The sequence below is a fragment of the Dechloromonas denitrificans genome, assembly GCF_020510665.1.
Lineage (GTDB): Bacteria > Pseudomonadota > Gammaproteobacteria > Burkholderiales > Rhodocyclaceae > Azonexus > Azonexus denitrificans_B.
Genome location: NZ_CP075187.1, coordinates 2,790,662 through 2,904,961, shown reverse-complemented (window position 1 = coordinate 2,904,961; position 114,300 = coordinate 2,790,662). Strand labels below are relative to the sequence as shown.

Here is a 114,300-nt window from a genome sequence, read left to right as displayed (position 1 = left end):
CGCTTGCCGCTGCCGGTCAAGGGAGAGAGCAATTCGCTGCCTGCGGCTGCGTCGACCGCAGTCATCGAGCTGGCGGCGAATGACACTCCGGTCCGCTTGCGGGTCGAGCGCAAGTTCAACGTGCTGGGCAAGAAAAAGGCGCCGCTGCTGCCCGGTATCGGGGTCGACCATCCGGTTGAGTTGAAAAAAGGCGATGCTTATCCGCTCTTTATCGTGGCCGACAACATTGAAGGCCAGGTCGATGACGTGACCGATGCCAGTGGCGAGGTGGTGCTGCGCAAGGCGGGAACGGAAGTATTTGCCGACAAGGTGATTTACTGGCCGCTTGAGGATGAGGTGGATGCCACCGGGCAGGTTCGCCTGCTGCAGGAAGGGATGGAAGTCGATACGCCGCATCTGCGGATGAAGCTTTCCGAACAGATCGGTTTTGCCGAAAAGGCCGATTACCACATCGTCAAGGAAGTGACGAGCCGCTTCTACCGGACGCAGCAAACGATCGTCACCGTGGCTTCGGCCAATTCAACGGTGGTGACCGGTGCGCCGATGATGCTCAATGTGCCGAACAGCTATGGTTTGCCGACGACTGCGCCGACCCGCCGTCCTTCGGAGGCGAGCGGGCGTGCCGAACGGGCCGATTTCGAAGGCGAGAATCATATTCGCCTGACGAACACGACGTATTCGACCTGCAAGCCGGGTGATCAGGACTGGTACCTGCGCGCCTCGGAAATGTTCCTCGATTACGACCGGGATGTCGGCGATGCCACCCACGCCTCCGTCTGGTTCAAGGATGTGCCGATTTTCTATGCTCCGCTGGCCTCTTTTTCGTTGAATCATGGTCGTCATTCGGGGTTCCTGCATCCCTTCTTCTCGACGTCGACCAAAAACGGCCTCGATGTCACGGCGCCGTATTACTGGAGCATCGCTCCCAATTACGATGCCACGCTGAATCCGCGCTACATGACCAAGCGCGGTTTCCAACTGGGGGCCGAAGCGCGTTATCTCGACTACAACTACAACGGGATGACCCGTCTGGAGTATGTGCCGCACGACGAGATTGAAAAACGCGAACGCTACGCTTACAACATCCAGCATCAACACAATCTGGGGCGCGGCTTCACATCGACGATCAACTGGAATGGCGTCTCGGACGACCATTACTGGGAAGACATGTCTTCCCGTCTGCTGCAGACTTCTCAGACACAACTGGCCAAACAGGTTGCCATCGGTTATTCGCCCGCACCTTGGTTGAGTACCAGCATGCAGGTCTTGCGTTACCAGACCTTGCAGACGGATCCGACCAACATCATCGCGCGTCCCTACTTTCTTGAGCCGCAGCTGAATCTCGTCGGTTACAAGGCCAATGTGCTGAAAACCGACCTCAGCGTGATCGGCCAGTATTCACACTTCATCCACCCGGAAAAGGTCAACGGACAGCGCATGGTGCTCTATCCGCAGGTTTCCCTGCCGATTGTCCATCCCGCCTTCCAGATCACCCCGAAAATAGGCGTGCATGCGACCCAGTATTCGCTGGGTAATCAGGTCAATGGCGAGCCGACCAGCATGAGCCGTACACTGCCGATTGTGTCGCTCGATTCGTCGGTCATTTTCGAACGTGAAAGCAACTGGCTCGACCGCGATTACATCCAGACGCTGGAACCGCGCCTTTACTATCTGAACATTCCGTACAAGGACCAGAGCAAGATTCCGGTTTTTGACTCCGGCCTGACCGACTTCAATTTTGCCCAGATGTTTGCTGAAAACCGTTACAGCGGTTTTGACCGGATCAATGACGCAAACCAGCTGACGGCCGCATTGACGACGCGCCTGCTCGATGCCAATACCGGTGTCGAACGTTTCAAGGCGATGCTGGGCCAGCGTTACTACTTCAAGCAGCAGCGCGTGACTCTGCCGACCGAGTCGGTCCGGACGGCTGATTTCTCCAATCTGGTTGCTGCGGTCAACGGTCTGGTCTTGCCCAAAACCTATGCCGATGCTGCCTGGGAATACAACTACAACAAGGGAACCAACGAACGGGTCTCCCTGGGGATGCGTTTCCAGCCCGAACTGGGCAAGGTGCTCAGCGCCAGCTACCGTTATACCCGCGACCCACTGACCGCCATTTCACAGGTCGACCAGATCGACCTAGCTGGCCAGTGGCCGCTCAGCGCCAACTGGTACGCTGTCGGGCGCTACAACTACTCGCTGCGTGACAAGCAGTTGCTTGAGGCCATTGGCGGCCTGGAATACAACGCCGGCTGCTGGGCGACGCGTGCCGTCGTGCAGCGCCTCGAAGCCATCTCCGGCACGCCCAATACCACCTTCTTCCTGCAACTTGAACTCAACGACTTCGGCAGTGTCGGTTCGAATCCGATCCAGCTGCTGCGGCGTAGTATTCCCGGCTACGGGAAAACCAACGAACTGCCCAACAGCGGCAGTCTGCTTACCTCTCAATGACCATCATGCACAATTCAATTCGTCATCTGCTTCTCCTGATCACTTGCCTGGGCAGCTTGCTGGCCTTGCCGCTCTCGGCGGCCGAAGAGCCCAAGGAAGCTGATCACATCGTGGCGGTCGTCGGTGATGAAGTCGTCACTTACTTTGACCTGCGCACGCGTCTTGATTCCGCCCTCAAGCAGCTCAAGAAGCAGGGCACGCCCTTGCCGCCGCAGGAGGAGCTTGAACGCCAGATGCTCGAGCGCCTGATCATGGATCGTGTCCAGCTCCAGTTCGCCAAGGAATCGGGCATGCGGGTCGATGATGCCCAGCTCGACCAGGCGATTGGCCGGATTGCCGCCAATAACAAGATGACGCCGCAGCAGTTCCGTCAGGCGCTGGAAAAGGATGGCATCCAGTACGCCAAGTTCCGCGAGGAAATTCGCAGCGAAATGACCATGGTCCGGCTGCGTGAACGTGAAGTCGAGAGCAAGCTGGTCATTTCCGATGGCGAGATCGATAACTACCTGGCCAACCAGGCAGCGTCGGGCGGCAGCGAGGAATATCAGCTGGCGCACATTCTGCTGCGGGCGCCCGAGTCGGCCAGTCCGGAACAGTTGCAAAAGCTGCGTTTGCGCGGCGAACAGGCTTTGAAGCGGGCGCGTGCCGGCGAGAATTTTGCCGAGCTGACCGCCGCTTTTTCCGATGCCCAGGATGCCCTGCAAGGTGGCGACCTTGGCTGGCGCTTGCTCGACCGCATGCCGGCGCTGTATGCCGAAACTGCCAGCAAGCTGAAACCCGGTGAAGTCAGCGAATTGCTGCGCTCCTCGGCCGGCTTTCATATCGTCAAGCTGCTCAACAAGCGTGGCGGCAGCGCCCCGGCTTCGGTGCAGCAGACCCGGGCGCGTCACATCCTGATCCGGATCAACGAGATTGTTTCCGAGTCGGAGGCCCGTCGCAAGCTGGAAACGGTGCGCGAGCGCATTGTGAACGGCGTTGATTTTGCCGAACAGGCACGCTTGTATTCGCAGGATGGCTCGGCGGCCAAGGGCGGTGAGCTTGGCTGGCTGAATCCAGGCGACACCGTGCCGGATTTCGAGCGCGCGATGGATGCGCTGAAAATCAATGAAATCAGCCCGGTCATCAAGTCGCCTTTCGGCATGCACCTGATTCAGCCCCTGGAACGGCGCGAGCGCGACGTTTCGGCCGAGCGTCAGCGTGGTGCGGCCCGTCAAGCCCTGCGCGAGCGCAAGCTGGACGAAGCTTTCCAGGATTGGCTGCGCCAGCTGCGTGACCGCGCCTACGTTGAAAACCGGCTCGAAGAGAAGTAATGCGTCCGCTGATTGCGGTGACCAGCGGCGAACCGGCGGGCATCGGGCCTGAACTGTGTTTGCGGCTGGCCGCTTATGCCGGTGAGGCACATCCGGTGGTGCTCGGCGACCGCAGTTTGCTTGAAGCGCGCGCCCAGGCGCTTGGTCTGGAGATCGAATTGCGTGATTTTCAGCCCGGTGTCGCGGTCGACCGCAGCAAAACCTCCATTGTCAACGGCCGGCCGACGCTGGATGTCCTGCACCTGCCGCTGGCCCGTCCATCGGTTGCCGGTCAGCTCGATGCGGCCAATGGCGCTTACGTGCTGGCCCTGCTCGACCGGGCGCTGGCCGGTTGCCAGTCGGGCGAGTTCGCCGCGATGGCGACGGCGCCGGTGCACAAGGGCGTGATCAACGAGGCCGGCGTGCATTTCACCGGTCACACCGAATATCTCGCCGAAAAGACGGCGACGCCGCTGGTCGTCATGATGCTGGCCGGCAATACCGAGCGGGGGCCCCTGCGCGTTGCGCTGGTCACGACGCACTTGCCGCTCAAGGATGTTTCGGCGGCGATCACGCCGGACATTCTGGAAAAAACGCTGCGCATCCTTGATGCCGACCTGCGCCGCAAATACGCTCTGGCCCGGCCGCGCATCCTCGTCGCCGGCCTGAATCCGCATGCTGGTGAAGGCGGCTATCTCGGTCGCGAGGAAATCGATGTGATCAGCCCGGTGCTTGAGCGCCTGAAGGCTGAAGGCATGGCGCTGAGCGGCCCCTATCCGGCCGATACGATGTTCACCCCGCCCATCCTGGCGCAGGGCGATGCCGTGCTGGCGATGTATCACGACCAGGGCCTGACGGCGCTTAAATACGCGACCTTCGGCCAGGGCATCAATGTCACGCTGGGTTTGCCGATTATCCGTACCTCGGTCGACCACGGCACAGCCCTTGAATTGGCCGGCAGCGGCCGGGCCGATCCCGGTAGTCTGTTTGAAGCGGTCGCCGAAGCGGCCAGAATGGCGGTAAAACAATGAAAGAACACGTCGCGCGCAAGCGTTTTGGGCAAAATTTCCTGGTCGACCAGGGGATTATTGGCGCCATTGTCTCGGCGGTGAATCCGCAACGCGGCGATACGCTGGTCGAAATCGGTCCCGGCCTGGGGGCGATTACCCGGCCGCTGCTCGACCGGATCGACCATCTGCATGTTGTCGAAATCGACCGCGACCTGATCGCGCGCCTGAAAAAACAGTATCCGCCGGCGCGCATGACGATCCATGCCGGCGATGCGCTGGCCTTCGATTTCGCCAGCATCGGCACCAAGTTGCATCTGGTCGGCAACCTGCCGTACAACATCTCGACGCCGCTGCTTTTCCATCTGGCCGAGTATGCCGAGATCGTCTACGACATGCATTTCATGCTCCAGAAGGAAGTCGTCGAGCGCATGGTGGCTGTGCCGGGTGAGTCCGATTTCGGCCGGATGTCGGTCATGCTGCAATATCGCTTCCATCTCGAATGGCTGATCGATGTGCCGCCGGAAAGCTTCGATCCGCCGCCCAAGGTGCAATCCGCCGTCGTTCGGCTGATTCCGAAGGATGTGGCCGAATTGCATGCCAAGAGCCACACCAAGCTTTCGCATGTTGTGCTTGCCGCCTTCTCGCAGCGCCGCAAGATGCTGCGCAATACGCTCAAGGGAACGCTCGATGATGCCGGCTTTGCCGCGCTGGAGATCGATCCGACCCGGCGTCCGGAAGACCTCTCGGTCGATGACTACGTGCGCATCGCCAATTACCTGACGTAAAAAAACCCGCCTCTGGCGGGTTTTTCAGACTGCTGACAAAGCCTCCAAGCGATTGGGGGCTTTATTTTTTATAATGACCCGTCCTGAATGAAGTTGACACCTTTTCTAGAACGAAAGGGGCAGTCAGATGGAGTCAGGGGTTAAGAGGACACAGCGAGACTACACGCTGGCTTTTAAACGGGCCGTTGTTGAGCAGGTAGAAAAAGGCGAACTGAGCTACAAGCAAGCCCAGCAGCGTTACGGTATCCAGGGCAGATCGACGGTCTTGGTTTGGTTACGCAAGCATGGTCGCCAGAACTGGGGGCCGATGGCATCATACGGCCGCATGAGTGAGCCAACCCGAACATCAGCGAGCAGCCAGGGCCAGACGCCGGAACAGCGGATCAAGGAGCTGGAAGTCCAACTCAAGGAAGCCCGAGAGAAATCCCAATTCTTCGAAGCGGTCATTGACGTTTTGAAGAAGGACTATGGAGTTCGCGTGGTAAAAAAGCCTGTGGGCAAGTCCTCGCGCAAAAGTCCGTCGAAGGACTGAGTGTATCGAGGGCTTGCCGCTATATGGGCATCAGCCGGCAGGCACATTACCAGTGGCAGCAGCGTCGAGTGCACGATGAGGTCAAGTACGAACGGGTTCTTGAGTTGGTAAAGGCCAAGCGCTTGCATCAGCCCAGACTGGGGACGCGCAAGCTACATCACCTGCTTGGCCCGACGCTAGCGGCCGAAGGGCGATGCCTTGTTCGATCTGTTGCGTTGGAATCGCCTGTTGGTGCCAACCAAGCGGGCGTATCACAAGACGACCGACAGCCACCACCATTTCCGGCGCCATCCCAATTTGCTGAAAGCGGGACCGGATCAGGTTAGCGCCGAGGCGAGCGAGCAGGTTTGGGTTGCCGATATCACCTATTTGCCTACCCGTGAGCGCTGTGCCTATCTGAGCCTGATTACCGATGCCTATTCACGCAAGATTGTGGGTTACCACGTCCATGACCGCCTGCACACGACTGAGGTAAGCCAGGCTTTGAAGATGGCGTTAAAGGGGCGTCAGGGAAATGGGCTGCTGATCCATCATTCAGACCGTGGAGTCCAATACTGCGCTAATGAGTACCAAGCTATTCATCAGAAACACGGGGTGATCTGCTCAATGACGGACGGCTATGATTGCTATCAGAACGCCTTGGCAGAGCGGGTTAATGGCATTCTCAAGCAGGAGTTTCTACTCCAGCAGCCCGACGATCTCGATCAGGCACGCCGCATGGTCAGTCAATCCATCGCCATCTACAACCAGGAGAGACCGCATTTCTCGCTACAATTGAAGACGCCCGATGAGGTTCATCGGGCGTCTTTGAAGGCCAGCAATTAAGCTGGCCAATCCGTCGCAACAGGTGTCAACCTAGATTAGGACGGGTCATAATGCAGGCATGCTCAAGCCTGTCTACCCCGCCCAAACGGAACTGGAGATGGTGACGTTGGAGCAATTGGTCCCGAAAGACCACTTGCTCCGGCTGCTCGACCAGCACATCCGGTTTGATTTCATTCGTGAAGCGACCCAGCACCTGTATTGCGAGAACAATGGCCGACCAGCGATTGATCCGGTGGTGTTGTTCAAGATGTTGTTCATTGGCTACTTGTTCGGGATTCGCTCCGAGCGACGGCTGGTGAAGGAAATAGAGGTCAATGTGGCTTACCGCTGGTTTCTCGGCTTTCGACTGACGGACAAAGTGCCGGATGCCTCGACGCTGTCGCAGAATCGGCGTCGCCGCTTTGTCGGGACGGACATTGAGCAACGCATCTTCGACGGGATTGTCGAGCAAGCCATTGAGCATAAGCTGATTGGCGGGCGGGTGCTTTACACGGACAGCACGCATCTGAAGGCGAATGCCAACAAACGGCATTTTGAGGTGCATCAGGTCGAGCAAACCCCTGCGGCCTACCTGGCCGAACTGGATGCAGCCATCGAAACGGACCGAGCCGCCGCGGGCAAGAAGCCGCTCAAGCGTGATGACGATGATTCGACACCGCCGATGAAGGAGGTCAAGGTCAGCACGGTCGATCCCGACGCAGGTTTCATGGCCCGCGACAACAAGCCGACCGGCTTCTTTTATCTGGATCACCGGACTGTCGATGGCGTGCATGCTTTGATCGTCGATACCCATGTCACGCCGGGCAATGTCCATGACAGCCAGCCCTACCTTGCCCGCCTGGATCGGGTCATGGAGCGCTTTGATCTGGCCGTGGGCGCCGTCGGGCTGGATGCCGGGTATTTCACCCCGCAAGTCTGCAAGGGCATTCTCGAGCGGGCACTGTTCGGGGTGATGGGCTACAAGCGACCCACACACCGCGATGGCTATTTCTACAAACGGGACTATCTCTACGATGCGGTCCAGGACTGCTACCGCTGCCCGGCCGGGGAGGTTCTACCGTACCGGACGACCAACCGGCTGGGTTATCGCGAATACGCCTCGAACCCGGCGCGGTGTGCCGATTGCGGCGTGCGCGGGCAATGCACGCAGAGCCGGAACCATCAGAAGCTCGTGACCCGGCATCTCTGGGAAGGTTTCAAGGAAGCGATCAACGCCAATCGCCTGAGCGACCTGGGCAAACGGCTGTACGCCCGGCGCAAGGAAACGGTGGAGCGCAGTTTTGCCGATGCCAAGGAGTTGCACGGCCACCGTTACGCCCGTTTCCGTGGCTTGGCCAAGGTGCAAGCGCAGTGCCTGCTCTCGGCGGCCTGTCAGAACATGAAGAAGATGGCCCTGTTGCTGGCCCGCAAGGCGGCAGCCTTATTGGCCAAAATCCTCGCACGAACCCGTTTTGCCGCCCCATTCGCCCGCCATCTTTGGCAGATCGGGGTTCCTAACCTGAATTTCAGAATCCGCCTCGCTTCGGCTTGAAGCCAGGAGTCTCCCTGATTTCCAACCAGAAAAACAAAACCCCCGAAAAATCGGGGGTTCGTCAGCAGTCTGAAAAACCCGCCTCTGGCGGGTTTTTCTTGATCGCTGCGTAGCTCAGTCTTTTTTCATCGGGCAGGAATTCATGCCGAGCAGCGGGTAGGCCGGGCACCAGCCGATCAGGCCGGTGGCGAGCGGGACGATGCCGATGTAGCCCCAGGCCGGCAGCAGGCCGGCAACGGTAGCGCCGATCAGGCCGGCACCGGCTGCGATACGAAGGATTTTGTCGAGGCCGCCAACATTCGGTTTCATGATGTTCTCCAGTAGGTTTGTGTGTGTACGCTGCCTACTTTAGCGATGCATCCCGGTGCAGTATGTAACCTGGGTCACGGAGTCGCCAGTTTTTGCAGGCCGGCCCGGTCGGTGACGGTCAACTGCTCGCGGGCCAGAGAAACCAGTCCTTGTGCGGCAAAGCCCTTGAGCAGGCGGCTGACGATTTCGCGAACGCTGCCCAGCTCGTCGGCCAGTTGCTGGTGGGTGACGCTCAGCGAATCGGCATTGCGCGCCAGGATCAGCTTGGCCAGGCGCTGGTCGAGCCGCGAGAAGGCGACTTCTTCGACCAGTTGCATCAGTTCACCAATGCGGTCGGCAAAAAGGTGGAAAACAAAATCTCGGAACGGCGCGTGTTCGACCATCAAGGCGGCAAAGCTGGCCACCGGCAAGGCGAGCAAGGTGAGCGGTGTTTCGGCAATGCCGCGCGCGTTGTAGTCGCTGTGACCGAGCAGGCAGCTTGAACTGATGATGCAGGAGCCGCCCGGCACGACGCGATAGAGCATCAGTTCGCGCCCGCTGGCGGCCAGCTTGACGACCTTGATGCTGCCATCGATCAGCAGCGGGAAGCCCTGGCAGGGCTGATGTTCGGCAAAGACCTGGGTGCCGGCTGGCAACTGCATGACGGCTTCGGGACGGATCAGTTCGTCGAGCCGGGCGGCGGGCAGCCCGGCCAGTGCCGGGTAGAGTTTCAGCACATTGCTGCGGTCGACCGTGGCATTCATCGCAAAATCATCCGAGCGTCGCCCAGACCGGCGCGTGGTCGGACGGGCGTTCGAGTTTGCGTGGGGCGCGGTCGACACCGGCTGCCGTGCAGCGCTTGGCGAGAGGCTTCGAGAGCAGGATGTGGTCGATGCGCAGCCCGAGGTTTTTCTGGAAACCGAGCATGCGGTAATCCCACCATGAGAAGGTTTTCTCCGGTTGTTCGAAGAGGCGGAAGCTGTCGCTCAGGCCGAGATCGAGCAGGCGCTGGAAGGCGGCGCGTTCGGGCGGCGAAACGAGGATGCCGTCGGCCCAGCGTGCCGGGTCGTGCACATCGCGGTCGTCCGGGGCAATGTTGTAATCGCCGCACAGGGCCAGTTGCGGATGCGCCGCCAGTTCTTCGGCTAGCCAGACCGCCAGCGCATCGAGCCAGCGCAGTTTGTAGTCGTACTTGTCGCTGCCGACCGCCTGGCCATTCGGCATGTAGGCGCAGACGATGCGTGCGCCGCCGACCGTGCCGGTGATCAGGCGTTTCTGTTCGTCCGGGAAGTGTGGATTGCCGATCAGTACGTCTTCAATCGGCTGGCGGGCGAGCAGGGCGACACCGTTGTAGGTCTTCTGCCCGGAAAAGGCGACGTGATAACCGGCCGCCTCGATCTCGGCGCGCGGGAAATTGTGGTCTTCAAGCTTGAGTTCCTGCAGGCACAGCGCGTCCGGCTGGGCCGAGGCGAGCCAGTCGAGCAGATGGGGCAGGCGAACCTTGAGTGAATTGACGTTCCAGGCAGCGATTTTCATTGGCCGGGTACCGCCGCAGGTTTGGCGCCGTAGGGCGCGGTTTTCGGGTAGCCGGCCAGGTCGAGCAGGTTGTTGTAGGCGTTAGCCTCGAAACCGCGAACCGGTTGTTTGCCGACGCGCAACGAAGGCACGAAGGCATCGCCGACCAACTGTTTCAGTTCGGCGTGATCTTCCTGTTTGACCACCATGCGCTCGGTGAACGGTACGCCACGCTTGTTGAGCAGGTCGCGTGCCTGCTTGCATTCGTCGACACACTCCGGGGTGGTGAACAGCGTGACCGGGAAAGCTTCGGCTGCTTTTTTGACGGCAAATGGCAGGCCGTCGTCAGCCGTGGCCTTCTCCGTCTTGGCGACCGGCGCGCCGGTACGTGGCGGCGGCGTGTCGCTGAAAACCGTACGGCCGTTGGCATCGATCCAGCGGTAAGTCTGGGCGCTGGCACCGGCTGCGCCGAGGATGAGGCAGAGGATCAACAGTTTGCGCATGAATCTGGTCTCCATACTCAGGCGGCAACCATGCCGCTGTGACGCAGCAAGGCATCGACACTGGGTTCACGGCCGCGGAATGCCTTGAAGGATTCGATCGCCGGACGCGAACCGCCCGCCGAGAGGATTTCGTCGAGAAAGCGCTTGCCGGTGGTGGCATCGAATGGATCGCCCGCTTCTTCGAAGGCCGCGTAGGCATCGGCCGAGAGGACTTCCGCCCACTTGTAGCTGAAATAGCCGGCTCCGTAGCCGCCGCCAAAAATGTGCGAGAAAGCATTCGGGAAACGATGCCAGGCCGGCGGCACAAGCACGGCGACTTCGTCGCGTACGGCGTGCAGCAGGTCCATCACGGTCGACGTGCCCTGCGGGTCGAATTCCGAATGCAGTTGCATGTCGAACAAGGAGAACTCGATCTGGCGCACGGCCATCATGCCGCTCTGGAAATTCTTGGCGGCCAGCATCTTGTCGAACAGCGCGCGCGGCAGCGTCGCACCGGTATCGACGTGGGCGGTCATGCCTTCGACGACCTGCCATTCCCAGCAATAGTTTTCCATGAACTGCGAAGGCAGCTCGACGGCATCCCATTCGACGCCGTGGATACCGGAAACACCGAGTTCTTCGCCGCGCGTCAGCAGGTGGTGCAGGCCGTGGCCGGTTTCGTGGAACAGCGTGATCACGTCGTCGTGCGTGAAGGTGGCCGGCTTGTCGCCGACCGGGCGCGGGAAGTTGCAGTTGAGATAGGCAATCGGCTTCTGGATGCCGGTCGTCGTCCGGCGACGCGAACGGGCTTCGTCCATCCAGGCGCCGCCGCGCTTGGTTTCGCGGGCGTAGAGGTCGAGGTAGAACTGGCCGACGAGTTCCCCGGTCGACGTCTCCAGACGGAAGAATTTGACGTCCTCATGCCAGACTGGTGCCGTATCCGGCTTGACCTTGACGTTGAACAGGCTTTCGATGACGTTGAACAGGCCGCCGAGCACCTTGGGCTCGGTGAAGTACTGCTTCACTTCGTGTTCGGAGAAGGCATAACGCGCCTGCAGCAACTTCTCTGAAACGTAGGCCGCATCCCACGGCTGGAAGTCGTCCAGACCCAGCTCGTCCTTGGCAAAGGCCTTCAATTCGGCAATGTCCTTCTCGGCAAACGGCTTGGCCTTGGCTGCCAGCTCGCGCAGGAAGGCGAGCACCTGGGCCGGCGTGTCGGCCATTTTCGGGGCCAGCGAGACTTCGGCGAAATTATTGAAGCCAAGCATCTTCGCGTCTTCGAGGCGCAGGGCCAGCATGCGGTTGATGACCGGCGTGTTGTCCCATTCCGGCTTACTGCTGCCATCGTGGAATTCGGCGGCGCGGGTGGCCGAGGCGCGATACAGCCGGGCGCGCAGCTCGCGGTTGTCGGCGTATTGCATGACCGGGCCGTAGGACGGCGCCTGCAGACTGAAACGCCAGCCTTCGACGCCGGCCTTTTCAGCCGCAGCCTTGGCCGCCTCGATCGCATCGTCCGGCAGGCCGGCGAGCAGGGCTGGGTCGGTGATCACTTCGGCAAAGGCATTGGTCGCGTCGAGGACGTTCTCGGAAAACTTGGCGGAAAGCTGTGAAAGCTCTTCCATGATCGCCTGGAAGCGTGGTTTCTGGTCTTCCGGCAGTTCGGCGCCGCTGAGGCGGAAATCGCGCACTTCGTTATCGACCACTTTCTTTTGCTCGATGCTCAGCGTGGCGTATTCCGGGCTGCTGCGCAGCGCCTTGTACTTGTCGAACAGCTTGAGGTTCTGGCCGAGTTCGGCGTAGAAACGCGACACTTCCGGCAGCATCTCGTTGTAAGCCTCGCGCCAGGCCGGCACGTCATTGACCGAATGCAGATGACCGACAACGCCCCAGGCACGGCCAAATGGCTCCAGCCCGTCGGACAATGCACCGGCGAAGTCGCGCCAGGTCGCCGGCGTTGCGTCGCTGGTCAGGCGTTCAATCAACTCGCGTCCCGCGGTCAACAGCGATTCGATGGCCGGTTTGACATGTTCGGGCTGCACCAGATCGAAACGGGGCAGGTCGGAGAAATCGAGCAGGGGATTGGTCGTAGTCATTTTTGTCGGGGCAATGAAAAAGGGCGGTCATAGCCGCCCGATGTGTTTTTAGAGAGTTTTTCCGGTCAGGCGTTCGTACGCCTCGATGTATTTTGCGCTGGTTCGCGCAATGACATCGGCCGGCAGTTTCGGGCCGGGGGCAACCTTGCCCCAGTCGAGCGTTTCCAGGTAGTCGCGGACGTACTGCTTGTCGTAGGACGGCGGGTTCTTGCCTTCTTCGTACTGGTCGGCCGGCCAGAAGCGCGAGGAGTCCGGGGTCAGGGCTTCGTCGATCAGGTGCAGGGTGCCGGCCGCGTCGATGCCGAATTCGAACTTGGTGTCGGCGATGATGATGCCGCGGCCCTTGGCGTAGGCGCAGGCTTCTTCGTAGAGGCGGATAGCGGCGAGGCGGGCTTCGTCGGCCAGTTGTGCGCCGTTCTTGCCGGTGCCGGCCAGTGCTTCGGCCAGGTCAGCACCGCAATGGGCCTGGGCGGTGGCGAAGGAGACGTTTTCGTCATGATCGCCAACGGCAGCCTTGGTGGCCGGCGTGAAGATCGGGGAGGGCAGCTTCTGGGCCATTTTCAGGCCGGCCGGCAGCGCGATGCCGCAGATCGCGCCGGTTTCCTGGTAATCCTTCCAGCCGGAACCGATGACGTAGCCGCGCACGACGGCTTCGATCGGCAGCGGCTTGAGGCGCTTGACGACGACGGCACGGCCGCGCACCTGGTCGCGTTCGTTCTCGGCGACGACGGATTCGGGATCGATGCCGGTCAGCTGGTTCGGTACGATGTGGCCGAGTTTCTCGAACCAGAAGTTGGCCACGGCTTGCAGCACTTCGCCCTTGCGCGGAATCGGGTCCGGCAGGATGACGTCGAAGGCCGACAGGCGGTCGGTGGTGATAATCAGCAGCTTGTCGGCGTCGACCGCGTAAATGTCGCGGACCTTGCCTTTATTGATCAGCGGCAGGCTGGTGATGGTGGATTCGAAAAGGGGTGCGGTCACGGTCATGTTCCCGAAAGCAAAAACAGAATTATAAATTAATGCGCGCCTTCGCCTTCTTCGGCGGCGAGCTTCTTGCGCATTTGACGAGTTCCCCAGGCAACGACGCCGGCGATGACCGGGATCGAAATCGCGGTAATCACATCGCTGTTGAGGTGATGTAGTTCCTTGGTGCCCTTGGCGAGATACTGGACCAGTTGCGAGCCATAGTAGGTCAGCACGACGACCGACAGGCCTTCGACGGTTTCCTGCAGGCGCAGTTGCAGCTTGGCGCGGCGGTTCATCTGGGCGAGAACCTCCTGGTTCTGGCGCTCTAGTTCGATATCGACGCGCGTGCGCAACAACTGGCTGGTCCGGGCGATGCGCGCCGACAGATCTTCCTGGCGGGTCGAAATCGCGCCGCAGGTATTCAGCGCCGGGGCCAGCCGCCGCTCCATGAAGCCCTTGATCGTTGGGTAGCCTGAAACGCGGGTTTCCTTGAGTTCGACAATGCGTTGCTGGACCAGTCGGTAATAAGCCGCCGAGGCGCCGAAACGGAAGTTGGTACTGGCGACCGAGTGTTCGACTTCGGCTGCCAGACGGGTCAGGTCGGCCAGCACGGTCCGTTCGTCGTGCGGCGACGCGGCGGTGACCATGCGGTCGATCAGGGCGGCCAGCTCGGCTTCTGCTCGGTTGAGCAAGCGGCTGACCGATTTGGCCACCGGGAAGGCGAGCAGCGCCATGACGCGATAGGTCTCGATTTCGAGCAGACGCTGGATGATCCGGCCGGTCCGCAGCTTGCCCATGCTTTCATCGATCAGCGTGAAGCGTGAAAAGCCTTGCTGGATACGGAAGTCGGTAAATACCCAGGCAGCCTGGCCGGCAATCAGCGAGACGATGTTGGTGTCGCTTTTGGCCGGCAGCGAGGCGAGCATTTCCTCCGGATCGACCGAGCCGGCAGCCAGCAGTTCGATGTGGGTCGCTGCAATCACCTGGCCGGGAATGCCCTGAACCCAGTCGACCGGGACAGCACCCAGTGCTGTTTCACCTGACAAGGGGGGCTGTTTCGGTTGGATGAAAAAGGTGTAGGTCGAGAATTCGCCGTGCTGTTCCCATTTCAGCTTGAAATTGCCGCCGTCGATGATCAGGTGCGCGGCTTCGGCGCTGGGCTCGATCGGCAGACCCATGCGTTCGTAGAGCGTGCCGATATGGGCGCGCTCGCCGGCCGGGCCATTTTCGTCATGGACGAAAGCCAGGTAGCTGATCAGTGCCGGCGCTTCGAGCGGAATCGGCGGGCGGGTGTGAACCTCGTCATTGAGGCGCTGGCGGAGCGGATGGGTGCGTAATTCCACGGGTCTGACTCAAAAAATTAAGGGCCGCATCAGGCGGCCCTCGAATTTACCGCAAAACGGTGATTATTTGACGATCTGGTTCAGTTCGCCCTTGGCGTAACGCTCGGCCATCTTTTCCAGCGACATCGGCTTGATCTTGCTCGCCTGACCGGCACAACCGAAGGCTTCGTAGCGGGCCAGACAGATCTTCTTGGCGGCTTCGCGGGCCGGCTTGAGGAAGTCGCGCGGGTCGAACTTGGACGGGTTTTCGGCCATGTAGCGACGAACGGCACCGGTCATCGCAAGACGGATGTCGGTATCGATATTGACCTTGCGCACGCCGTGCTTGATGCCCTTGACGATCTCTTCGACCGGCACGCCGTAGGTTTCCTTCATGTCGCCGCCGAATTCGCGGATTTCGGCGAGCAGTTCCTGCGGTACGGAAGACGAACCGTGCATCACCAGGTGGGTATTCGGGATTCGGGCGTGGATTTCAGCGATGCGGTCGATCGCGAGGATGTCGCCGGTCGGGCGCTTGGTGAACTTGTAGGCGCCGTGGCTGGTGCCGATGGCGATGGCCAGTGCGTCGCAGTTGGTTTGCTTGACGAAGTCGGCCGCCTGCTCGACATCGGTCAGCAGCTGTTCGCGGGTCATCAGGCCTTCGGCGCCGTGGCCGTCTTCCTTGTCGCCCTGCATCGTTTCGAGCGAGCCGAGCACGCCGAGTTCGGCTTCAACCGAAACGCCGATCGAATGCGAGAACTTGACGACTTCTTTGGAGACGGCGACGTTGTATTCGTAGGAGGCGGTGGTCTTGCCGTCGGCTTCGAGCGAGCCGTCCATCATCACCGAGGTGAAGCCGGACTTGATCGCAGCCATGCAGACGGCCGGGCTCTGGCCGTGGTCCTGGTGCATGACGATGGGCAGGTGCGGGTAGGCTTCGAGCGCGGCCAGGATCTGGTGGCGCAGGAAGGCTTCGCCGGCGTATTTGCGGGCGCCGGCCGAGGCTTGCATGATGACCGGGGCGTCGATCTGGCTGGCGGCTTCGCAGATCGCCCAGACCTGTTCCATGTTGTTGACGTTGAAGGCGGGCAGACCGTAGCCGTTTTCGGCAGCGTGGTCGAGCAGTTGGCGCATGGAAACGAGCGGCATGGGGACTCCTCTGTATAACTGAATTAATTAATCTGACTATTTTACAGGGCTAGGCGATTTGGTGCTCGCCGACCCGGACGATCTTCAGGGTGTTGGTGCCGCCGGTGGTGCCGATCGGCTCGCCGATGGTCAGTACGATGAGATCGCCCTTTTCGACCACGCCGCGGTCGATCAGCAGTTGCTCGGCCTCGGCCAGCAGCAGGTCGCGGTCGCTGTGCTGCTGGGTCATCAGCAGCGGGTAAACTTCGCGGTAAAGCACCATCCGGGCAACCGATTCGGCATCTGGCGTCAGCGCGTAGATCGGCACGCCGCAGTTCAGGCGGCTCATCCACAGTGCGGTCGAACCGGACTGGGTGAGTGCGGCGATGGCCTTGACCTTGAGGTGATGCGCCGTCCAGATCGCCGCCATGGCGATCGACTGGTCGATGCGCGTGAACACGCGGTCGAGGAATTCTCGGTCGAGCGTGACTTCGGCCGAACGCTCGGCTTCGACACAGATACGGGCCATCGATTCGACGGTTTCGACCGGGTACTTGCCGCTCGCTGTTTCGGCCGAAAGCATCACGGCGTCGGTGCCGTCGAGCACGGCATTGGCCACGTCGGAGACTTCGGCGCGGGTCGGTACTGGCGAGGAAATCATCGATTCCATCATCTGCGTTGCAGTGATGGTCAGTTTGTTCATATCGCGCGCCATGCGGATCATTTTTTTCTGCAGCGCCGGCACGGCGGCGTCGCCAACTTCGACGGCCAGATCGCCACGGGCGACCATGACGCCATCCGAAGCATCAAGAATTTCGGCTAGATTGGCGACGGCTTCAACCCGTTCGATCTTGGCGATCAGCACGGCCTGGCTGCCGGCGGCGCGCAGCAACTGGCGCGCCATGTACATGTCGGCGGCGCTTTTCGGGAAGGAGACGGCGACGAAATCGACACCGATCTGGGCGGCCGTCTTGATGTCGTCCATGTCCTTGGCGGTCAGCGCCGGCGCAGTCAGTCCGCCGCCCTGGCGATTGATCCCCTTGTTGTTGGAGAGCTCGCCGCCGACGATGACGCGGGTGTGGATTTCATGGCCGCGCACGCCGGTCACTTCGAGCTTGAGGCGACCATCGTCGAGCAGCAGGATGTCGCCGAAGACGACGTCTTTCGGCAGATCCTTGTAATCGAGGCCGACGCGTTCCTGGTTGCCGAGCGTGCATTGCGCATCGAGGATGAAGTTTTCACCGATCACCAGCGTGATCTTGCCCGATTCGAATTTGCCGACCCGGATTTTCGGACCCTGCAGATCGCCAAGAATGCCGACGGTGCGGCCATATTTGGCGGCAGCAGCGCGAATGCCGATGGCGCGGGCCTTGTGGTCATCGGCTGTGCCGTGCGAGAAGTTCATGCGCACCACGTCGATGCCGGCTTGCACCATGCGTTCGAGAACTTCCGGGGTGGATGAGGCGGGGCCCAGCGTGGCGACTATCTTGGTGTGGCGTGACATGTCTTCTCTCTCCCTGCGATTGTTTTGATTTTGGCCGTTTCCGGCCGGTCGACCGCGCGCAGCGCTTGCTTGGGGCTTTGCTGCGGTCAACCGTGGTTCAACGCTTATTTTGCCGCACGTTCTTCGAGCACGGCGATGGCCGGCAAGGTCTTGCCTTCGAGGAATTCCAGGAAGGCGCCGCCGCCGGTCGAGATGTAGCCGACGTCGTCGTGGATGTGGAACTTGGCGATGGCGGCCAGCGTGTCGCCGCCGCCGGCGATCGAGAAGGCTTCGGAGTGGGCGATGGCCGAGGACAACATCTTGGTGCCGCCGGCAAACTGCGGCAGTTCGAAGACGCCAACCGGGCCGTTCCAGACGATGGTGCCGGCATTGGCGATGATCTGCGACAGCATGGCGGCGGTCTTCGGGCCGACGTCGAGAATGCGGTCGTGGACATGCACGTCATCAACCGAAATCTTGTTGGCGCGGGCCAGCGCGGAGACTTCGTCGGCGACGACGACATCGACCGGCAGCGGCACTTCGGCGCCGCGTTCTTTCATGATGTCCATGATGGCGTGGGCTTCCTTGACCAGGTCGGCTTCGGCCAGCGAGTCGCCGATGCGCTTGCCGGAGGCGAGCAGGAAGGTGTTGGCGATGCCGCCGCCGACGATCAACTGGTCGACCTTGCTGGCCAGCGACTTGAGAATGGTCAGCTTGGAAGATACCTTCGAGCCGCCAACGATGGCGACCAGCGGACGCTTCGGCTCATGCAGGGCCTTGCCCAGTGCGTCAATTTCGGCGCCCATCAGGATGCCGGCGCAAGCGACCGGGGCGTACTTGGCAATGCCGTGCGTGGTTGCTTCGGCGCGGTGCGCGGTGCCGAAGGCGTCATTGACGTAGACGTCGCACAGCTTGGCCATCTTCTGGGCCAGTTCGTCGTTGTTCTTCTTCTCGCCCTTGTTGACGCGGCAGTTTTCGAGCAGTACGACTTCGCCCGGCTTGACCGTGAAATCGCCATCGACCCAGTTCTGGATCAGGCGCACCGAGGTGTGCAGCATCTGGCCGAGACGCACGGCAACCGGCATCAGGCTGTCTTCGTGGTTCAGTTCGCCTTCGGTCGGCCGGCCGAGGTGCGAGGTGACCATCACGGCGGCGCCTTTTTCCAGGCAGTACTTGATCGACGGCAGCGAGGCGCGGATGCGGGTGTCTTCGGTGATGTTGCCGGCTTCGTCCTGCGGCACGTTCAAGTCGGCGCGGATGAAGACGCGCTTGCCGGAAACGTCGAGGTCGGTGAGTTTCGTAACGTTCATGCTGCTCTCCTGGAGAAGGTTAGTCGTGTGCGGTGGGCCAGAGGCGCGACCAGTGATCGGCCACCTCCAGCATGCGGTTGGCAAAGCCCCATTCGTTGTCGAACCAGACGAACAGATTGACCAGGTGCTTCCCGGCGGTGCGGGTCTGGCTGCCGTCGACGATGGCCGAATGCGGGTCGTGATTGAAGTCGATTGAAGCGTGCGCTGCCTCGGAATAAGCCAGCAGGCCAGCGAGCGGCCCCTTGGCGGCGGCTGCCAGCAGGGTATTGATCTCGCCGGCGGAAACGGGACGCTGCGTGTGTAGCGTTAGGTCGATGGCCGAAACATTCAGCGTCGGGACGCGGATGGCCTTGGCGCTGACCTTGCTGGTCAGTCCCGGCAGCAGGCGCTCGACGCCGCGCGCCAGTCCGGTTGACACCGGAATGATCGATTGCATCGCCGAGCGTGTGCGGCGCAGGTCTTCGTGGTGGTAGCCGTCGATCAGCGGCTGATCGTTCATCACCGAATGCAGCGTCGTCAGCATCACCTGTTCGATGCCGATTTCACGGTCGAGCAGCGCCAGAATCGGGACGATGGCGTTGGTCGTGCAGGAGGCGGCCGAGACCAGCCGTTCGCTGCCGTTCAGCGACTCGGTATTGATGCCGGGAACGATGGTCGCATCGACATCGTCGGCACTCTGGCCGGGGTGCGAGAGCAGCAGGCGCGGGCAGCCGGCATCGAGAAAACGGCTCAGTTCGGCCCGTTGACCGTAGCAACCGGAGGCTTCGACGAGCAGGTCGATATCCAGTGACGACCAATCCACGGCATCCGGTTGGCGGACATGGCTGACGCTGATTTTCTGTCCATCGACCAGCAGGCTGTTGTCCGCCAGTTCGACCTCGCCGGGAAAGCGGCCGTGCGTCGAATCGTAGCGCGTCAGGTAGGCCATGCTGTCGAGATTGGCTGGTTCGTTGATGGCGACGACCTGCATGCGCTTTGCTGCGGTCGACGCCAGCAGGGCACGCAAAAAGCAACGTCCGATACGGCCGTAACCGTTGATGGCGAGACGAAGGGGGCGAGGGGTGCCGGGCACGCGGGCCAATCCGAAGTGATCGAAGCCTGTGATTTTACAAGGTTGTGGTCATAAAACCGAGTGCTCTTGCGACGAAACGGCCGTGTCGACCGGCAACTTCTGCCGTCGCGGAAAGGCGATGTGCGGCGCAGAGGCAATTTTGTGCCGCAAAAGCCCCGATTTATGCTGGTGCATTATTTGCTTGGTGTCGTTGTATCTTTTGAGGATGGAATCATGCAAATTACCAGCGACCTGTCTGCCGGCAGTCTGTCGGCAAGCTCCGTTCGTACGGCCGAGCGATCAAGCGCCGAAACCTTTGCCGATGTATTCAAGAAAGTGGTGAGCACTACGGACAAGGCGAAAGCCGCCAAGGTTGAAAAGTCGGCGAGCCAGATTCAGCGCGAAAAGGAAGAAGCGATTCAGGCGGCCTACAAGGCCGTCGTGGCCGAACTGAACGACTACATGAAAAAAACCCCGGCGGAGCACATACGCGATGCCGTGTTGAAGGAGCTTGGGCTGACCGAAGCCGATCTTGATGCCATGCCGCCGGATAAGCGGATGGCGATGGAGGCAACGATCAATGAGCGCGTTCGCGAAAAACTGCTGGGACGCAAGGCGGAGCCTGATGATGAATCGGCCTCGGCCCGATTGATCAAACCTGAGGCCGGCGACCAGGCTGGTGCGCTGTCGGGCGCCAACATGGCAAACGGAATTCTCAGTATCTTGTCGCCTTCGGGCTTGCCGCTGGATATGGCCAAGGCCGCCTGATTCCGGTTCGGCTGTTTGCCGGAGCGACATAAAAAAACCGCCGGGGAAACCGGCGGTTTTTGTTTGGGCTGGCGCCTCGTCTTACTTGGCGGCCATCCAGGCGCGAGCGGCGTCGAGCATGCGGCAGGAGTAACCCCACTCGTTGTCGTACCAGGCCAGCACTTTGACCAGCACGGAACCGTCTTCACCCTTGATGACACGCGTTTGCGTCGCATCGAAGGTGGAGGAAACGGTGGTGTGGTTGAAGTCGGAGGAGACCAGCGGCTCGTTGTTCACATCCATGATGCCCTTGAGCGGACCATTCGCGGCGGCGGTCATCAAGGCGTTGATTTCTTCCTTGGTGGTGGCGCGGTCGGCGGTGAAGGTCAGGTCGACCAGCGAAACGTTGATGGTCGGGACGCGCAGGGCGAAACCGTCAACCTTGCCGACCAGTTGCGGCAGCACCAGGCCGACAGCCTTGGCGGCGCCGGTCTTGGTCGGGATGATGTTGGCTGCGGCGGCACGGGCGCGACGCAGGTCCTTGTGGCGGACGTCGACGGTGACCTGGTCGTTGGTGTAGGCGTGGATGGTGGTCATCAGGCCCTGCTTGATGCCGATGGCGTCAGACAGGATCTTGGCGACCGGGGCCAGGCAGTTGGTCGTGCAGGAAGCGTTGGAGACGACGGTCATGTCGGCCTTCAGCGCGCCTTCGTTAACGCCGACGACGATGGTGGTGTCGACGTCGTCACCGCCCGGAGCGGAGATCAGCACGCGCTTGGCGCCTTGCTCGAGCAGGGCCTGGGCCTTGGCCTTGGTGGTGTAGGCACCGGTACATTCGAGCAGAAGATCAACGCCGTGGTCGGCCCAGTTGATGTCCTTCGGGTTCTTGGTGTTGTAGAAAGCGATGCGCTTGCCGTCGATGATGATGCAGTTTTCACCATCGGTTTCGACGGAGGTGCGGAAACGGCCGTGGGTGGTGTCGTACTTCAGCAGGTGCGAGTTGGTCGCCAGGTCGCCGGAGGCGTTGATGGCGACGACGTCGAATTCGTTCTGCAGACCCTGCTCATAGATCGCGCGCAGTGTGCAGCGACCGATACGACCAAAACCGTTGATTGCAACCTTGATAGCCATTGAAGCTTCTCCTCTGTAATTAATCAGTAATCAGGACAGCAGCGCTTTGGTCGTGCTGACGACGTTGGCGACGGTGAATCCGAACATTTCGAACAGCTGGCCAGCCGGGGCGGATTCGCCGAAACGGTTGATGCCGATCACGGCGCCATGCAGGCCGACATATTTGTGCCAGAAGTCCGGGTGGGCCGCTTCGATGGCGACGCGCGGTACGTGAGCGCCGAGGACGGACATGCGGTAAGCCTTGTCCTGGCGGTCGAAGACATTGGTGCAAGGCATCGAGACGACGCGGGTGGCAATACCTTCGGCGGCCAGTGCGGCCTGGGCATCGAGCGCCAGCTTGACTTCGGAGCCGGTGGCGATCAGCACGGCCTTGACGTCGGCCATGTCGGACAGCACGTAGCCGCCCTTGCGGATGTCGGCGTCGGCAATCTTCTGCGTCACGGTCGGCAGGTTCTGGCGTGACAGGGCGAGCAAACTCGGGCCGTCGGCACGGTCGACCGCAGCAGTCCAGGCGATGGCCGTTTCGGTCGCGTCGGCCGGGCGCCAGACGTCGAGGTTCGGAATGATGCGCATCGACGGGATGTGCTCGACCGGCTGGTGAGTCGGACCGTCTTCGCCGAGGCCGATGGAGTCATGGGTATAAACCATGATCTGGCGCTGCTTCATCAACGCGGCCATGCGGATGGCGTTGCGAGCGTAGTCCGAGAAGACCAGGAAGGTCGCGGTGTAGGGCACCAGACCGCCGTGCAGCGCGATGCCGTTGGCGATGGCGGTCATGGCGAATTCGCGCACGCCGTAGTAGCAGTAATTGCCGCCTTCGGTCCGGGTGACGCCCTTGCTGCCCTTGACGAAGGTCAGGTTGGAACCGGCCAGGTCGGCTGAGCCGCCGAAAATTTCCGGTACGGCCGGGACCAGCGCGGCGATGGCGTTCTGCGAGGCCTTGCGGGTGGCGATGTTCTCGGCCTTGTCGCGGCAGGTCGCAATGTAGGCGGCTTTGGTGGCTTCCCAGGAGGCTGGCAGTTCGCGCTTCATGACGCGACGTTCGAATTCGGCGGCTTCGGCCGGGAAGGCGGCCTGGTAAGCCTTGAAACGGTTGCCCCAGTTTTCTTCGAAAGCAGCGCCAGCCGGCTTGCGGTTCCAGGCGGCATAGACGTCAGCCGGGATTTCGAACGGCGCATGGTTCCAGCCGATGTATTCGCGGGCAGCGGCGATTTCGTCCTTGCCGAGCGGTGCACCGTGGCAATCGTGCGAACCTTGCTTGTTCGGCGAGCCCATGCCGATGGTCGTCTTGCAGCAGATCAGGCTGGGCTTGTCGGTGACGGCCTTGGCAGCGAGCAGGGCTTTTTCGATTTCATCGGCATTGTGGCCGTCGACCGCAGGAATCACGTGCCAGCCGTAGGACTCGAAACGTGCCGGGGTGTTGTCGGTGAACCAGCCTTCGACGTGGCCGTCGATCGAAATGCCGTTATCGTCCCAGAAGGCGATCAGCTTGCCGAGACCCAGCGTGCCGGCCAGGGAGCAGGCTTCGTGCGAAACGCCTTCCATCAGGCAGCCGTCGCCGAGGAAGGCGTAGGTGTGGTGATTGACGATTTCGTGACCGGGTTTGTTGAACTCGGCAGCCAGCACCTTTTCGGCCAGCGCGAAGCCGACGGCGTTGGTGATGCCCTGGCCGAGCGGGCCGGTGGTGGTTTCAACGCCAGCGGTGTAACCGTATTCCGGGTGGCCCGGGGTGCGGGCGTGCAACTGGCGGAAGTTCTTGAGGTCGTCGACCGACAGGTCGTAGCCGGTCAGGTGAAGCAATGCGTAGATCAGCATCGAACCGTGGCCGTTGGAAAGAACAAAGCGGTCGCGGTCAGGCCACTGCGGATTGGCCGGATTGTGGCGCATGTGACGACGCCACAGCACTTCGGCGATTTCTGCCATACCCATCGGGGCACCGGGGTGCCCGGAGTTGGCCTGTTGGACGGCATCCATGGCCAAGGCGCGGATTGCGCCGGTCAGGGGAGAAAACTTTGGGGCGTTAACGACGCTCATGATCCGGAAATCCAGCCTGCTGAAAAGGCTAAATTATCGGGGAAAACCCTTTTTTTGGGTAGGCGTTTTGTTCTCGGCAAGCCACGCAGGGTGTCCTGATGCCGTCGGCTCCTTATCCCGATATACTGCGTGCTCCGCGGGCTGATTTGCCCGAACATTGCATTTCAGAGAGTCTGCCCATGAAAAACTCATCCGGAAAATCCCCGTCCGTATCTTCGCTGCTGCTCGCGTCGCTGCTGGTCGCCGCGCTTTCGGCCTGCGGTTCGAATCAGAGCAAGCCGGAGTCCGATGCAGCTTCTGCAAAAGCAGCCGAGAAAGCCCCGGAACTGGCCGCCAAGCCGGTTGAAAGCAAGCCGGTCTGCAAGGCCGACAGCACCAAGAGCAAGGCCAAGAGCAAAACCAGCAAGACCAAGGCGAAGGTGGCTGATGCGCCGGCCGATTGCTTTCCGGCCGGGAGTGTCGCAGCGCCGGCGGCGGCGCCTGTCGAAGCGGCTCCGCCGCAATCGGCATCGGGTAATTACGATTTGTCCAAGAACAAGCCGGTGACCGACTCGACCAAGGCCGAAGCCGGTCAGGGCACGATGGTTAAAGGCTTGAACGACTGGCAGGGTGAAATCAGCGGCGTGCCGGCGGCCAACAGCCGTTTCACCAAACTGAAAATCGGCATGTCGCAGCAGCAGGCGACCGATATTGTCGGGCAGCCGACCGATCAGGGGGCCTATGTCACCGGCAAGGCGTTCATTCCGTTTTATTTCGGTAGCGATAAGACGCGCTGGGAAATGGTTTTCAAAGGCCAAGGCCGTTTGATTTTTTCAAATCAGGCGGGTTTCGGCAGCGGTCATTACCTGACCTGGATCATTCATAACGCCAATGAAGGCGGCTATCGCTAAGCACGGCGTTTTCCAGAAAGTAAAAAAGGGGGCCGGTTGGCCCTAATGCAGTTCAGTTAAGGCTCTTTTAGGTGACGAACGGCGTAACGAGCCGGTCTGGCTTTGACGACACGGGGGCATTTTCGCCCCCGTCGTTTTTCCACGATAGCCATCTGCAACTGCAAACGCAGGCGCGCCAGATGGGACGGCAGTTTCCCCGGACTCATTCCCGCCGCCCAGATCAGTTCGTGCTGGATGATGTGCAGTGCGCGCAGGAAGCTCAGATCGGTCGGAGCGACGCGCGCTTCAGTGGCCGCCTTGGCGATTTCAAGTCTGATCAGGTTGTAGGCAATTAAGGCCCCCCAGATTTCCTGATTGACCCCTTCGGGCAAACGCGAGCGCAAGGTCAGCGCTTCGCCCAGCATCGATTGCTTGAGCTCGCGGTAGCTGGTTTCAATTTCCCAGCGCCGGCGATAGCAGTCCGCCAGATCCTGCGCTTTGAAGCGGCGGCGATCGAACAATGAGGTCAGCAGTACCCGGCTTTGACCATTGGCCGACTCGACTCGAATGGCACGGGCCTCCCAGGCCTCGGGCAGATCAGGGGCCTTGACGCGCGCTTGAGGAGATATACGCAAACGAACCCGACAATCCTCGGGCGTTCCCGACAGGACTTCGTATTGCGTGTTGGACTTGGCGGGGATCAGGTAATGCCGCTCGGTGCCCGCAGCACTCAAGCCCAACAATATTTCCGCAGAAACAAAGCCCTTGTCGAAGACGGTCAGGGAATGGTCCTCGATCCGACCGATCAGCGCCTTGGCGTAAAGCATTTCGTTCTGGCCGTATTGGCCAAACTCGATGGCCGAGACCAGATGGGTGGGCAGTGCCGTCAGGCTGACGGCACGCACCTGAGGATAGGAGGCCACTTTGCCGCTGGCGTAGCGTTGGGCACCAAAGAATTCGCGGTTCTCGGGGCTGTCCGGCACCCGAAAGGTGGTGCCATCGACCGCCCATAGCGAAAGTCCCTTCCACTGATTCGCGACCTTCTCCTGTGCGCACCAGGCTTGGGCCGTTTGCTCGAACAACCATTGCAGCGGGGCTTGGCCAAGGCGAGCCCGCGCCTGCGTGATCGCACTCTTGCAGACCGCCTCGATTCGGGTGTCGGGCAAGGCCAGATCCAGGGTGCTGAGTACTTCTTCCATCGACTGGCGACGAAACAACGCCAGGGCGATCACCAGCCAGACCACTTGCTCCGCCGGCAAACGACGGCGGCGAACACTCGCCACCCCATGCGCGCTGAGCGCCTGCTCAATCCACTCATACGGCAAATGAGCCGCCAGACGATCGAATCCGATCGTCGGCATGACATCTGTCGTAATGGAGAGCTGGCTGGACAACATCGTTCGCCACGTTAACCATTCGGCGAACTGTCCACAAGCCCCAAAATGAAAAATGCCGCTCACCTAAGTGAACGGCATTAGGCCGGTTGGCCCCTTTTTTTATTGCCGGACGAAGTTAGTTGGCGTGATAGCCGGTGACGCGGTCGACCTCGTTTTTCGAGCCCAAAATGACCGGCACGCGCTGGTGCAACTGATTCGGCACGATGTCGAGAATACGCTGGCGACCGGTCGTGGCGGCGCCGCCGGCCTGCTCGACCAGCATGGCCATTGGATTGGCTTCGTACATCAGGCGCAGTTTGCCGCCCTTGTCCTGCATCTTGCTGTCCATCGGGTACATGAAGATGCCGCCGCGCGTCATGATGCGATGCACGTCGGCCACCATCGAAGCAACCCAACGCATGTTGTAGTCCTTGCCGAGCGGACCGGTCTTGCCGGCCTGCATTTCGGCGACATAACGCTGGACCGGTGCTTCCCAGAAACGCTGGTTCGACATGTTGATGGCGAATTCCTTGGTGTCGGCCGGAATCTGCACATTTTCCTGGGTCAGGATGAAACTGCCTTGTTCGCGGTCAAGCGTGAACACGGCCACGCCATCGCCCACGGTCAAGACGAGCAAAGTGGTCGGGCCATAGACGGCATAACCGGCGGCAACCTGCTCCGTACCGGCCTGCAGGAAGGCTTTTTCGGCCGCTTCGGGGGTGCTGAGGTCGGCGCCTTCCGGGCATTTCAGGACCGAGAAGATGGTGCCGATCGAAACATTGACGTCGATGTTTGATGAGCCGTCGAGCGGATCGAACATCAACAGGTATTCGCCCTGCGGATAACGGTTCGGCACCAAGTGCGGCAGATCCATTTCTTCGGAAGCCATGGCGGCAAGGTGGCCGCCCCATTCGTTGGCGTCGAGCAGGATATCGTTGGACAGGACATCAAGTTTTTTCTGGGCCTCGCCCTGAACGTTGTCGCTGCCGGCTTCGCCGAGTACGCCGCCGAGGCCGCCTTTGCCGATGGCAATCGAAATGGCCTGGCAGGCACGCGAAACGATTTCGATCAGGAATTTCAGATCGCCGGTGATGATGCCTTTGTTGCGTTGTTCCTCGGTGAGGTAGCGTGCCAGCGTGCGCTGTCCCATGTTGACTCCCTGCGTCAATGACGAAAGGCGGGATTTTACTCTTTGCCGGCCCGGGCGTGCAGAAAGGCGAAGGCTGCAGCGCTGTTGAGCGGCTTGCTGAAGAAGTAGCCCTGTACTTCGTCGCAGCCGTTGGCGCGCAGCAATTCGAGCTGGTCTTCGGTTTCGACGCCTTCGGCGATGACGTTCAGGCCGAGCGAGTGGGCCAGTGCGATGGTGCCGAAAGCAATGGCCCGGTCGTTCAGGTCGTGCTCGATGTCGCGCACGAAGGAACGGTCGATTTTCAGGTGGTCGATCGGGAACAGCTTGAGGTAAGCCAGTGACGAATAGCCGGTTCCGAAGTCGTCGATTGCCAGCGTGACGCCCATGCGCCCGAGGCGTTCGAGAATCTGGATGGCCTCTTCCGGGTTTTCCATCACCGAGCTTTCGGTGATTTCCAGTTCGAGCAGTTCGGCCGGGAGACCCGAGTCGACCAGTGCGCCGGCGACGGTTTCGCAGAAATCACGCCGGCGAAGTTGCCGGGCCGAGACGTTGACCGCGATACGCAGCGGTTTCAGGCCGGCGTCGATCCAGTGCTTCAAGGTACGGCAGGCGTTGATCAGCACCCATTCGCCGATCTCGACAATGATGCCGGTTTCTTCGGCGACCGGAATGAAGCGTATTGGCGAGATCATGCCATCGGTCGGGTGATGCCAGCGGACCAGCGCCTCGACGCCGGTCGGGTATGAGCCATCGGCTTTCATCTGCGGCTGGAAGCACAGGGAAAGCTCGTTGCGACTGATGGCGTGGCGCAGTTTGCGCTCGATGTCGAGGCGCTCGGCGCTCGCCTTGTTCATTTCGGCAGCGTAGAACTGGTAATTGTTTCTTCCGCTGGCTTTGGCGTGATACATCGCCGTGTCGGCATGTTTCAGGATGGTATCGCCATCCGGGCCGTCGTCCGGGAAGATGCTGATGCCAATTGACGGGCTGGTGTGCAGTTCATGGCCTTCTGCCTCGATCGAGGTCGAGAGGGCGCCAATGATCTTGGTCGAGACCAGGGCCGCATCGGCCGGTGAATTGATACCCGGCAGAATGACGACAAACTCGTCGCCACCCAATCGGGCGACGAAATCGGTTTCCCGAATGACCGACGAAAGGCGGCAGGCCACTTCGCGCAACAACTCGTCGCCGACCTGGTGGCCAAGCGTGTCGTTGATGATCTTGAAACGGTCGAGATCGAGAAACATGATCGCGATCTTCCATTGGTGCCGCCTGGCTTCCGGCAACAACTGGCCGAGGCGCATGAGCAGCGCCAGGCGGTTGGGCAGGCCGGTCAGGGCGTCATGCTGGGCGATGTGCCGCATGCGCTCTTCGGCCTGCTTGCGCTCGGTGATGTCGGCCAGAATCCAGATGTAGTGGGCCGGCAAGCCGCTGTGCGGGTCATCCACCCGGCTGACACGAATGCCGGCCGAAAAATCGACGCCGCTCTTTTGCGTGACTTCGAGCTCTCCGTTCCAGGCACCTCGTTGTGCAATCTTGTCCTGGAAACTCTCCGGGGTTTCATCCCGGTCAAGATTGATCACGCCAAAAACCGTGTGCCCGAGCAGTTCGAAGGGTTCGTAACCGGTCATCAGCGTGGTGGCCGGATTGATCGAGAGAATGCGGTGCGCTTCATCGGTAAAGATGATGCCGGCAGGGTTATGGGTGAATACTTTTTCGGCGAGCTGTTCGCGTTCAGCGCTGGCCCGGCGCTCCGAAATGTCGGTGTAGATGGTGACAAAGCTGCCGTCGCTCAGCGGAACGCCGCGAATGTCGAGCGTCTTGCCGTTCGGGCGGGTTCTTTCGAACTGATGGGGCTCCGATGTTTTTGCCCGGCTCAGCAGCGCCCGGACAATCGCTTCCGTATCGCCCGGACCGTATTCGCCGCGCTCAGCATTGAAGCGGAACAGCGACTCGAGCGTAATCTTTTCCTGTTGCAACAGGCTGGCCGGCAGTTCGAGCAGGCGGGCAAATTCGTTGTTGTACAGCGCCAGTGTCTGTTCCTTGTTGAACAGGCTGACGGCACTTGGAATGCTGTCGATCACGGTTTTCAGCAGGTCATGCTGCATGCGCAGCTTTTCCTCAGCTTGCTTGCGCTCCGTAATGTCGGTGTAGGTCGTGATGAACCCGGCCAACTGTTGGTCGATGAACAATGGTTCGCCCTGGACCAGATGGGTGCGCCCGCTGGGGCGGGTGCGTTCGAAGCGATGCGCTTCAAATTGCAGCGCCAGGGCGGTGATGCGCTGAACGTGTGCCTCGATGTCGCCCGGGCCGTATTCGCCGCGTGTCGCCGGAATGCGGATCAGGTCGGCAAACGGGACACCGTCGTACACCGATTCGGCCGGCAGGTTCAGGACGTCGAGAAACCCTTGATTCCAGACGCGCAGGCGCAAAGTTTCATCGAAAACACTGATCCCCTGCGGCATGTTCGACATGACCGCCTGGAGGTAGGCGTGCTTGCGCTTGGCTTCGGCAGCAATCGGCGAGAGAAGCGGGTTTGGGTCCACTAAGCGACTATGCAGTTAAATTCGATAAATCATAGCCCAAGCCTGTGGGGACAACCATGCGTTAACGCATATTTCTTGTCTTGCGGGGGCTTATCCGGCACGCCATTTGATGGAGCAGCCGATCGAGGCTGTTTGTTCGGTCGGCCCTTTTCCTTCGCGGGCGATCTGGCGCATTGCTTCAAACAGTTCACGGCGTGACTCCGGCGGTGCGGCATTTTTGCCTGAGGCATCGAGTCGACCGCGGTACTGCAGTTCAAGGCGCGCGTTATAGCCGAAAAAGTCCGGTGTGCAGACGGCGCCGTAGGCGCGGGCAACGCTCTGCTGGCTGTCGAACAGATACGGGAACGGGAAGGCAAGTTCGGTCGCCCAGGTATGCATCCGGCCCGGGGCGTCCTCCGGGTAGGTCTGGACATCGTTGCTCATGATCGCGACGCTGCCGATGCCATGCGTGGCCAGTTCCTTGCAGTCCCTGATCAGGCGTTCGATGATCGCTTTGACGTAGGGGCAGTGGTTGCAAATGAACATGACCAGCAGCCCGTTTTCTCCCCGGCAATCTGCCAGTGTGCGGTATTGGCCGGTGATGTCGGGCAGCGCAAAATCGATGGCCGGCAGACCGAAATCACATACCGGCGGGTTGAGTGCAGCCATGAAAGTCCCTTTGCAAGCCTGTTTCGCCGCATAATAGCACCGATGAATCTGCCCCGTTTTTACTGTCCGGAAGCGCTCTCTGCGGGGGCGCTGATCAATTTGCCCGAACCCGTGGCGCGCCATGCGGTGAGGGTTTTGCGCCTGCAGCCTGGCGCGTCGATTGTCTTGTTCGACGGGCAGGGCGGACAGTACGAGGCGCGGATCGAACAGGTGGAAAAAAACCGTGTCGCCGCCTCATTGGGCGCATGGCAGGACATCGAGTGCGAGTCTGCCTTGGCCGTGACGCTGATTCAGGCCGTGCAGTCCGGTGACAAGATGGATTTCACGATCCAGAAAGCCGTTGAACTGGGCGTGGCCGGGATCGTGCCGGTTGATAGCCGGCGTAGCGTGATCCGGCTGAGTGGCGAGCGTGCAGAAAAACGCGTGGCGCATTGGCAAGGGGTTGCCGAGTCAGCTTGCGAGCAATGCGGCCGTAATCGTGTTCCGCAGGTGGCTCCGCTGGATAAGCTGGAGCCGTGGCTGGCTCGTGCGCCGAACGAGGGTTTGCGTCTGATCTTGGCGCCGGATGCCGAGTTTGCGCTGGCCGATTTGCCGCCTGCCCGTCAGGTGCAAATGCTGATTGGGGCCGAAGGGGGGCTTGATCCGCAGGAAATCAAGGCGGCACAGCAGGCTGGCTTTCAGGCGGTCCGGTTGGGGCCGCGCGTATTGCGTACGGAAACGGCTGCATTGGCGGCATTGGCTGCGATGCAGGCTTTGTGGGGCGATTTCAGGGGGGATTGAAACATGTTCGAATCAGCTGAGTTGGGTCACAAGATCGACAAGGAAACTTTCAAGAAGGAGGTGCCGAAGTTGCGCGCCGCCTTGCTCGATGTGCAGTACGACATGCTCCAGAAGAAAGAATTTCCGGTCGTTATCCTGATTTCCGGGGTCGACGGCAGCGGTAAGGGCGAAACGATCAACCTGCTGTATTCGTGGATGGATCCGCGCCATATCAGTACGCTGGCTTTTTCTGCACCGAGCGACGAAGAGTCCTCGCGTCCGACCATGTGGCGCTACTGGCGTGCCTTGCCGCCCAAGGGCAAGGTCGGCATCTTTGCCGGTTCCTGGTATTCGCAGCCGATCACCGACCGGATCAATGGCGAGATGCGCCGTTCCGAGATGGATGAACGCCTCGACGATATCAACCGTTTCGAGGCCATGCTGGTCAATGAAGGGGCGCTGGTCCTCAAGTTCTGGTTCCATCTATCGAAAGACGGCCAGAAGCAGCGCCTCAAGGCCCTGGAAAAAGATCCTCGCACGGCCTGGCGCGTCACTCAGGAAAGCTATGACCGCCTGAAAACCTACAGCAAGCTGCAGGAGGTTGCCGGCCACGTGCTGCGCGTCAGCAACACGGCGCATGCGCCGTGGATCATCGTCGAAGGGACCGATGATGAATACCGTTCCCTGACGGTCGGCCATATCGTACTCGACGCCATCAAGCAGCGCTTGCAGCAAGAGGGACGGCGCATGGTTCCGGTGGCGCCGCCGATCGTGCACACCATTGACCAGAAAAATGTGCTCAGCGAACTCGACCTGACACAAAAGCTGGCCAAGAAGGATTACGAGCGCGACCTGGCCAAATATCAGGCGCGTCTTTCCGAGCTGGTTCGCGATCCGCGTTTTGTCGGCAAGCGTTCGCTGGTCCTCGTCTTTGAAGGATCCGACGCGGCGGGTAAGGGCGGCAGCATTCGCCGGGTTGGTGCGTCGATGGATGCCCGTCAGTACCAGATCATTCCGATTGCCGCGCCGACCGAGGAAGAGCGTGCCCAGCCCTATCTCTGGCGCTTCTGGCGCCACTTGCCGCGCACCGGCCGGGCGGCGATTTTCGACCGTTCCTGGTATGGCCGGGTGCTGGTCGAGCGGGTCGAGGGCTTCTGTGCCGAAGCTGACTGGCTGCGCGCCTATGCCGAGATCAACGATTTCGAGCACCAGATGGTCGATGCCGGCGCCGTGGTCATCAAGTTCTGGCTGCAGATCAGTGCCGACGAGCAGTTACGTCGCTTCAAGGAGCGCCAGGACACCGAGTTCAAGCGTTTCAAGATTACCGACGAAGACTGGCGCAACCGCGAGAAATGGGATGAATATGTCTCTGCCGTCTGCGATATGGTCGACCGCACCTCGACCGGTCAGGCGCCGTGGACGCTGGTCGAAGCCAATGACAAGAATTTTGCCCGGGTGAAAGTCCTGAAAACCATTTGCGAGCGTCTCGAAGCGGCGCTGAAAGACAACGGGAAGTAACAGTCAACGATGAGCGATACCCCTTACGACGAGAACTTCGTCTCCTGGTTTCGGGCGGTCACGCCTTACATCAATGCCTTTCGCGGCAAGACCTTCGTCATTGCCTTCGGTGGCAAGGCGGTGGAGAGCGAGTTTGCCAAAACGCTGGCTTACGACGTCAATCTGCTGGTCAGCCTGGGCATTCGACTGGTGCTGGTGCACGGTGCGCGACCGCAGATCGAGGAAGAGTTGCGAGAGAAGAATCTCGAATCGATCTACCACCGCGGTTATCGGGTTACCGATGCGCAGGCGCTGGATTGCGTGCTGGATGCGGTCGGCAGCGTTTATCTCGAAATCGAGGCGATGCTGTCGCAGGGCTTGCCGAATACCCCGATGGCCAATAGCCGGATTCGCGTCATCGGCGGTAACTTCATTACCGGCCAGCCGATCGGTGTGCTCGACGGCATCGACATGCAGTATGCCGGCAAGGTGCGCAAGGTCGATGCCGAAGGAATCAATGCCCAGCTTGGCTTGGGCAACATCGTGCTGCTCAACTGCGAAGGCCCGTCGCCGACGGGTGAAATCTTCAACCTGCAGATGGAAGAGGCGGCCGAGGCTGTCGCCGTGGCCATTCGCGCCGACAAGCTGGTCTATCTGACCGATAGCCTGGGGGTGACCGATCAGACCGGTGAAATGCTGGATGCGATGACAGCGGACGAGGTTGCCGAAATGCTCAAGGGGGGCGACTGGCTGTCGCCCGATATCCGCCGCTATCTGCCCTGTTCGGTGCGGGCGACACGCACTGGTGTCGGCCGGGTGCACCTGATCAGCTATGAACAGGATGGTGCCCTGTTGCGCGAATTGTTTACGCACGATGGTGTCGGCACGGTGATTACCCGCGAGTCGCTGGAAAATATCCGCGAAGCCAAGCCGGACGACATTGCAGCCCTGATCGCCCTGATCGAACCGATGGAAGAGGAAGGCATTCTTGTACATCGGCCGCGTGAGTTGCTGGAGCGCGAAATCGAACATTTCTCGATCATGCTGCACGACGGCATCATCGTGGGGTGTGCTGCGCTCTACCGCCATTCCGAGGAAGAGGCCGAGCTTGCCTGCCTGGCTGTCAATCCCGACCACCGAGAATGGGGCTACGGCGAACAGTTGATGACGCGCATCGAGAAACGCGCCAAGCGCCTCGGTGTCAAACGCCTGCTGGTTCTGACCACGCGAACCGAGCACTGGTTCGTCGAGCGCGGCTTCAAGCTGGGGACAGTCGACGACCTGCCTGCCAAGAAGCGCGACATGTACAACTATCAGCGGCGCTCCAAGGTGCTGTTCAAGACCTTATAATTCGCCCCATCAACACCCATGGAGTTTGTTTAAATGGCACGTACCGTCAATTGCATCAAGCTGGGCCGCGAAGCTGAAGGCCTCGATCTCCCGCCGTATCCCGGCGCTCTGGGTCAGCGCATTTTCGAGCATGTTTCGAAGGAAGCCTGGCAACAGTGGATCAAGCTGCAGACGATGATCATCAACGAAAACCGTCTCAATCTGGTTGAGGCCCGTCACCGTAAATACCTGGCCGAGCAGGTCGAAAAGCATTTCTTCGGCGAAGGTGCCGATCAGATTCAGGGCTTTGTCCCACCGGCCGCCTGATTCCAGACGCCCGACCAATAAAAACCCGCCATTCGGCGGGTTCAGACTGCTGACGAACCCCCGGTTTTTCGGGGGGTTTGTTTTTCTGTTTGGGAATTCGGGCGTTTTTCGGATTCAGGCCGAAACAAGGCGGAGTCTGGAGTTTTCGTGGTGGAGCGCCATCGGCAGGTAATAGCGGGCGAATGGGGCGGCAAAACGGGTTCGTGCGAGGATTTTGGCCAATAAGGCTGCCGCCTTGCGGGCCAGCAACAGGGCCATCTTCTTCATGTTCTGACAGGCCGCCGAGAGCAGGCACTGCGCTTGCACCTTGGCCAAGCCGCGGAAGCGGGCGTAACGGTGGCCATGCAACTCCTTGGCATCGGCAAAGCTGCGCTCCACCATTTCCTTGCGCCGGGCGTACAGCCGTTTGCCCAGGTCGCTCAGGCGATTGGCGTTGATCGCTTCCTTGAAACCTTCCCAGAGATGCCGGGTCACGAGCTTCTGATGGTTCCGGCTCTGCGTGCATTGCGCTCTGTGGGCACAGTCAGCGCACTGCGCCGGGTTCGAGGCGTATTCGCGATAACCCAGCCGGTTGGTCGTCCGGTACGGTAGAACCTCCCCGGCCGGGCAGCGGTAGCAGTCCTGGACCGCATCGTAGAGATAGTCCCGTTTGTAGAAATAGCCATCGCGGTGTGTGGGTCGCTTGTAGCCCATCACCCCGAACAGTGCCCGCTCGAGAATGCCCTTGCAGACTTGCGGGGTGAAATACCCGGCATCCAGCCCGACGGCGCCCACGGCCAGATCAAAGCGCTCCATGACCCGATCCAGGCGGGCAAGGTAGGGCTGGCTGTCATGGACATTGCCCGGCGTGACATGGGTATCGACGATCAAAGCATGCACGCCATCGACAGTCCGGTGATCCAGATAAAAGAAGCCGGTCGGCTTGTTGTCGCGGGCCATGAAACCTGCGTCGGGATCGACCGTGCTGACCTTGACCTCCTTCATCGGCGGTGTCGAATCATCGTCATCACGCTTGAGCGACTTCTTGCCCGCGGCGGCTCGGTCCGTTTCGATGGCTGCATCCAGTTCGGCCAGGTAGGCCGCAGGGGTTTGCTCAACCTGATGCACTTCAAAGTGCCGCTTGTTCGCGTTCGCCTTCAGGTGGGTACTGTCGGTGTACAGCACCCGCCCGCCAATCAGCTTGTGCTCAATGGCTTGCTCGACAATCCCGTCAAAGATGCGTTGCTCAATGTCCGTCCCGACAAAGCGGCGACGGCGATTCTGCGACAGCGTCGAGGCATCCGGCACTTTGTCCGTCAGTCGAAAGCCGAGAAACCAGCGGTAAGCCACATTGACCTCTATTTCCTTCACCAGCCGTCGCTCGGAGCGAATCCCGAACAAGTAGCCAATGAACAACATCTTGAACAACACCACCGGATCAATCGCTGGTCGGCCATTGTTCTCGCAATACAGGTGCTGGGTCGCTTCACGAATGAAATCAAACCGGATGTGCTGGTCGAGCAGCCGGAGCAAGTGGTCTTTCGGGACCAATTGCTCCAACGTCACCATCTCCAGTTCCGTTTGGGCGGGGTAGACAGGCTTGAGCATGCCTGCATTATAAAAAATAAAGCCCCCAATCGCTTGGAGGCTTTGTCAGCAGTCTGAACCCGCCATTCGGCGGGTTTTTGTTTTCAGGCAACCTTGCCTAGCGCAAAGATGAGCAGCGCGCTGCCGGGGATGGCGGCAATTGCCAGTTTCAGGCCGGTACGGCGGATGCCCAGACCAACTTCCTCAATGAATTGGTCCATGTCGCCAAACAGTTCGGGAAAGGCGGCAATATCGCTACGGGTATTTCTTTCCATGTTGATCTCCGAAGTCCTGGGGCGTGATGGACACCACTATCGCCGGGCAATGTTGCAGAAAAATGAATCCTGGCGGTGTTGGACGTAGTTCGGAGAGCTTGGGGCTGGGCGCCGCGATAAAGGCAGCTTGCCGGCTGGTTGCTGCGGTCAACCGGCAAAAATCCATGGTTATGGCCCATGGTGGGGCCATGCAGTTCAGGTGACTTGTTCGTGCCGCAGCAGGCTCAGGCGCTCCGCCATGTGCCGTGCTTCTTCACGGTTGATTTCGGTCTGGCGACGGCCGAAGGCATCGCGTTCCAGGCGTTCGCAAGCGGCAGCCTCGATGCTGCGGATGCAGCGCCAGCGCTTGCCGAGCTTGGTGGGGAAGAGGCGCATCTGGTCTTTGGGGTGATGCACCCGACAGCAGTAACAAAAGAGCATTTCCGACATGGCAACCTCGTCGCAAAAAGGGTCGTGGCTGTCAGCATGATAGGCCAATATTGCCGCGCGATGACAGCTTAATGCAGTGCTTGTTGCAATAAGCCTGTCATCTGTCTGAAACAGGCGATTCCTAAACTGGCTATTCTGTAATCGATTTTGAAGCGAAACATGATGATTGTTCTGATGGATGACGATACCGCCGAGTTGGCACGGGTCATGGCTGGCGGTCTGCTCTATCCCGTATTCCAGCCGATCATCGATTTCCGCATGCGCAGCATTCTCGGTTATGAAGCACTGATCCGCGGCCCGGAAGGGAGCGAGCTGCATCGTCCCGACATGCTGTTTGCCGCTGCACGTCGGGCCGGTCGCTCACTGGAGCTGGAGCATGCTTGTCGCGAAGCCAGTTTGCGCGCCTTTGCCGGTCTCAATCTCGCCGGCCGACTGTTCATCAATGTCACGCCGGGTTGCCTGCTTGATCACAAGATGATGAATGGCCAGACGCGGGAGTTGTTGAGCGAATTGGGCATCGCGCCCAACCGCATCGTCATCGAACTGACCGAAAACCAGCAAATCACCGACATGCCCGGCATCCAGGAGGCCTTGCTGCATTATCGCGGGCGGGGCTTCCAGATCGCAATTGACGACCTTGGCGAAGGTTTTGCCAATTTGCGCATGTGGTCGGAGCTGCGTCCGGAGTACGTCAAGATCGACAAGCATTTTGTCCATGGCATTGCCGATGACCGGATCAAATACCACTTTGTCCGGGCGATGCAGGATCTGGCTGAAATCTGCAATGCCTCGCTGATTGCCGAGGGGATTGAGCGCCCGGAGGATTTCACCTGCATTCGCGACATGGGGATTGCCTGCGGCCAGGGGTTTTTCATTGCGCGTCCGGATTGCGCGCCGGTGCGTCAGATGCCGGGCAAGGTGCTGGCTGCCATCGGTCATCAGCGTGTCTCACTATCGCCGATGGCGGGCGGTGTCGGCAAGATGCCGACCGCGAAAACCTTGCTCAAGCCGATTGAGCCGGTCTTGCTGCACGCCAGCAATGCAACCGTGATCGAGCGTTTCGAAGCTGACCCGGATCTGGACGTCCTGCCGGTTGTGCACGGCACCAACCCGGTGGGCATGATCAATCGGCACAGCATGATCGATCGTTTTGCCCGTCCTTTTCGCAAGGAGCTTTTCGGGCGCAAGAGTTGCGACCTGTTCATGGATCATGCGCCGCTGGTCGTTGATCAGCATGCGACCATCCAGGAGCTGGCCCTGATGATTGCCCTGGCGCCCAAACATTACCTGTTCGATGGATTCATCGTGACCGGCGAAGGCAATTACCTGGGGGTTGGCAGCAGCCACGATTTGATGGTGACCATCACCGAAATGCAGATCAGCGCCGCCCGCTACGCCAATCCGCTGACCCAGCTGCCGGGCAATGTGCCGATCAATGAGCACATCGACCGCATGCTGGCCGCCGGCAGCAGCTTTGTCGCGGCCTATATCGATATCGATAATTTCAAACCCTATAACGATACTTTCGGCTATCGCCGCGGCGATGACGTGATCCAGGCGCTGGGCCGGCTGGTTTGCGAGACGGCCGATCAAGCGCAGGATTTTGTCGGCCATATCGGGGGCGACGATTTCTTCGTCATCTTCCAGAGCAGCGACTGGGAAATGCGCTGCTGGTCGCTGGTCCGCAGCTTCGCCGAGGCCGTCGATGCCATGCTGGGGACCGAAGAACGGGCGCATGGTGGCTATATGGCTGAAAACCGGCGGGGCGAAATTGGCTTCCAGCCTTTGCCAACTTTGTCGATCGGCGCTGTTCGTGTCGGGGCCGGCGAGTGCGAGTCGCACCGCGAGGTGGCAGCTGCTGCTTCGGCAGCCAAGAAACAGGCCAAAAAGAAAAGCAAGGCCGGAGACGATCCGTTCGGTGGCAGTGTCTTCATCGAACGACGGCGTGCCGGTCAGGGCGAGCCAGCCCTGGCGATGGGCCGGATGTTGAACTGAGGGTGCTGCGGTCGACGGTCCGGAAACCACTGAAACCGGTTTTCAGCCGTCAGTAAAAGAGCTGCCCGAGACTCAGGGTGGCGCGTTTGCCCAGGGCGGCCCGATGCTCGTTCAGCCATTGCTTGGCATGCTCCCGCCCGTTGTCGCGCAGGCGCAGGAAAAACGGCAGGCTGACCGCCAGTTTGCTGTCGGCCGGCAGTTCGTTCATCAAGGCGTCCGCCGGGATGGCATGGAAGCGCACCTGGCGAATGCGTTGGGTCAATTGTCCGGCCGGTAGCCATTTTGTCAGCCAGTCGGGCAGGCGGGATTGGCCGGTGCGTTCGTGCAAGTGGGCGAACATGCGCATTTCGCGCAGGAAGGTTGCGCCAAAGGCAAGCTCGCGCAGGCGTTGCCGAATCTCCTGGGCTGAGTCCGGCGTCTCGGCGTAGTGCAGCGGGGTCAGTAAAACCAACAGGATGTCGGCTGCAGTGCAATCGTAGTAGAGCGGGAAAATTGCCGGGTTGGCGCTGTAGCCGCCGTCCCAGTAAGGCTCGCCATCAATCACGATGGTCCGGTGAATGGTCGGCAGGCAAGCCGAGGCAAGCAAGGCTTCGAGCGAGAGTTCGTGGTTTTCGAAAATACGCAATTTGCCCGAATTGGCGTGTGTGGCGGCGATGAACAGCTTGATCGGACTGCAGCGCCGCAGTCCGGCACAGTCGATCTGTTCGGAGAGGATGTCGCGCAGCGGATTCAAATCGAATGGGTTCAGTTGCTCTGGCGAAAAATGCTCGGTCCATTGCAGCATCATTTTCATCGCGGCAGACATGGTCGGTGCTTCGCCGCTGCTGCTTGGCTGGAATGGCGCGCTCTCTGCAACGGCTGTCCAGAAGCGCTCCAGGGCGCTGCGTGCCCCATCGTGGCCGCCGCTCATCAGGCCCTGCGCCAGGCAGGCCGCGTTCATGGCGCCCGCACTGGTGCCGCTGACGCCCTCGAAGTCGAGTTCTCCGGTTTCAAGCAGATAGTCGAGTACGCCCCAGGTAAAGGCGCCATGGGCGCCACCGCCTTGCAGGGCAAGGTTGATCCGGCGTGGCCGGGCGGTGGATTTCATCGGTTCTCCCTCCTGATGCTTGGGCAGCGTTGAATCGGCAGTCTGGGATAAGGCCGTGCCTGCGTCAAATCAGCTTGCTGCGCGGGTGGCGCGATAAAAAAAGCCCGGCAGGGCCGGGCCAAAGAGAGTCGGTATGACTGCAGTGGAAAATTAGCGAGTCCGGCTGCGCGTGCGGACAGGCGGTTTTTCCGGGGGCGGCAAGGTGTCGGTCATGGCTTCGTTGGGCCGATGTGCCTCCGGGCTGGCCAGTTCGACGCTTTCGATTGCGGCGGCACTCATTTCGTGGAGGGTGGTTTCAGCGCTTTTCAGCGTTGTTTTCATGGCTTGCAGCGCGATTTCAAATTCCCACGGGCTGCTTCGGCTGGCCCGATTCAGGCTGGCGAAAACAAGATGGTCGAAGGTTCGAACCTGCGACTCGGCGGTCTGGATCAACGATTTATGGGTGGCGCCGAGTATCTCGTAAGCGGCATTGAGCAGCTTGCTGTTGCGCGTGCTTTGTTCAAGCCACAGGGCAACGGGAAAGTGAACCAGCGACTCCAGTTGTCCATGGCCGAAACCGGCCCAGTGTTTGCTGCTGCCGTACAGTGCATCGCGCCCTGCTGCGGCGAAAAGTTCGGAGAAGTGCTGGCTGGCCTCAAGGCAGGCGGAGGACAGGCCGAGCAGGTTGTTCAGGCTGTGTTCCCGGGTCTGGCTGATGTCTTGTTGTGTCAAAAACATGGGGCACTCCCAAGGGCGTCGAGAGCCCCCAGCTTAGTGCCCCGATGTGACAGAACGATGAATCAGGCCAGTGTCTTGACGCCTTCGGCCGTGCCGAGCAGCAGCACATTGGCCGGCCGGATCGCAAACAGGCCGTTGGTGACCACGCCGGTGATCTGGTTGATCTGCGCTTCCAGCCCTTTCGGGTCGGTGATCGACAAACCGTGGACATCAAGAATGATGTTGCCGTTATCGGTGACGAAACCGGCGCGTTCCTGCGGTCGACCGCCCAATTTGACCAATTCCCGCGCAACGTGCGCCTTGGCCATCGGGATGACCTCGACCGGCAGCGGAAATTTGCCCATCGTGTCGACCAGCTTGGAGCCATCGCAGATGCAGACGAAAGTGCCGGCCACAGCGGCGACGATCTTTTCACGGGTCAGGGCGCCGCCGCCGCCCTTGATCATGTTCAGACCGGCATCGATTTCGTCGGCGCCATCGACGTAGACCGGGATGAACTCAACGTCGTTCAGGTCGAGCACCGTGATGCCATGGCCTTCAAGGCGTTTGCGCGTTGCTTCCGAACTGGCCACGGCGCCCTTGTAGCGCGCTTTGAGCGGTGCCAGTGCGTCGATGAAAAAATTGGCGGTCGAGCCGGTGCCGACACCGATGATGCTGCCTTCCGGCGCGTGTTCGGCAACGTAGTCGGCGGCGGCCTGGGCGACGGCCTGTTTGAGTTCGTCCTGGGTCATGCGGCTGCTCCTGATGAGTTTTGCCGGCATTTTAACCTGTCAAAAAAGTTTAACTTTGCGTCTCGGCGAAATCTATAAACTGTCTATACCGTTTTTCAGGAGAGCAGCATGACCACACAAAAGAAAACCACCCCGGCCGCCAAGCCGGTCGCCGCCGCAAAACCGCCGAAAAAACTGATCCCGCGTCCGGCGCCCAAGGCTGAGCCGATCGAGCCGGCTCAGACGGTTGTACCGGAGGTCGTCGCGCCGGCCACGCAAGCAGAAGTTGCCATGCCGAGCGCCACGGCGGCGGCAGCCAAGGCGCGTCCGAAGCCGGTCCGCAAGCCTTCTGCCGTTGATGAAACGGTCGCCAAGCACCAGAAGGTGTTGGCCGAGGCGCTGGTCAAGGCCCAGGCGATCAGTTACGAGCAGCCGATCACCGTTGGTCAGCCGGAAGTGGCCAAGGTCCAGAAAGCCGGCAAGCCAGCCAAGGTCAAAAAGACGCGTCTGGTGCGCGACAGTTATGCCATGCCGGAAACCGAGTATGCCCAGATTGCCGTGCTCAAGAAACGTCTGGCCGGGCTGGGGGGCGAGGCCAAGAAGAGCGAATTGCTGCGGGCCGGTATCGCCCTGCTGGTGGCGCTGAATGATGCCGAACTCAAGGCTGTGATGGGGCGGGTCGAGCGCATCAAGACAGGGCGTCCGGCCAAGTAACCAGAAATTTTTGCCGCTTCGGTTTGCTGCGGTCAACGGGGCTTCGGCCCCGTTTTTCTTGTCCGGATTTTAGCGCTTGCAGCACGGCAGGCATTTATTGTTACAAACTGTCATCCGGTTGTAATAATTGGTGACTAACCTGAGCAATGTTGTTTATTCCAACTATGTGCAGGAGTCCCAATGTTCAAGCAATCCACCTTTGTTTCATTCATGGCTGCCGCCGGTGTCGCGTTGTTCGGTGCCCAGGCTGCCCAGGCTCAGGTCGTCAAGATTGATGGCTCTTCGACGGTTTATCCGATTACCGAAGCTGTGGCCGAAGAGTTTCAGAAGGCCAAGAAAAACGCCATCAAGGTGACGGTCGGTATTTCCGGTACCGGTGGCGGCTTCAAGAAATTCTGTCGCGATGAGACTGACTTTTCCAATGCATCCCGTCCGATTACAGAAAAGGAAATGGCCGCTTGCAAGGAAGCTGGCGTTCAGTACATTGAAATGCCGGTCGCCTTTGATGCGTTGACCGTCGTCATCAATCCGAAGAACACTTTCCTGAAGCAGGCCACGGTCGAAGAAATGAAGACCCTGTGGGAACCGGCTGCCCAGGGCAAGATCATGAAGTGGAACCAGGTTAACCCGGCCTGGCCTGACGCGCCGGTCAAGTTGTTCGGTGCTGGTGCCGATTCTGGTACCTTCGAATACTTTACCGAAGCTACGGTTGGTAAAGCCAAATCCTCGCGCGGTGACTACACCGCTTCTGAAGACGACAATGTCCTGGTTCAGGGCGTTTCGCGCGATGTCAATGCCATTGGTTATTTCGGTTATGCCTACTACGCCGAGAATACGGCCAAGCTGAAGGCACTGCCAATCGTCAATCCGAAGACCGGTAAGGCTGTCGAGCCGTCTGCGGCCAACGTTGAAAATGGTACTTACGCACCTTTGTCGCGTCCGATCTTTGTTTATGTCAAGGTCAAGTCGCTCGAGAAGCCGGAGGTTCGGGAGTTTGTCGAGTTCTACATGAAAAATGCCGCCAAGCTGACCAAGGAAGTGAAGTATGTTCCGCTGCCGGCTTCTGCTTACACTGGCAATCTGGATCATGTAGCCAAGAAGAAGATGGGTACTGTGTTCGGCGGCAAGAACGAAGTCGGTATCACGATCGAAGAGCTGATGAAGCGCGAAGCAAAAATGTAATGTTCGCCCCGGCGATTTTTTCGCCTGTAGTTGAAAGCCGGCTCCGTTCGGGGCCGGCTTTCCTGATCATGGAATTCTTGAAGTGAATTCAAACGCTATGTCTGCAAACAATGCCTCAGAGTTGCCCCGGACCAGTGATCGCCTGGCTTTCAGCGCCGTGCGCCACTGGAAAGAACGCCTCATCGAGGGGCTGCTGCTTGGTGCTGCAGCGATTTCCGTCCTGACGACCCTCGGTATCGTTTATGTCCTCGTCTCCGAATCGATCCAGTTTTTTTCCAATGTCAGCATCGTCGACTTCCTGACCGATACGCAATGGACGCCGCTTTTTGATGATGCCCACTTCGGCATCATGGTGCTGATCTCCGGCACCCTTGTCTCGTCGCTGGTCGCGCTGCTGGTTGCCATTCCGATGGGGACGATCATCGCGATCTATCTCTCGGAATTTGCCAATGCCAAAGTCCGCGAGGTTGCCAAGCCGATTCTCGAATTGCTCGGCGGTATCCCGACCATCGTTTTCGGTTACTTTGCCCTGCTCGTCGTGACCCCCATCCTGCAGTTCATCTTTCCGCAGTTGCCGGGCTTCTCCCTGCTGTCGGCCGGTCTGGTGATGGGCATCATGATTGTTCCCTACATTGCGTCACTCTCTGAAGATGCGATGCGCGCCGTGCCGATGAGCATGCGCGAAGGTGCGTATGCCTTGGGTTCGACCCGGCTCTATACCGCGATCCATGTGGTCGTTCCGGCCGCCATGTCCGGTCTGGCCGCGTCCTACATTCTGGCCATTTCGCGGGCCGTCGGTGAAACGATGATTCTGGCGGTTGCCGCCGGCATGCAGCCGAACCTGACCTGGAATCCGATGGAGCCGGCCGCGACCATCACTTCGTACATCGTGCAAGTGGCGCTGGGCGATCTGCCGCATGGCTCGATCGGTTACCAGACCATCTTTGCCGCCGGCCTGACGCTGCTGCTGATCACGCTGGTCTTCAACATCCTTGGCCAGTGGCTGCGTGCCAAATTCCGGGAGAGCTACTAATGAAACCGCTGACTACTGAAGAAATTCGCGCCGTCATTGCGCGCGGCAAGTTCCGTGACAGCCTGTTCAAGGCGACCGGTATTTTCTGTCTGGCCCTGGCCTTGCTGGTGATCGTTGCGCTGATTGCCGACATGGTGATCAAGGGGGCCGATCGGTTCACGCTCGACTTCTTCCTTAACTTCGCCTCACGGCGTGCGACGCAGGCCGGCATTCTCTCGGCCTGGGTTGGTTCGCTGCTGGTCATGCTGGTCACTGCGCTCGCCGCTGTGCCGCTCGGTGTTGCTGCCGGCCTGTACCTGGAGGAATACGCCAAGCGTAACTGGATCACCAATGTCATCGAGATCAACATCAGCAATCTGGCCGCCGTGCCGTCGATTGTCTATGGCCTGCTCGCCCTTGGCATCTTTGTGTACCAGTTCGGTTTCGGCCAGAGCATTCTGTCGGCCGGTCTGACGCTGGCGCTACTCATCCTGCCGATCATCATCGTCTCGACCCGCGAAGCGATCCGCGCCATTCCGGCGATGATCCGCGAAGGCTCGATGGCGGTCGGCGCGACGCGCTGGCAGACCTGCCGCTACCACATCATTCCGTATGCCATGCCCGGCATCCTGACTGGTGTGATCATCGGCTTGGCTCGTGCCATCGGCGAAACGGCACCAATTATCACGATCGGTGCGCTGACCTTCATCGCCTTCCTGCCGCCTGCGCCGTTCATGGGCGAACCGGCTGCCGGTCTGTTCGATTGGGTGTTGGCGCCTTTCACGGTGATGCCGATCCAGATCTTCAACTGGACCTCGCGCCCCGATCCGGCCTTCGAAGTGAACGCCGCTGCTGCCGGTTTCGTGCTGATGGCCATGGTGCTGTCGATGAATGCCGTGGCGATCTACCTGCGCTACAAGATGCGCAAGAACATCAAGTGGTAACCACCAACAAGGTGTCGACCGGGGCATTGCCGCGGTCGACCTGCTGAAAACCAAAAAAATGAATATCGAACTGGAGTCTCAGATGCAGATTCACGACACCCCGGCACTCAAGGCCGAAGCCCGTAACCTCAACTTCTACTATGGCGAGGCCAAGGCGCTCAAGGGCATCAACATGCCGATCTACGACAAGAAGGTCACCGCACTGATCGGTCCTTCCGGTTGTGGCAAGTCGACCTACCTGCGCAGTTTCAACCGCATGCACGACCTCTATCCGGGCAATCGCTACGAAGGTGAGATCCGTTTCTATCCGGACAACACCAACCTGCTGTCGCCGGAAGTTGATCCGATCGAAGTCCGCATGCGCGTCGGCATGGTTTTCCAGAAGCCGAATCCCTTTCCTAAATCGATCTACGAAAATGTGGCTTACGGCCTGCGCGTGCGTGGCGAGAACAACAAGCGCGTACTCGATGACAAGGTCGAGCATGCCCTCAAAGGCGCCGCGATCTGGGATGAAGTGAAGGACCGTTTGCAGGATCTGGCGTCCAATCTCTCCGGTGGTCAGCAGCAGCGTCTGTGTATCGCCCGCGCATTGGCCACCGAGCCGGAATTGCTGCTGTTCGACGAGCCGACTTCGGCACTCGACCCGATTGCCACGGCAGCCATTGAAGAGCTGGTGCATGAGCTGAAAAAGCGCGTCACCATCCTGATCGTTACGCACAACATGCAGCAGGCAGCCCGTGTTTCCGATTACACGGCCTACATGTTCCTGGGTGAAATGATCGAATTCGGCAAGACCGACGAAATCTTCATCAAGCCGCAAGACAAGCGGACTGAAGACTACATCACCGGTCGCATGGGTTAATCAGGAGACAACAATGAACGAAAGCCAACACCTTTCCAGCCAGTTCGATGAAGATCTGAGCCGTCTGCGCACGCATGTGCTGCAAATGGGCGGCTTGGTCGAAACCCAGGTTTCTGCCGCGATTGATGCCTACACGACGGGTGAAATCGCCAGCGTCAAGACGATTGTCGAAACCGATCGCAAGGTCAATGAACTGGAAAAAGCGATCGATGACGATTGCGCCCACATCATTGCCAAGCGTCAGCCGGCTGCCTCCGATCTGCGTCTGGTGCTCGGCATCAGCAAGATCGTTACCGACCTCGAGCGGGCCGGTGACGAAGCCAAGAAGATCGCCAAGGGCGTGCGCCGTATTTATGAAGGTGGCCACATGCCTTCGCAATACGGTGTCGGTATCCGTCACCTGGCGGAAGCGGCGCTGATCATGGTGCGTCAGGCGCTGGATGCCTTTGCCCGCCTCGATACGCCGCTGGCGACCAATGTCATCCGGGCCGACTCCGATGTCGATACCGAATTCAAGTCGATCATCCGCCAGTTGATTACCCACATGATGGAAGATCCGCGCACCATCACCACGTCGATCGACATCATCACGATTGCCCGCGCCATCGAGCGGATCGGCGATCACGCCAAGAATATTTCCGAGCAGGTCGTATTCGTCGTCGAAGGTCGTGACATCCGCCATACCGGCAAGGAGTCCACCAAGTGACACCGACCATTCTGGTTGTCGAGGACGAGCCGGCCATTCAGGAACTTGTCGTCATCAATCTGAAGCATGCCGGATTTCTCGTCGTTCGCGCCGGTAGCGCCGAAGAGGCCGAGTCCGCCATTCGCGCAGCCTTGCCGGATCTGGTCGTGCTCGACTGGATGCTGCCCGGTCAGTCCGGCGTGGCGCTGGCCAAGAAAATCCGTGCCGATGAGCGAACCCGCGAGTTGCCGATCATCATGCTGACGGCGCGTGTCCATGAAGAAGACAAGGTGCAGGGCCTCGAAGCCGGTGCCGACGATTATGTGACCAAGCCGTTCTCGCCCAAGGAACTGGTTGCCCGGGTGCGTGCCGTGCTGCGCCGCCGGGCGCCGCATCTGGCCGGCGAGGCGATCGAAGTCGGCGACCTGGCGCTCAATCCGGCAACGCATCGCGTGCTGGCCGGTGGTCAGCCGATTGAACTCGGTCCGACGGAGTTTCGTCTGCTCTTCTTCTTCATGACACATGCCGAGCGGGTTTATACCCGTGCGCAGTTGCTTGACGAAGTCTGGGGTGATCACGTTTTCATCGAAGAACGTACGGTCGATGTGCACATTCGTCGTTTGCGTGCCGCGCTTGAATCCTCCGGGCATCATGAGCGGGTCGAAACGGTGCGCGGTACCGGTTACCGCTTCCGGGGAGCTTGAGCCGGGTGTCGTCACAACTGATTCGGGCAGTTTTGCTGGCTTTGCTGGCGGCGCTTCTGGCGCTGCCCGTTGGCTATTTCGTGGCCCATTGGGCTGGCTGGGCCGTCTTTTGCTGTGGCCTGGGGCTGCAACTGGCTTTCCACTTTCGCAACTTCGCCCGTCTGGAACGCTGGTCGCGGTCGCCGGTCGTCGATAGCAGCCTGGAAGGCGAAGGTGCCTGGGATGGTGTTTTCGGTCGTCTCTATCGCCACGAGAAGGATTTGCGCACCAAGCTGGCCCAGCGCGATCACGAAATCAGCATGCTGATTGCGGCCGGACAGGCATTGACCGACGGGGTCGTCCTGCTGGATGCCAACAATCTGATTCTGTTTTGCAATACGACGGCAGAAATGCAGCTTGGCCTGGTGATTCGTACGGATCGGGGGCAGCCTGTCGTCAATCTGGTGCGCCAGCCGGAGTTCGTCAATTATCTCGGCAGCAACGATTTCTCGCGACCGCTGACTTTGAGGACCGAACGGAGCGAGGATCGCGTCCTCTCGATTTTCGTCATCCCCTACGCCGGCGACCGCCGGCTGATGCAGATCAAGGATGTGACGCAGACCGATTTGCTGGATCGCATGCGGCGCGATTTCGTGGCCAACGTTTCGCATGAATTGCGTACCCCGCTCACCGTGCTGGCCGGTTTCCTTGAAACCTTGCAGGAAATCGAGGTCGACCGCGACGAGCAGGCACGTTATCTCGGCATGATGATTGACCAGTCACGCCGCATGGAATCGATCGTCCAGGATTTGCTGACGCTTTCCTCGATCGAGTCGGCGCCGCCACCGGAGAGTGAAATCGTCGATATGGCTAATATCGTCGACAAACTGCGGCGCGATGCCGAGGCACTTTCGGCCGGGCGGCACAGCATCGTGATCGAAACGGATGGCCAGGGTGACCTGCGTGGCTCCGAGCCTGAGCTGGTCAGTGCTTTCGGCAACCTGGTGGCGAATGCCGTCCGCTATACGCCAACCGGCGGAACGGTGCGGATCAGCTGGCGAGCCAATACCCAGAGCGCCGAGTTTGCGGTGCAGGATACCGGGATCGGGATCGACGCCAAGCACATCCCACGGCTGACCGAGCGGTTTTATCGCGTCGACCGCGGCAGATCGCGTGATGCCGGCGGCACCGGGCTGGGGTTGGCCATCGTCAAGCATTCGCTCAATCGCCATCAGGCACAGCTCGATATCAAAAGCACGCCGGGCGTTGGCAGTCGCTTTGCCGCACGTTTTCCAGCCAGTCGGGTGGTCGGCGTCTGAGTTGTTTTAAACGGATGGCATGTCGTCGAATAATATATTTTACGATTAAGCTTGACGTAAGGTTCCGCATGCTGGATAGTGCGCACCTCTGACGGACGCGGGATGGAGCAGTTGGCAGCTCGTCGGGCTCATAACCCGAAGGTCGCAGGTTCAAGTCCTGCTCCCGCAACCAATTAATTTTGCTGGCTTAATTGCCAGATTCGTCAGGGAAACAAGCGAGAAGCGGCCGGCAAATTTGCTGGCCATTTTGCTTTTTGGGTTCCCCATTTCCTCCCCGGACATCATGGCACTTCCCGGCATCGACCCCACTCAGTACGCGGCTCAACTGGCCGCCAAGCTTGATCTCTTCAAGCAGTCATTCGCTCCCTATGGTTTGCCCGAGCCCGAGGTTTTCTGCTCGGCGCCGCAGCATTACCGGATGCGTGCCGAATTCCGCATGTGGCATCAGGACGCACGGGTCGATTACGCGATGTTCGATGCCGAGCGGCCGAAGCAGCCGGTGATTCTCGATACCTTTCCGGTGGCTAGCGAAACGATCTGCACGATGATGCCGATCCTGCGCGATCGCCTGATCGCCAGCGAGACCTTGAAGCATCGCTTGTTCCAGATCGATTTCCTGTCGACGCTGAGCGGCGAGTTGCTCGTCACGCTGATTTATCACCGCAAGCTGGACGACGAATGGGAAGCGGCGGCGCGTGCCTTGGCCGCAGAATTGAACATCCAGTTGATCGGCCGCAGCCGTGGCCAGAAAATCGTCGTCGACCGCGACTGGGTGCTCGAAGCGTTTGAACTGAACGGCCGACAGCTGCGCTACAAGCAGATCGAAGGCAGCTTCACCCAGCCGAATGGCGGGGTCAATCGCCAGATGCTTGCCTGGGCCTGCAAGCAAGCGGCCGGGCTGGGCGGCGACCTGCTCGAACTATATTGCGGCAACGGCAATTTCACGGTGGCGCTGGCGCCGTTGTACGCGCGTGTGCTGGCGACCGAGGTCAGCAAGTCGTCGGTCTATGCCGCGCAGTACAACCTTGAAGCCAACGCGATTGAAAACACCGCGATGGTTCGCATGTCGAGCGATGAAATCAGCAACGCGCTGACCGGCAAGGAAGTCTTCACGCGGATGAAGGATGTCGACCTGGACAGCTATCGGTTCTCGACCATTTTTGTCGATCCGCCGCGCAGCGGGCTGGATGAAACGACGCTGGCGCTGGCTGCCGGTTTCGAGCATATTCTTTACATTTCCTGCAATCCGCAAACCTTGCAGGAAAACGTCGCAGCCTTGCAGGCCACGCACCAGATCGTCGCCTCGGCGGTGTTCGACCAGTTTCCTTATACGCATCATCTGGAGTCCGGGTTGCTGCTCAAGCGGCGCTGAATACTTTCAACCCGGGCCAACTGAAGCCGATGGTTTTTCCATCGGCTTTTTTTCGTTCATCACGAGGAAGAATGTCAGACAGGGGATTGTTGCGGTCTACATAACAAAACAACAAAAATGAGTTGTTCATTAATAAAAAACAAAATTGACAAAAATGTAAAATACGAATAGTTTGTCATAAACATCTGCGTAGCGAGGTTCTTCCATGTCGGCCAATTTGCAAATTCTTTTCGATAGCATCGACCAGGGCTTGCTGATTCTGTCGCCTGATGGCGTGGTGCGTTTTTCGAATGTGGCCGCGACATCGCTCTTCAATCTGACGCTTGGCAAACCGCTCGGGATCGAAGGCGTTCAGGTCCAGCTTGCGGCGCTTGGTCGTGGCTACGTCAAATTGCCGCTGGAGTTCGAAATCGAGGCGCCGGGCAAGACCTGCCAGGGCGACCGGCTCAAGCTGAAGGTGCTTGAATCTCCTGTCGGTGGTGGCTACCTGCTGGTGGCGCGCAATGTCAGCGAAGCGACGCGCTTCGACACAATCATTACCAATCTGGCCAATCTGATGTCGGTCGAACTGGCTCAGCCGATGCGCCGCTTCTCGGAGAATCTTGGGGCTTTGCTGGTTACAACCGTGCCTGATCTTGATGCGCGTTATGCCTTGTCCGAAGAGGTGCGCAAGGTTCTCGGCCAGGGCGAGGAAATCGCTTCGCGTGTGATCCAGCTGGCTTCATTTGCCGAAGTCTTTGCCAAGTCGCCGGTTGTTGCCGCCGAGCGGATTCAGGTGCTCGATCTTGTTTCTGCACTGATTCGGCGGCTGCGCCCGCTACTCGATGAGCGCAACATCAAATTCAACATGAACGGCGTCAACCAGGAGCTCCCCGTGATTTACGGCAGCCGTGACTGGCTGGTCGAGGCGCTTTATGGCTACATCGAATACATGCTGAAGCATTGCCGGGTTCGTTCCGATCTTGAACTGGTCGCTCGTCCCTACGGCAATTTTCTCAGCTTGCAAATCCGCAATCACGGGCGTGGTTTGCCGCTCCAGGCTGCCTCACGCAGTCACCTGCCATTTTCCCAGCAAGCCAAAGGCGCTTCCGGTGGGCAGCCTTTGCAGAGTCTTGGCTTGGGCATGGCCCTGTGCAAGCAGATTGTCGAATTGCACCACGGCAGCCTGAAGCTGACCGAAGAAGACGACGAGATTACGGCCTTTGTTCTTGAATTACCGGCCGGCGCACCGGGTGATGCGGTGGTGCCCAACCTGGATGCCGAGCAGGCCCGGCGTTACGCCCAAGATTTGATGCGCCTGATGCAGCGTCAGCGCACCAATACAGATAGCAACTAAGAGAAGAGTAATCGGGAGAGCAGCATGAGCGAACGTAAAATCATTCTGATCGTCGAGGATCAGGCCGATATCCGAAAGTTGATCAAGATGACCATGGAACTTGGCAACAGCGAGGTTCACGAGGCGGACAACGGCGAAAATGGCTGGCATATGGTCAAGGCGCTGCGTCCGCATCTGGTCCTGCTCGATGTGATGATGCCGGGCAGTCTGGACGGTTACCAGGTCTGCCAGAAAATCAAGCAGGACCCTGCCCTGCGGCAGACCGCGGTCGTTTTGCTCACGGCACGCGGCCAGCAATCCGATTTTGACATGGGCCACCAGGCCGGTGCCGATGCTTACCTGACCAAACCTTTCAGTCCGCTGGAGTTGATTGATACGGTCGATGGTTTGCTCGATAAATCCAACCGTCAGCCGGTGTAATCATGAAAAGCCGCCGTGCATTGCGCCGTCTTGCCGCCGCAGCCTTTCTGATGCTGGCCGGTACTGTCCATGCGGCCAACGAACCGGTACAGATCGGCCTCGATCTTGAGGTTGGCGATCTAAGTAGCACCTCCGATGAAGCCGTGCGCCTTGGGGTCACTCAGGCCGTGGCGGAAATCAATCAGCGCGGCGGGGTGCTGAATGGTCGTCCGCTGGAGGTGCTGGTTCGGGACAATCGTTCGGTGCCGGCCCGTGGTGTTGAAAACCTGCGGACTTTTGCCGCCATGCCGGATGTCGTTGCCGTGATGACCGGAAAATTCAGCCCCGTGGCGCTGGAGCAGGTCAAGGAGTTGCCTGCTCTCAAGATCGTGTTGCTCGATCCCTGGGCGGCGGCCGATGGCGTGACCCAGAACGGGCAATCGCCCAACTGGGCCTTTCGTCTTTCCTTGTCGGACAGCATGGCCGTCTCGGCGGTGTTGCGCCAGGCGCGCAACCGTGGCTTGACGCGCCTGGGCGTCTTGCTGCCGAATATTTCGTGGGGCCGCAGTACGGCACAGGCGCTCAAGACGCAGGCCAATACTGCCGGCATCGAGATTAGCGGGACCGAGTGGTACAACTGGGGCGGCGATCCGACCCTGATCGAGCGTTACCTGGCGTTGCGCCAGTCCGGGGCGCAGGCCATTTTTCTGGTGGCCAACGAGCGCGAAGGTTCCCAGCTGGTGCGTGGCTTGGCTGAATTGCCGGATGCGCAGAAGCTGCCCGTGATCAGTCATTGGGGAGTGAGCGGCGGGGATTTCCCCAAATTGTGTGGCGACAGCCTGCAAAAAATTGATTTTGTCCTTGTCCAGACCTACAGCTTTGGCACGGCGCGCAATGAGTCCGGCAAGGCGCTGGCGCGGGCCGCCCAGAAAGCATTCGGGGTGAGCCATCCGGATACCATTCCATCGCCTGTCGGCATAGCCCATGCCTACGATTTGACTCATTTGCTGGCCTTGGCCATCAAGAAGGCCGGCACGGCCGATCGCGCGGCCGTGCGGTCGGCGCTGGAACAGTTGGGGCGATTTGAGGGGGTGGTCAAACGCTACGAGAAACCATTCACGGCCGACAACCATGAAGCCCTGCGCGAGCGCGATCTGTTTTTCTCGCGTTATCTGCCCGATGGTCGATTGTCGCGGATAGAAAAGAACTGAGTGGGGTGCGACGATGAACACCCCTGTCGTTGCCAAATTACTGCAAAGCAGCGCCCGATTTTTCGATTGGTATGAAGGCAGTCTGGCCAATCGTGTCAAGCTGAAAACCCAGTTGCTGGTGACCATGTTGTTGATCGGCTTTGCCACACTGACTTATCCGCAGCTCTTTTCGCTGGTTCAGGAATCGGCCAGCCAGCGTCTTGAGGCAATGGCCATCCTGACTTCCCAGCGCATCGAATCCGATCTGGACCGTTTGCTGATCGAAACCGAAAAACTGTCGCACCGGACCCTGGTCGCCAACGGTCTGGCGGACTCGGTCGGGAGCCAGGTCTATCTGCGCCCTTATCTGCTGGAGCATCGTCAGGGCTTTCCCGAGTTGCTTTCCCTGCAACTCCTGGATGCGCTGGGGCAGGTGGTTGCCTCTGCCGAACAGCGCCCGCCGGTGGCAAAGAATGCGTTGCAGAGCGTAATGAGCCATGAAAAAGCGGTGTTCGAGCTGATGTCCGAGGGGAATCGGGTTGTCCTGCACGGTGCTTATCCGGTGCGTTATCAGGCGACCGGATTTACCGAGGGGGCGTTGGCCATGGAGGTCGATCTGTCACAGCTTGCCGGACGGGTGATCAATACCATGCACAACCCGGAAAGCTTGCCGCTGGTTGTTGTTTTGCAGGATGCCGGCGGTCGCCAGATATTTTCGAATGCACCGGCCGGCGATGGCGACTGGCTGATGGTTGAACAGATTTTGCATGGGGTTCTTGCGGAAAAAGGCTTTCCGCTGAAGTTGACCGTCAGATTGCCGAAAAACGTGGCCTACGCCCCCTTGCTCAAAATGAAAATGGTTGCGGCGGTGGTGGCGCTGGTGACCTTGCTGATTGCGCTTTACCTGAGCCGCCAGATATCCGAAAGCGTGGTGCGTCCGCTCAGCGAGATGAGTCATCACGCCATGGAAATTGCCGGGGCCGGCCCATCCGGCTTGAGCCAGCTGCCGGTGACGCGGCGTGATGAAATCGGCTGGATGGGAACGGCATTCAACGAGATGGTCTTTTCATTGCGCCAGATTTACGAGAATCAGGAGGCCACGGTCCTGTTGCGCACCGAGGAGCTGGCCAGCACGCAGGCACGGCTGGCCAGTGTGCTGGCCAACATCGATGACGTGATCTATTCGATGCCGATCGATTTTTCGCTGGTCAGCTATATCAGTCCGGCTTCGACCAAGATATTCGGCCATCCGCCTTCGGCTTTTCTTGAAAATCCGGGGTTTTTCGAGCAGCAGGTCAGCCTGGCGGATGTCGAACGGCTGCTTGAGGCCAGACACAATCTGTCGGCCGAAGGCGAAACCGAACTGCGTTATCGCATCGTTCGTCCCGATGGTGCCGAACGCTGGGTACTTGATCGTTTCCATCAGGTCATGGATGCCAATGGTTCGCCGAGCGGTGTCGCCGGTGTGATTCAGGACGTGACCTCGACCGTCGAGGCGGAGGCATCGTTGCGTTTGCGCGAGCGGGCGCTGGCGTCTAGCTCCTGCGGGGTAGTCATCGTCGATATGTTGTACGCGCATCAGCCCATCCTTTATGTCAATGATGCTTTCGAGCGGATTACCGGCTACAGCGCCGCCGAGGTGATTGGCAAGAATTGCGGCATGTTGCAGGGAGGACGCCATGAGGATCAGGGCTTTGCCTTGGGACAGATGCGCCAGGCCATCCGCAACGGCGAGAGTTGCAAGGTCGTTCTGCGCAATTATCGGAAAAATGGCCAGATGTTCTGGAATGAGCTGCAGCTTTCTCCGCTGCTCGACGACAGTGGGCGGATCACGCACTACATCGGGATTCAGAACGATATTTCAGCCAGTATCGAGGGCACGCAGGCGCTGGTCGAAAGTGAAAACCGCCTGGCCCTGACCATCGATGCGCTGCATGAAGGCATCTGGGACTGGAACATGGTCAACGACAGCCTGATCACCAGCCCCAGCTGGGCTGCAGTGCTCGGGCTGGATCCTGCCGATTATGTCGGGGCGCACCCCTTGAGTTCGTTTACCGACCATTTGCCGGATGAGTGGCACGATCGCCTGTTTGCCGCGATCCGGCGCCACATTGACGGCGAGGCCGAGGATTACGAGCTGGAGCATGAAATGATCCGGGGTGACGGTCGGCGCATTTGGGTGACCAGCCATGGCCGCGTGGTCGAACGTGGCGCGGGTGGGCAGCCCTTGCGCATGGTCGGCAGTATTGTCGATGTGACACAGCGGGTCGAGGCATCCGATCGGATCATCGCCTTGATGGGGCAGCTCGATGTCATCCTGACGCTGACGCCGGATGGCATCGCCTATTTCAACAACGACGGTGTCGTTTCATTCATCAATCGTGCCTTCGAACAACTCACTGGCATCAAGGCGGGTGAAGCTTCCGGCTTGTCTTCGCGCGACTTCATCGCGTTGTTACGGTCGCGCGTCGATCCTGCCCAGGGCTTTCCCGATCTGCTTAATCTCCACCATGAGACGGGTGAGGAGCGGCATCTGATCCATATCCAGCAGCCCCGGCAGCGTGTCTTGCAGGTCAGCTGGCATAGCCCGAGCGAAGGAAGTTCGGTTGTCGTCTATCTGCGCGATGTGACGCGTGAAACCGAAGTCGACCGCATGAAGAGCGAGTTCTTGTCGACCGCCGCCCATGAGTTGCGCACACCGATGGCCAGCATCATGGGATTCGCCGAACTGCTCATGTTGCGCGATTTCGGGCCGGAGCGGACGCGCGACATGCTGGGGACCATCAATCGCCAGGCCAAGCGACTGACTGACCTGATCAATGAACTGCTCGATCTGGCGCGCATCGAGGCCAGGGCCGGCAAGGATTTCAAGATTACGCCGTACCCGCTGGTGCCGGTGATCAATGATGCGATTGCGGCGCTGAATGTGGATGGCGACCGCGGTCGCATGCAGTTTGTCGAACCGGCTTTGCAGCCTGTCGTGCCGATCGATCCGGCCAAACTGCAACAGGCGATTATCAACATCCTGTCGAATGCATACAAATATTCGCCGAATGGCGGGCCGATCGAAATTTCGGTCAGCCGGCGCACTCAGGGTGGGGGCGAGCAGATCGGTGTGGTGGTGCGCGACCATGGGATGGGCATGACGCCGGAACAGTCCGACCGCCTGTTCGAACGGTTTTTCCGGGCCGATCCGTCGGGCAATATTCCCGGCACCGGCCTGGGGATGTCGCTGGTCAAGGAAATCATGGATGCCCTGCATGGTTCGGTCAGCGTAGACAGCCAGTTCGGGCAGGGTACGACGATTGCCCTGTGGTTGCCGCTCGACAGCGCGGTTGCCCCGGTTCAGGAGGTTTCAACCAAGCAACCCAAGGCTTACGGCGAACTGACTCTCTGGCAGGACGACGCACCGGTTGAACCCGCACAATAAAGGAGCTTTTCGATGACTGCCGTTAAACAGAACAATGTGGCCTTGCCGTTTGATGCGGAATTCGTCATTGATGACAGTTCCTTGCTTCATATTCCACCGGTGCAGTCTCGCCCCGGCATGCTGGAAACGCTGAACCGTCTCGAAAATGAAAAACTCAGCGCCTACAGCCAGATGCACCGGATGGTGGCGGACATCGCCCTGCTCAAATACCAGCGGGAAGGCAGCCGACGCGAGGTTGGGCAGGTGCATGCCGATGCGCTTTACCGTCTGGCGCTGATGGCTGAATACCGGGCCGGCGACGGTGCCGCCAAAATTGCCCGCATGGGTGTGCTGTCGGCCTTGCTCACCGTGTCGATGGGTTACGAACTGGAGTACTGCGATGCCATGCAACTCGCCGCTCCCTTGCTCGACATCGGCGAAATCAGCTGGCCGGATCATTTGCGGCAAGTCCCCGAGTTGAACGATGCCGACCGGGGCTTGATGCAGGCGCATTGCCAGGTGGGCAGCCAGTTGCTTGACGGAGCGAGGTTTGTCGAGCTGCGCCTGGCCGGTGAAATCGCCCTGTCGCACCATGAAAACTTTGATGGTTCCGGCTATCCGCTACGCCTGGGCGGTGAGGATATTCCCTTGGGTGGCCGGATCGTGGCGGTGATCGATGCCTTTGATGCCTTGTGTTCCGAGCGTCCTTATCGACCGGCGTACTTGCCCCAGAAGGCTGCCGAAATGGTTGTTTCCGGTAGCGGGAGTCGTTTCGATCCGGAGATCATTCGCGCCTTTCAGCGCGATCTGCCCTTGTTGCTGCAGGTTCGCAAGGAGATTTCGACGCCGGAACTGGCCGCCCGCTCCGGTTTGATCTTCGGTCAGCCACCCGAAGCCGGCTTGTGGCAAAAGTTCATCTAGGGCAGGTTGACCGCAGCACTGCCGCGGTTAACGCCGAAATCAGGCCGTAATCGGCTTGACCTTGCTGGCCGCCAGTTTGGCGCGCTGACGGGCTTCATCGGTATCTTGTCCGTTCGCCACGGCGACGCCCATCCGGCGCTTCTTGAAGGCTTCGGGTTTGCCGAACAGACGCAGATCGCTGCGCGGTACGCTGAGCGCCTCGGCCAGCCCCTCAAAGGCGATGCCCGTTGCTTCCATGCCGCCGTAGATCACGGCCGAGGCGCCGGCTTCTGACAGTGCGGTATCGACCGGCAGGCCGAGGATGGCGCGGGCGTGCAGTTCGAATTCCGAGAAGCGCTGCGAGCAGAGCGTCACCAGCCCGGTGTCGTGCGGCCGTGGGCTGACTTCCGAGAACCACACCATGTCGCCCTTGACGAAAAGTTCGACGCCGAACAGGCCGCGCCCGCCGAGATTGCCGGTGACGGCGGCGGCAATTGCCTGGGCGCGCTGCAAGGCGGCGGGTGTCATTGGCTGCGGTTGCCACGATTCGACGTAATCGCCGGCTACCTGGATATGGCCGATCGGCTCGCAAAAGTATGTCTGTACCTGGCCTGCTGTGTCGCAGGCTCGCACGGTAAGCAAGGTGATTTCGTAGTCGAAGTCGATAAAGCCTTCGACGATGACCCGGCCGGAATTGACCCGCCCGCCGCTCGCCGCGTAGTCCCAGGCGGTCTGCACATCGGCCGGGCCGCGCAGCAGCGACTGGCCCTTGCCGGACGAGGACATCACCGGCTTGACGATGCACGGGTAGCCGATGCCGCCATCGATCGCCGCCTGCAACTCGGCCAGCGAATCGGCGAACTGGTAAGGCGAGGTGGCCAGGCCGAGTTCTTCGGCAGCCAGCCGGCGGATGCCTTCGCGGTTCATCGTCAGCTTGGCGGCGCGGGCAGTCGGGATGATTTCAGCCAGGCCTTCGCTTTCAATTTGAACCAGCATGTCGGTGGCGATGGCTTCGATTTCCGGCACGATGAGGTGCGGCTTTTCCTGTTCGACCAGGCGGCGCAGCGCGGCACTATCGGTCATCGAAATGACATGGGCGCGATGCGCAACCTGGTGGCCGGGGGCATTTTCGTAACGGTCGACGGCGATGACTTCAACGCCCAGTCGCTGCAGCGCAATGATCACTTCCTTACCGAGCTCGCCCGAGCCGAGCAGCATGACGCGCAGGGCGCTGGGGGAAAGCGGGGTGCCGATTTTCATTGGTTTGCTCCGGAACGGTAAAAACGGGTGAATCTAAGCGTCGACCGCGGCAGCGTCAACGATTCCTGTCATCTGGCTGAAACGATGTTGTCACTGGCGCTTCATCTCGCCTCGCTATCGTCGCCACATGCCCAAGGTTAGATCCATCTTCCTGTCTGACATCCATCTCGGCACGCGGGCGTGCCAGGCGGATCAACTGCTCGATTTCCTGCGCGAGTATTCGGCCGAACAGACCTTCCTGATCGGTGACATCATCGATTTCTGGGCGATGAGCCGCAGTATCCACTGGACGCAGCCGCAAAATACCGTGGTCCAGAAACTGCTCCGCCGGGCGCGTCATGGCGAGCGCGTCGTCTTCATTCCCGGCAATCACGACGAAGCCCTGCGCGATTACTGCGGCATCGTTTTCGGCGAGATCGAGGTGGTCAGTGAGCTGGTCCATGAAACGGCCGACGGTCGCCGCTTCCTGCTGATTCACGGCGACATCTTCGACCAGGTGACGCGGCATCATCGCTGGGTCGCGGTGCTTGGCGACAAGGCCTACGACCTGCTCGTCCGGCTCAATCACTGGCTGTCCTGGGGGCGCCGCAAGCTTGGGCTGGCCGGTTACTGGTCGCTGGCCGGCTACGCCAAGCGCAAGGTCAAGACGGCGCTCAATTTTATTTTCGATTTTGAAGAGTCGGCTATCCACCATGCCCGCGAGCGCGGGCTGGATGGCGTGATCTGCGGCCATATCCACTGGGCGACGATCCGCGACATTGGCGGCCTGAGTTACGTCAATTGCGGCGACTGGGTCGATTCTTGTACGGCTATCGTCGAGCATTTCGATGGTCGCCTAGAACTCGTGGCCTGGGGCATGCGCAGTCATCTCCCGGCCCTGGCTGCTCCGGCGGCAGATGTGGTGGAGGTTTGAATGCGTGTCCTGATGGTGTCCGATGTCTATTTTCCGCGGGTTAACGGGGTATCGACCTCGATCGAAACCTTTCGCCGTACATTGCACGGGCTGGGTGTCGATGTTCGCCTGGTCGTGCCGCGCTATGGCGATGAGGCCGAACAGGAAGGAATCATCCGCGTCGCCGGTCGTTCGATTCCCGGTGACCGGGAGGATCGGCTGGTCGGCTGGCGGGCGATGCATCGCAGCGTACTTGAAGCGGCGGTGGATTGTGACCTGATCCATATCCAGACGCCCTTCGTTGCCCACTATGCCGGCCTGAAAGCCGCGCGCCAGCTTGGTTTGCCGGTCGTGGCAACCTATCACACGCTGTTCGAGGAATATCTCCAGCACTATGCGCCTTTCCTGCCGGCCGGCTGGTTGCGCCGCCAGGCACGAGCTTTCTCGCGTCGCCAGTGCAATGCGCTGGACAGCGTCGTCGTGCCATCGACGGCGATGCAGCAGCGCTTGCAGGAATACGGCGTGACCGTGCCCTTGCAAGTGCTGCCGACCGGTATTCCGACCGGCCAGTTTGCCCAAGGGGATGGCGCAGCTTTCCGCTACAAGTACGGGATCTTGTCGACCCGGCCGATGGCGCTTTTCGTCGGGCGCGTGGCGCATGAGAAAAATATCGGTTTTCTGCTCGATGCGCTGGTTCATGCCCGTGCCCTGCGGCCAGACATCTTGCTGGTCATTGCCGGCGAAGGTCCGGCGATGGAGGATCTCAAAGCCAGGGTCAAGTCGCTTGGTTTGCGCGACTCGGTTCGCTTCATCGGTTATCTCGACCGGGCGCAAGCCTTGCCGGATTGCTACGCAGCCGCCGATGCCTTCGTTTTTGCTTCGCGAACCGAAACGCAAGGGCTGGTTCTGCTCGAAGCGATGGCGGCGGGCGTGCCGGTCATTGCGCTGGCCGATATGGGAACCATCGATATTCTTGCGCCGGGGCGGGGCGCGCTGTCGCCGCCGCCGGAGCCGAAGGCTTTTGGCGAGGTTCTGGGTCACTACCTGAATAGCCCATCGACTTGGTCGCATCTGCGCCAGGAAGCGCCCATGTATGCCGAAGAGTGGTCGGACAGCGCGATGGCGGCACGATTGGCGGCACTTTATCGCCAGTTGGTCAGGGCGGAAATCGGCCTTGAAGACCCGTTGACCGCGGCAGCATGAAAAAGGGCGCAGTAACCTGCGCCGCTTGCCTGTCCTTGGTCGCCCTTAGAAAAAAGGTGGCGTAATCAGGCGCAGGCCGATCGATAGCCAGCGTTCGTCGCGGATGTGACCTAGTTGGCTGCCCCACGTAGTGTCGACCTGGATGTGATTCGGGACGATCCAGTAACGCAGGCCCAGTTGGACGAAGGCACTGCCCTTGTCCTGGCCGTAACTCTCCGCAATGGCATATAGTCGTTCGGTCGTCTGGATTTCGCTGCCGATTCCCCAGATGAGGCGTGTTTCTCGATCTTCGCGTGAGCGGATGGCACCGAGGTTGGTGTGCAGAAAAATTCTGTCGTCGGCCAGTGAGAGGCTGGTCGGTATATAGAAATAGGTGGCGCCCGACTGGCCGTTGCCCGGCGCAGTTGTATACCCCGCTGCGAGGCCCATGCCGTAGTTGTTGGTGGTGAGTGGCCTGAATAGTGTTTTGCCTTGGACGACCAGTGCGCCGCTATCCATCTGGCCGCTTGTGCGCGCCAATGCACCGCCGACGGTCAGTTCGAAATTGCCTCCCGGGTTGCATGCCGGGAGCGACCATAGTTCATTGCGCTGGCGACCGAGGTGCATCCAGCTTTCCGTCTGGCAGGCCTGGGCATCAGTCAGGCGGGCATCGTCGGTAACCATCGGTCGGGCCGCCCAGGCACTGGGCAAGATGGCAAATGCGACGATAAACAGGCTGATTTTGAGCATGACGATCAGGGAATGGAGCAAAGAACAATGGTAGGGCGGCATTGTGACAGTTTGATGACAACGTTTGTCATCAAAGCTTAGCAGCGGCTGATTACCTTGATGTTTTATCCGGAGGTGTCATGCACGATCCTGCGTCTTCCGAGCTTGGCCTCGATCCCGCCAATGAGTCGCCATTCAAGGGCAAAACTGGCTTGCGCCGGGTGTGGAATGCCTTTAATTATTCAATCGCCGGCCTCAAGGCCGCGTATCTTTGCGAGGATGCCTTCCGTCAGGAGGTTCGCCTGGCGGTATTGCTCATCCCGCTCGCCTTGCTGCTTCCTGTTTCATGGCTGGGGCGTGGCTTGATGCTGGCGAGCGTCCTTTTTGTCCTGGTCATCGAGTTGCTCAATTCGGCCATCGAGGCCGTGGTCGACCGCGTCAGTCTGGAGAACCATCGCCTGGCCAAGCGCGCCAAGGATATCGGCAGTGCGGCGGTACTCGTCTCCCTGGTTAATGTCCTGGTCGTCTGGTCCTGCGTTCTCGTGGAGTTTCTGCGATGAGTCTGGATATTGTTTTCGTGACCGAAACATTTCCTCCCGAAGTCAATGGAGTCGCCATGACGGTCGGGCGCCTGGTGGATGGCATGCGTCAGCGCGGGCACCGGGTAAGTGTCATCCGGCCGCGTCAGGGGGCTGCTGATACCGGTAGCGAATTTGAGCAGCCTGTATCCGGCTTGCCGCTGCCGGGGTATCCCGGCCTGCGATTTGGTTTGCCGGCCGGGAGAATGCTGGCACGCCAGTGGCGCTTGCGGCGGCCCGATCTGGTGCACGTTGTAACCGAAGGACCTTTGGGGTGGTCTGCCGTCAGTACGGCGCGTCGTCTCGGTATTCCTGTGACCTCGGGGTTTCACACCAATTTTGATCGTTATAGCGTCCATTACGGTGTCGGCTGGTTGCGTCCGGCGGTGGCTGCCTATCTGCGGACACTGCATCGGCGGACTCAGGCAACCATGGTGCCAACAGAAGCACTGGCGGCCGACTTGGCTGGCGAAGGGTTGAGTGGTGTGCGTGTGGTGGGGCGCGGGGTCGATACGCAATTGTTCGATCCGACTCGCCGCTCGGCATTGTTGCGTCAGGCGTGGGGGGTTCCTGAAGGAGGCCTGGCTTGTCTCTATGTCGGCCGGATGGCAGCAGAAAAAAACCTGGCGCTGGTTGAAAAAAGCTTTGCTGCAATTCAGTCGGTTCGACCGGATGCCCGCTTGATCTGGGTTGGGGATGGCCCCGCTGCTGCTGCCCTGCGCCTGCGTCATGACGATCATTGTTTCGCCGGTGTACGTTTAGGAGAGTCGCTGGCAACCCACTACGCCAGTGCCGATTTTTTCCTCTTTCCCAGCTTGAGCGAGACTTACGGCAATGTGGTCGCCGAAGCAATGGCCAGCGGCTTGCCTGTACTTGCTTATCGCAGTGCAGCTGCTGCCGAGCTGATTCGTGACGGGTTGAACGGTCGTCTTGTCTCACCGGGAGACGAGACGCAGTACCTTGAGTCCGCACTCGATCTGGCGCGAGCCGGTCCTCTCTTGTTGAGCGAACTGGCCGCAGCTGCGCGGCTGAGTATCATGCCGCGGAACTGGGCGAGTGTGGTTGAGCGTTTTGAATCGGTGGCCCGTGAGGCGATGGGATCCTCCGGTGCTGGGCTGATTTGCCCTGCCTGAGACGAGATTGGCTGGTTCTCGATGGCTTATTCGAGTTCCAGCAGATCAGGCAGGCAGGTCTGGTCGAGCAAAATACGTTCAACCCGTTGCTGCCATAGCTGAGCGAACAGATTGCGCTCGGCCTCGCTGGCTTGTCCCGCCAGAATGTTGCCGAGCAAGGGGCCGCAGCGAGGATCGCCGGGGACGTGGCTCAGGTCGAGCTGGCATTCGACGCTCTGCCCCGTATCGCGGCGGGTCAGGCGGATGCCCGAGATGGCCGGTGTGGCGAACGAGAGGCGCCGGTTGCGCCGGAACTGCCCGGCCAAGCCCTTGAATCCACCGATTCCGGCGGCACCGGTGAGCAGCGTGAGAACGCTGGCAGTTACGCCGGCAACGCCGCTCTCTTCAGCTTCTGGCAGGGCAACATCAATCTCTCCGCGGACCGGTGTTTCAGCCCCGTAAAGTGCGCGTAGCGCGTTAACGCCGATCAGCCAGGCGCCGGCCACGGTCGGGCAGGCGTGACCGCAGAGTTTGACGGCATCGGCGAAGCTGTATTCGATCAAACCGCCGTTTGCGGCCCCCAGCACGTCGGCCAGCGGGTCGCGCACGGTGATTGTCGGAATGCGTGAAAAATAGTCGGGAAAGGCCATCTCGATCTCCTTGGCCAGGCAGTATGCGCAGGCTTGACGGTCGTGGCCTTGATCTCGGTCAGCCGCGCTGGATCAGTTCGATCTTATAGCCGTCAGGGTCGTCGACAAACGCGATGATCGTCGTGCCGTGCTTCATCGGCCCGGCTTCGCGCACTACCTTGCCGCCGCGCTTTTTGATTTCGGCACAGGCAGCGGCCGCGTCGGGCACGGCCAGTGCAATGTGGCCGTAGCCGTTGCCCAGCTCGTAGCTTGGCGTGTCCCAGTTGTGCGTCAGTTCGAGTACGGCGCCTTGCTCTTCCGGGCCGTAGCCGACAAAGGCCAGCGTGAAGCGGCCTTCGGGGAAGTCGCTGCGGCGCAGCAACTGCATGCCGAGGATTTCGGTGTAGAAGGCGATGGAGCGATCGAGGTTGCCGACGCGGATCATGGTGTGAAGAATGCGCATGTGAATGTCCTTGCTGATCAGAATTGGGGGATTTGCCGGCCGAGTTGACGCAGTTCGAGGCGCCGGCTGCGCCAGTCCGGACAAAGTTGTTCGACGACAGACCAGAAACGCGGGCTGTGGTTCATTTCCTTGAGGTGGGCCAGTTCGTGGCAGACGACATAGTCGATGATGTCCAGCGGCATGAAGATCAGTCGCCAGTTGAGCGAGATGCCGCCATGATGGGCGCAACTGCCCCAGCGCGTCCGGGCGGAGGACAGGCGCAGCGGTGGCGTATCGACACCCAGCCGGGCGGCATGAAAATTGAGTTGTTCGGTGAAAACCGTGCGTGCTTTTTCGCGCAGGGCCATTTCGAGCAATTTTGCGGCGTCGACCGTGGCAGCCGTCTTGAGATAAAGCGTGCCTCCGGCAAATTGCCAGCGTTGCCGGCCAATGTCGCTGAATGCCACGGTCCACGTTTCGCCGAGCAGGGAAATGCGGGTGCCATCGACGATGGCCAGTCTTTCGGGGGGCGGACGTTCGCGCCACTGGGTTAGTTTGTCGAGGACCCAGCCGGCGTGTTCCTGAATCAGCTGCTCAATGTCGCCGAGCCGGGCGCGCAAAGGCGCGGCGATGCGCAGACCGCGCTGGTCGATGCTCAGGCCGATGGTTCGCCGGCGGCTGCGTCGCAACAGATAGGCGATTTGCGCATCACCGAGGGCAATGCGATGGCTGGTTTCAGGTGGCGTTGTGCTGGGCATCCGCGTAGCGGTGCGGCGAGATGCGGTGCATCTCTTCCTCGATCCAGGCTTCGGCTTGCCGGTTGACCTCAAGTTCGCTCAGGCCGGTTGCGTCGAAAGCCGGGCCGATGCTGACCGTGACGGTGCCCGGTTTCTTGAGGAAAGCCTGGCGTGGCCAAAGTTCGCCGGCATCGTGGGCAATCGGCACGACTTTGCAGCCAACGCGGGTGGCGAGATAGGCGCCGCCTGCCTTGTAGCGTTTCTTGTGGCCTGGGGCAACGCGCGTGCCTTCCGGGAAAATGATGACGTAAAACCCTTGTTGCAGACGTTCGCGGCCCTGGACGACAACCTGATCGAGCGCATCCTTGCCCGCGTTGCGGTCGATTGAAATCATTTTCATGGCGGCCAGTCCCCAGCCGACCAGCGGGACGCGCAGCAATTCCTTCTTGAGCACGAAGACGCAGTAAGCACCATTTGGTACATAGTCCTGCAGCGTCATGGTTTCCCAGGCCGACTGGTGCTTGGCCAGGATGACGCAGGGTTCGTCCGGCATGTTTTCGAGGCCGATGACGCGGGGGCGGATGCCGAGCATGTTTTCGACCCCGAACTGGATGCCGAGCCGCCACAACTTGCCCAGGCGATAACCCCACAGGCCGCGCAGCAACAAGGCGCCGATAACGACCAGCGGTGCAGTCAGGATCGACCATGCGATCGCCCAGGTCATGAAAACGGTGGAGCGCAGTGCGTTCATCATTTTCTCCCGTTCAGGATATGGTCGACGGCGGCTGACAGATCGGTGAACTCCAGCGTCCCTTCAGGCAGATTGCCTTCGGCCTTGGTTTTTTCACCCTTGCCGGTATGCACCAAGATCGGCTGGCAACCCAGCGCTGCGCAGGCTTGCAGGTCGCGCAGCGAGTCGCCGATGGCCGGCACGCCCTTCAAGTCGGCATTGAGAGTTTCCGAGATGCGCTTGAACATGCCGGGTTTCGGCTTGCGGCAATCGCAGGCCGAATCGGCGGTGTGCGGGCAGAAGAAAATGGCATCGATCCGGCCGCCGACAGTGAACAGCGCCTTGTGCATCTTTTCGTGGATGCTGTTCAGCGTGTCCATGTCGAACAGGCTGCGTCCGACGCCGGATTGATTGGTCGCCACGACCACGCGGTAGCCGGCCTGATTGAGGCGGGCAATGGCTTCCAGACTGCCGGGGATCGGTTTCCATTCGGCCGGGCTCTTGATGAACTGGGCCGAATCGAAGTTGATCACGCCGTCGCGATCGAGGATGACAAGTTTCGTGGGCATGGCGTTCCGCTACTCAGGTGGACAGCTTGGAAATGTCGGCGACCTGGTTCATCGCCAGATGGAGCGTGGCGAGCAGGCCGAGACGGTTGGCACGCAGGGCGGCATCTTCTGCGTTGACCATGACATCGTTGAAAAAGTTGTCTACCGGGGCGCGCAAAGCGGCCAGTGCCTGCAGCGAGGCCGTGTAGTCGCCTTTGCCGAAAGCCGCGTCGGCTTGCGGACGGACGCTGGCCAGCGCGGCATTCAGCGCGATTTCCGGGGCTTCCTTGAGCAGATTGACGTCGATTTTGGCGTCGACCGTGCCATCCACCTTTTTCAGGATGTTGCCGACCCGCTTGTTGGCCGCCGCCAGGGCTGCAGCTTCCGGCAGCGCCGAGAAACTGCGTACGGCGGCGAGGCGTTTCGGAATGTCACCCAGACGTTGCGGACGCTGGCTGACCACGGCATCGACCTCCTGCGCGGTGTAGCCTTGGTCGCGCAGGCTGCCGGCCAGACGGTCGTAGATGAAGTCGGCCAGCGCCGAATCGGCCGCCTTGAAGCCGTCGACCGCGGCAAAAGCTTGGCTTGTTGCGGTCAACAGCGCGTTGAGCGGCAAATTCAGGTCACCTTCGCTGAGCATGCGGATAATGCCCAGCGCGTGACGGCGCAGCGCGAACGGGTCGCGGTCACCGGTCGGGATCTGGCCGATACCAAACATGCCGACCAGGGTTTCCAGCTTGTCGGCCAGCGCGACGATGGTGCCGACTTGGCCGCGCGGCAGGCTGTCGCCGGCAAAGCGTGGCTTGTAGTGATCTTCGACCGCATCGGCCACTTCGCCAGCGAGGCCGTCGTGCAGCGCGTAGTAGCGGCCCATGATGCCTTGCAGTTCGGGGAATTCGCCGACCATGTCGGTCAGCAGGTCAGCCTTGGCCAGCACGGCAGCCTGTTCGGCTTGCTGCGTCAGCGCACCGCCGCCAAGCTGATCGGCGATGGCGCGGGCAATCGCGGCAACACGCTGAACGCGCTCGCCCTGGGTGCCCAGCTTGTTGTGGTAAACAACCTTGCCGAGGCCGGCGACGCGGCTTTCCAGCGATTTCTTGCGATCCTGGTCGAAGAAGAACTTGGCATCGGCCAGACGCGGGCGCACGACGCGCTCGTTGCCGCCGATCACGGCGGAAGCATCTTCCGGCGAGATGTTGCTGACGACGAGGAACTTGTTGGTCAGCTTGCCGGCCGCGTCGAGCAGCGGGAAGTATTTCTGGTTGGCCTTCATGGTCAGAATCAGGCATTCCTGCGGCACGGCGAGGAATTCCTCTTCAAACTGGCCGATCAGCACGTTCGGACGTTCGACCAGCGCGGTGACTTCGTCGAGCAGCGCGTCATCGTCGATCGGCTTCAGGTGGGGGCCAGCCTTGGCAGCGGCAGCCTGCAACTGACGGGCGATTTCGGCACGGCGGGCTTCGAACGAGGCGATTACGGCGCCATCGGCCGCCAGCTTGGCAGCGTATTCGTCGGCGTTGTTGAAAACAACCGGATCGACCGCCGCTTCAAAACGGTGGCCGTGCGTTTGACGACCGGACGTCAGGCCGAGGATGTTGAGTCCGACGACATCGGTGCCGTGCAGGGCGACGAGGCCGTGCGCCGGGCGGACGAAATTGACGCTGCTCCAGCCGTCCTGCAGCTGGTAAGTCATCACTTTCGGAATCGGCAGCGCAGACAGCGCCGCTTCCAGCGCCTTTTGCAGGCCTTCGGCCAGCGTGGCGCCCTTGGCCATGCTGTCGTAGAACAGGATGTCGGCCTTGCCGTCGTTTTCGCGGCGCAGGCCGGCAACAGCAGAGGCATCAGCACCCAGCGCGGCCAGCTTCTTGAGCAGGGCGGGTGTGGCATTGCCAGTCGCATCGAGGCCAACGGCGACCGGCATCAGCTTCTGGACGACCGGCTTGTCGGCGGCGACAGCGGCGACATCAGTGACGTGCGCAGCCAGGCGGCGCGGCGAGGCGAAAGCGGTGACTGCTGCGGTCGACGCAGTCAGACCGGCATTTTTTAACGAGTTGGCCAGTGTCTGGGCGAACACTTCACCCAGCTTTTTCAGTGCCTTGGGCGGCAGTTCTTCAACGAACAGTTCAACGAGCAGATTTTGGACGGTCATGTTCAGGCAACTTTCTTTTCAATCTGGGCCAGCACTTCAGCCGCCCATTCCTTCGGAGCCATCGGGAAGCCGAGGCGGGCGCGCGAGTCGAGGTAGGCTTGCGCCACGGCGCGGGCCAGGTTGCGGATGCGGCCGATGTAGGCGGCACGTTCGGTCACCGAGATGGCACCGCGTGCGTCGAGCAGGTTGAAAGTGTGGGCCGCCTTGAGTACTTGCTCGTAGGCCGGCAGCGCGAGCTGGGCGCCCATCAGGTGCTGCGCCTGCTTCTCGTGCGCACCGAAGGCGTGGAACAGGAAATCGACGTCGGAATGCTCGAAGTTGTAGGTCGATTGCTCGACTTCGTTCTGGTGATAGACGTCGCCGTAGGTCAGGCCTTCCGTCCAGGTCAGGTCATAGACGTTTTCGACGCCTTGCAGGTACATGGCCAGGCGTTCGATACCGTAGGTAATTTCGCCGGTGATCGGCTTGCAGTCGATGCCGCCGACCTGCTGGAAGTAGGTGAACTGCGTCACTTCCATGCCGTTCATCCATACTTCCCAGCCGAGACCCCAGGCGCCCAGCGTCGGGTTTTCCCAGTCGTCCTCGACGAAGCGCACGTCGTTCTTCTTGAGGTCGAAACCGAGCGCTTCGAGCGAGCCGAGATAGAGCTCAAGAATATTGTCCGGCGCCGGCTTCAAGACCACCTGGAACTGGTAGTAGTGCTGCATCCGGTTCGGGTTCTCGCCGTAACGACCGTCTTTCGGGCGGCGCGAAGGTTGCACGTAGGCGGCCTTCCACGGCTCCGGGCCGATGGCGCGCAGGAAGGTGGCGGTGTGGCTGGTACCGGCGCCGACTTCCATGTCGTACGGCTGGAGCAGGGCGCAGCCCTGGGCGCTCCAGTATTGTTGCAGGCGCAGGATGATTTCCTGGAATGTGGGTTTCTTCGGGGATGTGTTGCTGGTCGTCATCGGACGCACTCGGAAAGACGGAAAGCCTTGGATTTTACTAGGTTTTACCCCGCTTCGGCAGGTCTGCGCCGGCTCCGCTGCAAAGCCTTGCCGTGTCAGGTCCGGACGGTCTCTGGAGACTGCAATTCAGCCGAATGCTCGTTGGGTTTTGTTGTTGTCGTGCAACATGCTGACTCCTGGTTTTAGTCTTTAGAATTGACAATATTCAATATAATCAATAGACTGCAAATTATGTTGCGGTGCAACATCGGCTCGCCCCTGTGTTTTCGGGCATCTGAATCCTCGTCATGAGGTCTGCGAGCGGGTGTCGTACCCCCTGTAACCGTTCGCTGACGGCGTTGTTTTCCGCAGTGGCAACAGTGAAGGAGGTCGCGTGTTCGCTACGTCTCTTTTCCCGCCGGTGATGTCACGTTTGACGTCTGCCGTGTTTGCAGTACTCCAGAAATTTCTTGTCGTTTTTGGCCTGGCCCTGCTGGTCGCTCTGGTCGGGGCGCATAACGGCCATGCGGCCTTTGTCGACGGTATCCGTTCGGTCCTGCCGAAAGAGGCGCTGCTTGGCGATGAACTCGAAACCGATGAGCCGGCCGAAGCCTTGGGCGATGTTCCCTCTGTGCTGCTGACGCCTCGCATGCGCGCTGCGCTGGCCTACGTTTCGATGCGTTATCACGTGTCGACCGAGGCACTTCAGCCGATTTTCGCTACGGCCGAAGAGGTCGCGCGTGATTTGCACCTCGATCCCCTGTTGATCGTTGCGGTGATCGGCGTTGAGTCCGGCTTCAATCCCCTCTCGCAAAGTGTGGTCGGCGCGCAGGGCTTGATGCAGGTGGTGCCGCGTTTTCATCAGGATAAATTACCGAGCGATGCAGGCAGCCTGCCATTTTTCGATCCGCTGACCAATGTTCAGGTCGGGGCTCGCGTACTGAAAGAGTCGATTCGACGCAATGGCGGCCTGGAAGACGGGTTGCAACAGTTCGGCGGAGCGACCAAGGATCCGGCCAGGCGTTACGCGACGCGGGTGCTGGCCGAGCGTCAGCGCCTTGAATTGGCGGCCCAGCGCTGGCGTTCGACCTGAACGTGCCGCTTAGCGGCGACGGCGGCTGAGCAGGAGCAGGATTGCCGCAGCAGCCAGAAAGCCGAAGTTGCCGATTCTGGCAAACGGCGTCAGGCCTTCGTAGGCACGCACTTCGCCATGCAGCACGCCTTGCGTAAAGGGCGCCAGGGCGGCTTGAACGACGCCGTCGGGGCCGACGATGGCGGTCATCCCAGTGTTGGTCGAGCGCAGCATCGGCCGGCCTGTTTCGCTGGCGCGCATCTGGGCGATCTGCAGATGTTGCGGCTGTGCCAGCGAGCGACCGAACCATGCGGTATTCGACAGGTTGGCCAGGATTCCGGCTGCGGGCAGGGCGCGAATGATTTCTTCGCCGAAAACATCCTCGTAGCAGATGTTGACCGCGACATGGCGGCCGGCGATGGCCAATGGCGTTTGTTCTGCCGGGCCGCGGGTGAAGGACGACATCGGGATGTTGGCCAGGCTCATGAACCATGAAAATCCGGCCGGAATGGTTTCGCCAAACGGGACCAGGTGCGTCTTGCGGTAACTTTGCAGCGGCGATGAACCCAGGCTGATTGCACTGTTCCAGTAGTGTTCGCCATCGCCACTCAGCGTGCCGATGATCAGGTCACCCTGGTTGGCCTGCGCGGTCGCCTTGAGCGAATCGACGTAGGTCGGTGGCAACTGGTCGAAAAAGGCGGGAATGGCGGTTTCCGGTAGGATGGTGAGTTGGGCCGGATGGGCTTCGATCAGTTCGCGATAGGTTTCGAGCGTGCGAAAGAAGGCTTCCGGCCGGAACTTCATCTCCTGTGGGATGTTGCCCTGGATCAGAGCCACGCTGATTGGCGCGCCAACCGGCGTGGTCCACGCAATCTGGCGCAGCCCGAAACCGCTGAGGGCAAGCAGTGCCAGTGCCAGTGCGCCAACGCGCCAGCGCAGCAGCAGTGCACCACTCAGTGCGATCAGCAGGCTCAGGCCGTGTACGCCGATCAGCGGTGCGAAGCCGGCGAGTGGGCTGGGTGACGCTTGCGAATAGCCGACCGCCAGCCAGGGGAATCCGGTGAAAACCCAGCTGCGCAGCCAGTCGACCGTGGCAATCAGGCTGGCGAAATAAATCGCTTCACGCCAGAAACCGTGCGCCGGCCAGCGCTTGAAAGCCCAACCGGCGAGGGCTGGATAGAGCGCCATGAATGCGCAGAACAGGAAAGTCGCCGGAGCGGCAAGCCAGATCGGCATGCCGCCGAAGACTGACAGGCTGACGTAAATCCATGACACGCCGCCGAGGAAAAAACCGAGCCCAAAGCAGAAGCCGGTCAGTGCCGCCTGGCGCGGCGTACCGGCTTGGCGCAATGTGAAGAACAGTCCGAGCCAGACAAACGGGGCCAGCCAGAACAGGCCGAACGGCGCAAAGCACAGCACGCCGGCCGCACCGGTGGTGGCAGCAAAGGCATACGGCGCAAGCGGGAATCTAGCCAGTAAAGTCTTCAGCACCGGCTTCGGATTTGGGCGGCGGGGTGATCAGCAGGGTGTACAGACGACGGCTGTCGGCGCGCAGAACCTGGACGCGCATGCCATCGATGTCGATCACTTCATTGCGTTTCGGGACGCGACCAATGTGGCGCAGAACCAGCCCGCCGACGGTATCGAACTCTTCGTCGGAGAAGCGGGTATTGAAGGCGGCGTTGAAATCTTCGATTTCCGTCCGCGCCTTGACGCGATACATGCCGGAGGCGTCGAGGCGGATGTTGTCGTGCGCTTCGTCGAAGTCGTATTCGTCCTCGATGTCGCCGACGATCTGTTCGAGCACGTCTTCGATGGTCACCAGGCCGGCGACGCCGCCGTACTCGTTGACCACGATGGCCATGTGATTGCGTGAAACGCGGAATTCGCGGAGCAGCACATTGAGGCGTTTGGATTCCGGGATGAAAACCGCCGGGCGCAGCCAGTCGCGCAGGTCGAAGTCCTTTTCGGTGTGGATACGCAGCAGATCCTTGGCGAGCAGGATGCCGAGCACCTTGTCGCGGTCACCATCGACCACCGGGAAGCGCGAGTGCGCCGCTTCGATGACGATGGGGATGATTTCGTCCATCGGGTCATCGACGTCGATCGCATCCATCTGGGCGCGTGGAATCATGACGTCGGAAACACGGGTGTCGGAGGCGGCGAGCGCGCCTTCGATGATGGTCAGCGCATCGGCGTCCATCAGGTTGCGCTCGTAGGCCGAGTGCAGGATTTCAAGCAGTTGCTCGCGATCTTCGGGTTCGCGCAGCAGCAGGGAAGTCAGTCGTTCGATAAAGCTCGGTTTACTGTCACTGTCCATAATTTTTAAACCGCATACGGGTCTGGATAACCCATCGCGGCGAGAATCTCCGTTTCTTCGTTTTCCATGGCCTGGGCAGCCTCGTCTTCTTCGTGGTCCCAACCCTGTAAATGCAGCATACCATGCACCGTCAGGTGCGCGTAATGCGCCGCCAGCGGCTTGTTCTGCTCCGTCGCCTCGCGTGCCACGACGCTCGGGCAAATGACCAGATCGCCCATGACCAGCGGTTCGGTATCGTACGGAAAGGACAGCACGTTGGTCGCGTAATCCTTGCCGCGGTATTCCTTGTTCAGTTCCTGGCCTTCGTCGGCGTCGACCAGGCGGATGGTGATTTCACCGCCGCCAACCAGTGCAGCGCGGGCCCAGCGGACAAAATCCGCCCGCAAGGGTAAGCCCTCACGGTTACAGGCATATTGCACGGAGAGGTTAAGACGTTTGCTTGCTGTGGGATTCATAGGCGGCAACGATGCGCGCGACCAGCGGGTGGCGCACGACATCTTCCTTTTGAAATTCGGTAAAAGCCAGGCCGCGTACCCCCTTGAGGATGTCGCGTGCTTCGCGCAGGCCGCTCTTTTGCCCCTTGGGCAGGTCGATCTGGGTGATATCGCCGGTGACGACCGCCTTGGCGCCGATGCCGATGCGGGTCAGGAACATCTTCATCTGTTCCGGCGTGGTGTTCTGCGCCTCGTCGAGAATGATGAAGGCGTGGTTCAGCGTCCGGCCGCGCATGAAGGCGAGCGGGGCGATCTCGATGGCGCGCTTTTCGTAGAGCTTGCTGACCCGGTCATGGCCCATCAGGTCGTACAGTGCGTCGTACAGCGGGCGCAGGTAAGGATCAATTTTTTGGGTCAGATCGCCGGGCAGGAAGCCGAGGCGCTCGCCGGCTTCAACCGCCGGGCGGGTCAGGATGATGCGTTCGACCAGGTCGCGCTCGAAGGCGTCGACCGCACTGGCGACAGCAAGATAGGTCTTGCCGGTGCCGGCCGGGCCGATGCCGAAGGTGATGTCGTGTTCCTGGATCGCATTCAGGTAAGCCACCTGGCGTGGCGTGCGGCCGTGCAGTTCAGTCTTGCGGGTGACCAGTTGCGGGCCATCGACCGGGCCTTCGGCCTTGCGGCTGACGCGCCGGACTGGCGCGTTGGTCAGTTCGATCAGGCCGAGCTGGATTTCGTCGACCGAGAGCGGCTGGCGTGCCATACCGTAGAAGTGACGAATGGCTTCCGCGGTCAACGCCGCCTTTTCCCCCGAAATGGAAAAGCGTTCGTTGCGCCGCTTGATGCTGACATCGAAGCCGGTTTCGATCTGGCGGATGTTCTCGTCGAGCGGGCCGCACAAATTGGCCAGCAAAGTATTGTCGACCGGGGCAAGCGCCAGGCTGACCGGCTTGCTCTTCGGTGCCGGCTTAGCCTTCTCGGATGACAATTTCGCCTCTCAGGCTGTGCGGCAGCGCCGACGTGATGCGGACATCGACGAAGGTGTTGATCAGGCGGGCATTGCCGGCGAAATTGACGATGCGGTTGTTGTCCGTCCGTCCGGCCAGTTCGTGCACATCCTTCTTCGAAGTGCCTTCGACCAGCACGCGCTGAATCGTGCCGACCATGGCCTGGCTGATTACCTGGGCCTGTTCGTCGATGCGTTTCTGCAAGCGCAGCAGGCGGGCCGACTTGACCTCCGCTGGCGTCGAATCTTCCATCTCGACCGCCGGGGTGCCGGGGCGCGGGCTGTAAATGAAGGAGAACGAGCTGTCGAAACCGACATCGTCGATCAGCTTCATCGTCTTCTCGAAATCCTCGTCCGTCTCGCCGGGGAAACCGACGATGAAGTCGGAAGACAGCGAAATGTCCGGCCGCGCCGCGCGCAGCTTGCGGATGACCGATTTGTATTCGATGCTCATGTAGCCGCGCTTCATGGCTGCCAGCACACGGTCCGATCCGGACTGGACCGGCAGGTGCAGGTGCGAAACGAGCTTGGGTACGTTGCGATAGGTTTCGATCAGGCGATCGCTCATTTCGCGCGGATGCGACGTGGTGTAGCGAATACGCTCGATGCCGGGAATTTCGGCGATGTATTCGATCAGCAGCGCCAGATCAGCCTTCTCTTCCGTTTCGGCCATGTCGCCGCGATAGGCATTGACGTTCTGGCCGAGCAAGGTGACTTCGCCGACCCCGTTGGCGGCCAGGCCGGCCACTTCGGTCAGGATGTCGTCGAACGGACGGGAAACCTCTCCGCCGCGGGTGTAGGGGACGATACAGAAGGTACAGAACTTGGAGCAGCCTTCCATGATCGAGACGAATGCCGAAGCACCTTTGACTTCTGCCGGCGGCATCGAATCGAATTTCTCGATTTCCGGAAATGAAACGTCGACCGCAGCCTTGCCCTTGGCTTTGCGCTCGGCAATCAACTGTGGCAAGCGATGCAGGGTTTGCGGGCCAAACACCACGTCCACATAAGGCGCACGGGCGACAATCGCTTCGCCCTCCTGGCTGGCAACGCAACCACCGACGCCAATCACCAGGTTCGGGTTTTGCTGCTTCAGGTGGCGCACCCGGCCGAGGTCGTGGAAAACCTTCTCCTGCGCTTTCTCGCGCACCGAGCAGGTGTTGAACAGGATGATGTCGGCTTCTTCCGGGTTGTCGGTTTTGACAATACCTTCGGAGGCATTGAGCACGTCGGCCATCTTGTCCGAATCGTACTCATTCATCTGGCACCCAAAGGTGCGGATGAACAATTTCTTTGGCATGGGTAACTACTTTACGGGAATCGTGAGTCGCCGGTGGGCGATGGGAAGTCAATCGAAAAACAGTCGCACATTATAACCGAGCATAAATTCGTTGACCGAATAAGCATCCCAATCTATAATCCGCGCCCTCGTAGTGTGGTGATGTAGCTCAGTCGGTTAGAGCGATGGATTCATAACCCATAGGTCGGCAGTTCGATTCTGCCCATCACCACCAGTAATGCCGAAAGCCCGTTGATTCGTCAGCGGGTTTTTCCGTTTACGCCCTCCGAACTGGCGCCGTCACAACTCAGTGTTTCACTGTACTCATGGGGCAGCGTTTTGCGAGGGCTTCGTGGCCTACCAATTACCACAAATCTTTACCCTGCCTTGTCGTTTGCGCGGAGCAAATTTGAAAATCATTGTTCCGTGCTGAAATGTCTGCATGAACACATGGAAGGTGGCAGTTCGGTTTGTTCTGGCCTTTTTGCAACAGTGGCATAAAATGGCAATGTCTGACGTAACCTTGGAGCTTGCCATGTCCCTAAATGTATCGTTGCCGCCGGAACTTGAAAGCCGTGTTCGCCAGCATGTCGAGTCAGGACTCTACAGCTCTGCCAGTGAAGTCATCAGGGAGGCGCTGCGCTTGTTTGAAGCTTATCAAGGTGTTCAGGCCGCCAATTTGGCTGCACTCAAGGTTGATATTGCCCAAGGTGTTGCCGATATAAATGCCGGTCGCGTGCGTGAGGTGAGTATGTCGAGCATCAAGGAGCGCGGCAGGGCAATCCTGGCATCACCAAAGACGGTCTGATGAGGGGAGTGTTCTATACAGCTAGTGCCGAAAATGACTTGCTGGAGGCTTGGCTATACGTTGCCGAAGATAGCGTCACTGCGGCGGATCGTATGCTTGACCAGATAGAAGCAGAAGCCATCCGGTTGTTGGATCAACCGCTGATGGGCCGGGAGAGAAACGAGCTGTCGTCAGATATGCGGAGCTGGCCGACATCGACGCCATACATCCTGTTCTATTTCCCAAATGAGCAAGGGCTTGTCGTGGCAAGAGTGTTGCATCATGCGAGAGATATTCCCGCAATCGCCCTCTGGCCAAAGCACTGATGGCTTCCGGTGGTGATGGTTAAATTCTGTCCATCACCACCGGTAATGTCATAAGGCCTTGAGTCGCAATATTTTCTTTGTGGCTCAGGGTTTTATACTGTCCAACTCCCTACTGACTCTAGTACAAGACGTATGGGGTTGGATAAAGACCGTGCCCAAACCTTGGTCTAATTCTGCCAGCGGAATCTACTACACGAACTTCCGCATTCCTGTAGATATCGTTCCTCGCTCATTTCGAAGGGGAGGCAGAATGACTCTGTGATTTGCCTCCTCGTAAAAATCTGGCTTACTTTGCGTGAAGTTCCGATTCGTCCAGTTTGAACTCTTCGTAGATAGCAAGTTTTTTCATAATGGCAGGAAGTACCTGATGAATTACTCTCATGCCACAGAGTAGTTCGTTCATGTAGATGTCAGGGTGTATTCTTGATGAGTTGAACCCTAGGCTTTCTGCTTCAGCATCGCGCCCTATTTCGTCAGATGTCCCGTGCACCATTGACAGAAGCTCAGCCCTTAGAGGCAACCCGGCACGGTAAGCTTTTTCTTTGACGAGATTGAGCCACTCATCAAAATCTTTTATGACACGGTATCTGAATTCTGTAAATTTACTTGCCAACTTGTTGTCTGTCTTGATTTTGGATGCAGCAAGATCCATCAGGGAGTATTCAATGTTGCAAGCTGGTGTGTCCTGGAGGTTAAGTTCATCATCTTCGATAAACTCAGAAACGTAAGCGGCATAGAATCCGTAGACGTTATTGAGAGACAGAAAGATGTCTTGGATAAGGCTGGAATAAGGGTTTTGTGCTAGTAGCTCATCAACCCTCATTGCGTCATCGTCGCTACGGTCGCAAACCTCTTCATAGTTGAAGTCCAATTCCTGCGGAAATTGAGAGGGCAAATCGACTCCCATTTCTTTAAGTGTATGGAAGATGTTCCAGCACAGGGTTCCCTCCTCATCCAGTAACGGATAAGTGTCGTAGCCCGTTTCGGCTTCATCTTGTGCAATATCCGCCAGATATTGAATTAGCCGTTCCCACTTGTGAGCCTTCTCAAGAGAGCCAGACCACAGCACGAATTCAGGGTCTGTGTCGCCGATGTTTAATATTTCCCGAATTTTCTCCGACATCTCGAAGGACATGTGCTCCCCTTTCTTCCACTTGCTGATTTGAGTGGGAGAAACGCCGAGCTGGCCGGCAAGTTCCTTCTGGCTGCATGACAGAGTATTTAGTGCAAGTTGAACAAGGGCCTTAGAGAGCATGGTTGATCCTCCACCTTGAGAAAATTGGTAAATATTGTCTGGTATGCGCTAAATTAAATTTTGGCAAAATTTAGTGTTCCAGTCAATGATTTTACTAAATTGTTCTGGAGGGAGGAAAGTGCGGCCGTGGCTTGCACTGTAACTGTTACACAAGATGCACTGCATACAGGTGCCAGATGTGGCGGAAATGCCTGTTGAATGAATGCCTCGAAAGTTGTGCGTTCTGGTGGCGTTATTGTTCAAGCCGAGTGACATATTGTCGTCAATATAGGTTCGGGCTTTGAAGGGAGCGACAGTTATATTTCCGACAGCGATGGCTTTGATCGTTGGCTGCCTGTCGACGTTGTAGCGTTTGCTTCTGTGGGATGCGCACACGGAGACAGCCATCACGAAGCCCGGCTTCTAACCAGGCTTCGTGATTTCAATCCGCGGCAGGGCTGCGGATCAGGTGGTCGAAGGCGCTGAGTGAGGCGGTGGCGCCGGCACCCATGGCGATGATGATCTGCTTGTAGGGCACGGTCGTGCAGTCGCCGGCGGCAAAGACGCCGGGTACGGAGGTTTGACCCTTGGCGTCAATTTCGATTTCACCGCGATTCGACAGGTCGACCGCACCTTTCAGCCAATCGGTGTTGGGCAGCAGGCCGATTTGCACGAAGATGCCTTCGAGTTCGATGCGCTTTACCTCGTCAGTGTTGCGGTCCTTGTAGACCAGGCCGTTCACCTTCTCGCCGTTGCCGGTGACTTCAGTCGATAGCGCCTTGGTGATCACCGTGACATTGGGCAGGCTGTGCAGCTTTTTCTGTAAAACGGCGTCGGCGCGCAGTTGACCGTCGAATTCGAGCAAGGTGACGTGACCGACGATGCCGGCCAGGTCGATCGCTGCCTCGACGCCGGAGTTGCCGCCGCCGATCACCGCGACGCGCTTGCCCTTGAACAGCGGACCATCGCAATGCGGGCAGTAGGCAACACCCTTGCCGCGATATTCCTTTTCGCCCGGCACATTCATTTCACGCCAGCGGGCACCGGTGGCGAGAATCACCGACTTGCTTTTTACCGAGGCCCCATTTTCCAGCTCGATCTCGATGAGGTCACCCGGGATCAATTTGGCTGCACGTTGCAGATTCATCACATCGACCGGATATTCCTTAACGTGCTCCTCCAGGCCGGCAACCAGTTTCGGTCCTTCGGTCGCCTTCACCGAAATGAAATTTTCGATGCCGACCGTATCCATCACCTGGCCGCCGAAACGCTCGGCCAGCAGGCCGGTGCGGATACCTTTGCGGGCAGCGTAAATGGCTGCCGATGCGCCGGCCGGTCCGCCGCCGACGACCAGTACGTCGAAGACTTCCTTGCCGGCGATCTGCTCGGCGGCCCGCGTTGCGGCGCCGGTATCAAGCTTGGCGATGATTTCCTCGATGCTCATGCGGCCGGCGCCGAATTCCTCGCCGTTGAGGAAAACGGTCGGTACGGCCATGATCTTGCGTTGCTCGACTTCGTCCTGGAAAAGCGCACCATCGATCATCGTGTGGCTGATTCCCGGATTGAGCACGGCCATCAGATTGAGTGCCTGCACGACATCCGGACAGTTGTGGCAGGACAGCGAGATGAAGGTTTCAAAGTGAAACTTGCCGGGCAATGCCTTGATTTGCTCGATCACGGCGGCATCAACTTTGGGCGGGTGGCCGCCGGTCTGCAGCAGGGCGAGGACCAGTGAAGTGAACTCGTGGCCCATCGGGATGCCGGCAAAGCTGATGCGCGCAGTTTCGCCCGGGCGACCGATGGCGAAGGAGGGCTGCAATGCGGCACTGCCGTTTTCGCGCAGGCTGACTTTGTCTGAAAGTTCGGTAATGTCATTCAGCAGCTGGCGCATATCGGCGGCGGCCGGGCGGCTATCGAGTGCAGCAACCAGTTCGATCGGTTGCTGGAGCTTTTCGAGGTAAGCCTTGAGTTGCGTTTTGATATTGCTGTCGAGCATGGTTTTCTCCCTGTCCTGAATTTCACTGAAATGCTGCGGTCGACCGCAGCATTGCGCTGAAATCGCCGCCACCCGTTGCCGGATGGCGGAATTTGCTTACTTAGATCTTGCCGACCAGATCGAGCGACGGTGCCAGGGTGGCATCGCCTTCTTTCCACTTGGCCGGGCAGACTTCGCCCGGGTGGGCGGCAACGTATTGAGCAGCCTTGACCTTGCGCAGCAGCTCGGAGGCATCACGGCCGATGCCCAGGTCGTGGATTTCGGCAATCTTGATGACGCCTTCCGGGTTGATCACAAAGGTGCCGCGCAGTGCCAGGCCTTCTTCCTCGATCATCACGCCGAAATTGCGGGTGATGGCGCCGGTCGGGTCACCGATCATCGGGTAGGTGATCTTGCCGATGGTGTCCGAGGTGTCGTGCCAGGCCTTGTGGGTGAAATGGGTGTCGGTGGAAACCGAGTACACCTCGACGCCCAGCTTCTGGAACTCGGGGTAGAAATCAGCCATGTCGCCCAGTTCGGTCGGGCAGACGAAGGTGAAGTCGGCTGGGTAGAAGAAGACGATGGACCACTTGCCCTTCAGATCGGCGTCGGAAACCGGTACGAATTTGCCGTTGTGGAATGCGGTGGCCTTGAAAGGTTTGATTTCGGTATTGATGTTGGACATGACGTTTGCTCCTGGTGGGTTAGAAATTCAACATGGATTGCATGTTAGCGAGCGTCTTTTCATTGCTCCAATTGAATAAAAGAATTTGTCGGATAGTTTTTGGCTATGCAGTGGGTTTTTGGGTTTTGTTAAAACTAGTTCGAAAGTGCTAATGTTTATCCTGCAGTGGCACTACTATGGGTATCAAGCGATTTCATGTTGACTCAAATCAACTCAATTGCAGGCCATATCAGGATGATGCGCAGGATGTCGCCGCATCCCTGCGGATTCTGCGGACGATGCAACGAGGAACAGCCATGAATATTTCCAGTGCCATCGTGCACATTTCACATGCACAGCTTGAAGAAGCCTGCGCCATTTTGACCGGCATGCCCGGTGTGGAAATCCACGCCCGCAGCCCGGAGGGCAAGGTTGTAGTCACGCTTGAAGATCACGATACCAATTCGGCGGCCGATAACTACGTGGCCTTGCACCGTATTCCTGGCGTTCTGGCAGTAGCCATGGTTTATCAATATAGCGACGACGAGTCAGTTACTGAGGAGGTAGAGGCGTGAAGCTCAATCGACGGGATTTCATCAAGGCCAATGCAGCTGCAGCGGCAATTTCAGCGGCCGGTCTGACCGCATCAACGGCAGCCGAGGCGGCCGGCAAGGACGATATTCGCTGGGACAAGGCGCCGTGCCGTTTCTGCGGTACCGGTTGCAGCGTGCTGGTCGGTACCCAGGACGGCCGCGTTGTGGCCACCCAGGGCGACCCGGAAGCTCCGGTCAATCGTGGTCTTAACTGCATCAAGGGTTACTTCCTTTCGAAGATCATGTACGGCAGCGATCGTCTGAAGACGCCAATGCTGCGCATGAAGGATGGCAAGTTCGACAAGAACGGCGACTTCGCACCGATTTCCTGGAAACAGGCTTTCGACATCATGGAAGAAAAGGCCAAGGCAACGCTCAAGGCCAAGGGGCCGAACGGCCTGGCGATGTTCGGTTCGGGCCAATGGACGGTGTGGGAAGGTTATGCTGCCTCCAAGCTGATGAAGGCTGGTTTCCGTACCAACAATCTTGATCCCAATGCGCGTCACTGCATGGCCTCGGCCGTCGCCGGCTTCATGCGCACCTTCGGTATCGACGAGCCGATGGGCTGTTACGATGACATCGAGCATGCCGACGCCTTCGTGCTGTGGGGCTCGAACATGGCCGAGATGCATCCGATCCTGTGGACCCGCATCACCGACCGCAAGCTGTCGAACAAGGGGGTCAAGGTTGCCGTGTTGTCGACCTTCGAGCATCGCTCTTACGAGCTGGCCGACATCCCGATGATCTTCACGCCGCAGACCGATTTGGCGATTCTGAACTACATCGCCAATTACATCATCCAGAACGGCAAGGTGAACCAGGCGTTCATCGACAAGAACGTCAATTTCAAGAAGAGTGCGACCGATATCGGTTACGGCCTGCGTCCGACGCATGCGCTTGAAAAAGATGCAACGAGCAACGGTTACCCCGGCGCAGATGGCAAGCCCAAGGGTGATACCGGCAAGTCCGAGGGGATTTCCTTCGAAGACTACAAGAAGTTCGTTGCTGACTATACCGTCGAGAAGGTTTCCAAGTTGTCCGGCGTGGCACCGAAAGATCTCAAGGCGCTGGCCGAGCTGTATGCCGACCCGAAGGTCAAGGTTGTTTCTTTCTGGACGATGGGCTTCAATCAGCACACCCGTGGTACCTGGGCCAACAATCTGGTCTATAACATCCACCTCCTGACCGGCAAGATCTCCGAGCCGGGCAACAGCCCGTTCTCGCTGACCGGCCAGCCGTCCGCCTGTGGCACAGCACGTGAAGTGGGTACTTTCTCGCATCGCCTGCCGGCCGACATGGTTGTGACCAACCCGGAACACCGCAAGCATACGGAAGAGCTGTGGGGCTTGCCGGAAGGCACCATCCCGGACAAGATCGGCTTCCATGCCGTGGCCATGGCGCGCGCGCTCAAGGATGGCAAGGTCAATTTCTACTGGCAGCAGTGCAACAACAATATGCAGGCCGGTCCGAACATCAATGAAGAGCTTTATCCGGGGTGGCGCAAACCGGAAAACTTCATCGTTGTTTCCGATCCGTATCCGACTGTTTCGGCCATGGCGGCCGACCTTATCCTGCCGACCGCGATGTGGGTCGAAAAGGAAGGCGCTTTCGGTAACGCCGAGCGTCGTACCCAATTCTGGCGCCAGCAGGTCAAGGCACCAGGCGAAGCTCGTTCCGACCTGTGGCAGCTGATGGAGTTTTCCAAGCGCTTCAAGATGGAAGAAGTCTGGCCGGAAGAGTTGCTGGCCAAGGCGCCGAAGCTCAAGGGCAAGACGATGTTCGATGCGCTCTACGCCAATGGCGTGGTCAACAAGTTCAAGGCGAGCGAAACCCAGCCGGGCTTCGATAACGATGAAGCCAAGCACTTCGGCTTCTACCCGCAAAAAGGCTTGTTCGAGGAGTACGCTGCATTCGGTCGCGGTCATGGTCATGACCTGGCTCCGTTTGAAACCTATCACCAAGCTCGTGGTCTGCGCTGGCCGGTGGTCGGTGGTAAGGAAACGCTGTGGCGTTTCCGCGAGGGCTACGACCCGTATGTCAAGAAGGGCGAAGGCGTCAAGTTCTACGGCCACAAGGATGGCAAGGCAGTCGTTTTTGCGCTGCCTTACCAGCCGCCAGCCGAGTCGCCGGACAAGGAGTTCGATCTGTGGATGTCTACCGGACGCGTTCTCGAACACTGGCATACCGGTACGATGACCCGTCGCGTTCCCGAGTTGTACAAGGCCTTCCCGGATGCCGTGGTCTTCATGCATCCGGATGATGCCAAGGCCCGTGGCTTGCAGCGTGGTATGGAAGTCAAGGTTGCTTCGCGTCGTGGAGAAATCCAGTTGCGCGTTGAAACACGTGGTCGTAACAAGCCGCCGCGTGGCCTTGTCTTCATCCCGTTCTTTGATGCCGGGCGTCTGGTCAACAAGCTGACTCTGGATGCAACTTGTCCGATTTCGAAAGAAACCGACTACAAGAAATGCGCCGTCAAGGTCACCAGGGCCTGATTCGGGAATCAGCCAATAATGAATAGGCGGCCGGAGCAATCCGGCCGCACATCGGAGGAAAAAACATGAGATTTATTCCAGCTCTGGCCCTCGCTGCGACGCTGCTCCTCTCCGGAGCGGGGGGCGTTGTGGCGCAGGAAAAACTGGTCAATGAAATTGGCAACGTGACAATCGAAGGTAACTCCAAGGTTGACATGTTCCGTCCTGAGAAAGATCAGGAAGCGATTCAGCGCAATTTTCAGAAGCAACCGCCGCTGATTCCGCATAGCGTCAAGGGCTATAACATTACCCAGAACTTCAACAAGTGCATGGACTGCCATTCGAAGGAACGGGCCGAGGAAACCGGTGCGACCAAGGTTGCCAAGTCGCACTATCTGGATCGTGAAGACAAGAAGCAGCCGAACATCTCGCCGCGCCGTTATTTCTGCATGCAGTGTCATGTGCCGCAGTTCGATGCCAAGCCGCTTGTGACGAATACCTATAAACCGGCTGCCAAGAAGGGGGAATGATGAGTCTGGAAAAACGTATGCCCGCTTGGGTGCAACGCATTGGCCTGGTGACGGTCCTGGGTCTGTTCATTGCCGGTATTGTCTTCTGGGGCGGCTTTAACTGGGCGCTTGAGTCGACCAACAAGGAATCGTTCTGTATTTCGTGTCACGAGATGGAAGAAAACGTCTTCCGCGAATACCAGAATACGATTCACTACACCAACCGTACCGGTGTTCGTGCAACCTGCCCGGATTGCCATGTGCCGAAGGAGTGGGGGCCGAAGATGATTCGCAAGATCCAGGCTTCCAATGAGGTTTTGCACAAGATTCTCGGAACGATTGATACGCCGGAAAAGTTCAATGCCAAGCGTGGTCAGCTGGCTCAGAACGAGTGGAAGCGCATGAAGGCAAACGACTCGCAGGAATGTCGTAACTGTCACCGCTACGATTACATGGATTACACCGAACAGGGTAACCGTGCTGCTCGTATGCACCCGCAGGCGTTTGTCGATGGCAAGACCTGTATCGATTGCCACAAGGGTATTGCTCACCAGTTGCCGCAGATTGATCAGCATATCGGCAAGCAGAACGAAGGTGGGGTTGAAATCTCCCACGGTGAGAAACCGGCAGAAGCTGCCGAGAAAAAATAAGGTTCAGTCCTTGTTTGAAAGTCAAACCCCGGCCATGTGCCGGGGTTGTTTTTCAGGGGTGCATTTTTATCGGCGTGTGAAAAATACAAAAATTCACGCAATGGGTAGTAAATAGGCCGTCTTCGGTCAAGACATCCATAAAAAGATATGCTACTTTTAATGCGCTGCCGTTCCGACGGCCGGTTTTCTTAAATTTTAAACAAGTAACAGGAGGCACTTAGATGAATAAATCCGAGCTGGTCGAAGTTGCTGCAAAAGAAGCTGGTATTACCAAGGCTGCTGCCGAGAAGGTTTTGGCTGCAGTGATCGGGGCGGTGGTTAGCACAGTCACCAAAGGCGAATCTGTAACGCTCGTTGGTTTCGGTACCTTCAAGTCCGCGAAGCGCGCTGCGCGCACCGGCAAAAACCCAAAGACTGGTGCAACGCTGAAAATTCCGGCAACTACTGTGCCGAAATTTACGGCAGGTACGGCGTTCAAGGCATCCGTTGCGGCCAAAAAAACTGCTGCCAAGAAAAAATAATCCGGTATCACCTAATGCGGGGCTCCCTAACATGAGGGCTCCGCTTTTTACTTTACGATGACTAATCAAAATCCCGAAACTCCGCTTGAAAATACGCCGTCTGCGCCTCCGCCCAACGACAATCGTCGTCGCCTGCGCGAGCTTCTGTCCATTCCCGAGCGTGATCGGACAGATGAGCAGTGGGATGAAATCATCGAACTTGAAATTCAGCTTGCTCCCGGCAATCGCATCTCCGGCAATGAGCCTCAAGGCAATGGCGGCGGTATACGCCAAGGCCGTACAGGCGGTGGTGGCGGTGGCGCTCCGGGTCAGCAGCAAAAGAAAAACCATCGTCCGCGCACAAATAACAACAATAACAACCGTCGACCGCGTCAAAACAAACCATCATCTGGCGGCGGGACTCCGGCCTGATTTCATTGCCTCACTCCCGTGAGTCATCGAGCGTGCGGTCATGCAACAATTTGATTTGATTATTGTCGGAGGCGGTCTGGCCGGCGCCAGTCTGGCTATGGCGCTGCGTGATACGCGCTTGCGCATTGCCCTGGTCGAGGCCCAGCCTCCCCACGCATCGGCCGAGTGGGATGCGCGCATTTATGCGATCAGCCAGGCAAATGTCGCTTTCCTTGAAGAAATTGGCGCCTGGAAAAACTTGAAGCTTGATCGAGTGGCGCCAATCAAAGCCATGCATGTGCATGGCGATGCCGGGGGGCGCCTTGAGTTTTCCGCTTTTGAGGCCGGCTTGTCTGAGTTGGGCCAGGTTCTCGAATCCTCCGGGATGGCTTGTGAGTTCTGGGAGAATGCCAAGCGCCAGAGTAATCTCAGTCTTTTTTGTCCGGCACAGCCGGCTCAGCTTGAGTTTCGTCACGATGCTGCGGTGCTTTCGCTGCGTGACGGCACGGTGCTGTCTGCACGCCTTCTGGTCGGCGCCGATGGGCGCGACTCATGGGTCAGGCAGGCGGCCGGCCTGGCGGCTGTCAATACGCCATACCATGACAAAGGTCTGGTGGCTAATTTCGTGACTGAAAAACCGCATCGCAACATTGCTTATCAGTGGTTTCGCGATGATGGTGTTCTGGCGTATCTGCCTTTGCCGGGAAATCGCATTTCAATTGTCTGGTCGACGCCGGATCAAAAGGCGGATGAGCTTCTGGCATTGACACCTGAGGCCTTGTGCGACCGTGTGGCTGAGGCTGGTGAACATGTGCTCGGGCGACTTGATTGTCTGACGCCGGCGGCTGCCTTCCCGTTGCGTTTGATGCGGGTGCCTCAAACCGTGGCGCCGCGTCTGGCTTTGGTGGGTGATGCCGGGCATGGGATTCATCCGTTGTCCGGACATGGAATCAATCTGGGTTTTCAGGATGCGCGTGAATTGGCGGCCTTGCTTGCCGCTGCACAACCTTGGCACGACATCGGGAATGAGCGTTTTCTGCAGCGCTATCAGCGTGCCCGTCGTGAAGAAACGGTATTGTTGCAGACGACGACCGATGCGCTTTGGCAGCTTTTTCGAAAGGCGCCATCATTCATGAAGCCGCTACGTAATTTGGGCATGAGCGCCACCAATCGCCTGCCGTTCGTAAAAAATATCCTGGTCCGTTACGCCCAGGGAATCCTCTAGGAGAATCGCATGTTTAAAAAGCTGCTGCCGCTCGTTGTTGCGGCTGTTTTCGTTTCAGCAGCCGCTGCTGATGAGGCCGACATCAAGCGTTCCATGGAGGCCAAGCTTGGCACCAAGGTGGAAAGTGTCAGCAAGTCGGGTTATCTCGGCCTCTACGAGGTTTACGCGGACGGCACCATTTTCTATACCGACGACAAGTTGACCGCGATATTGGTCGGTGGGCAGTTGATCGATGCCAAGACGATGAAGAACGTCACCGATGAGCGGATGAAAAAGCTGACCGCCATCAAGTTTGGCGAATTGCCACTCGAGCGAGCCATCAAGCAGGTTCGTGGGGATGGCAAGCGTGTTCTGGCAACGTTCGAGGATCCGAATTGCGGTTATTGCAAGCGTCTGGCCAAGGATTTGTTGAAGCTGGAGAATGTTACGGTCTACACCTTCCTGTACCCGATTTTGTCGGAAGACTCGGTGCGTAAATCGAAGCAGATCTGGTGTTCGGCGGACCGCGCCAAAGCCTGGAATGACTGGATGATCGATGGCAAGGCGCCGGCCAGCAAGGAAGATTGCGATACGACGGCAGTCAGCAAGAATCAGGAGTTCGGCCGCAAGTTGAACATTACCGGCACGCCGACCATGTTCTTTGCCGATGGCGAGCGGGTGCCTGGCGCCATGCCGCTGGCGCGTATCGAGCAAAAGCTGGCTCAGACCAAGTAAGGTCCCTGTCTTCGGGGTGAGATAGAGCCTTGTCATTCTGCCATCCCGAAGGCATGATCGCGGAATGGCAGAGTCTCTCTCTGGTGTTCGTGGGTTGCCCGGTGTCTGGTCGCAAAAGCGCCTGATTCTGGTGTTCGTTGCCGCACTCTTCGTGGTGACGGGGTTGCTGGGTTTTGTGCTGGGCGAGAGTTATCTGGCCGCCGAGCGACAAGCTGAAACCAATGCCCGGAATATTGCCGGGGTGCTGGAAGCGCGGTTGGGTTCGACGATACGTCGCATTCATGCCGACCTGGAGCATCTTGCAGCCGTTTTGCCCCGTCAGGCAATGAGTCCGGATGCGGCTGCCTCGTACAAGGAATCTGTCAGTCGGGAACTGGCTTTGTACGCGGCGCGCTTTCCCGAAATTGTCGGATATCGTGTTGTGGCGAATACGGGCGAAGTTATCCACGCCTCTGAGGTCTCGTTTCAGCCTGGGAATGTCTCAGGCAATACGGTGGACAGGGATTATTTTCAGGCGTTGAAAAATGATCCAGCCCTTTCGCTGGTTTTTTCCGGGGTCGTGAACGGGCGAATATCCGGGCGCAATATCATGATTATTGCAGTCCCGGTGCGTGGGCATTCAGGAGAGTTTTTGGGCTTGGTCATGGCGCCGCTCGATTTGCGCCATTTCCAGCAACTGTTCGATGCGGTTGATCTTGGGCCGAACGGCGTGATCACCTTTCGCCGGAGTGATGATGCGCGCTTGGTGCTGCGTCGTCCGGTCCGGCCGGATACGATCAATCAGCAGGTGCAAAACAATCCACTCCATCTGCGTGTTGAAAGCGGAGATCCTGCGGGAATCATTCGTTTTCGGGCGGCGCTTGACGGTGTTGAGCGGATTTATGCTTACCAGCGAATTGGTGCTTACCCATTTTATGTGGCAGCGGGCGTAGCTACTGCCGATTATCTGGCCGCTTGGTACCGGACGGCAGCGCTGGCTGGGGCGTCGGCATTGCTGCTGGCGTTGCTGCTGCTTTTTGCACTGCTTCGCGTGATGCGCCTTGAGCGGGAAGAGGCTGTCAATACACAGCGGTTGGGTGACAGCGAGGCGCGTTACCGCATGCTGGCTGACAATAGCCATGACGTAATCTGGACGCTGGATATTCCCAGCTTGCGGTTTACGTATGTCAGTCCGTCCGTCGAGCGTTTGCGTGGCTTTACCCCGGAGGAGGTGATGGCGCAGCCGCTTGAAGCCTCGCTTGTGCCGGAAAATGCGGCTCAGGTCGTCGGTGAGATTGCCCAGCGTGTCAAGCGCATCATCGGGGGGGAGGCTGCGGCACGGGTTGTTACTGGCGAACTGGATCAGGTTTGCAAGAATGGCAGTGTCGTGGCCACGGAAGTCGTGTCCAGCTATTTGCTCGATGCCGATGGTGTGCCGCGGACCATTCTGGGGATTACCCGTGATGTCGGGGCGCGCAAGGCGGCGGAGCAGGCGCTGCGTGATACCAATCAGCGTCTGCATGCCCAGATTGATGAAATTGAGCGGCTCCAGTCGGCGCTACAGGAGCAGGCTGTGCGTGATGGTCTGACCGGGCTTTATAACCGCCGCTATCTTGATGAAACGCTTGAACGTGAAGTCTCGCGGGCGCGCCGCGAAGGACATCCGCTTTCCCTGGTCATGCTTGATATTGATTATTTCAAGCGAGTCAATGACACCTATGGACATCAGTTTGGTGATGAAATCCTGAAGGCGTTGGGGGCTGCCTTGCTGCTCAATGTTCGGGCGGAGGATGTGGCTTGTCGCTTCGGTGGCGAGGAATTTCTCATCCTGTTGCCCAATATGCCGCTTGAAGCGGCTCGTGGCCGGGCTGAGTCCTGGCGCCAGTTGGTCGAAGCGCTGGCGATCGCCCATGGTGAATTTACGGTCAACTTCACCATTTCGCTTGGAGTTTCGGCTTATCCCGAGCATGGCAAGACGCCGGATGACCTGACGCGCTGCGCCGATCAGGCCCTTTATCGGGCCAAACATTCCGGGCGCAACTGCGTTGTCGTCTTTGGTAGCGAAGTCGCCTGAGCCGACTCGTTTCCAGCGCATTTTTCCCTTCGTTTCTTTTCTGAATTAAAACGACGGCATGACTGTCGAGGGCATTTTTTTGCCTCGGCGGAACTCCTTATAAGTCACTTTAAGTCTTTAAATTCCCCCTTTGATTTATAAGGGAAAATTTTCAATAAAATTACCTTGCGAAGTGCGGCTAAGTCCTTGTTGCATAAGAAAAAATCCCAATTTTTCTATTGACTGGTGAGGTTCGTTGCTCTAAAGTGGGTAAACGTGTTGAAAAGTGGGTAAACGGGGGGCGACGCAGGGATGTTTGAAGGGGCTACAGCACTCAGTCTGGATGCAAAGGGGCGGCTTGCCATACCGGCAAGGTATCGCGAGCCCCTGCTTGCGGCCGCTGAGGGTTCGCTCGTCCTGACGGCGCATCCACATCGCTGCCTGCTGCTTTACCCGTCGCCGGCCTGGCAGCCGATTCGTGACCAGATTCTCAAAGGCTCAAGCCTCAATCCGGCGATTGCTTCGATCAAGCGCGTGCTGGTCGGTAATGCACGTAGCGAAGAGCTTGATTCGGCTGGGCGCATCCTGGTTGCCAATGAGTTGCGCGAATACGCCAACCTGGGCAAGACGGTTTATCTGGTCGGCATGGGCTCGCATTTCGAAATCTGGAGCGAGGCCGGCTGGAAGGCTCAGAACGACATGGCCGCCGAGGCGCTGTCGAGTGGCGAGTTGCCGCCCGGCTTCGGGGATCTGGTGCTGTGAGCGCGGGTAGCACCCACGTCACGGTGCTGCTCGAAGAGGCGGTAGATTCCCTGGCGATCAAAGCGGATGGCGTCTACATGGATGCCACTTTCGGGCGGGGCGGCCATAGTCGCCGCATTCTTTCCTCGTTGAATGAAAAGGGTCGCCTTGTCGCGGTCGACCGCGATCCTTATGCAATTGCTGCCGGGGCGGCGATTGCTGATTCACGTTTCCAGTTGGTTCATCGTGCCTTTGGCGAAATCGGCGAAGCAGCTGCCGAGGCCGGGGTGCGCGGGGTCGATGGAATTTTGTTTGATGTTGGGGTGTCGTCGCCGCAGATCGACGACGGGGAGCGCGGCTTCAGCTTCCGCCAGGATGCGCCGCTCGACATGCGGATGGATACGACGCAGGGCGAGACGGCTGCCGAATGGCTGGCGCGTGCCGAAATAAGAGATATTACGGAGGTTATCAGGAACTATGGCGAAGAACGGTTTGCTTTCCAGATTGCAAAGAAGGTTGTGGCTGCTCGGCTCGAACAACCAATTGTCACAACAGGTCAGTTCGCGGCCCTCGTACGCGAGACCGTGCGCACCCGTGAGCCAGGGCAGGACGCGGCGACGCGCAGCTTTCAAGCTCTACGGATTCATATCAATCAAGAGCTCCGCCAGCTGGAGATAGCCCTGCCGCAGGCCCTGGAGCTGTTGCAGCCCGGTGGCCGGCTGGTGGTGATTTCCTTCCACTCGCTGGAAGATCGCATCGTCAAAAACTTCATGCGCGAGCAGTCGACCGCAGACAATCTGCCGAAGAACCTGCCTTTGCGCGCCGATCAGTTGCCGAAGCCGAAATTGCGTCTGATTGGCAAGATGATCAAGCCCTCGGCGGCCGAAGTTGCTGCCAATCCGCGGGCGCGCAGCGCCGTGATGCGGGTTGCTGAAAAAATCTGATGGTTCGCTTCAACATGGCCCTTCTCCTGATCGTCGTCATTTGTGCGCTGGGTGTCGTCACCTCGCAGCATCGGGCGCGCAAGCTCTTCCAGGATCTGGAGGGTGAGCAGGAGCGGGCGCGGCAGCTGGATGTCGAATATGGCCAGTTGCAGCTTGAGCTGTCGACTTGGGCGACACATCCGCGGATCGAGAAGATTGCTCGTGATCGCCTGCATATGGTGACGCCGGATGCGACGGGTCGGGTTGTGCCGCCCAAGTTGGTGCCGGCAGTCAAGGTCGCCAGGCCGGCGCCGAAAAAGGCGGTGCACTGATGGTCGTGCGTCGTCGTCCGCAGCGCGGTCATCGCTTCACCGAAAGCCCGGTCCTGCAATTGGCGTTGCAAGGCTGGCGTTCGCGTACGGTCGTGTTGCTGCTGATGCTCGCATTTCTGGCGCTGGTCGGACGTGCGTTTTACCTGCAGGTGATCAATAACGACTTTTTGCAGGAAAAGGGCGATTCGCGCTATCGCCGGGATATCGAGGTGTCTGCATCGCGCGGCAAGATCGTCGACCGTAACGGCGACATGCTGGCTGTTTCCACGCCGATGAAGTCGGTGTGGGCCATTCCGGGGGATGCGCGGACGATGAGTCTGCCGCAAAAACGTCAGCTGGCAGGTCTGCTGGATATGGCCCAGCGCGACCTGGATGGCAAGATCGGCTCGGATAAGACTTTTGTCTTCATCAAGCGTCAGGTGCCGCCGGAGACGGCAGACCGGATTGCCGCGCTGAAGTTGCCGGGTATTCACCAGGAAAAGGAATATCGGCGCTACTACCCGACTGGTGACATGACGGCCCACATCGTGGGCTTTACGGGCGTTGACGACAAGGGTCTTGAAGGGGTCGAGCTGGCCTTCCAGCAAAGCCTGCTCGGGCATGCCGGTAACCGGACGGTGATTCGTGACCGGCGAGGCAATATCGTCGAGGATGTCGGGGCGCTCAAGCCGCCGCAGGATGGCAAGGATGTCCGTCTGGCACTCGATTCGAAAATCCAGTACCTGGCATACAGCCACCTCAAGACCGCCGTCGAGACGAATAACGCCAAGGCGGGCGGGGCCATCGTGATTGATGCGCGCAGTGGCGAAATTCTGGCGTTGGCCAACTGGCCGACCTACAACCCGAACAATCGACAGAACCTGTCCGGTGCCCAGTTGCGTAATCGTGCCATCACCGACACCTTCGAGCCGGGGTCGGTGATGAAGCCGTTTACTGCCGCCCTGGCGCTTGAAAAAGGCAAGGTTCGCTTTGATACCATCATCAATTGCGCGCCGGGCCGGATGACGATTGGTAGCGCGACCATCTCCGATGCCCATCCGCACGGCGCCCTGAGTGTGGCGCAGGTTATCCAGAAATCGTCGAATATCGGCACCGCCAAGATTGCTCTGGGTTTTCCACCCAAGGAAATGTGGGAAATGTTCGACAGCATCGGTTTCGGTCAGGCGCCGAATCTGGGCTTTCCGGGCGAAGTGAATGGCCGTCTGCGTCCCTGGAAGAACTGGCGTCCAATCGAGCAGGCGACGATGTCCTACGGTCACGGTATTGCCGTCAGCCTGGTTCAGTTGGCGCGCGCCTATACCGTTTTTGCCCACGATGGCGAGTTGATGCCCTTGTCGCTGGTCCGGGTTGATGAAGCGCCTGTGCGGGGCGTCCGGGTTTTTTCGCCGCAGACCATGCGTGAAGTGCGGGCCATGCTTGAAATGGCGGTGCAGCCGGAAGGTACCGCCCCGAAGGCGCGCGTTCCCGGCTATCGCGTCGGTGGCAAGACCGGGACGGCCTACAAGGTCGAAGGCGGCGTTTATGCCCGCAAATATGTTGCTTCGTTTGTCGGCGTCGCGCCGATCAGCGAGCCGCGTCTGGTGGTTGCCGTGATGATTGACGAGCCTTCGGGTGGCGCCCACTACGGTGGCGACGTGGCTGGCCCGGCTTTTTCCCAGATTGCGGGTGGTGCATTGCGCACCATGGGCGTTCCTCCTGATGCACCGTTGCAGGTGCCTGATGCCAATGGCGGAAAGAGTACCCTGTGAGTACGCCGCGTGAAATTCTTGATCGTCTGGAGAGCTTGGGCGTTGTGCCCCGTGGCGTTGCCGACGATAGCCGCCAGGTGGTGCCGGGCGATATCTTCCTGGCCTATCCGGGCGATCTGGCCGATGGTCGTCGTTATATCGACAACGCTATTGAGCGCGGTGCTGTTGCCGTCGTTTGGCAGCCGGGCGACGGTTTTGCCTGGAATCCGGCGTTGACCGTGGCTAACCTTGCCGTCGATGCCTTGCGCCCGCTGGCTGGACCGCTGGCGCATGCCGTTTATGGGCATCCGAGCGAAGGGTTGTCGCTGATTGCGATTACCGGGACCAACGGCAAAACAACGATCAGCCAGTTTGTCGCACGCGCTTACGCCAAGCCTTGCGCCGTGATCGGCACCTTGGGTGCCGGGTTTCCGGGAGCGTTGGTTGAAACCGGGTTCACGACGCCGGAAGCAACGACCTTGATGCGCTACCTGGCCGATTTCCGCGAACAGCGCGCGGCCGCTTGTGCGCTTGAAGCCAGTTCGATCGGTATCGAAGAAGGACGGATGAATGGTGCGCGCGTCGATATCGCGATTTTCACCAATTTCACCCGCGATCACCTCGACTACCACGGCAGCATGGAAGCTTATGCCGCAGCCAAGGCCAAGCTTTTTGCCTGGCCGCGCCTGCGCACGGCGATCATCAATCTCGACGACGAACTTGGTTTGAAGCTGGTCCGTGAAACGACGGCGATGCGGGTTCTCGGCTACGCCATTGGTGAAGCCAAGCGCGACTTTCCGGCGCTGGTCCGGGCAGAAGAACTGGTTGAAACGCCGTTCGGCCAGCGCTTCATGCTGGTTTTGCCGAATGGTCGGGCGGTCGTCGATACGGCCCTGGTCGGGCGTTACAACGTCTCGAACCTGCTCGCCGTAGCCGCTGTGCTGCACGATGGCGGCATGCAGGCCGGCGAAGTGGCGCGCCGTATCGCCGAACTGACGCCGCCGCCGGGACGCATGGAGCGGATCGGTGGCCATGGCGAACCGCTGGTTGTCGTCGATTACGCACATACGCCGGATGCGCTGGAAAATGCACTGGGTGCCTTGCGCTCGGTGGCCGATGCGCGTGGCGGACGTCTGGTCGTGGTTTTTGGCTGTGGCGGCGATCGCGATAAAGGCAAGCGTCCGCAAATGGGCGGCGTTGCCGAACAGCGTGCCGACCATGCTCTGGTCACCAGCGACAACCCGCGCAGCGAAGCACCGCAGGCAATCATCGACGATGTGCTGTCCGGCATGACTGAGGCTGACGTTGAAGTCGACCGGGCCGTGGCCATCCGTCGTGCCATCCTCGAAGCCGATCAGCGCGATGTGATCCTGCTGGCCGGCAAAGGCCACGAGACCTATCAGGAAGTCGCTGGTGTGCGGACGCCGTTTTCGGATGTCGAGCAGGCTCAGGCAGCCCTCGCGCTGCGTCATACCATTTCCCAGGAGGTGAGCGCATGAACTGGCTGCTCTCGCAGGTTGCCAACGCAACGGGCGGTCGCATGATCGGCGCCGATGTTGCCCTGACCGGTATTTCAAGCGACACCCGCGGCATTGGTCCGGAACAGTTGTTCGTCGCCTTGCGCGGAGAACGCTTCGATGCGCACGATTTTCTGGCCCAGGCCGCGACCAGTGGCGCAGCCGCGTTGATGGTGGCCGATGCCAGCCGTGTGCCGGCCGGTATTTCGGCTGTCGTGGTTGACGATACGCGCCTGGCGCTTGGGCTTCTCGGCGCGGCATGGCGCGCCACGTTCGCTTTGCCGGTTCTGGCTGTAACCGGTTCGAACGGGAAGACGACGACCAAGGAAATGATTGCCGCCATTCTCAAGGCGCAATTCGGCGACGATGTGCTGGCGACGCGCGGCAATCTGAACAACGACATCGGCTTGCCGCAGACGCTGCTTGGCCTGAACGCCACGCATCGGGCCGCCGTCATCGAGATGGGCATGAATCATCCGGGCGAGATCGCCTATCTGGCGCCGCTCGGCGCGCCGAATGTGGCGCTGGTGACCAATGCCCAGCGGGCTCACCTGGAAGGCATGGGCGATCTCGATGAGGTTGCCCGCGAAAAGGGCAGCATTTTCACCGGCCTGCAGCCGAATGGCGTCGCCGTGATCAATGCCGACGATGCCTACGCTGCGTTGTGGCGCGCGATGGCCGGCGAGCATGCGGTTCGTACCTTCGGGATCGATCATCCGGCCGATGTCTATGGCAAGGTCAGCCAGCATGGTCTCGAAACCAGCCTTGAACTGATTGCACTGGAAGGCTCTGCCACTATCCGCTTGCGCATCCCCGGTCGGCACAACGCCGGCAATGCCGTGGCTGCCGCTGCCGCCTGCCTGGCTGCCGGAATCCCGCTGGCTGCCGTTGTTGCCGGGCTGGAAAGCTTCACCGGTGTGAAGGGGCGTTTGCAGCGTCGCGCCGGGAAAAAGGGCGCCGAAATCCTTGACGATACCTACAACGCCAATCCGGACTCAGTGCGTGCCGGGATCGACGTGCTGGCGGCCACCATCGGTCGCAAGCTGCTGGTGCTCGGCGACATGGGCGAAATCGGCGAAGCCAGTGCGCAATATCACGATGAAATCGGCGGCTACGCCAAGAGCCAGGGCATCGACCGGCTGTTCGCGCTGGGCGATGCGGCGCAGACCGCGGTTCGCAATTTCGGCGAAGGTGCCCGGCATTACTGCAATGTCGACAAGCTGATTGCTGCGGTCGACAAGGAATTGGGCGAAGAAACCACCGTACTGGTCAAAGGCTCGCGCTTTATGAAAATGGAGCGGGTGGCCGATGCCCTCGCTGCCGTTGCAACCCCAGAGGAGAAACACTGATGCTGCTGGCTCTGGCCCAATGGCTCGCGCAGGACGTTCGCTTTTTTAACGTCTTCAACTACATCACCCTGCGTACCGTGCTGGCCACGATGACGGCGCTGCTGATTTCCTTCGCCGCCGGTCCCGGCGTGATCCGCTGGCTGGCGGCCAAGAAAATCGGCCAGGCAGTGCGTACTGATGGCCCGCAGACGCATTTGGTTAAATCCGGTACGCCGACCATGGGCGGCGTGCTGATTCTGATCGCCATTGGTATCACCACCTTGCTGTGGGGCGATTTGACCAATAAATACGTGTGGACCGTGCTGATCGTCACGCTCGGGTTTGGCATCGTCGGCTGGTACGACGACTGGAAGAAAGTGGTTTATCGCGATCCGAAAGGCTTGTCGGCCGGCTGGAAGTATTTCTGGCAATCGGTGCTTGGCCTCGGCGCGGCGCTGTTCCTGGCTTACTCGGCCAAGTCCGGCGCGCAAACTGAATTGATCGTGCCTTTCTTCAAGACTGTGGCTTACCCGCTGGGCATCATTGGCTTCATCACGCTGACCTATTTCGTCATCGTCGGGACCAGCAATGCGGTCAATCTGACCGACGGCCTCGATGGCCTCGCCATCATGCCGACGGTGATGATCGCCGGTGCCTTTGCCATCTTCGCTTACGTCACCGGCCACGCCGTGCTCGCCAAGTACCTGTTCATCCCGTATGTGCCGGGGGCGGGCGAGCTGTGCATCCTGCTCGGCGCCATCGCCGGTGCCGGGCTCGGCTTCCTGTGGTTCAACGCCTATCCGGCTGAAGTCTTCATGGGCGACGTTGGCGCGCTGTCACTCGGCGCGGCGCTCGGTACCGTCGCCGTCATCCTGCGTCAGGAAATCGTGCTGCTGATCATGGGCGGCGTGTTCGTTGTCGAAACGCTGTCGGTGATGCTCCAGGTCAGCTACTTCAAATACACCAAGAAAAAATTCGGCGAGGGCCGTCGCATCCTGCGCATGGCCCCGCTGCATCACCATTTTGAACAAACCGGCTGGAAGGAAACGCAGGTTGTGGTCCGCTTCTGGATCATCACCATCATGCTCGTCCTGGTCGGCCTTTCTTCGTTGAAGCTGCGCTAATGGAACTTCGGGGCAAACGCGTACTGGTGATCGGGCTCGGCGAGTCCGGACTGGCGATGGCCAAATGGCTGCATCGCCAGGGCGCTGTCGTGCGCGTTGCCGATACGCGCGACAACCCGCCGAACGTCGAGGCACTGCAGGCCGTTGCGCCCGGTGCTGAACTGATCGCTGGCCCGCTCGGTGACGCAACGTTTGCCGGCATGGAGATTGTCGCCTTGTCGCCGGGCGTGCCGAAAGCGACGCCGGCGATTGCCGCGGTCGACCTGCCGCTGATCTCCGAAATCGAACTCTTTGCCGCCGGTGTCCGCGACCAGGTGCCTGCGTCGCAAATCATCGCCATCACCGGTAGCAACGGCAAGACGACGACGACGGCCCTGACCGCCCATTTGCTCAACGGTGCAGGTGTCCCGGCGATTGCCTGCGGCAACATTTCACCGTCGGCGCTCGACGCGCTGATGGATGCGCAGGATGCCGGCACCTTGCCGCAGGTCTGGGTGGTCGAGTTGTCGAGCTTCCAGCTGGAAACGACGCATCATCTGAATGCCGCTGCGGCGACGGTCCTCAATGTCTCGGAAGATCATTTGGATCGTTACGCCGGCAGCATGGCCGAATACGCCGCAGCCAAGTCCCGTGTCTTCCAGGGCAAGGGCATCATGGTGCTGAATCGTAATGACGACTGGTCGATGGCCAACGGGCGTTGTGGGCGCAAGATGGTTACTTTTGGTCTGGATGCCGCGCCACGCGCACTGGACTTCGGTCTGGTCAACGGGGCGATCACCCTCGGTAAAACAGCGCTTGTCGCGGTCGACGCACTGAAACTGGCCGGATTGCACAATGCCGCGAATGCCATGGCCGCGCTGGCGCTCTGCCAGGCAGTGGGTGTTGAGGTCGAGCGTCTGCTTGCCCCGCTCAAATCCTTCGCCGGCCTGCCGCACCGGGTTGAAACCGTGGCAGAAATCGGCGGTGTGATTTACGTCGATGACTCCAAGGGCACCAACGTCGGCGCAACGCTGGCCGCCATCGAAGGCATGGGGCGCAAAGTGGCCATCGTGCTCGGTGGCGATGGTAAGGGGCAGGATTTCTCGCCGCTTAAGCCGGCGCTGGAAAAGCATGGTCGCGCCGTCGCCCTGATCGGCCGCGATGCCGCTGCAATCGGCATGGCGCTTGAAGGCAGCGGTGTGCCGACCCGCATTCTCGGCGACATGGAAGCCGCTGTCCGCTGGTTGTCGGCCCACGCCGAAGCTGGTGATTGCGTGCTGCTTTCACCGGCTTGCGCCAGTCTCGATATGTATCGCAACTATGCGCACCGGGCGGAAGCCTTCATCGCTGCCGTGAAGGGGTTGTCAGCATGATGATCGGCGCGCTCGACGCTCCCCGTCGCCAAGTGGCTGAAATTGACTACGCCCTGCTGTGGAGCGTGCTTTTTCTGCTGTTCAGCGGCTTGATCATGGTTTACTCGGCCTCGATCGCGATTGCCGAAGCCGGCCGCTTTACCGGCCATCAGCCGGCCTATTACCTGGTCCGTCAGGGCATTTTCCTGTGTATCGGCCTGGTGGCCGCCGCCGTGACTTTTCAAGTGCCGCTGACCCTGTGGCAAAAATACGCCCCTTATCTTTTCATGATCGGTGCCCTGCTGCTGGCGATCGTGCTGATTCCCGGCCTGGGGCGCGATATCAACGGTGCGCGCCGCTGGTTGCCGCTCGGTTTCGTCAATCTGCAGCCTTCCGAGCTGATGAAACTGTTTGCCGTGCTCTATGCCGCCGATTACACCGTGCGCAAGATCAACGTCATGCATGATCTGAAGCAGGCTTTTCTGCCGATGTTCGGTGCGATGGTGATTATCGGCATGCTGCTGCTCAAGGAGCCGGATTTCGGCGCCTTCGTCGTGATCATCTCGATCGCCATGGGCATTCTTTTCCTCGGTGGCCTCAAGGCCCGCCTGTTCGCCATGCTGATCGTCGGCCTGCTGATTGCCTTTGCCGTGATGATCATCGTCTCGCCTTATCGCCGCGACCGGGTCTTCGGCTTCATGGATCCGTGGGCCGATGCCTTTGGGCGCGGCTACCAGTTGTCGCACTCGCTGATCGCTTTCGGACGTGGTGAACTGTTTGGCGTCGGCCTGGGCGCCAGCGTTGAAAAATTGTTCTACCTGCCCGAGGCCCATACCGACTTCCTGCTGGCCGTCGTCGCCGAGGAACTCGGCTTCTTTGGCGTGATCGCAATCATCGGCCTGTTTGCCCTGGTGGTGCAGCGCGCCTTTGCCATCGGTCGCCAGTGTGTCCAGTTCGACCGCCTTTATCCGGCGTTGGTCGCCATGGGCATGGGCATCTGGTTCGGCGTCCAGTCCTTCATCAACATGGGCGTGAACATGGGCTTGCTGCCGACCAAGGGCCTGACCCTGCCGCTGATGAGCTTCGGCGGTTCCGGCATCCTGGCCAATTGCGTGGCGCTGGCCATCCTTCTTCGCGTCGATTGGGAAAATCGCCAATTGATGCGCGGAGGCAAGCTATGACGCGGTGCCATGTGAATTCGCATCAGTTGGCGATTTCGTCGCAGGCTAACCCGTCGCAGCCGGTGTTAAGCGCGCAGCGCGGCCGTAGACAAAACCGGCTCCTCATGCGCGGAGGCAAGCTATGAGCAAGACACTGTTGGTCATGGCCGGTGGTACCGGTGGCCACATTTTCCCGGCGCTGGCTGTTGCCGAAAAAATGCGTCAGTCCGGCTGGCGTGTTGTCTGGCTGGGTAATCCGGACGGGATGGAAGCGCGTCTGGTGCCGCAGCATGGCTACGAAACGGTGTGGATCAAATTTGCCGCCCTGCGCGGCAAGGGGCTGATGCGCAAGCTGCTGCTGCCGATCAACCTGCTGCGCGGCTTCTGGCAGGCACTGGGCGCCATCCGCCGGGTCCAGCCGGATGTCGTGCTCGGCATGGGCGGCTACATTACCTTCCCCGGCGGGATGATGGCGGCGCTGCTTGGCAAGCCGCTGGTCGTGCACGAACAGAATTCGGTCGCCGGTCTGGCCAACAAGGTGCTGGCCGGTGTGGCCGACCGCGTCCTGACCGGCTTTCCGGAAGTGCTGAAAAAAGGCAGCTGGCTGGGCAATCCGGTACGTCCGGAAATCGCCGCGCTCAGCGGGCCTGAGGCGCGTTACGCCGAGCGGAGCGGCGCGCTGCGTTTGCTGGTGATCGGCGGCAGTCTCGGGGCCCAGGCGTTGAATGAAATCATTCCGCAAGGCATGGCTTTGCTCGGTGCCAACCAGTTGCCGCAAATCGTCCATCAGGCGGGCGAAAAACATCTCGATGCGCTGAAGGCCAACTACGCCGCGGTGGGTGTCGAGGCGCACTGCGTTTCATTCATCGAGGACATGGCCGGTGCCTACGAATGGGCCGATCTGGTTATTTGCCGTGCCGGCGCGTTGACCGTGGCAGAGCTGGCCGCGGTTGGCGTCGCGAGCATCCTCGTGCCCTTCCCGCACGCCGTGGATGATCACCAGACCGGGAATGCCAAATTCCTGGTCAATGTCGGCGGCGCTTTCCTGCTGCCGCAAACCGAAATGACGCCGGACAGCATTGCGCTGATCCGCAATTACAGCCGTAGCCAGTTGCGCGAAATGGCCATCAAGGCGCGCAGCCTGGCCAAGCCCGCTGCGACCGAGGAAGTCGCCAATGTCTGCGCGGAGATCGCGAAATGAAACATAAAGTCAAACATATCCACTTCGTCGGTGTCGGTGGCTCGGGCATGAGCGGCATTGCCGAAGTGCTCGCCCACCTCGACTACACCGTGACTGGCTCCGACCTGGCAGCCAGCGCGACGACCCGCCGCCTTGAAGGCGAGGGCGTCAAGGTGACGATTGGTCATGCGGCAGAAAATGCGGCGGGCGCCGATGCCGTGGTGATCTCGACGGCGGTCAAGGCCGATAACCCGGAAGTGATTGCCGCCCGCGAGCGCAAGATTCCGGTCGTGCCGCGCGCCCAGATGCTGGCCGAACTGATGCGCCTGAAGCACGGGATCGCCATCGCCGGAACGCACGGCAAGACCACGACGACCAGCCTGGTGACCAGCATCCTGGCCGAAGGCGGCGTCGATCCGACCTTCGTCATCGGCGGTCGGCTGAATGCGGCCGGCGCAAACGCCCGTCTCGGTTCCGGTGATTTTCTCGTCGCCGAGGCCGACGAGTCGGACGCATCCTTCCTTTTTCTGTCGCCCGTGGTTTCGGTGGTCACCAATATCGACGCCGACCACATGGAAACCTACGGCCATGACTTCGAGCGTCTCAAGGGGGCTTTCGTCGATTTCCTGAATCGCCTGCCGTTCTATGGCGTCGCCGTGCTGTGCGGCGAAGATCCGAATGTGCGCGCGATCATGCCGCAGGTGCCGAAGCAGATCATTACCTACGGCCTGAGCGATGCCTGCAATTTCTACGCTGAAAACATCGTCGCCGCCGATGGCCAGATGCGCTTCGACTGCGTTCGGGTCAATGGCTCGGTGTCGCGCCTGTCGATCACGCTGAATCTGCCGGGTATCCATAATGTGCTGAATGCCCTGGCGGCGATTGCCGTGGCGACCGAGGTGCAGGTGTCCGACCAGGCCATCGTCAAGGCGCTGGCCGAGTTCAAGGGGGTTGGCCGCCGCTTCCAGCGTTACGGCGAAGTCGCGCTGCCGGCCGGTGGTCGCTTCACCTTGGTCGATGATTACGGTCATCACCCGGTTGAAATGGCCGCGACGCTGGCTGCCGCCCGCGGTGCTTTTCCCGGTCGTCGCCTGGTGCTGGCTTTCCAGCCGCATCGCTACACGCGGACGCGCGATTGCTTCGAGGATTTCGTCAAGGTGCTTGCCACGGTCGACGTGCTTTTGCTGGCCGAAATCTACGCCGCCGGCGAAGCGCCGATTGTCGCTGCTGACGGTCGCTCGCTGGCCCGCGCCTTGCGTGTTGGCGGCAAGGTTGAACCCGTATTTGTTGAAGATATTGCGGCCATGCCGCAAACGATCATGGATGTCGCCCGCGATGGCGACGTGGTGTTGTGCATGGGCGCCGGTTCGATCGGTGCTGTGCCAGGCAAGGTGGTGGAGTTCAAATGAGCGGTTTTGGTAAAGTCGCAGTCCTCTTCGGCGGAACGTCCGCCGAGCGCGAGGTCTCCCTCAACAGCGGTTCGCGCGTATTGGCCGCCTTGCAGGGCCAGGGCATCGATGCCCATCCCTTCGATCCGGCCGAGCAGCCGCTCGATGCCCTGAAAGGCTATGACCGTGCCTTCGTCGCCTTGCACGGTCGACATGGTGAAGACGGCACAATCCAGGGCGCGCTCGAACTGATGCACATCCCTTATACCGGTTCCGGCGTCATGGCTTCTGCTTTGGGTATGGACAAGTTCCGCACCAAGTTGCTGTGGCAGGCTGCGGGCTTGCCGGTGCCGGATTACGCATTGCTGACGGCGGACTCCGATTTTGCCGACGTCGAGGAAGAGCTTGGTTTGCCGATTTTCGTCAAGCCGGCCCACGAAGGCTCTTCGATCGGTATCAGCAAGGTCAAGGAACACGACACGCTGCATCTGGCCTACGCCGAAGCCGCCAAATACGACTCGCTGGTGATTGCTGAAAAGGGCGTCATGGGCGGCGAGTACACGGTCGGCATTCTGGGTGACCAGGCACTGCCGATCATCAAGATCGAGCCGGCCTCCGAGTGGTACGACTACGAAGCCAAGTACAACCGCGACGACACCCGTTATCTCTGCCCCTGCGGCTTGCCGGAAGCCAAGGAAATGGAAATCCGCAAGGGCGCGCTGGAAGCCTTCCGCATTCTCGGCGGCCGCGGTTGGGGGCGGGTTGATTTTCTGATGGACGAGGCGGGTAACCATTACTTTCTCGAAGTGAATACCGCACCGGGCATGACCGATCATTCGCTGGTTCCGATGGCTGCCCGTGTGGCGGGCATGGAATATCCGGCATTGGTGCGTCGTGTGCTCGAACTGGCTACCAACGACTGAGACGCCACATGTGGAATAAACCGCACCTGCTGACTGCAATCGCCGACCTGCTGATTCTCGCAGCGTCGGCTGCATTGCTGGCGGCGGGTGCTGTCTGGCTGGTTCGCGTGCCGTCCTTGCCGGTGCGTCAGGTGGTTTTTGCCGATTCGCTGGCGCATACCCGCCGGATCGAAATCGAGCAGGTGTTGCCGGCGGTGATGAAGGGCAATTTCTTCAGCATCAATCTGGATCAGGTGCGTGCCACGCTTGAAAAGCTGCCTTGGGTGCGGCGCGTTGAAGTGCGTCGGATCTGGCCGGAAAAGCTCGAAGTGAAGGTTGAGGAACATCGTCCGGCGGCACGCTGGGGCGAGGCGCGTGGTGAGTTGGTCAACTCCTACGGTGAGGTTTTCTCTGCCGTGCTGGCCGAGAGCGAGACGACCGCTTTGCCGCTGCTTTTCGGGCCGCAGGATACCGCGCCGGAAGTGTTGAAGCGCTATGGCGAGTTTGTCGCCAATTTCAAGGTGCTCGGTGAGCGGCCGGTGCAGGTCACGCTGTCGCCGCGCCTGGCCTGGCAGTTGAAGCTGGAAAACGGAATGGTGGTGGATATCGGCCGGGAACAGCCGAAATCGCCGGTAGGCGTGCGCTTGCAGCGATTTATCGAAATTTATCCGGAGGCTGTCGCCAAGCGTGCGAATCGGCCGGCGGTCGTGGATTTGCGTTATCCGAATGGCTTTGCCATGCGGATGGCCGGTGAAGTGAAGGGAAAGTAATCAATGAGCAGGGATAACAAGGATTTGGTCGTCGGGTTGGATATCGGCACTTCGAAAATCGTCGCGCTGGTTGCCGAAATCAACCAGGAAGGCAGCCTTAATGTGATTGGCATGGGTTCGCAGGATTCACGCGGCCTGAAAAAAGGTGTCGTGGTCAACATCGAGGAAACCGTGCATACGATCAGCCGCGTCGTGCAGGAAGTCGAGCTGATGGCTGATTGCAAGGTCAAGGATGTGTATACCGGGATCGCCGGCAGCCACATCAAGAGCTTCAACTCGAACGGCATGGTCGCGATCAAGGACAAGGAAGTGACGCCGGCCGACATCGACCGCGTGATCGAAACCGCCAAGGCGATGCCGATTCCGGCCGATCAGGAAATCCTGCACATCCTGACGCAGGAATTCGTCATCGACGGCCAGGACGGCATCCGTGAGCCGATCGGCATGAGCGGCATGCGCCTCGAAGTCAAGACGCACATCGTGACCGGTGCCGTTTCTGCGGCCCAGAACATCGTCAAGTGCGTGCGTCGCTGCGGTCTGGAAGTGAATGATCTGGTGCTGCAGCCGCTGGCCTCGAGCTACGCTGTGCTCTCCGAAGATGAAAAGGATCTCGGCGTCTGCCTGATCGATATCGGCGGCGGTACGACCGATTTGGCCGTGTGGACGCAAGGTGCGATCCGTCATACCTCGGTGATTCCCATCGCCGGCGACCAGATCACCAACGATATCGCCATGGCGCTGCGCACCCCGACGCGCGAAGCCGAAGACATCAAGTGCAAGTACGGCTGCGCCCTGTCGCAGCTGGCCGATGCGGCCGAGACGATGGAGGTTGCCGGGGTCGACGACCGCCCAAGCCGTAAATTGAGCCGTCGTGCGCTGGCCGATGTGATCCAGCCGCGCGTCGAGGAACTGTACGAACTGATCCAGAACGAACTGCGCCGCGCCGGTTTCGAGGAGGTTCTTTCCTCCGGCATCGTGCTGACCGGTGGTGCCAGCGTCATGCCGGGCATGGTCGAGCTGGGCGAAGAAATTTTCCACATGCCGGTCCGTCTGGGCAATCCGAAGTATTCGGGCAGCCTGGCCGATGTCGTGCAGAGCCCGCGCTTTTCAACCGCTTTCGGTCTGCTGCTTGAAGCGCAGGCCCAGCGTAAACGGGGCCAGAAAATTCAGGACAAGCAGGGCATCAAGGATGTCCTGGTCGGTATGAAGTCGTGGTTTGCCAAGAATTTCTAAACAATTTTTAACGGTTTTTCAGAGGAGGTAGTCATGTTTGAGATCATCGAGAAGGACGAAGAAGTCGGCACGATCATCAAAGTGTTCGGGGTCGGCGGTGCCGGTGGCAATGCTATCGAGCACATGATTCGCGAAGGTGTGAACGGCGTTGAATTCATTGCCGCCAACACTGACGCACAAGCACTCGGCCGCAATGCGGCGTCGAGCAAGTTGTCGCTCGGCGAGAGTGGCCTGGGTGCTGGCGCCAAGCCGGAAAAGGGCCAGGAAGCGGCCATTCAGCATCGCGAAGACATCCGTGCCGCACTGCAGGGCGCGCACATGGCTTTCATCACGGCCGGCATGGGCGGTGGTACAGGTACCGGTGCCGCACCGGTTGTGGCTGAAATTGCCCGTGAAATGGGCATCCTGACGGTCGGCGTCGTGACCAAGCCGTTTAGTTTCGAAGGCAACAAGCGGATGAAGTCCGCCGAAGCCGGTATTGCTGAATTCTCCAAGCACGTCGATTCGCTGATCGTCATCCTGAATGACAAGCTGATGGAAGTCATGGGCGACGACGCCGATGTCGACGATTGCTTCAAGGCAGCTGACGACGTGCTGAAAAACGCCGTTGGCGGTATTGCCGAAATCATTACCTACCCGGGTCTGGTCAACGTCGACTTTGAAGACGTCCGCACCGTGATGGGCGAAATGGGCCGTGCGATGATGGGTTCTGCCGCTGCCGCCGGTGTCGACCGCGCACGCATCGCAGCCGAACAGGCCGTGGCTTCGCCGCTGCTCGAAGGTGTCAATCTGTCCGGTGCCAAGGGCGTGCTGGTCAATATCACGGCAGCCAAGGGCGGCCTGAAGATGAAGGAAGTCAACGAAGTGATGAACACCGTCAAGGCATTCGCTGCTGAAGACGCACACATCATCTTCGGCGCGGTCTACGACGAATTGATGGGCGATTCGCTGCGCGTCACCGTTGTTGCCACCGGTCTCGGCCAGGCCGTTGCCGTGCGCAATCGCCAGACGTTCGAAGTGATCAATACGCCAGTTATGGCCGCTACCGGTACGCACGATGCCATCGGCTTCTCGAGCAGCCCAGCCATCGATTACAACCAGATCGCCGATGTCCCGGCTGTTGTGCGCAAGCGCAATGTGACGGTTGAAGCGCTGGCCAACAGTGGTGTCGACCGTTACGACATCCCGGCATTCCTGCGCAAACAAGCAGACTGATCGCTTGCCACTTCTCTGAAAAAGGCGGCGGCGCGTTGTGTTACAATGCGCCGCTCCCCTAATTATTCAAGCACTTGCATGCTCAAGCAACGCACGCTCAAGACAGTTATTCGCGCCTCAGGTGTTGGCCTGCACGGCGGTGTCAAGGTCAATATGACCCTGCGCCCGGCTGCGCCCGATACCGGCATCGTCTTCCGTCGCGTCGATTTGCCGGAGCCCGTTGATATCCCGGCCCGTGCCTTCATGGTGGGTGATACGCGCATGTGCTCCTGTCTTGAAAAGGACGGGGTGAAAGTCGGCACCATCGAACACCTGATGTCGGCCTTTGCCGGTCTCGGTATCGACAATGCCTGGGTGGACCTGGATGCGCCGGAAGTGCCCATCCTTGACGGTTCGGCTGCGCCGTTCGTTTTCCTGATCCAGTCTGCTGGCATCGAGGAACAGAACGCGGCCAAGAAATTCATTCGCGTTACCCAAACAATTGAAGTTCGCGATGGTGACAAATGGGCCCGTTTCGAGCCTTATGATGGTTATCGCCTGGCTTTTTCCATCGTTTTCAACCATCCGGCGATCGACAAATCGGCCCAAAAGGCTGAAATCGATTTTGCCGAACAGTCCTACACCCGTGAAGTGGCCCGGGCGCGCACCTTTGGTTTCATGCAGGAAGTCGAATACCTGCGTGAAAACGGTCTGGCGCTGGGTGGTGGCCTCGAAAATGCCATCGTGCTTGATGAGTTCCGTGTGCTGAACCAGGATGGTTTGCGCTACGGCGATGAGTTCGTCAAACACAAGATTCTCGACGCTGTCGGCGACCTCTATCTGCTCGGCAGCCCGCTGCTTGCCGCCTATTCGTCGCACAAGGGCGGTCATGCGCTGAATAACCAGTTGGCTCGTGAGCTGCTGAATCACCAGGAATCCTGGGAGTTCGCAACTTTCGAACAGGCTGAAAACGCCCCGGCCGGTGTGACGCGCTGGCTGAACCAGCCCGCCTGATTCCGCAGGAAAATCGCCGAACTCCCGCTGTCCCCGATAGCGATGCCTTGAGCTTGTTTGGCCGAGACTTCGACGTACGCCAGGCTCTTGCCTGAATTGTTTTCCTGAGATTTTTTCGGCCTGCCGTGTGCGGCTGAAGCCCTGCGATGTGGCCGTTATTCCCGTTTTGCCGAACTCGCCAGCAAGGCATCGATTGCCGCACGCAAAGAGCCTTTTGGCATGTTTTCTGCCGTCGACCGCAGCACCTCGCAAGCCGTTCTGGAGAGTGGCTTTTGCGTTGAAGGTGTTGATTGGAAAAGATTTTCGCGGGGTTGAACTTTTACTTCGAGCTCGTTACACTGCGCCCCACCTTTGCATAACTCGCTGCATAAACGCTGGCTCATCTGGCGGATTTTGGCAGCGACCGCGCCATTATCGGCGTGGATAACAATCTTCCCCGACTTGTAATTGGCAACGCGTGCAGCGTGGCGAAACCCCGCCGGGGCAATCGCTTCGAAGCGGCGCGAGAGCTTGAGCAACAGGCGTGCGTGAGCCATCAGCCGGCTGGCGTTGGCGTCGCTGTCAAGGTAGTGCTCAGGCCCGTTGTACATGGAGGAGTTTCAATGCAGATTATTTTGGTTTCGCGTCATTTGAAAGCAGCGCGAACGATCACCATTATGCCTCGTCATGTCGTTGCGGGGCTGGCTCTCTTTGTTTCGCTGGTGGTTCTGACCTCGCTGCTGTTTTCCTGGTTGTCCGTTCACTGGCGTCTGCCGGTGGTTGAAAGACTGATCCTTTCGCTGCAGCAGCAAGAAACGCAGAAGACGCAGGATTATCTGAGCAACAACCTGTTGCTCATGGCGACGCGTCTCGGTGAGTTGCAAGCCAAGGTGGTTCAGCTTGATACCCTGGGTGAGCGTCTGGCCGGCGTGGCCGGGATCAAGCTCGATGTGGTGCCACCGCGAAAACCGTCGGGTGCAGGCGGTCCCTACGTGCCTGCCCCGATGACAGCTGCCGAGTTGCAGCGGGAAATCGACCGACTGGCGGGAAATGTCGAGCATAGTGCCGACGATCTTTCTGTTCTGGAATCACGCTTGCTCGAAAAGCGCGTCAAGGAGCGCCTGTTGCCGACGACACTGCCGGTCAAGAATGCAGCTTATGGCTCGCCGTTTGGCCATCGCAGTGATCCGATTGCCGGCTTGCGTGCCATGCACGAAGGGATAGATTTCAATGCCGAAATCGGTACGCCGGTTGTCGTCGCTGCCGATGGCGTCGTTCTTTCGGCCGCCTACCATGCTGAATTCGGCAATCTGGTCGAGGTCGACCATGGCGAAGGGCTGGTTTCTCGTTATGCTCATCTTTCCCGGGTCGATGTGCCGGCCGGCAAGCTGGTCCGTCGCGGCGAGCAGCTGGGGGCGGTCGGCAATACGGGGCGCTCGACGGGCGCCCATCTGCACTTCGAGGTGCGCATGCTGGGGGTAGCCCAGAATCCGGCACTTTTCCTCAAGCAGGGGAGTGAGTTCGCACAACTCAAACGGCGTTGAGCGGCTTATTCTAAACCCTTGATTTAGGTCGTCATCGTCATGCCGGGGGAGCGTGCTAGAATCCGCGCTTTGCCGCACCCCGCGCAACCACATTTCATCGCGATGATATCCGGCCTACTCAAAAAGATTTTCGGCAGCCGCAACGATCGGCTCGTTAAACAATATTCCCAGACCGTCAAGCGTATCAACGCGCTTGAGCCTTCGCTCGAAGCACTGAGCGACGAGCAGCTGCGGGCGAAAACGGACGAGTTCCGTCAGCGCCACGCCAACGGTGAATCGCTCGACGACCTGTTGCCCGAGGCCTTTGCCGTGGTCCGCGAGGCCGGCAAGCGCGAATTGGGCATGCGTCACTTCGACGTCCAGATGATTGGTGGCATGGTGCTGCATTACGGCAAGATCGCCGAAATGCGCACCGGCGAAGGCAAGACGCTGGTCGGCACGCTGCCGGCCTACCTCAATGCCATTTCCGGCAAGGGCGTGCACGTCATTACGGTCAACGACTACCTGGCCAGCCGCGATGCGGAGTGGATGGGGCGTCTGCATCGTTTCCTCGGTCTGAGTGTCGGCGTCAACCTGTCGCAGATGGATCACGAGGCCAAGCAGGCCGCCTACGCGGCCGACATCACCTACGGCACGAACAACGAGTTCGGCTTCGATTACCTGCGTGACAACATGGTGTACACGCCGGGCGAACGCGTTCAGCGCCAGCTGAATTTCGCGATTGTCGACGAAGTGGACTCCATTCTGATCGACGAAGCGCGTACGCCGCTGATCATTTCCGGCCAGGCCGAAGATCACACCGACCTTTATCTGCGAATGAAGGATGTCGTGCCGAAATTGACCCGCGCTGCCGAAGAAAAGGCCGAGGGCGATTACTGGGTCGACGAAAAGGGCCATCAGGTCCATCTTTCCGAAGCCGGTTACGAGCATGCCGAGCAACTGCTGGCCGAGCATGGCCTGCTGGCTGAAGGCGCCAGCCTCTACGACGCGGCCAACATCACGCTGATGCATCACCTGAATGCAGCGTTGCGCGGCCTGACGCTGTTCCACAAGGATCAGCACTACGTTGTGCAAAATGGCGAAATCATCATCGTCGACGAGTTCACTGGTCGCCTGATGGCCGGTCGCCGCTGGTCCGATGGTCTGCACCAGGCGGTGGAAGCCAAGGAAGGCGTCCAGATTCAGTCGGAAAACCAGACGCTGGCCTCGATTACTTTCCAGAATTATTTCCGGATGTACAGCCGCCTGTCCGGCATGACCGGCACGGCCGATACCGAAGCCTACGAATTCCACCAGATCTACGGTCTGGAGACGGTTGTCATTCCGCCGCACCGTCCGATGGTGCGCAAGGATATGAACGATCTGGTCTATAAGACTGCCGACGAAAAGAACGCAGCAATCATTGCCGACATCAAGGATTGCGCCAAACGCGGCCAGCCGGTGCTGGTCGGCACGACCTCGATCGAAGCCTCCGAGTTGCTTTCCGGCCTGCTCGACAAGGAAGGCTTGGCGCACAACGTGCTCAACGCCAAGCAGCACGCCCGCGAAGCGGAAATCGTCATTGAAGCCGGTCGACCGGGTGTGATCACGATTGCCACCAACATGGCCGGTCGGGGTACCGACATTGTGCTGGGCGGCAGCATCGAAAAGGCAACTTCGGCAATCAAGCATGACGAATCGCTGCCCGAAGCCGAGCGCGAAGCCCGCATTGCAGCAATGCGCGCCGAATGGCAGAAGTCGCACGATCAGGTGCTGGCGTCCGGCGGTCTGCACATCATCGGTTCCGAACGCCACGAATCGCGCCGCATCGACAACCAGCTGCGCGGTCGCGCCGGTCGTCAGGGCGATGCCGGTTCTTCGCGCTTCTACCTGTCGCTCGACGATCCGCTTTTGCGCATTTTTGCTGGCGAGCGCCTGCGCGCCATCATGGACAAGCTGAAAATGCCGGAGGGCGAAGCGATCGAGCATCCGCTCGTTACCCGCTCGCTGGAATCGGCACAGCGCAAGGTCGAAGCCCGCAACTTCGATATCCGCAAGCAGCTGCTCGAATACGACGATGTCTCGAACGACCAGCGCAAGGTGATCTACCAGCAGCGTAACGAGCTGCTCGAAACCGAGGATATTGCCGAGACGATTACCGCCATGCGCCACAGCGTGATCGGCGATATTTTCCGTACCTATGTGCCGGCCGAGTCGGTTGAGGAACAGTGGGACATGGAAGGCCTGGAGCGTGCGCTGGCGGCCGAGTTGCTGATCGTCGCACCGGTCGCAGCATGGTTCAAGAGCGAGCCGACCCTGTCCGATGAAGAAATTCTGGCCCGCATCACCCTGGAAGCCGATCAGGCTTACCAGGCCAAGATCGATCTGGTCGGCAGCAACTCCTTCCAGCAGTTCGAGCGCAATGTGATGTTGCAGAGCCTCGATACGCACTGGCGCGAGCACCTGGCGGCCCTCGACCATCTTCGCCAGGGTATCCACCTGCGCGGCTATGCCCAGAAAAATCCGAAGCAGGAATACAAGCGCGAAGCTTTCGAGCTTTTCGAAGGCCTGCTCGACCTGATTCGCAAGGAAGTCACCCGCGTTCTCTTTACCGTGCAGATTCGCTCGCAGGAAGATGTCGAGGAAACGGCGCCGCATGCCGATGTCCAGAACGTCCAATACCAGCATGCCGGTTATGATGAAGCCTTGGAAGGTTCGACCGACGAGGCGGCGGTTCCCGCGCCATCGGATGCCGGCCCGAAGGTTGGCCGAAACGATCCTTGTCCTTGCGGTAGCGGTAAAAAATACAAACATTGCCACGGAAAACTGTCCTGACCCCCCAAGGCACCCACGCGGTGCCTTGATGCTTTTGGAGCCACGAGAATGCCAGTCAATTACAGCACGCCATCTGCCGATCAACTTTTTCCCGTACCGGGCATTCGTCTCGGCGTTGCCGAAGCCGAGATTCGCAAGAAAAATCGCCGCGACCTGACACTGGTTGCGTTGGATGCAGGGTGTTCTGTGGCGGGCGTGTTCACGCAAAACCGTTTTTGTGCTGCGCCGGTCCAGCTTTGTCGCAACCATCTGGCCGGCGGCAAGGAAATTCGCGCGCTGGTCATCAACACCGGCATTGCCAACGCCGGTACCGGCGAACCGGGGCGTCAGGCAGCGCAGGAAACCTGCGAAGCCGTAGGGGCCATTCTCGGTATCGCTGCCGACCAGGTGCTGCCATTTTCGACCGGCGTCATTCTCGAATTGCTGCCGGTCGAGCGCATCAAGGCCGGTTTGCCGGCCGCGCAGGCCGACCTGAAGGCGGACAACTGGTACAACGCTGCGCACGGCATCATGACGACCGACACCATCGCCAAGGCTGCCTCGCGTGTTGTCACGGTCAACGGTAAAAAAGTGACCATTTCCGGCGTCTCCAAGGGCGCCGGCATGATCAAGCCGAATATGGCGACGATGCTCGGTTTTGTCGCCACCGACGCCGGCATTGCCCAGCCGCTGCTCGACGAACTGGTCAAGGAAGCGGCCGATGCGTCGTTCAACTGCATCACCGTCGATGGCGATACCTCGACCAACGACTCCTTCGTGATGATCGCTTCCGGTCAGTCAGGTGCCAGTTTCAAATCGACCAGCGATGCCGGTTGGGCCGAGATCAAGGCGGCGCTGATCGCAGTTTCCGTCGAACTGGCCCAGGCCATCGTGCGCGATGGTGAAGGCGCCACCAAGTTCATTACCGTCGCCGTCGAAGGCGGCAAGGATGTCGAAGAGTGCCGCAAGGTCGGGTACGCCATCGGCCATTCGCCGCTGGTCAAGACGGCCTTCTTTGCCTCCGACCCGAATCTCGGCCGCATCCTGGCGGCCATCGGTTACGCCGGAATTGCCGATCTCGACGTCGATGGCGTCAAGGTCTGGCTCGATGACGTGCTGGTCGCCGAAAAGGGCGGACGTGCCGCAGCCTACAAGGAAGAGGACGGCGCACGTGTAATGGCCCAGGCGGAAATCACGGTGCGGGTTGATCTCGGTCGGGGCGCTGCGCAGGCCAAGGTTTATACCTGCGATTTCTCCTACGACTACGTCAAGATCAACGCCGACTACCGCAGCTGATCAACGCCCCATGGCCACCGACATCCGCCGTGATCTGGCCCGCAACACGCTGGCCATTCTCTGTATTCTGGGTTTGATCGGTCTGTCGCTGTGGGTGTTGCGGCCATTTCTCGCGGCCACGGTCTGGGCGACGATGATTGTTGTTGCAACCTGGCCGGTGTTCAAGTCGCTTGAGCAGCGCCTTGGCAATCGACGTCTGCCGGCGATTGTCCTGATGTCGCTCGGTATGCTGCTTCTGCTGATTTTGCCGTTGTGGCTGGCGATCGATACCATTTCTGGGCATTCAGCACAGTTGACCGCAGCAGGTCGGGCGCTGGCCGAAAATGGCTTGCCTTTACCGCCGGACTGGGTCGCTGGTTTGCCCTTGTTTGGTGAAAAGCTGGCAAGCGCCTGGCGTCAGCTGGCAGCGGCCGGCACCGCCGGTATCATGACGGAAGTCATGCCCTATGCTGCCGATACCGGCAAGTGGGTACTCGCTCAGGTGGGTGGCCTCGGCGGCATGCTGATCCAGTTCCTGCTGGTCGTGACCATCGCGGCAATTCTCTATGCCGGCGGTGAGAGTGCGGCCCGCATGGTGCTGCGTTTTGGTCGCCGGCTGGCCGGGGAGCGTGGCGAGAATTCGATCATTCTTGCCGGGCAGGCGATTCGCGGCGTGGCGCTGGGGGTTGGTGTCACGGCCATTGTCCAGACCGTGCTCGGTGGTCTCGGGCTGGCGATTGCCGGCGTGCCGTTCGCCTCCTTGCTCTCGGCCTTGATGCTGATGTTCTGTATCGCCCAGATTGGTCCGATGCTGGTCCTGCTACCCGCCGTCGGCTGGATGTACTGGACCGGTGATACTGGCTGGGCGACCGCCTTGCTGGTGTGGAGCCTGATTGTCGGCACGCTGGACAACTTCCTGCGTCCGATGCTGATCAAACGTGGTGCTGATTTGCCGCTGCTGCTGATCTTTGCCGGCGTGATCGGCGGCATGCTGAGCTTCGGCCTGATCGGCATTTTTGTCGGTCCGGTGGCGCTGGCGGTGACCTATACCTTGCTGCTCGCCTGGATCGAGGATGCGCTGGGCAAGGACGAAGTCGAGGGCTGAGCGCTTCAGGCCCGACGCAGCCGGATCATCCTGAACCAGCCGCCGGCCAGTGCTGCTTCGTCACTTTCAAGGCTGAATTCCGGCCTGGCATCGAGTAAGTTTTCAAAGACCACGTCAAGTCGGGTAGCGATGCGTCGCATCAGCGGGTTGGCTATCCGGCGCAGCAGGGCGCTTTGGCCGCGACGCAGGAATTTGTCGAAAATCAGTACGCTGCCACCCGGCCGAACGACACGGGCGATTTCCGCCAGGCAGTCGGCCGGTTCCGGCACAACGGCCAGGATCAGGTGCAGCACTGCCGCATCAAAACTGTGATCGGCGAAGGGCAGGCGCTGGGCGTCGCCCAGTGTTGCAGCGTAGTCGCGGTGAGCGCCACGTGGCAGGCTGC

Annotated in this window: 104 protein-coding genes, 2 tRNA genes and 1 pseudogene (2 of these 107 only partly in view); 65 read left to right on the top strand and 42 right to left on the bottom strand. The window is 59.7% G+C overall.

The genetic code is table 11. The features are described 5' to 3' along the window. From KI614_RS13740 to KI614_RS13715, 6 genes and pseudogenes are all read left to right on the top strand, one after another. A protein-coding gene (locus tag KI614_RS13740; protein ID WP_226406228.1) for an LPS-assembly protein LptD crosses the window boundary here: on the top strand, nt 1-2,454 show its 3' portion. It extends 90 nt beyond the left edge of the window; only the last 2,454 of its 2,544 coding nucleotides appear in the window; its start codon lies off the left edge, out of view; it ends in the stop codon at nt 2,452-2,454. A gap of 5 nt (nt 2,455-2,459) precedes the next feature. Further along, complete coding sequence (locus tag KI614_RS13735) at nt 2,460-3,764, top strand: peptidylprolyl isomerase (protein WP_413464157.1); 1,305 nt, start codon at nt 2,460-2,462, stop codon at nt 3,762-3,764. Then, a complete protein-coding gene (gene pdxA, locus KI614_RS13730) occupies nt 3,764-4,774 on the top strand; it encodes a 4-hydroxythreonine-4-phosphate dehydrogenase PdxA (protein ID WP_226406226.1) in 1,011 nt (336 codons plus the stop codon). Before KI614_RS13735 ends, pdxA begins: the two co-directional genes overlap by 1 nt. Next, on the top strand, nt 4,771-5,538 hold the full coding sequence (gene rsmA, locus KI614_RS13725; protein WP_226406225.1) for a 16S rRNA (adenine(1518)-N(6)/adenine(1519)-N(6))-dimethyltransferase RsmA: 768 nt from the start codon (nt 4,771-4,773) through the stop codon (nt 5,536-5,538). The genes pdxA and rsmA overlap by 4 nt, the downstream gene beginning before the upstream one ends. A gap of 127 nt (nt 5,539-5,665) precedes the next feature. Beyond that, nucleotides 5,666-6,895, top strand: a pseudogene (locus KI614_RS13720) (IS3 family transposase). A 58-nt stretch (nt 6,896-6,953) separates the two neighbouring features. Beyond that, nucleotides 6,954-8,426 carry an IS1182 family transposase gene (locus KI614_RS13715; RefSeq protein ID WP_226404550.1) on the top strand — a complete coding sequence of 491 codons (1,473 nt, stop codon included), beginning with the start codon at nt 6,954-6,956 and terminating at the stop codon, nt 8,424-8,426. A gap of 114 nt (nt 8,427-8,540) precedes the next feature. Here the strand turns inward: KI614_RS13715 and KI614_RS13710 are convergent, their stop codons facing one another. The 11 genes from KI614_RS13710 to KI614_RS13660 form a co-directional block, all read right to left on the bottom strand. Then, on the bottom strand, nt 8,541-8,735 hold the full coding sequence (locus KI614_RS13710; protein WP_203467625.1) for a DUF2892 domain-containing protein: 195 nt from the start codon (nt 8,733-8,735) through the stop codon (nt 8,541-8,543). A 74-nt stretch (nt 8,736-8,809) separates the two neighbouring features. Continuing rightward, nucleotides 8,810-9,478 (bottom strand): Crp/Fnr family transcriptional regulator, encoded by a 669-nt coding sequence (locus tag KI614_RS13705; protein WP_226406220.1) that lies wholly within the window; start codon nt 9,476-9,478, stop codon nt 8,810-8,812. Between the two features lie 7 nt (nt 9,479-9,485). Beyond that, nucleotides 9,486-10,250, bottom strand: coding sequence for an exodeoxyribonuclease III (gene xth / locus KI614_RS13700; RefSeq protein WP_226406219.1), 765 nt, complete (start codon nt 10,248-10,250; stop codon nt 9,486-9,488). Continuing rightward, nucleotides 10,247-10,732: a glutaredoxin family protein gene (locus KI614_RS13695; protein WP_203467622.1), complete on the bottom strand. Its 486-nt coding sequence runs from the start codon at nt 10,730-10,732 to the stop codon at nt 10,247-10,249. Before KI614_RS13695 ends, xth begins: the two co-directional genes overlap by 4 nt. A gap of 17 nt (nt 10,733-10,749) precedes the next feature. Then, nucleotides 10,750-12,804, bottom strand: a complete 2,055-nt coding sequence (locus KI614_RS13690; protein WP_226406218.1) for a M3 family metallopeptidase — start codon at nt 12,802-12,804, stop codon at nt 10,750-10,752. A gap of 48 nt (nt 12,805-12,852) precedes the next feature. Continuing rightward, nucleotides 12,853-13,785 (bottom strand): phosphoribosylaminoimidazolesuccinocarboxamide synthase, encoded by a 933-nt coding sequence (locus tag KI614_RS13685; RefSeq protein WP_226406217.1) that lies wholly within the window; start codon nt 13,783-13,785, stop codon nt 12,853-12,855. Between the two features lie 35 nt (nt 13,786-13,820). Next, nucleotides 13,821-15,113, bottom strand: coding sequence for a DUF3422 family protein (locus KI614_RS13680; RefSeq protein ID WP_226406215.1), 1,293 nt, complete (start codon nt 15,111-15,113; stop codon nt 13,821-13,823). Nucleotides 15,114-15,176: 63 nt separating this feature from the next. After that, a complete protein-coding gene (fba, locus tag KI614_RS13675) occupies nt 15,177-16,241 on the bottom strand; it encodes a class II fructose-bisphosphate aldolase (RefSeq protein ID WP_203467618.1) in 1,065 nt (354 codons plus the stop codon). Nucleotides 16,242-16,290: 49 nt separating this feature from the next. Beyond that, nucleotides 16,291-17,724 carry a pyruvate kinase gene (pyk, locus tag KI614_RS13670; RefSeq protein ID WP_226406213.1) on the bottom strand — a complete coding sequence of 478 codons (1,434 nt, stop codon included), beginning with the start codon at nt 17,722-17,724 and terminating at the stop codon, nt 16,291-16,293. A 104-nt stretch (nt 17,725-17,828) separates the two neighbouring features. Continuing rightward, on the bottom strand, nt 17,829-19,013 hold the full coding sequence (locus tag KI614_RS13665; protein WP_226406211.1) for a phosphoglycerate kinase: 1,185 nt from the start codon (nt 19,011-19,013) through the stop codon (nt 17,829-17,831). Between the two features lie 19 nt (nt 19,014-19,032). Next, on the bottom strand, nt 19,033-20,085 hold the full coding sequence (locus KI614_RS13660; protein WP_226406210.1) for a type I glyceraldehyde-3-phosphate dehydrogenase: 1,053 nt from the start codon (nt 20,083-20,085) through the stop codon (nt 19,033-19,035). A 213-nt stretch (nt 20,086-20,298) separates the two neighbouring features. On the opposite strand from KI614_RS13660, the gene KI614_RS13655 reads away from it, so the two are divergent. Then, a complete protein-coding gene (locus KI614_RS13655) occupies nt 20,299-20,832 on the top strand; it encodes a hypothetical protein (protein ID WP_226406209.1) in 534 nt (177 codons plus the stop codon). An 81-nt stretch (nt 20,833-20,913) separates the two neighbouring features. Here the strand turns inward: KI614_RS13655 and gap are convergent, their stop codons facing one another. After that, nucleotides 20,914-21,942, bottom strand: a complete 1,029-nt coding sequence (gene gap / locus KI614_RS13650) for a type I glyceraldehyde-3-phosphate dehydrogenase (protein WP_226406208.1) — start codon at nt 21,940-21,942, stop codon at nt 20,914-20,916. Between the two features lie 30 nt (nt 21,943-21,972). Beyond that, on the bottom strand, nt 21,973-23,976 hold the full coding sequence (tkt, locus tag KI614_RS13645) for a transketolase (protein WP_226406207.1): 2,004 nt from the start codon (nt 23,974-23,976) through the stop codon (nt 21,973-21,975). A gap of 179 nt (nt 23,977-24,155) precedes the next feature. On the opposite strand from tkt, the gene KI614_RS13640 reads away from it, so the two are divergent. Continuing rightward, on the top strand, nt 24,156-24,866 hold the full coding sequence (locus tag KI614_RS13640; RefSeq protein WP_226406206.1) for a hypothetical protein: 711 nt from the start codon (nt 24,156-24,158) through the stop codon (nt 24,864-24,866). 56 nt (nt 24,867-24,922) lie between these two features. On the opposite strand, the gene KI614_RS13635 is transcribed toward KI614_RS13640, so the two are convergent. The 4 genes from KI614_RS13635 to KI614_RS13620 form a co-directional block, all read right to left on the bottom strand. Next, entirely contained in the window at nt 24,923-26,242 is a 1,320-nt protein-coding gene (locus KI614_RS13635) for an IS4 family transposase (protein WP_226405684.1), read from the bottom strand. A 115-nt stretch (nt 26,243-26,357) separates the two neighbouring features. Further along, nucleotides 26,358-27,371 (bottom strand): class 1 fructose-bisphosphatase, encoded by a 1,014-nt coding sequence (locus KI614_RS13630; protein ID WP_203467611.1) that lies wholly within the window; start codon nt 27,369-27,371, stop codon nt 26,358-26,360. 35 nt (nt 27,372-27,406) lie between these two features. Continuing rightward, nucleotides 27,407-29,893, bottom strand: a complete 2,487-nt coding sequence (locus KI614_RS13625; RefSeq protein ID WP_226406205.1) for an EAL domain-containing protein — start codon at nt 29,891-29,893, stop codon at nt 27,407-27,409. 90 nt (nt 29,894-29,983) lie between these two features. Further along, entirely contained in the window at nt 29,984-30,541 is a 558-nt protein-coding gene (locus KI614_RS13620) for a thioredoxin family protein (protein ID WP_226406204.1), read from the bottom strand. Nucleotides 30,542-30,583: 42 nt separating this feature from the next. On the opposite strand from KI614_RS13620, the gene KI614_RS13615 reads away from it, so the two are divergent. Genes KI614_RS13615 through KI614_RS13600 form a run of 4 tightly spaced genes read left to right on the top strand, consistent with a single transcriptional unit; the run spans nt 30,584 to nt 34,453 of the window. Then, entirely contained in the window at nt 30,584-31,321 is a 738-nt protein-coding gene (locus KI614_RS13615; protein ID WP_226406203.1) for a 16S rRNA (uracil(1498)-N(3))-methyltransferase, read from the top strand. A gap of 3 nt (nt 31,322-31,324) precedes the next feature. After that, a complete protein-coding gene (gene pap, locus KI614_RS13610) occupies nt 31,325-32,818 on the top strand; it encodes a polyphosphate:AMP phosphotransferase (protein WP_226406202.1) in 1,494 nt (497 codons plus the stop codon). Between the two features lie 9 nt (nt 32,819-32,827). Next, complete coding sequence (gene argA / locus KI614_RS13605; protein WP_203467607.1) at nt 32,828-34,147, top strand: amino-acid N-acetyltransferase; 1,320 nt, start codon at nt 32,828-32,830, stop codon at nt 34,145-34,147. Nucleotides 34,148-34,180: 33 nt separating this feature from the next. Continuing rightward, on the top strand, nt 34,181-34,453 hold the full coding sequence (locus tag KI614_RS13600) for an oxidative damage protection protein (RefSeq protein WP_203467572.1): 273 nt from the start codon (nt 34,181-34,183) through the stop codon (nt 34,451-34,453). A gap of 114 nt (nt 34,454-34,567) precedes the next feature. Here the strand turns inward: KI614_RS13600 and KI614_RS13595 are convergent, their stop codons facing one another. From KI614_RS13595 to KI614_RS13585, 3 genes are all read right to left on the bottom strand, one after another. Then, nucleotides 34,568-36,040 (bottom strand): IS1182 family transposase, encoded by a 1,473-nt coding sequence (locus tag KI614_RS13595; RefSeq protein WP_226406201.1) that lies wholly within the window; start codon nt 36,038-36,040, stop codon nt 34,568-34,570. A gap of 83 nt (nt 36,041-36,123) precedes the next feature. After that, nucleotides 36,124-36,294, bottom strand: coding sequence for a hypothetical protein (locus KI614_RS13590; RefSeq protein WP_203467571.1), 171 nt, complete (start codon nt 36,292-36,294; stop codon nt 36,124-36,126). 195 nt (nt 36,295-36,489) lie between these two features. Continuing rightward, a complete protein-coding gene (locus KI614_RS13585) occupies nt 36,490-36,723 on the bottom strand; it encodes a hypothetical protein (protein ID WP_203467570.1) in 234 nt (77 codons plus the stop codon). A 159-nt stretch (nt 36,724-36,882) separates the two neighbouring features. Between KI614_RS13585 and KI614_RS13580 the strand changes: the two genes are divergently transcribed. After that, nucleotides 36,883-38,718, top strand: a complete 1,836-nt coding sequence (locus KI614_RS13580) for a GGDEF domain-containing protein (protein ID WP_226406200.1) — start codon at nt 36,883-36,885, stop codon at nt 38,716-38,718. Between the two features lie 49 nt (nt 38,719-38,767). On the opposite strand, the gene KI614_RS13575 is transcribed toward KI614_RS13580, so the two are convergent. From KI614_RS13575 to rpiA, 3 genes are all read right to left on the bottom strand, one after another. Then, complete coding sequence (locus KI614_RS13575; RefSeq protein WP_226406199.1) at nt 38,768-39,805, bottom strand: patatin-like phospholipase family protein; 1,038 nt, start codon at nt 39,803-39,805, stop codon at nt 38,768-38,770. 150 nt (nt 39,806-39,955) lie between these two features. Continuing rightward, complete coding sequence (locus KI614_RS13570) at nt 39,956-40,522, bottom strand: hypothetical protein (RefSeq protein ID WP_226406198.1); 567 nt, start codon at nt 40,520-40,522, stop codon at nt 39,956-39,958. 62 nt (nt 40,523-40,584) lie between these two features. Continuing rightward, nucleotides 40,585-41,253: a ribose-5-phosphate isomerase RpiA gene (gene rpiA, locus KI614_RS13565; protein WP_226406197.1), complete on the bottom strand. Its 669-nt coding sequence runs from the start codon at nt 41,251-41,253 to the stop codon at nt 40,585-40,587. 108 nt (nt 41,254-41,361) lie between these two features. On the opposite strand from rpiA, the gene KI614_RS13560 reads away from it, so the two are divergent. From KI614_RS13560 to KI614_RS13490, 15 genes are all read left to right on the top strand, one after another. Beyond that, the gene (locus KI614_RS13560) at nt 41,362-41,946 is read left to right on the top strand and encodes a hypothetical protein (protein WP_226406196.1); all 585 of its coding nucleotides are present in this window, start codon (nt 41,362-41,364) and stop codon (nt 41,944-41,946) included. A 180-nt stretch (nt 41,947-42,126) separates the two neighbouring features. Continuing rightward, nucleotides 42,127-43,128 (top strand): PstS family phosphate ABC transporter substrate-binding protein, encoded by a 1,002-nt coding sequence (locus KI614_RS13555; protein ID WP_226406195.1) that lies wholly within the window; start codon nt 42,127-42,129, stop codon nt 43,126-43,128. Between the two features lie 97 nt (nt 43,129-43,225). Next, nucleotides 43,226-44,161, top strand: a complete 936-nt coding sequence (gene pstC / locus KI614_RS13550; RefSeq protein ID WP_226406194.1) for a phosphate ABC transporter permease subunit PstC — start codon at nt 43,226-43,228, stop codon at nt 44,159-44,161. Continuing rightward, nucleotides 44,161-45,084 carry a phosphate ABC transporter permease PstA gene (pstA, locus tag KI614_RS13545; protein ID WP_226406193.1) on the top strand — a complete coding sequence of 308 codons (924 nt, stop codon included), beginning with the start codon at nt 44,161-44,163 and terminating at the stop codon, nt 45,082-45,084. Before pstC ends, pstA begins: the two co-directional genes overlap by 1 nt. 82 nt (nt 45,085-45,166) lie before the next feature. Then, nucleotides 45,167-45,946, top strand: a complete 780-nt coding sequence (gene pstB, locus KI614_RS13540; protein WP_226409357.1) for a phosphate ABC transporter ATP-binding protein PstB — start codon at nt 45,167-45,169, stop codon at nt 45,944-45,946. Nucleotides 45,947-45,959: 13 nt separating this feature from the next. Next, entirely contained in the window at nt 45,960-46,652 is a 693-nt protein-coding gene (phoU, locus tag KI614_RS13535; protein ID WP_226406192.1) for a phosphate signaling complex protein PhoU, read from the top strand. Continuing rightward, complete coding sequence (gene phoB / locus KI614_RS13530; RefSeq protein ID WP_203467561.1) at nt 46,649-47,335, top strand: phosphate regulon transcriptional regulator PhoB; 687 nt, start codon at nt 46,649-46,651, stop codon at nt 47,333-47,335. Before phoU ends, phoB begins: the two co-directional genes overlap by 4 nt. A gap of 5 nt (nt 47,336-47,340) precedes the next feature. After that, nucleotides 47,341-48,633, top strand: a complete 1,293-nt coding sequence (phoR, locus tag KI614_RS13525; protein WP_226406191.1) for a phosphate regulon sensor histidine kinase PhoR — start codon at nt 47,341-47,343, stop codon at nt 48,631-48,633. Between the two features lie 96 nt (nt 48,634-48,729). After that, nucleotides 48,730-48,805, top strand: a tRNA-Met gene (locus KI614_RS13520). A 111-nt stretch (nt 48,806-48,916) separates the two neighbouring features. Then, entirely contained in the window at nt 48,917-50,005 is a 1,089-nt protein-coding gene (trmA, locus tag KI614_RS13515; protein WP_226406190.1) for a tRNA (uridine(54)-C5)-methyltransferase TrmA, read from the top strand. Nucleotides 50,006-50,210: 205 nt separating this feature from the next. Further along, complete coding sequence (locus KI614_RS13510; protein ID WP_226406189.1) at nt 50,211-51,341, top strand: PAS domain-containing sensor histidine kinase; 1,131 nt, start codon at nt 50,211-50,213, stop codon at nt 51,339-51,341. A 24-nt stretch (nt 51,342-51,365) separates the two neighbouring features. Further along, a complete protein-coding gene (locus tag KI614_RS13505; protein WP_226406188.1) occupies nt 51,366-51,761 on the top strand; it encodes a response regulator transcription factor in 396 nt (131 codons plus the stop codon). Between the two features lie 2 nt (nt 51,762-51,763). Next, nucleotides 51,764-52,951 carry an ABC transporter substrate-binding protein gene (locus KI614_RS13500; protein WP_226406187.1) on the top strand — a complete coding sequence of 396 codons (1,188 nt, stop codon included), beginning with the start codon at nt 51,764-51,766 and terminating at the stop codon, nt 52,949-52,951. Nucleotides 52,952-52,964: 13 nt separating this feature from the next. After that, a complete protein-coding gene (locus KI614_RS13495; RefSeq protein WP_226406186.1) occupies nt 52,965-56,360 on the top strand; it encodes a PAS domain S-box protein in 3,396 nt (1,131 codons plus the stop codon). Between the two features lie 12 nt (nt 56,361-56,372). Next, nucleotides 56,373-57,260, top strand: coding sequence for an HD-GYP domain-containing protein (locus tag KI614_RS13490; RefSeq protein WP_226406185.1), 888 nt, complete (start codon nt 56,373-56,375; stop codon nt 57,258-57,260). A gap of 39 nt (nt 57,261-57,299) precedes the next feature. Here KI614_RS13490 and purT read toward each other — a convergent pair whose 3' ends face one another. Then, nucleotides 57,300-58,499, bottom strand: a complete 1,200-nt coding sequence (gene purT / locus KI614_RS13485) for a formate-dependent phosphoribosylglycinamide formyltransferase (protein WP_226406184.1) — start codon at nt 58,497-58,499, stop codon at nt 57,300-57,302. A 127-nt stretch (nt 58,500-58,626) separates the two neighbouring features. Here purT and KI614_RS13480 point away from each other — a divergent pair, with 127 nt between their 5' ends. Further along, nucleotides 58,627-59,412, top strand: coding sequence for a UDP-2,3-diacylglucosamine diphosphatase (locus tag KI614_RS13480; RefSeq protein WP_226406183.1), 786 nt, complete (start codon nt 58,627-58,629; stop codon nt 59,410-59,412). Beyond that, on the top strand, nt 59,413-60,594 hold the full coding sequence (locus KI614_RS13475) for a glycosyltransferase (protein WP_226406182.1): 1,182 nt from the start codon (nt 59,413-59,415) through the stop codon (nt 60,592-60,594). A 45-nt stretch (nt 60,595-60,639) separates the two neighbouring features. Here KI614_RS13475 and KI614_RS13470 read toward each other — a convergent pair whose 3' ends face one another. Continuing rightward, nucleotides 60,640-61,344 carry a hypothetical protein gene (locus tag KI614_RS13470; RefSeq protein WP_226406181.1) on the bottom strand — a complete coding sequence of 235 codons (705 nt, stop codon included), beginning with the start codon at nt 61,342-61,344 and terminating at the stop codon, nt 60,640-60,642. A 98-nt stretch (nt 61,345-61,442) separates the two neighbouring features. On the opposite strand from KI614_RS13470, the gene KI614_RS13465 reads away from it, so the two are divergent. Together KI614_RS13465 and KI614_RS13460 are read left to right on the top strand one after the other, a co-directional pair. Then, nucleotides 61,443-61,862 carry a diacylglycerol kinase gene (locus tag KI614_RS13465; protein ID WP_226406180.1) on the top strand — a complete coding sequence of 140 codons (420 nt, stop codon included), beginning with the start codon at nt 61,443-61,445 and terminating at the stop codon, nt 61,860-61,862. After that, nucleotides 61,859-63,013: a glycosyltransferase family 4 protein gene (locus KI614_RS13460; protein ID WP_226406179.1), complete on the top strand. Its 1,155-nt coding sequence runs from the start codon at nt 61,859-61,861 to the stop codon at nt 63,011-63,013. Before KI614_RS13465 ends, KI614_RS13460 begins: the two co-directional genes overlap by 4 nt. Nucleotides 63,014-63,039: 26 nt before the next feature. On the opposite strand, the gene KI614_RS13455 is transcribed toward KI614_RS13460, so the two are convergent. Genes KI614_RS13455 through glyQ form a run of 7 tightly spaced genes read right to left on the bottom strand, consistent with a single transcriptional unit; the run spans nt 63,040 to nt 69,174 of the window. Continuing rightward, nucleotides 63,040-63,642 carry a hypothetical protein gene (locus KI614_RS13455; RefSeq protein ID WP_226406178.1) on the bottom strand — a complete coding sequence of 201 codons (603 nt, stop codon included), beginning with the start codon at nt 63,640-63,642 and terminating at the stop codon, nt 63,040-63,042. 58 nt (nt 63,643-63,700) lie between these two features. Further along, nucleotides 63,701-64,084 (bottom strand): lactoylglutathione lyase, encoded by a 384-nt coding sequence (gloA, locus tag KI614_RS13450; protein WP_226406177.1) that lies wholly within the window; start codon nt 64,082-64,084, stop codon nt 63,701-63,703. Between the two features lie 17 nt (nt 64,085-64,101). Next, a complete protein-coding gene (locus KI614_RS13445; protein WP_226406176.1) occupies nt 64,102-64,821 on the bottom strand; it encodes a M48 family metallopeptidase in 720 nt (239 codons plus the stop codon). Beyond that, a complete protein-coding gene (locus KI614_RS13440; protein ID WP_226409355.1) occupies nt 64,799-65,551 on the bottom strand; it encodes a lysophospholipid acyltransferase family protein in 753 nt (250 codons plus the stop codon). The genes KI614_RS13445 and KI614_RS13440 overlap by 23 nt, the downstream gene beginning before the upstream one ends. Then, nucleotides 65,551-66,099, bottom strand: a complete 549-nt coding sequence (gene gmhB / locus KI614_RS13435) for a D-glycero-beta-D-manno-heptose 1,7-bisphosphate 7-phosphatase (RefSeq protein WP_226406175.1) — start codon at nt 66,097-66,099, stop codon at nt 65,551-65,553. The genes KI614_RS13440 and gmhB overlap by 1 nt, the downstream gene beginning before the upstream one ends. Nucleotides 66,100-66,112: 13 nt before the next feature. Beyond that, complete coding sequence (glyS, locus tag KI614_RS13430) at nt 66,113-68,227, bottom strand: glycine--tRNA ligase subunit beta (RefSeq protein ID WP_226406174.1); 2,115 nt, start codon at nt 68,225-68,227, stop codon at nt 66,113-66,115. Nucleotides 68,228-68,229: 2 nt separating this feature from the next. After that, nucleotides 68,230-69,174, bottom strand: a complete 945-nt coding sequence (gene glyQ, locus KI614_RS13425) for a glycine--tRNA ligase subunit alpha (protein WP_203467540.1) — start codon at nt 69,172-69,174, stop codon at nt 68,230-68,232. Nucleotides 69,175-69,547: 373 nt separating this feature from the next. Between glyQ and KI614_RS13420 the strand changes: the two genes are divergently transcribed. Beyond that, complete coding sequence (locus tag KI614_RS13420; RefSeq protein ID WP_226406173.1) at nt 69,548-70,246, top strand: transglycosylase SLT domain-containing protein; 699 nt, start codon at nt 69,548-69,550, stop codon at nt 70,244-70,246. Between the two features lie 9 nt (nt 70,247-70,255). Here the strand turns inward: KI614_RS13420 and lnt are convergent, their stop codons facing one another. Genes lnt through miaB form a run of 5 tightly spaced genes read right to left on the bottom strand, consistent with a single transcriptional unit; the run spans nt 70,256 to nt 75,285 of the window. Beyond that, nucleotides 70,256-71,716: an apolipoprotein N-acyltransferase gene (gene lnt, locus KI614_RS13415; protein ID WP_226406172.1), complete on the bottom strand. Its 1,461-nt coding sequence runs from the start codon at nt 71,714-71,716 to the stop codon at nt 70,256-70,258. Continuing rightward, on the bottom strand, nt 71,694-72,545 hold the full coding sequence (locus tag KI614_RS13410; RefSeq protein WP_226406171.1) for an HlyC/CorC family transporter: 852 nt from the start codon (nt 72,543-72,545) through the stop codon (nt 71,694-71,696). The genes lnt and KI614_RS13410 overlap by 23 nt, the downstream gene beginning before the upstream one ends. Before the next feature lie 5 nt (nt 72,546-72,550). After that, nucleotides 72,551-73,000, bottom strand: coding sequence for an rRNA maturation RNase YbeY (gene ybeY, locus KI614_RS13405; protein WP_226406170.1), 450 nt, complete (start codon nt 72,998-73,000; stop codon nt 72,551-72,553). Further along, on the bottom strand, nt 72,972-73,967 hold the full coding sequence (locus KI614_RS13400; RefSeq protein ID WP_226406169.1) for a PhoH family protein: 996 nt from the start codon (nt 73,965-73,967) through the stop codon (nt 72,972-72,974). The genes ybeY and KI614_RS13400 overlap by 29 nt, the downstream gene beginning before the upstream one ends. Further along, nucleotides 73,948-75,285, bottom strand: coding sequence for a tRNA (N6-isopentenyl adenosine(37)-C2)-methylthiotransferase MiaB (miaB, locus tag KI614_RS13395; RefSeq protein ID WP_226406168.1), 1,338 nt, complete (start codon nt 75,283-75,285; stop codon nt 73,948-73,950). Before miaB ends, KI614_RS13400 begins: the two co-directional genes overlap by 20 nt. A gap of 137 nt (nt 75,286-75,422) precedes the next feature. On the opposite strand from miaB, the gene KI614_RS13390 reads away from it, so the two are divergent. The 3 genes from KI614_RS13390 to KI614_RS13380 all read left to right on the top strand — a co-directional run bounded on the left by KI614_RS13390 (nt 75,423) and on the right by KI614_RS13380 (nt 76,377). After that, a tRNA-Met gene (locus tag KI614_RS13390) sits at nt 75,423-75,499 on the top strand. A gap of 207 nt (nt 75,500-75,706) precedes the next feature. Then, complete coding sequence (locus KI614_RS13385) at nt 75,707-76,072, top strand: type II toxin-antitoxin system ParD family antitoxin (RefSeq protein WP_226406167.1); 366 nt, start codon at nt 75,707-75,709, stop codon at nt 76,070-76,072. Nucleotides 76,073-76,080: 8 nt separating this feature from the next. Further along, on the top strand, nt 76,081-76,377 hold the full coding sequence (locus KI614_RS13380; protein ID WP_226406166.1) for a type II toxin-antitoxin system RelE/ParE family toxin: 297 nt from the start codon (nt 76,081-76,083) through the stop codon (nt 76,375-76,377). Between the two features lie 286 nt (nt 76,378-76,663). Here the strand turns inward: KI614_RS13380 and KI614_RS13375 are convergent, their stop codons facing one another. The 3 genes from KI614_RS13375 to ahpC form a co-directional block, all read right to left on the bottom strand. After that, nucleotides 76,664-77,632, bottom strand: a complete 969-nt coding sequence (locus tag KI614_RS13375; RefSeq protein ID WP_226406165.1) for a helix-turn-helix domain-containing protein — start codon at nt 77,630-77,632, stop codon at nt 76,664-76,666. Nucleotides 77,633-78,053: 421 nt separating this feature from the next. After that, nucleotides 78,054-79,607, bottom strand: a complete 1,554-nt coding sequence (gene ahpF / locus KI614_RS13370; protein WP_226406164.1) for an alkyl hydroperoxide reductase subunit F — start codon at nt 79,605-79,607, stop codon at nt 78,054-78,056. Between the two features lie 100 nt (nt 79,608-79,707). Continuing rightward, nucleotides 79,708-80,271: an alkyl hydroperoxide reductase subunit C gene (gene ahpC / locus KI614_RS13365; RefSeq protein ID WP_203467531.1), complete on the bottom strand. Its 564-nt coding sequence runs from the start codon at nt 80,269-80,271 to the stop codon at nt 79,708-79,710. A gap of 296 nt (nt 80,272-80,567) precedes the next feature. On the opposite strand from ahpC, the gene KI614_RS13360 reads away from it, so the two are divergent. The 25 genes from KI614_RS13360 to lpxC all read left to right on the top strand — a co-directional run bounded on the left by KI614_RS13360 (nt 80,568) and on the right by lpxC (nt 107,219). Continuing rightward, nucleotides 80,568-80,825 (top strand): chaperone NapD, encoded by a 258-nt coding sequence (locus KI614_RS13360; protein WP_203467530.1) that lies wholly within the window; start codon nt 80,568-80,570, stop codon nt 80,823-80,825. Further along, on the top strand, nt 80,822-83,335 hold the full coding sequence (napA, locus tag KI614_RS13355) for a nitrate reductase catalytic subunit NapA (RefSeq protein ID WP_226406163.1): 2,514 nt from the start codon (nt 80,822-80,824) through the stop codon (nt 83,333-83,335). The genes KI614_RS13360 and napA overlap by 4 nt, the downstream gene beginning before the upstream one ends. Nucleotides 83,336-83,400: 65 nt before the next feature. Then, the gene (locus KI614_RS13350) at nt 83,401-83,844 is read left to right on the top strand and encodes a nitrate reductase cytochrome c-type subunit (protein ID WP_203467528.1); all 444 of its coding nucleotides are present in this window, start codon (nt 83,401-83,403) and stop codon (nt 83,842-83,844) included. A 17-nt stretch (nt 83,845-83,861) separates the two neighbouring features. Further along, nucleotides 83,862-84,473, top strand: a complete 612-nt coding sequence (locus tag KI614_RS13345; protein WP_226406162.1) for a NapC/NirT family cytochrome c — start codon at nt 83,862-83,864, stop codon at nt 84,471-84,473. A gap of 221 nt (nt 84,474-84,694) precedes the next feature. Then, nucleotides 84,695-84,994, top strand: coding sequence for an HU family DNA-binding protein (locus tag KI614_RS13340; protein WP_203467527.1), 300 nt, complete (start codon nt 84,695-84,697; stop codon nt 84,992-84,994). A 184-nt stretch (nt 84,995-85,178) separates the two neighbouring features. Further along, nucleotides 85,179-85,427 carry a hypothetical protein gene (locus tag KI614_RS13335; RefSeq protein WP_226406161.1) on the top strand — a complete coding sequence of 83 codons (249 nt, stop codon included), beginning with the start codon at nt 85,179-85,181 and terminating at the stop codon, nt 85,425-85,427. 18 nt (nt 85,428-85,445) lie between these two features. Next, the gene (locus tag KI614_RS13330) at nt 85,446-86,609 is read left to right on the top strand and encodes a UbiH/UbiF family hydroxylase (RefSeq protein ID WP_226406160.1); all 1,164 of its coding nucleotides are present in this window, start codon (nt 85,446-85,448) and stop codon (nt 86,607-86,609) included. Nucleotides 86,610-86,618: 9 nt separating this feature from the next. Then, the gene (locus tag KI614_RS13325; RefSeq protein ID WP_226406159.1) at nt 86,619-87,323 is read left to right on the top strand and encodes a DsbC family protein; all 705 of its coding nucleotides are present in this window, start codon (nt 86,619-86,621) and stop codon (nt 87,321-87,323) included. A gap of 64 nt (nt 87,324-87,387) precedes the next feature. Then, the gene (locus KI614_RS13320) at nt 87,388-89,376 is read left to right on the top strand and encodes a diguanylate cyclase (protein ID WP_226406158.1); all 1,989 of its coding nucleotides are present in this window, start codon (nt 87,388-87,390) and stop codon (nt 89,374-89,376) included. A gap of 291 nt (nt 89,377-89,667) precedes the next feature. Then, entirely contained in the window at nt 89,668-90,117 is a 450-nt protein-coding gene (gene mraZ / locus KI614_RS13315) for a division/cell wall cluster transcriptional repressor MraZ (RefSeq protein WP_203467522.1), read from the top strand. Then, the gene (rsmH, locus tag KI614_RS13310; RefSeq protein WP_226406157.1) at nt 90,114-91,040 is read left to right on the top strand and encodes a 16S rRNA (cytosine(1402)-N(4))-methyltransferase RsmH; all 927 of its coding nucleotides are present in this window, start codon (nt 90,114-90,116) and stop codon (nt 91,038-91,040) included. Before mraZ ends, rsmH begins: the two co-directional genes overlap by 4 nt. Next, entirely contained in the window at nt 91,040-91,351 is a 312-nt protein-coding gene (gene ftsL / locus KI614_RS13305) for a cell division protein FtsL (protein WP_226406156.1), read from the top strand. Before rsmH ends, ftsL begins: the two co-directional genes overlap by 1 nt. After that, on the top strand, nt 91,351-93,099 hold the full coding sequence (locus tag KI614_RS13300) for a peptidoglycan D,D-transpeptidase FtsI family protein (RefSeq protein WP_203467519.1): 1,749 nt from the start codon (nt 91,351-91,353) through the stop codon (nt 93,097-93,099). The genes ftsL and KI614_RS13300 overlap by 1 nt, the downstream gene beginning before the upstream one ends. After that, nucleotides 93,096-94,577, top strand: a complete 1,482-nt coding sequence (locus KI614_RS13295; RefSeq protein WP_226406155.1) for a UDP-N-acetylmuramoyl-L-alanyl-D-glutamate--2,6-diaminopimelate ligase — start codon at nt 93,096-93,098, stop codon at nt 94,575-94,577. The genes KI614_RS13300 and KI614_RS13295 overlap by 4 nt, the downstream gene beginning before the upstream one ends. Then, nucleotides 94,574-95,944 (top strand): UDP-N-acetylmuramoyl-tripeptide--D-alanyl-D-alanine ligase, encoded by a 1,371-nt coding sequence (locus KI614_RS13290; RefSeq protein WP_413464156.1) that lies wholly within the window; start codon nt 94,574-94,576, stop codon nt 95,942-95,944. The genes KI614_RS13295 and KI614_RS13290 overlap by 4 nt, the downstream gene beginning before the upstream one ends. Continuing rightward, nucleotides 95,944-97,047: a phospho-N-acetylmuramoyl-pentapeptide-transferase gene (mraY, locus tag KI614_RS13285; RefSeq protein WP_203467516.1), complete on the top strand. Its 1,104-nt coding sequence runs from the start codon at nt 95,944-95,946 to the stop codon at nt 97,045-97,047. The genes KI614_RS13290 and mraY overlap by 1 nt, the downstream gene beginning before the upstream one ends. Next, nucleotides 97,047-98,399, top strand: a complete 1,353-nt coding sequence (gene murD / locus KI614_RS13280; RefSeq protein ID WP_226406154.1) for a UDP-N-acetylmuramoyl-L-alanine--D-glutamate ligase — start codon at nt 97,047-97,049, stop codon at nt 98,397-98,399. Before mraY ends, murD begins: the two co-directional genes overlap by 1 nt. Beyond that, a complete protein-coding gene (ftsW, locus tag KI614_RS13275) occupies nt 98,396-99,559 on the top strand; it encodes a putative lipid II flippase FtsW (RefSeq protein ID WP_203467514.1) in 1,164 nt (387 codons plus the stop codon). The genes murD and ftsW overlap by 4 nt, the downstream gene beginning before the upstream one ends. Nucleotides 99,560-99,680: 121 nt before the next feature. Continuing rightward, nucleotides 99,681-100,739 carry an undecaprenyldiphospho-muramoylpentapeptide beta-N-acetylglucosaminyltransferase gene (gene murG, locus KI614_RS13270; RefSeq protein WP_203467513.1) on the top strand — a complete coding sequence of 353 codons (1,059 nt, stop codon included), beginning with the start codon at nt 99,681-99,683 and terminating at the stop codon, nt 100,737-100,739. Next, nucleotides 100,736-102,127 carry a UDP-N-acetylmuramate--L-alanine ligase gene (murC, locus tag KI614_RS13265; protein ID WP_226406153.1) on the top strand — a complete coding sequence of 464 codons (1,392 nt, stop codon included), beginning with the start codon at nt 100,736-100,738 and terminating at the stop codon, nt 102,125-102,127. Before murG ends, murC begins: the two co-directional genes overlap by 4 nt. Beyond that, a complete protein-coding gene (locus KI614_RS13260) occupies nt 102,124-103,029 on the top strand; it encodes a D-alanine--D-alanine ligase (protein ID WP_203467511.1) in 906 nt (301 codons plus the stop codon). The genes murC and KI614_RS13260 overlap by 4 nt, the downstream gene beginning before the upstream one ends. An 8-nt stretch (nt 103,030-103,037) precedes the next feature. Further along, nucleotides 103,038-103,778, top strand: a complete 741-nt coding sequence (locus KI614_RS13255) for a cell division protein FtsQ/DivIB (RefSeq protein ID WP_226406152.1) — start codon at nt 103,038-103,040, stop codon at nt 103,776-103,778. Between the two features lie 3 nt (nt 103,779-103,781). Then, on the top strand, nt 103,782-105,011 hold the full coding sequence (ftsA, locus tag KI614_RS13250) for a cell division protein FtsA (protein WP_226406151.1): 1,230 nt from the start codon (nt 103,782-103,784) through the stop codon (nt 105,009-105,011). Between the two features lie 33 nt (nt 105,012-105,044). After that, nucleotides 105,045-106,226 carry a cell division protein FtsZ gene (gene ftsZ, locus KI614_RS13245; RefSeq protein ID WP_226406150.1) on the top strand — a complete coding sequence of 394 codons (1,182 nt, stop codon included), beginning with the start codon at nt 105,045-105,047 and terminating at the stop codon, nt 106,224-106,226. Between the two features lie 78 nt (nt 106,227-106,304). Then, on the top strand, nt 106,305-107,219 hold the full coding sequence (lpxC, locus tag KI614_RS13240; protein ID WP_203467507.1) for a UDP-3-O-acyl-N-acetylglucosamine deacetylase: 915 nt from the start codon (nt 106,305-106,307) through the stop codon (nt 107,217-107,219). A gap of 155 nt (nt 107,220-107,374) precedes the next feature. Here the strand turns inward: lpxC and KI614_RS13235 are convergent, their stop codons facing one another. Then, complete coding sequence (locus tag KI614_RS13235) at nt 107,375-107,809, bottom strand: DciA family protein (RefSeq protein ID WP_226406149.1); 435 nt, start codon at nt 107,807-107,809, stop codon at nt 107,375-107,377. A 12-nt stretch (nt 107,810-107,821) separates the two neighbouring features. Between KI614_RS13235 and KI614_RS13230 the strand changes: the two genes are divergently transcribed. The 4 genes from KI614_RS13230 to ydiK all read left to right on the top strand — a co-directional run bounded on the left by KI614_RS13230 (nt 107,822) and on the right by ydiK (nt 113,915). Then, nucleotides 107,822-108,742: a M23 family metallopeptidase gene (locus KI614_RS13230; RefSeq protein ID WP_226406148.1), complete on the top strand. Its 921-nt coding sequence runs from the start codon at nt 107,822-107,824 to the stop codon at nt 108,740-108,742. Between the two features lie 102 nt (nt 108,743-108,844). Beyond that, the gene (secA, locus tag KI614_RS13225) at nt 108,845-111,556 is read left to right on the top strand and encodes a preprotein translocase subunit SecA (protein ID WP_226406147.1); all 2,712 of its coding nucleotides are present in this window, start codon (nt 108,845-108,847) and stop codon (nt 111,554-111,556) included. A gap of 48 nt (nt 111,557-111,604) precedes the next feature. Beyond that, entirely contained in the window at nt 111,605-112,831 is a 1,227-nt protein-coding gene (gene argJ, locus KI614_RS13220) for a bifunctional glutamate N-acetyltransferase/amino-acid acetyltransferase ArgJ (RefSeq protein ID WP_226406146.1), read from the top strand. 10 nt (nt 112,832-112,841) lie between these two features. Beyond that, entirely contained in the window at nt 112,842-113,915 is a 1,074-nt protein-coding gene (gene ydiK / locus KI614_RS13215; protein WP_226406145.1) for an AI-2E family transporter YdiK, read from the top strand. Nucleotides 113,916-113,920: 5 nt separating this feature from the next. Here ydiK and KI614_RS13210 read toward each other — a convergent pair whose 3' ends face one another. Then, nucleotides 113,921-114,300: the 3' portion of a class I SAM-dependent methyltransferase gene (locus KI614_RS13210; RefSeq protein WP_226406144.1), read on the bottom strand. The gene runs 214 nt beyond the window's last position; only the last 380 of its 594 coding nucleotides appear in the window; its start codon lies off the right edge, out of view; the stop codon is at nt 113,921-113,923.

Coding starts and splice junctions, on each gene's coding strand:
- KI614_RS13410 (WP_226406171.1), bottom strand. CDS start 72,545: ATGGACAGTGACAGTAAACCGAGCTTTATCGAACGACTGACTTCCCTG.
- ahpC (WP_203467531.1), bottom strand. CDS start 80,271: ATGTCCAACATCAATACCGAAATCAAACCTTTCAAGGCCACCGCATTC.
- trmA (WP_226406190.1), top strand. CDS start 48,917: ATGGCACTTCCCGGCATCGACCCCACTCAGTACGCGGCTCAACTGGCC.
- KI614_RS13695 (WP_203467622.1), bottom strand. CDS start 10,732: ATGCGCAAACTGTTGATCCTCTGCCTCATCCTCGGCGCAGCCGGTGCC.
- KI614_RS13340 (WP_203467527.1), top strand. CDS start 84,695: ATGAATAAATCCGAGCTGGTCGAAGTTGCTGCAAAAGAAGCTGGTATT.
- KI614_RS13590 (WP_203467571.1), bottom strand. CDS start 36,294: ATGGAAAGAAATACCCGTAGCGATATTGCCGCCTTTCCCGAACTGTTT.
- KI614_RS13620 (WP_226406204.1), bottom strand. CDS start 30,541: ATGGCTGCACTCAACCCGCCGGTATGTGATTTCGGTCTGCCGGCCATC.
- ftsA (WP_226406151.1), top strand. CDS start 103,782: ATGAGCAGGGATAACAAGGATTTGGTCGTCGGGTTGGATATCGGCACT.
- KI614_RS13630 (WP_203467611.1), bottom strand. CDS start 27,371: ATGGGACAGCGCACGCTGGCACGCTACCTCACCGAGGAACAACGCAAC.
- argA (WP_203467607.1), top strand. CDS start 32,828: ATGAGCGATACCCCTTACGACGAGAACTTCGTCTCCTGGTTTCGGGCG.
- purT (WP_226406184.1), bottom strand. CDS start 58,499: ATGAAAATCGGCACCCCGCTTTCCCCCAGCGCCCTGCGCGTCATGCTG.
- KI614_RS13460 (WP_226406179.1), top strand. CDS start 61,859: ATGAGTCTGGATATTGTTTTCGTGACCGAAACATTTCCTCCCGAAGTC.
- KI614_RS13585 (WP_203467570.1), bottom strand. CDS start 36,723: ATGTCGGAAATGCTCTTTTGTTACTGCTGTCGGGTGCATCACCCCAAA.
- KI614_RS13230 (WP_226406148.1), top strand. CDS start 107,822: ATGCAGATTATTTTGGTTTCGCGTCATTTGAAAGCAGCGCGAACGATC.
- KI614_RS13235 (WP_226406149.1), bottom strand. CDS start 107,809: ATGTACAACGGGCCTGAGCACTACCTTGACAGCGACGCCAACGCCAGC.
- pap (WP_226406202.1), top strand. CDS start 31,325: ATGTTCGAATCAGCTGAGTTGGGTCACAAGATCGACAAGGAAACTTTC.
- KI614_RS13335 (WP_226406161.1), top strand. CDS start 85,179: ATGAAATCATCGAACTTGAAATTCAGCTTGCTCCCGGCAATCGCATCT.
- KI614_RS13595 (WP_226406201.1), bottom strand. CDS start 36,040: ATGCTCAAGCCTGTCTACCCCGCCCAAACGGAACTGGAGATGGTGACG.
- KI614_RS13290 (WP_413464156.1), top strand. CDS start 94,574: ATGAACTGGCTGCTCTCGCAGGTTGCCAACGCAACGGGCGGTCGCATG.
- gap (WP_226406208.1), bottom strand. CDS start 21,942: ATGGCTATCAAGGTTGCAATCAACGGTTTTGGTCGTATCGGTCGCTGC.
- KI614_RS13490 (WP_226406185.1), top strand. CDS start 56,373: ATGACTGCCGTTAAACAGAACAATGTGGCCTTGCCGTTTGATGCGGAA.
- KI614_RS13615 (WP_226406203.1), top strand. CDS start 30,584: ATGAATCTGCCCCGTTTTTACTGTCCGGAAGCGCTCTCTGCGGGGGCG.
- rpiA (WP_226406197.1), bottom strand. CDS start 41,253: ATGACCCAGGACGAACTCAAACAGGCCGTCGCCCAGGCCGCCGCCGAC.
- glyS (WP_226406174.1), bottom strand. CDS start 68,227: ATGACCGTCCAAAATCTGCTCGTTGAACTGTTCGTTGAAGAACTGCCG.
- KI614_RS13575 (WP_226406199.1), bottom strand. CDS start 39,805: ATGAAATCCACCGCCCGGCCACGCCGGATCAACCTTGCCCTGCAAGGC.
- KI614_RS13635 (WP_226405684.1), bottom strand. CDS start 26,242: ATGTTGTCCAGCCAGCTCTCCATTACGACAGATGTCATGCCGACGATC.
- ydiK (WP_226406145.1), top strand. CDS start 112,842: ATGGCCACCGACATCCGCCGTGATCTGGCCCGCAACACGCTGGCCATT.
- KI614_RS13555 (WP_226406195.1), top strand. CDS start 42,127: ATGTTCAAGCAATCCACCTTTGTTTCATTCATGGCTGCCGCCGGTGTC.
- KI614_RS13710 (WP_203467625.1), bottom strand. CDS start 8,735: ATGAAACCGAATGTTGGCGGCCTCGACAAAATCCTTCGTATCGCAGCC.
- KI614_RS13375 (WP_226406165.1), bottom strand. CDS start 77,632: ATGCTCTCTAAGGCCCTTGTTCAACTTGCACTAAATACTCTGTCATGC.
- mraY (WP_203467516.1), top strand. CDS start 95,944: ATGCTGCTGGCTCTGGCCCAATGGCTCGCGCAGGACGTTCGCTTTTTT.
- KI614_RS13480 (WP_226406183.1), top strand. CDS start 58,627: ATGCCCAAGGTTAGATCCATCTTCCTGTCTGACATCCATCTCGGCACG.
- murC (WP_226406153.1), top strand. CDS start 100,736: ATGAAACATAAAGTCAAACATATCCACTTCGTCGGTGTCGGTGGCTCG.
- pstC (WP_226406194.1), top strand. CDS start 43,226: ATGTCTGCAAACAATGCCTCAGAGTTGCCCCGGACCAGTGATCGCCTG.
- KI614_RS13705 (WP_226406220.1), bottom strand. CDS start 9,478: ATGAATGCCACGGTCGACCGCAGCAATGTGCTGAAACTCTACCCGGCA.
- KI614_RS13320 (WP_226406158.1), top strand. CDS start 87,388: ATGGCAGAGTCTCTCTCTGGTGTTCGTGGGTTGCCCGGTGTCTGGTCG.
- rsmA (WP_226406225.1), top strand. CDS start 4,771: ATGAAAGAACACGTCGCGCGCAAGCGTTTTGGGCAAAATTTCCTGGTC.
- KI614_RS13510 (WP_226406189.1), top strand. CDS start 50,211: ATGTCGGCCAATTTGCAAATTCTTTTCGATAGCATCGACCAGGGCTTG.
- fba (WP_203467618.1), bottom strand. CDS start 16,241: ATGCCGCTCGTTTCCATGCGCCAACTGCTCGACCACGCTGCCGAAAAC.
- KI614_RS13560 (WP_226406196.1), top strand. CDS start 41,362: ATGACCACACAAAAGAAAACCACCCCGGCCGCCAAGCCGGTCGCCGCC.
- KI614_RS13655 (WP_226406209.1), top strand. CDS start 20,299: ATGCAAATTACCAGCGACCTGTCTGCCGGCAGTCTGTCGGCAAGCTCC.
- KI614_RS13385 (WP_226406167.1), top strand. CDS start 75,707: ATGAACACATGGAAGGTGGCAGTTCGGTTTGTTCTGGCCTTTTTGCAA.
- pstB (WP_226409357.1), top strand. CDS start 45,167: ATGCAGATTCACGACACCCCGGCACTCAAGGCCGAAGCCCGTAACCTC.
- KI614_RS13255 (WP_226406152.1), top strand. CDS start 103,038: ATGTGGAATAAACCGCACCTGCTGACTGCAATCGCCGACCTGCTGATT.
- ftsL (WP_226406156.1), top strand. CDS start 91,040: ATGGTTCGCTTCAACATGGCCCTTCTCCTGATCGTCGTCATTTGTGCG.
- xth (WP_226406219.1), bottom strand. CDS start 10,250: ATGAAAATCGCTGCCTGGAACGTCAATTCACTCAAGGTTCGCCTGCCC.
- phoU (WP_226406192.1), top strand. CDS start 45,960: ATGAACGAAAGCCAACACCTTTCCAGCCAGTTCGATGAAGATCTGAGC.
- KI614_RS13690 (WP_226406218.1), bottom strand. CDS start 12,804: ATGACTACGACCAATCCCCTGCTCGATTTCTCCGACCTGCCCCGTTTC.
- gmhB (WP_226406175.1), bottom strand. CDS start 66,099: ATGCCCACGAAACTTGTCATCCTCGATCGCGACGGCGTGATCAACTTC.
- ftsW (WP_203467514.1), top strand. CDS start 98,396: ATGATGATCGGCGCGCTCGACGCTCCCCGTCGCCAAGTGGCTGAAATT.
- KI614_RS13475 (WP_226406182.1), top strand. CDS start 59,413: ATGCGTGTCCTGATGGTGTCCGATGTCTATTTTCCGCGGGTTAACGGG.
- KI614_RS13715 (WP_226404550.1), top strand. CDS start 6,954: ATGCTCAAGCCTGTCTACCCCGCCCAAACGGAACTGGAGATGGTGACG.
- mraZ (WP_203467522.1), top strand. CDS start 89,668: ATGTTTGAAGGGGCTACAGCACTCAGTCTGGATGCAAAGGGGCGGCTT.
- tkt (WP_226406207.1), bottom strand. CDS start 23,976: ATGAGCGTCGTTAACGCCCCAAAGTTTTCTCCCCTGACCGGCGCAATC.
- KI614_RS13440 (WP_226409355.1), bottom strand. CDS start 65,551: ATGAACGCACTGCGCTCCACCGTTTTCATGACCTGGGCGATCGCATGG.
- KI614_RS13455 (WP_226406178.1), bottom strand. CDS start 63,642: ATGGCCTTTCCCGACTATTTTTCACGCATTCCGACAATCACCGTGCGC.
- KI614_RS13495 (WP_226406186.1), top strand. CDS start 52,965: ATGAACACCCCTGTCGTTGCCAAATTACTGCAAAGCAGCGCCCGATTT.
- ybeY (WP_226406170.1), bottom strand. CDS start 73,000: ATGAATCCCACAGCAAGCAAACGTCTTAACCTCTCCGTGCAATATGCC.
- KI614_RS13570 (WP_226406198.1), bottom strand. CDS start 40,522: ATGTTTTTGACACAACAAGACATCAGCCAGACCCGGGAACACAGCCTG.
- ahpF (WP_226406164.1), bottom strand. CDS start 79,607: ATGCTCGACAGCAATATCAAAACGCAACTCAAGGCTTACCTCGAAAAG.
- miaB (WP_226406168.1), bottom strand. CDS start 75,285: ATGCCAAAGAAATTGTTCATCCGCACCTTTGGGTGCCAGATGAATGAG.
- pyk (WP_226406213.1), bottom strand. CDS start 17,724: ATGTCACGCCACACCAAGATAGTCGCCACGCTGGGCCCCGCCTCATCC.
- KI614_RS13325 (WP_226406159.1), top strand. CDS start 86,619: ATGTTTAAAAAGCTGCTGCCGCTCGTTGTTGCGGCTGTTTTCGTTTCA.
- lpxC (WP_203467507.1), top strand. CDS start 106,305: ATGCTCAAGCAACGCACGCTCAAGACAGTTATTCGCGCCTCAGGTGTT.
- KI614_RS13500 (WP_226406187.1), top strand. CDS start 51,764: ATGAAAAGCCGCCGTGCATTGCGCCGTCTTGCCGCCGCAGCCTTTCTG.
- KI614_RS13300 (WP_203467519.1), top strand. CDS start 91,351: ATGGTCGTGCGTCGTCGTCCGCAGCGCGGTCATCGCTTCACCGAAAGC.
- ftsZ (WP_226406150.1), top strand. CDS start 105,045: ATGTTTGAGATCATCGAGAAGGACGAAGAAGTCGGCACGATCATCAAA.
- KI614_RS13445 (WP_226406176.1), bottom strand. CDS start 64,821: ATGCCCAGCACAACGCCACCTGAAACCAGCCATCGCATTGCCCTCGGT.
- murG (WP_203467513.1), top strand. CDS start 99,681: ATGAGCAAGACACTGTTGGTCATGGCCGGTGGTACCGGTGGCCACATT.
- KI614_RS13665 (WP_226406211.1), bottom strand. CDS start 19,013: ATGAACGTTACGAAACTCACCGACCTCGACGTTTCCGGCAAGCGCGTC.
- KI614_RS13360 (WP_203467530.1), top strand. CDS start 80,568: ATGAATATTTCCAGTGCCATCGTGCACATTTCACATGCACAGCTTGAA.
- KI614_RS13640 (WP_226406206.1), top strand. CDS start 24,156: ATGAAAAACTCATCCGGAAAATCCCCGTCCGTATCTTCGCTGCTGCTC.
- gloA (WP_226406177.1), bottom strand. CDS start 64,084: ATGCGCATTCTTCACACCATGATCCGCGTCGGCAACCTCGATCGCTCC.
- KI614_RS13465 (WP_226406180.1), top strand. CDS start 61,443: ATGCACGATCCTGCGTCTTCCGAGCTTGGCCTCGATCCCGCCAATGAG.
- argJ (WP_226406146.1), top strand. CDS start 111,605: ATGCCAGTCAATTACAGCACGCCATCTGCCGATCAACTTTTTCCCGTA.
- KI614_RS13260 (WP_203467511.1), top strand. CDS start 102,124: ATGAGCGGTTTTGGTAAAGTCGCAGTCCTCTTCGGCGGAACGTCCGCC.
- pdxA (WP_226406226.1), top strand. CDS start 3,764: ATGCGTCCGCTGATTGCGGTGACCAGCGGCGAACCGGCGGGCATCGGG.
- KI614_RS13600 (WP_203467572.1), top strand. CDS start 34,181: ATGGCACGTACCGTCAATTGCATCAAGCTGGGCCGCGAAGCTGAAGGC.
- pstA (WP_226406193.1), top strand. CDS start 44,161: ATGAAACCGCTGACTACTGAAGAAATTCGCGCCGTCATTGCGCGCGGC.
- KI614_RS13345 (WP_226406162.1), top strand. CDS start 83,862: ATGCCCGCTTGGGTGCAACGCATTGGCCTGGTGACGGTCCTGGGTCTG.
- KI614_RS13330 (WP_226406160.1), top strand. CDS start 85,446: ATGCAACAATTTGATTTGATTATTGTCGGAGGCGGTCTGGCCGGCGCC.
- KI614_RS13505 (WP_226406188.1), top strand. CDS start 51,366: ATGAGCGAACGTAAAATCATTCTGATCGTCGAGGATCAGGCCGATATC.
- secA (WP_226406147.1), top strand. CDS start 108,845: ATGATATCCGGCCTACTCAAAAAGATTTTCGGCAGCCGCAACGATCGG.
- KI614_RS13580 (WP_226406200.1), top strand. CDS start 36,883: ATGATGATTGTTCTGATGGATGACGATACCGCCGAGTTGGCACGGGTC.
- KI614_RS13350 (WP_203467528.1), top strand. CDS start 83,401: ATGAGATTTATTCCAGCTCTGGCCCTCGCTGCGACGCTGCTCCTCTCC.
- murD (WP_226406154.1), top strand. CDS start 97,047: ATGGAACTTCGGGGCAAACGCGTACTGGTGATCGGGCTCGGCGAGTCC.
- glyQ (WP_203467540.1), bottom strand. CDS start 69,174: ATGACGACCAGCAACACATCCCCGAAGAAACCCACATTCCAGGAAATC.
- KI614_RS13735 (WP_413464157.1), top strand. CDS start 2,460: ATGCACAATTCAATTCGTCATCTGCTTCTCCTGATCACTTGCCTGGGC.